The 81,245-nt window shown below is 71.7% G+C and carries 76 protein-coding genes and 1 pseudogene; 41 read left to right on the plus strand and 36 right to left on the minus strand.

Annotated features, from left to right (window positions below; all coding sequences use genetic code 11):
* The 10 genes from ABL57_RS06770 to ABL57_RS22640 all read left to right on the plus strand — a co-directional run.
* Positions 1-320, plus strand: a 320-nt coding sequence (locus ABL57_RS06770) for an RsmD family RNA methyltransferase (RefSeq protein WP_047802699.1), incomplete at its 5' end; no start/stop codon positions are given.
* Between the two features lie 92 nt (positions 321-412).
* Positions 413-1,795, plus strand: a complete 1,383-nt coding sequence (locus ABL57_RS06775) for a UDP-glucose/GDP-mannose dehydrogenase family protein (RefSeq protein ID WP_238985996.1) — start codon at positions 413-415, stop codon at positions 1,793-1,795.
* A gap of 16 nt (positions 1,796-1,811) precedes the next feature.
* Positions 1,812-2,231: a hypothetical protein gene (locus ABL57_RS06780; RefSeq protein WP_047802700.1), complete on the plus strand. Its 420-nt coding sequence runs from the start codon at positions 1,812-1,814 to the stop codon at positions 2,229-2,231.
* The gene (locus ABL57_RS20645; RefSeq protein ID WP_053004799.1) at positions 2,228-4,342 is read left to right on the plus strand and encodes a glycosyltransferase family A protein; all 2,115 of its coding nucleotides are present in this window, start codon (positions 2,228-2,230) and stop codon (positions 4,340-4,342) included. Before ABL57_RS06780 ends, ABL57_RS20645 begins: the two co-directional genes overlap by 4 nt.
* Positions 4,339-4,992: a hypothetical protein gene (locus ABL57_RS06790; protein ID WP_047802701.1), complete on the plus strand. Its 654-nt coding sequence runs from the start codon at positions 4,339-4,341 to the stop codon at positions 4,990-4,992. Before ABL57_RS20645 ends, ABL57_RS06790 begins: the two co-directional genes overlap by 4 nt.
* Positions 4,985-6,097: a glycosyltransferase gene (locus tag ABL57_RS06795; RefSeq protein ID WP_047802702.1), complete on the plus strand. Its 1,113-nt coding sequence runs from the start codon at positions 4,985-4,987 to the stop codon at positions 6,095-6,097. The genes ABL57_RS06790 and ABL57_RS06795 overlap by 8 nt, the downstream gene beginning before the upstream one ends.
* A gap of 372 nt (positions 6,098-6,469) precedes the next feature.
* The gene (locus ABL57_RS21730; protein WP_152683301.1) at positions 6,470-6,859 is read left to right on the plus strand and encodes a hypothetical protein; all 390 of its coding nucleotides are present in this window, start codon (positions 6,470-6,472) and stop codon (positions 6,857-6,859) included.
* A 568-nt stretch (positions 6,860-7,427) separates the two neighbouring features.
* Positions 7,428-8,222 (plus strand): ATP-grasp fold amidoligase family protein, encoded by a 795-nt coding sequence (locus ABL57_RS21170; RefSeq protein ID WP_082157275.1) that lies wholly within the window; start codon positions 7,428-7,430, stop codon positions 8,220-8,222.
* A 216-nt stretch (positions 8,223-8,438) separates the two neighbouring features.
* Complete coding sequence (locus tag ABL57_RS21735; RefSeq protein WP_152683302.1) at positions 8,439-9,338, plus strand: hypothetical protein; 900 nt, start codon at positions 8,439-8,441, stop codon at positions 9,336-9,338.
* Positions 9,339-9,947: 609 nt separating this feature from the next.
* Positions 9,948-10,184: a hypothetical protein gene (locus ABL57_RS22640; protein WP_203225561.1), complete on the plus strand. Its 237-nt coding sequence runs from the start codon at positions 9,948-9,950 to the stop codon at positions 10,182-10,184.
* A 371-nt stretch (positions 10,185-10,555) separates the two neighbouring features.
* Here ABL57_RS22640 and ABL57_RS06805 read toward each other — a convergent pair whose 3' ends face one another.
* The 16 genes from ABL57_RS06805 to ABL57_RS06880 form a co-directional block, all read right to left on the minus strand.
* On the minus strand, positions 10,556-12,439 hold the full coding sequence (locus tag ABL57_RS06805) for a glycosyltransferase (RefSeq protein WP_047802703.1): 1,884 nt from the start codon (positions 12,437-12,439) through the stop codon (positions 10,556-10,558).
* Entirely contained in the window at positions 12,436-13,359 is a 924-nt protein-coding gene (locus ABL57_RS06810) for an ABC transporter ATP-binding protein (protein ID WP_047802704.1), read from the minus strand. Before ABL57_RS06810 ends, ABL57_RS06805 begins: the two co-directional genes overlap by 4 nt.
* On the minus strand, positions 13,349-14,254 hold the full coding sequence (locus ABL57_RS06815; protein WP_238985997.1) for an ABC transporter permease: 906 nt from the start codon (positions 14,252-14,254) through the stop codon (positions 13,349-13,351). The genes ABL57_RS06810 and ABL57_RS06815 overlap by 11 nt, the downstream gene beginning before the upstream one ends.
* The gene (locus ABL57_RS06820) at positions 14,251-16,077 is read right to left on the minus strand and encodes a glycosyltransferase family 4 protein (RefSeq protein ID WP_238985998.1); all 1,827 of its coding nucleotides are present in this window, start codon (positions 16,075-16,077) and stop codon (positions 14,251-14,253) included. Before ABL57_RS06820 ends, ABL57_RS06815 begins: the two co-directional genes overlap by 4 nt.
* Positions 16,067-17,389 (minus strand): glycosyltransferase family 4 protein, encoded by a 1,323-nt coding sequence (locus tag ABL57_RS06825; protein WP_082157276.1) that lies wholly within the window; start codon positions 17,387-17,389, stop codon positions 16,067-16,069. The genes ABL57_RS06820 and ABL57_RS06825 overlap by 11 nt, the downstream gene beginning before the upstream one ends.
* Before the next feature lie 102 nt (positions 17,390-17,491).
* A complete protein-coding gene (locus ABL57_RS06830) occupies positions 17,492-18,529 on the minus strand; it encodes an LCP family protein (RefSeq protein ID WP_238985999.1) in 1,038 nt (345 codons plus the stop codon).
* A 132-nt stretch (positions 18,530-18,661) separates the two neighbouring features.
* On the minus strand, positions 18,662-19,729 hold the full coding sequence (locus ABL57_RS06835) for a biotin/lipoate A/B protein ligase family protein (protein WP_082157277.1): 1,068 nt from the start codon (positions 19,727-19,729) through the stop codon (positions 18,662-18,664).
* 40 nt (positions 19,730-19,769) lie between these two features.
* Entirely contained in the window at positions 19,770-21,521 is a 1,752-nt protein-coding gene (locus tag ABL57_RS06840; protein ID WP_053004800.1) for a hypothetical protein, read from the minus strand.
* Between the two features lie 186 nt (positions 21,522-21,707).
* On the minus strand, positions 21,708-21,968 hold the full coding sequence (locus ABL57_RS06845) for a type B 50S ribosomal protein L31 (RefSeq protein WP_047802707.1): 261 nt from the start codon (positions 21,966-21,968) through the stop codon (positions 21,708-21,710).
* Positions 21,969-22,160: 192 nt separating this feature from the next.
* Positions 22,161-22,715 carry a hypothetical protein gene (locus tag ABL57_RS06850; protein WP_047802708.1) on the minus strand — a complete coding sequence of 185 codons (555 nt, stop codon included), beginning with the start codon at positions 22,713-22,715 and terminating at the stop codon, positions 22,161-22,163.
* Between the two features lie 148 nt (positions 22,716-22,863).
* Positions 22,864-23,685 (minus strand): RNA methyltransferase, encoded by an 822-nt coding sequence (locus ABL57_RS06855; protein WP_047802709.1) that lies wholly within the window; start codon positions 23,683-23,685, stop codon positions 22,864-22,866.
* A gap of 90 nt (positions 23,686-23,775) precedes the next feature.
* On the minus strand, positions 23,776-24,642 hold the full coding sequence (locus ABL57_RS06860) for a sulfite exporter TauE/SafE family protein (RefSeq protein WP_047802756.1): 867 nt from the start codon (positions 24,640-24,642) through the stop codon (positions 23,776-23,778).
* Positions 24,643-24,654: 12 nt separating this feature from the next.
* The gene (locus tag ABL57_RS06865; RefSeq protein WP_075871601.1) at positions 24,655-25,440 is read right to left on the minus strand and encodes an ABC transporter ATP-binding protein; all 786 of its coding nucleotides are present in this window, start codon (positions 25,438-25,440) and stop codon (positions 24,655-24,657) included.
* 60 nt (positions 25,441-25,500) lie between these two features.
* Positions 25,501-26,418 carry an enoyl-CoA hydratase/isomerase family protein gene (locus ABL57_RS06870; protein WP_053004801.1) on the minus strand — a complete coding sequence of 306 codons (918 nt, stop codon included), beginning with the start codon at positions 26,416-26,418 and terminating at the stop codon, positions 25,501-25,503.
* Positions 26,415-27,650, minus strand: a complete 1,236-nt coding sequence (locus ABL57_RS06875; RefSeq protein ID WP_047802710.1) for a CaiB/BaiF CoA-transferase family protein — start codon at positions 27,648-27,650, stop codon at positions 26,415-26,417. Before ABL57_RS06875 ends, ABL57_RS06870 begins: the two co-directional genes overlap by 4 nt.
* A 57-nt stretch (positions 27,651-27,707) precedes the next feature.
* Positions 27,708-29,093 (minus strand): SLC13 family permease, encoded by a 1,386-nt coding sequence (locus ABL57_RS06880; RefSeq protein ID WP_047802711.1) that lies wholly within the window; start codon positions 29,091-29,093, stop codon positions 27,708-27,710.
* Positions 29,094-29,301: 208 nt separating this feature from the next.
* Between ABL57_RS06880 and ABL57_RS06885 the strand changes: the two genes are divergently transcribed.
* The 5 genes from ABL57_RS06885 (at position 29,302) to ABL57_RS06905 (ending at position 34,173) form a co-directional block, all read left to right on the plus strand.
* The gene (locus tag ABL57_RS06885) at positions 29,302-30,000 is read left to right on the plus strand and encodes a FadR/GntR family transcriptional regulator (RefSeq protein ID WP_047802712.1); all 699 of its coding nucleotides are present in this window, start codon (positions 29,302-29,304) and stop codon (positions 29,998-30,000) included.
* Between the two features lie 65 nt (positions 30,001-30,065).
* Complete coding sequence (gene serB / locus ABL57_RS06890; protein WP_047802713.1) at positions 30,066-31,001, plus strand: phosphoserine phosphatase SerB; 936 nt, start codon at positions 30,066-30,068, stop codon at positions 30,999-31,001.
* A gap of 137 nt (positions 31,002-31,138) precedes the next feature.
* Entirely contained in the window at positions 31,139-32,941 is a 1,803-nt protein-coding gene (locus ABL57_RS06895) for an ATP-binding protein (RefSeq protein ID WP_047802759.1), read from the plus strand.
* A complete protein-coding gene (locus ABL57_RS06900) occupies positions 32,938-33,600 on the plus strand; it encodes a response regulator (RefSeq protein WP_047802714.1) in 663 nt (220 codons plus the stop codon). The genes ABL57_RS06895 and ABL57_RS06900 overlap by 4 nt, the downstream gene beginning before the upstream one ends.
* A gap of 153 nt (positions 33,601-33,753) precedes the next feature.
* On the plus strand, positions 33,754-34,173 hold the full coding sequence (locus ABL57_RS06905; RefSeq protein ID WP_047802715.1) for a hypothetical protein: 420 nt from the start codon (positions 33,754-33,756) through the stop codon (positions 34,171-34,173).
* Positions 34,174-34,209: 36 nt separating this feature from the next.
* Here ABL57_RS06905 and ABL57_RS06910 read toward each other — a convergent pair whose 3' ends face one another.
* Positions 34,210-34,626: a hypothetical protein gene (locus tag ABL57_RS06910; protein WP_047802716.1), complete on the minus strand. Its 417-nt coding sequence runs from the start codon at positions 34,624-34,626 to the stop codon at positions 34,210-34,212.
* A gap of 81 nt (positions 34,627-34,707) precedes the next feature.
* On the opposite strand from ABL57_RS06910, the gene ABL57_RS06915 reads away from it, so the two are divergent.
* Entirely contained in the window at positions 34,708-35,466 is a 759-nt protein-coding gene (locus ABL57_RS06915; protein ID WP_047802717.1) for an amidohydrolase, read from the plus strand.
* A gap of 49 nt (positions 35,467-35,515) precedes the next feature.
* On the opposite strand, the gene ABL57_RS06920 is transcribed toward ABL57_RS06915, so the two are convergent.
* Positions 35,516-36,070 carry a dihydrofolate reductase family protein gene (locus ABL57_RS06920; RefSeq protein WP_047802718.1) on the minus strand — a complete coding sequence of 185 codons (555 nt, stop codon included), beginning with the start codon at positions 36,068-36,070 and terminating at the stop codon, positions 35,516-35,518.
* Between the two features lie 138 nt (positions 36,071-36,208).
* Between ABL57_RS06920 and ABL57_RS06925 the strand changes: the two genes are divergently transcribed.
* Both ABL57_RS06925 and ABL57_RS06930 read left to right on the plus strand, forming a co-directional pair.
* On the plus strand, positions 36,209-36,622 hold the full coding sequence (locus ABL57_RS06925) for a VOC family protein (RefSeq protein WP_047802719.1): 414 nt from the start codon (positions 36,209-36,211) through the stop codon (positions 36,620-36,622).
* 101 nt (positions 36,623-36,723) lie between these two features.
* Positions 36,724-37,116: a VOC family protein gene (locus tag ABL57_RS06930; RefSeq protein ID WP_047802720.1), complete on the plus strand. Its 393-nt coding sequence runs from the start codon at positions 36,724-36,726 to the stop codon at positions 37,114-37,116.
* A 47-nt stretch (positions 37,117-37,163) separates the two neighbouring features.
* Here ABL57_RS06930 and ABL57_RS06935 read toward each other — a convergent pair whose 3' ends face one another.
* The 6 genes from ABL57_RS06935 to ABL57_RS06960 form a co-directional block, all read right to left on the minus strand.
* Positions 37,164-37,673: an SRPBCC domain-containing protein gene (locus ABL57_RS06935; protein WP_047802721.1), complete on the minus strand. Its 510-nt coding sequence runs from the start codon at positions 37,671-37,673 to the stop codon at positions 37,164-37,166.
* A gap of 116 nt (positions 37,674-37,789) precedes the next feature.
* A complete protein-coding gene (locus ABL57_RS06940) occupies positions 37,790-38,398 on the minus strand; it encodes a class I SAM-dependent methyltransferase (RefSeq protein WP_203225562.1) in 609 nt (202 codons plus the stop codon).
* On the minus strand, positions 38,362-39,198 hold the full coding sequence (locus ABL57_RS06945; RefSeq protein ID WP_047802722.1) for an ABC transporter permease: 837 nt from the start codon (positions 39,196-39,198) through the stop codon (positions 38,362-38,364). Before ABL57_RS06945 ends, ABL57_RS06940 begins: the two co-directional genes overlap by 37 nt.
* Positions 39,195-40,220, minus strand: coding sequence for an ATP-binding cassette domain-containing protein (locus ABL57_RS06950; RefSeq protein ID WP_238986001.1), 1,026 nt, complete (start codon positions 40,218-40,220; stop codon positions 39,195-39,197). The genes ABL57_RS06945 and ABL57_RS06950 overlap by 4 nt, the downstream gene beginning before the upstream one ends.
* A gap of 208 nt (positions 40,221-40,428) precedes the next feature.
* Positions 40,429-41,187 (minus strand): SDR family oxidoreductase, encoded by a 759-nt coding sequence (locus ABL57_RS06955; protein WP_047802723.1) that lies wholly within the window; start codon positions 41,185-41,187, stop codon positions 40,429-40,431.
* 97 nt (positions 41,188-41,284) lie between these two features.
* Positions 41,285-42,013: a beta-ketoacyl-ACP reductase gene (locus ABL57_RS06960; protein ID WP_047802724.1), complete on the minus strand. Its 729-nt coding sequence runs from the start codon at positions 42,011-42,013 to the stop codon at positions 41,285-41,287.
* 175 nt (positions 42,014-42,188) lie between these two features.
* On the opposite strand from ABL57_RS06960, the gene ABL57_RS20655 reads away from it, so the two are divergent.
* The 3 genes from ABL57_RS20655 to ABL57_RS06975 are packed head-to-tail and all read left to right on the plus strand — an operon-like array spanning position 42,189 to position 44,034.
* Positions 42,189-42,710, plus strand: a complete 522-nt coding sequence (locus tag ABL57_RS20655) for a DUF3099 domain-containing protein (RefSeq protein WP_053004803.1) — start codon at positions 42,189-42,191, stop codon at positions 42,708-42,710.
* Positions 42,711-42,766: 56 nt separating this feature from the next.
* Complete coding sequence (locus ABL57_RS06970; protein WP_047802725.1) at positions 42,767-43,045, plus strand: hypothetical protein; 279 nt, start codon at positions 42,767-42,769, stop codon at positions 43,043-43,045.
* Positions 43,042-44,034, plus strand: a complete 993-nt coding sequence (locus ABL57_RS06975) for an SURF1 family protein (protein ID WP_047802726.1) — start codon at positions 43,042-43,044, stop codon at positions 44,032-44,034. Before ABL57_RS06970 ends, ABL57_RS06975 begins: the two co-directional genes overlap by 4 nt.
* A gap of 29 nt (positions 44,035-44,063) precedes the next feature.
* Here ABL57_RS06975 and mgtE read toward each other — a convergent pair whose 3' ends face one another.
* From mgtE to ABL57_RS06990, 3 genes are all read right to left on the minus strand, one after another.
* On the minus strand, positions 44,064-45,401 hold the full coding sequence (gene mgtE, locus ABL57_RS06980) for a magnesium transporter (protein ID WP_053004804.1): 1,338 nt from the start codon (positions 45,399-45,401) through the stop codon (positions 44,064-44,066).
* A 67-nt stretch (positions 45,402-45,468) separates the two neighbouring features.
* The gene (locus ABL57_RS06985; RefSeq protein WP_047802727.1) at positions 45,469-47,067 is read right to left on the minus strand and encodes an ABC-F family ATP-binding cassette domain-containing protein; all 1,599 of its coding nucleotides are present in this window, start codon (positions 47,065-47,067) and stop codon (positions 45,469-45,471) included.
* 94 nt (positions 47,068-47,161) lie between these two features.
* Entirely contained in the window at positions 47,162-47,872 is a 711-nt protein-coding gene (locus ABL57_RS06990) for a histidine phosphatase family protein (RefSeq protein WP_047802728.1), read from the minus strand.
* A 166-nt stretch (positions 47,873-48,038) separates the two neighbouring features.
* Between ABL57_RS06990 and ABL57_RS06995 the strand changes: the two genes are divergently transcribed.
* The 9 genes from ABL57_RS06995 (at position 48,039) to ABL57_RS07035 (ending at position 56,722) form a co-directional block, all read left to right on the plus strand.
* Positions 48,039-49,007: a glucosyl-3-phosphoglycerate synthase gene (locus ABL57_RS06995; RefSeq protein WP_047802729.1), complete on the plus strand. Its 969-nt coding sequence runs from the start codon at positions 48,039-48,041 to the stop codon at positions 49,005-49,007.
* Entirely contained in the window at positions 49,004-50,143 is a 1,140-nt protein-coding gene (locus ABL57_RS07000) for a glycosyltransferase (RefSeq protein WP_047802730.1), read from the plus strand. The genes ABL57_RS06995 and ABL57_RS07000 overlap by 4 nt, the downstream gene beginning before the upstream one ends.
* Positions 50,140-51,117 carry a Gfo/Idh/MocA family protein gene (locus ABL57_RS07005; RefSeq protein WP_047802731.1) on the plus strand — a complete coding sequence of 326 codons (978 nt, stop codon included), beginning with the start codon at positions 50,140-50,142 and terminating at the stop codon, positions 51,115-51,117. The genes ABL57_RS07000 and ABL57_RS07005 overlap by 4 nt, the downstream gene beginning before the upstream one ends.
* Positions 51,114-52,208: a zinc-binding alcohol dehydrogenase gene (locus ABL57_RS07010; protein ID WP_053004805.1), complete on the plus strand. Its 1,095-nt coding sequence runs from the start codon at positions 51,114-51,116 to the stop codon at positions 52,206-52,208. Before ABL57_RS07005 ends, ABL57_RS07010 begins: the two co-directional genes overlap by 4 nt.
* Before the next feature lie 143 nt (positions 52,209-52,351).
* Positions 52,352-53,803 carry an AI-2E family transporter gene (locus tag ABL57_RS07015; RefSeq protein WP_082157281.1) on the plus strand — a complete coding sequence of 484 codons (1,452 nt, stop codon included), beginning with the start codon at positions 52,352-52,354 and terminating at the stop codon, positions 53,801-53,803.
* 10 nt (positions 53,804-53,813) lie between these two features.
* Positions 53,814-54,437 carry a biotin transporter BioY gene (locus ABL57_RS07020; RefSeq protein ID WP_047802732.1) on the plus strand — a complete coding sequence of 208 codons (624 nt, stop codon included), beginning with the start codon at positions 53,814-53,816 and terminating at the stop codon, positions 54,435-54,437.
* Positions 54,438-54,440: 3 nt separating this feature from the next.
* Complete coding sequence (locus ABL57_RS07025; RefSeq protein WP_053004806.1) at positions 54,441-55,178, plus strand: energy-coupling factor ABC transporter ATP-binding protein; 738 nt, start codon at positions 54,441-54,443, stop codon at positions 55,176-55,178.
* Positions 55,175-55,786, plus strand: coding sequence for an energy-coupling factor transporter transmembrane protein EcfT (locus ABL57_RS07030; protein WP_047802733.1), 612 nt, complete (start codon positions 55,175-55,177; stop codon positions 55,784-55,786). Before ABL57_RS07025 ends, ABL57_RS07030 begins: the two co-directional genes overlap by 4 nt.
* A gap of 39 nt (positions 55,787-55,825) precedes the next feature.
* Entirely contained in the window at positions 55,826-56,722 is an 897-nt protein-coding gene (locus tag ABL57_RS07035) for a neutral zinc metallopeptidase (protein WP_047802734.1), read from the plus strand.
* A gap of 252 nt (positions 56,723-56,974) precedes the next feature.
* Here ABL57_RS07035 and ABL57_RS07040 read toward each other — a convergent pair whose 3' ends face one another.
* Entirely contained in the window at positions 56,975-57,508 is a 534-nt protein-coding gene (locus tag ABL57_RS07040; RefSeq protein ID WP_053004807.1) for a hypothetical protein, read from the minus strand.
* Between the two features lie 406 nt (positions 57,509-57,914).
* Positions 57,915-58,706: a ZIP family metal transporter gene (locus tag ABL57_RS07045; protein ID WP_047802735.1), complete on the minus strand. Its 792-nt coding sequence runs from the start codon at positions 58,704-58,706 to the stop codon at positions 57,915-57,917.
* A gap of 727 nt (positions 58,707-59,433) precedes the next feature.
* On the opposite strand from ABL57_RS07045, the gene ABL57_RS23375 reads away from it, so the two are divergent.
* Positions 59,434-60,345 (plus strand): calcium-binding protein, encoded by a 912-nt coding sequence (locus tag ABL57_RS23375; RefSeq protein WP_203225563.1) that lies wholly within the window; start codon positions 59,434-59,436, stop codon positions 60,343-60,345.
* 82 nt (positions 60,346-60,427) lie between these two features.
* Here the strand turns inward: ABL57_RS23375 and ABL57_RS07055 are convergent, their stop codons facing one another.
* From ABL57_RS07055 to ABL57_RS07075, 5 genes are all read right to left on the minus strand, one after another.
* Positions 60,428-60,790 (minus strand): metal-sulfur cluster assembly factor, encoded by a 363-nt coding sequence (locus ABL57_RS07055; RefSeq protein ID WP_047802736.1) that lies wholly within the window; start codon positions 60,788-60,790, stop codon positions 60,428-60,430.
* A gap of 35 nt (positions 60,791-60,825) precedes the next feature.
* Positions 60,826-61,587 (minus strand): Fe-S cluster assembly ATPase SufC, encoded by a 762-nt coding sequence (gene sufC / locus ABL57_RS07060; RefSeq protein WP_047802737.1) that lies wholly within the window; start codon positions 61,585-61,587, stop codon positions 60,826-60,828.
* 41 nt (positions 61,588-61,628) lie between these two features.
* Positions 61,629-62,828, minus strand: coding sequence for a Fe-S cluster assembly protein SufD (sufD, locus tag ABL57_RS07065; protein WP_047802769.1), 1,200 nt, complete (start codon positions 62,826-62,828; stop codon positions 61,629-61,631).
* A 166-nt stretch (positions 62,829-62,994) separates the two neighbouring features.
* Positions 62,995-64,449, minus strand: a complete 1,455-nt coding sequence (sufB, locus tag ABL57_RS07070; RefSeq protein ID WP_047802738.1) for a Fe-S cluster assembly protein SufB — start codon at positions 64,447-64,449, stop codon at positions 62,995-62,997.
* Complete coding sequence (locus ABL57_RS07075) at positions 64,442-65,233, minus strand: metalloregulator ArsR/SmtB family transcription factor (protein ID WP_047802739.1); 792 nt, start codon at positions 65,231-65,233, stop codon at positions 64,442-64,444. The genes sufB and ABL57_RS07075 overlap by 8 nt, the downstream gene beginning before the upstream one ends.
* A gap of 238 nt (positions 65,234-65,471) precedes the next feature.
* Here ABL57_RS07075 and ABL57_RS07080 point away from each other — a divergent pair, with 238 nt between their 5' ends.
* From ABL57_RS07080 to ABL57_RS07090, 3 genes are all read left to right on the plus strand, one after another.
* Complete coding sequence (locus tag ABL57_RS07080) at positions 65,472-66,470, plus strand: ABC transporter ATP-binding protein (protein WP_047802740.1); 999 nt, start codon at positions 65,472-65,474, stop codon at positions 66,468-66,470.
* Positions 66,467-67,255, plus strand: a complete 789-nt coding sequence (locus ABL57_RS07085) for an ABC transporter permease (RefSeq protein WP_047802741.1) — start codon at positions 66,467-66,469, stop codon at positions 67,253-67,255. Before ABL57_RS07080 ends, ABL57_RS07085 begins: the two co-directional genes overlap by 4 nt.
* 238 nt (positions 67,256-67,493) lie before the next feature.
* Positions 67,494-68,519 carry a heme A synthase gene (locus tag ABL57_RS07090; protein ID WP_047802742.1) on the plus strand — a complete coding sequence of 342 codons (1,026 nt, stop codon included), beginning with the start codon at positions 67,494-67,496 and terminating at the stop codon, positions 68,517-68,519.
* A gap of 6 nt (positions 68,520-68,525) precedes the next feature.
* Here the strand turns inward: ABL57_RS07090 and ABL57_RS07095 are convergent, their stop codons facing one another.
* Both ABL57_RS07095 and ABL57_RS07100 read right to left on the minus strand, forming a co-directional pair.
* On the minus strand, positions 68,526-69,443 hold the full coding sequence (locus ABL57_RS07095) for a dihydrodipicolinate synthase family protein (RefSeq protein WP_047802743.1): 918 nt from the start codon (positions 69,441-69,443) through the stop codon (positions 68,526-68,528).
* Between the two features lie 64 nt (positions 69,444-69,507).
* On the minus strand, positions 69,508-70,404 hold the full coding sequence (locus ABL57_RS07100; protein ID WP_047802744.1) for a heme o synthase: 897 nt from the start codon (positions 70,402-70,404) through the stop codon (positions 69,508-69,510).
* A 406-nt stretch (positions 70,405-70,810) separates the two neighbouring features.
* Here ABL57_RS07100 and tkt point away from each other — a divergent pair, with 406 nt between their 5' ends.
* The 7 genes and pseudogenes from tkt to ABL57_RS07135 all read left to right on the plus strand — a co-directional run bounded on the left by tkt (position 70,811) and on the right by ABL57_RS07135 (position 80,790).
* Entirely contained in the window at positions 70,811-72,943 is a 2,133-nt protein-coding gene (tkt, locus tag ABL57_RS07105) for a transketolase (RefSeq protein WP_047802745.1), read from the plus strand.
* Between the two features lie 80 nt (positions 72,944-73,023).
* Positions 73,024-74,130 carry a transaldolase gene (gene tal / locus ABL57_RS07110; RefSeq protein WP_047802746.1) on the plus strand — a complete coding sequence of 369 codons (1,107 nt, stop codon included), beginning with the start codon at positions 73,024-73,026 and terminating at the stop codon, positions 74,128-74,130.
* A gap of 52 nt (positions 74,131-74,182) precedes the next feature.
* A complete protein-coding gene (locus ABL57_RS07115) occupies positions 74,183-75,793 on the plus strand; it encodes a glucose-6-phosphate isomerase (RefSeq protein WP_047802747.1) in 1,611 nt (536 codons plus the stop codon).
* Between the two features lie 141 nt (positions 75,794-75,934).
* A complete protein-coding gene (gene zwf / locus ABL57_RS07120; RefSeq protein WP_082157283.1) occupies positions 75,935-77,473 on the plus strand; it encodes a glucose-6-phosphate dehydrogenase in 1,539 nt (512 codons plus the stop codon).
* Positions 77,470-78,585 (plus strand): glucose-6-phosphate dehydrogenase assembly protein OpcA, encoded by a 1,116-nt coding sequence (locus ABL57_RS07125; protein WP_047802748.1) that lies wholly within the window; start codon positions 77,470-77,472, stop codon positions 78,583-78,585. The genes zwf and ABL57_RS07125 overlap by 4 nt, the downstream gene beginning before the upstream one ends.
* Complete coding sequence (gene pgl / locus ABL57_RS07130) at positions 78,582-79,331, plus strand: 6-phosphogluconolactonase (protein WP_047802749.1); 750 nt, start codon at positions 78,582-78,584, stop codon at positions 79,329-79,331. Before ABL57_RS07125 ends, pgl begins: the two co-directional genes overlap by 4 nt.
* Positions 79,332-79,476: 145 nt before the next feature.
* A pseudogene (locus ABL57_RS07135) lies at positions 79,477-80,790 on the plus strand (ISL3 family transposase).
* Positions 80,791-81,245 lie beyond the last annotated feature (455 nt).

Below are 81,245 nucleotides of genomic sequence, written 5' to 3' on the forward strand. Positions count from 1 at the left end.
TGGGCCGCGACGACGTCGTCGCGGTCCACCAGGGCGCCGTCGCCGCCTACCTGGCCGATCCCGCGGCGGGCCCCTGGGACCTGGTGCTCGCCGACCCGCCCTACCCGCTGGGCGAACGCGAGCTGAGCGCCGTGCTGGCGGCACTGGTGGGCCGGCTGGGCGAGGGCGGGGTGGTCGTGGTCGAGCGCTCCTCGCGCTCGCCCGAGCCGGAGTGGCCGTCCGGACTGCGCCGCTTCGAGCAGAAGCGGCACGGGGAGACCACCACGTGGTTCGCCGAGACGGCGCTCACATCCGCGCCGCCGCCCGGCGCGCCGCGCTGAGCAGGTGCGCCGCTGTGCGCCCCGGCCCTGACAAGATGCGACAGGCAACAACGAGCACGGGCCCGGCGGCCCGGGAGAGACGGAGGACGTCCATGAAGATCACGGTTCTGGGCACGGGCTACCTGGGGGCCACGCACGCCGCGTCGATGGCGGAGATGGGCTTCGAGGTCCTGGGCGTGGACGTGGACCCGGCGAAGGTCGAGGCCCTGTCCCGCGGGGAGCTGCCCTTCCACGAACCAGGACTGGGCGAGCTGCTGCGCAAGCACGTGGACACCGGGCGGCTGCGCTTCACCACCAGCTACGAGGAGGCCGGGGCCTTCGGCGACGTGCACTTCGTCGGCGTCGGCACGCCCCAGCGGCCCGGGTCCTTCGCGGCGGACATGCGCTACGTGGACGCCGCCGTCGGCTCGATCGCCGCGGCCGCCACGCGCGACTGCGTGATCGCCGGCAAGTCCACGGTCCCGGTCGGCTCGGCCCGGCGGCTGGCGGATCTGGCGAAGGCCTCGGCGCGAGACGGGGTGGACGTGTCCCTGGTCTGGAACCCGGAGTTCCTGCGCGAGGGCTACGCCGTGGAGGACACCCTGACACCGGACCGGATGGTGCTGGGCGCGGAGGAGCCGGCCGCGGAGGCCGTGATGCGCCGGGTCTACGCCCGCCAGCTGGAGGCGGGCGTGCCGCTGATCGTCACCGACTTCGAGACGGCCGAGCTGGTGAAGGTCGCCGCCAACGCGTTCCTGGCCACCAAGATCTCCTTCATCAACGCCCTCTCCGAGCTCACCGAGGCGGTCGGCGGGGACATCCGCACCCTGGCCGATGCGATCGGCCTCGACGAGCGGATCGGGCGGAAGTTCCTCAACGCCGGGGTGGGCTTCGGCGGCGGCTGCCTGCCCAAGGACATCCGGGCCCTGCGGGCGCGGGCCGCGGAGCTGGGCGTGGAGCAGTCGGTGCGCTTCCTGGCGGAGGTCGACGACATCAACGTCCGCCGCCGCGGGCACACCGTGGACACCGTCACCGCGATGCTCGGCGGCTCCGTGGTGGGCAAGCAGGTGGCCGTGCTCGGGGCGGCCTTCAAGCCCGACTCCGACGACGTGCGCGACTCCCCGGCCCTGGACATCGCCGCCCGGCTGCACTCGATCGGCGCCGAGGTGGCCGTCTACGATCCCAAGGCCAACGCCAACGCCGCCAAGCGCTATCCGCGCCTGGACTACGTGGACTCCCTGGCGGCCGCCGTCACCGGTGCGGAGGTCGTGGTGCTGCTGACCGAGTGGGCCGAGTTCAAGACGATGACCCCCGAGCAGCTGGACCCGCTGGTGGCCGTGCCGCAGATCCTGGACGGGCGCAACGTGCTCGACCCCGAGACCTGGACCGCCGCCGGCTGGGACTACCACGCCCTCGGCCGCCGGGCCCTCGCCGGTGTCGACAGCGACCCGGTCGGCGCCCGAAAAGCGCTCATCGGCTCTGACACAGCCCGATAAAGAAGGAGACCAAACTATGGAAAGCATCGCTCACATCCGGCTTCCTGTCCCCACGACCACGATTCAGTTTTACGTCCGGAACACGGCCACGCGTGTTGAAAAGAAGCAATTGATCGCCACGGTGGAAGCCAGGGACACCGAGGGAGTGGCTTTGGAACCGGACCACTTCTCCTGGACCTTCTCCAAGGCTACAAACTCGCCGTATTGCTATCTGCCGACCATGGAGCCTCAGGGCACTTACCTGTTAAAGCCACTACTGCTCGATCGATCGGTGCACGAACTAATCGTCCGATTGACCCCTTGGGGAAAGTCGGACGTGGACGTCCCCGACGTCATCGCATCGCTGCACTACGTTTGCTCTCCCAACCGCTCAGCAAACTCGACCGCATCTGCGATCTCCGTAGCCGGGGTCGCCGAAATGGAGGCCGTCGCATGACCGACCGATCCACGACCGTCATCATGGACGCACAGGACTTCGATGAAGACCTGGTGCGCCGGTGTTTCGCCGGTGTCACCCGTCACCGAGCCATCATCGTCACGAGCGGCACCGACCAGCTCGACTTCCCACTGCCGAAGAACGTCAGCAGGCTCCACCTGAGCGACGGGCGCGTGAAGAACCGCGCGCAACGCATCAACCTCGCGGCCGGGGCGGCCGGGGCAGACGGCACGGAGTTCCTGAGCCTACTCGACGGCCCCGCCGAGCTCACCGACGAAGCCATCGAGGCCGGCCTACGCGTGATCGACGGACCCCAGCAAAGCCGAGTGGTGTCGGTCCTACCGTTTGTCGACTCGGGTCCGGCGCGCGAGGACTTCGCCGTCCGCGGTAGCTCGGGACCCGCGTTCGCCACCCGCCCGCGCATGAGCCGCGGCCGCCTGCTGACGCTCACCTTCTGGCAGTGGAACGCTGTGCGGGGACTCGACGAGAAGAGCACCGTTCCCAACGACTCCGAAAGCGAGCTTGTCTACCGCCTGACGTGGATGGGCAATTCGGTGAAGTTCCTCCCACCGCGCCACTGCCTCCTGTTCAGCATCGCACCGGGCGAGGCATCTGCGGCCGACGCCCGCTTCTGTCCGCCGGCGGACGCGGTGGCCATCCGGCAGACCCGCGCCACGGTCGAGAAGAACAAGCGACCCATCCGCAACCTGCAGTCCTGGACGTACCCGAGCAACCCCGACCGCCCCTTGGTCTCCGTAGTGATCTCGACCTACAACAGGGCCGACTACATCAAGGACAGCATCGACTCGGTGCTCGGTCAGACGTTCGGTGACTTCGAGCTCATCGTGGTCGACGATGGCAGCGAGGACGAGACCGTCGACGTCGTGCGCTCCTACCGGGATCGGCGCGTCCGCTTGCTGACACAGGAAAATCAGGGCATCGCAGCGGCCCGCAACGCCGCTGCCGCAGTGTCTCGCGGTTTCTTCACCGCAGTTCACGACGACGACGACATCATGCTCCCCGAGCGGTTGGCCACGAGCCTGAACGCCATCGACGACGAGCACCACGCCAGCTACGGGTCCTGGGTCAACTTCGACAACGAGACCGCAGCCATGGTGCTTCACACCACTAAGCAGGAGTTCATCCACGGTACCGTCTTCACCAACGGGCAGTCCCCCGGGCACGCTACGTGGCTGGTGCCCACGGCCTACGTGCGCCGCCTGAAATACGACGAGACGCTTTCCAGCGCGGTCGACCACAATCTGTCGATCCGCATGATGCGCAGCGGCGTGAAGTGGCAGCACACCGGAAAGATCATGTTCTTGCGCCGCATCCACCCCGCGCAGGTCAGCATCACCGACGTCAGCCGGCAGAAGTTCGCCGCCCACTTGACTCGTTTCACGGTTCAGGTTCCCGCCTCCTACGAGAACATCGCGGAGCTCAAGGAGAAGAGCAAGACCATCGGGTGGCCCGGAATTCCGGAGAAGGCGGACCTGCTGGGCCACCTCGCTCCATACCTGCCGGACCATCTTGTGTACCGCACGATGAAGGTCTCCGCCGCTGTCGCCAACAAGGCGCTCACTCTCGACAAGCTGGCGGACACGGGTTACGTCCTCGGCGAGGTCGATCACGACAACGACCGGAAGTTCGAGACCGGTGAACTTCTGGACTTGAAGATCCGGGACTTCCCGGTGCTGGCCGAGCACGGAATCACCGGAACGATTCACGCCACCCTCCGTCGCGACCTTTCCGAGGGCCGCGAAACGCCCGAATCCGGAGGTCAATGGGACGAGGCATACGCCGTGAGCCGTGCGATCTCGGACCGGGTGCCCACGTTATTGAAAGCGCTGAGCCGCAAGGGTCGCGAGCCGGCTCTACTGTTGTTGCCCGGCGAGGCGGATGTGCCGGTAAACGGCGCCGCCTCCCACCGGGAGTGGACCGTCGTGTTCGGACGGTCCCAGGCCGCCTCGTACAACGTCCTCGGGTACGAGGACATATCCGAGGCCGACAAACGGCTGAACGAACTGTCACCGGAGCTACGGGGCCAGGCCTTCCTGGTCGCCGAGGCACCGCTCACCGAATTCATCGAAGGAGCGAGGCAAGACGCATGAAGTGCACCTACGAGCGGGACAAGACCGGGCGATCGGGACTACAGATCCACTCCTACGATCCCCTGGATGCCAGGCCGGACGTCGATTTCCTCTACCTGGACGCCACCCCCAATGCCGTCAACGCCAACTACATCGCAGTGGCGACGGCGTTGGCGTTCGGCGACTACGTGGATGCGCGACTCCAGCTGCCCTACACCGGTGACCCCGAGACTGTGGCCGCCATCACTGACTACCTCTCGGACTCCGCCGTCTCCGTTACACCGGTCTCCGAGGATGCACAGATCAAGTCCTCCGGTGCGCTCGGGCTGTACGTTTCGGACGGCCCGGTGGCCCAGCGCGTTTCGAACAGCAACCGCCGCATCCACACCGTGGTGCTAAACCTGTTGCCGGCCGACAAGTACTTCGGCCGCTTGGCGACCATGTCCGGGATCGATGTGGGTTCCAACGCCTTCAACGCCTCGGCCATGGATGACGGTCATCCGCTGAACCTCAAGCGAGGTCTGGCGGTGGCGTTGATGTACGCGGCAGAACTGCAGGCGGGGACCATTCTTGTACCGCCCCGCCTGGCGGATCATGACCAGCTCGAGAAGTTGCGCCCGATGTTCGATGCGGTCGGGCTCGGACTGGAAATCGCGGTCCTCGATGACTGAGGCACTCGATCACAGCGTCCGGCACGTACTCCTCCCTGCATACACCGTGGCGGACTGGGGCGGACTGCACGAGAACGTCCTGTTCGCGGCCAAGGCTTGTCTGCACGCGGGACTGGCCGTGACGGCCGTCGCCCGGCCGGGCCAGTTCGCCGACGCGCTGAGGACTGCAGGAGCTGCCGTGGTCGAGGTCGACTGGGCCGCTTGGCGGAACACCGTGCCCCAGATCGTCGACGGCGGCCCCTACGACGTCATCTACACGCAACCATTCACGTCGCGGGAACTGTCGCTGGAGGTCTCGCGCCGTACGGGAGCGCCGGTCGTGGCGATGTTCCATGGGTTCAATCACGACTACGTATACATGTGGCATGACAAGGTTGAGGCCATCGGTGTGACCGCCGAAGTGCTGAGGGACTTCCTCGTGGACTTCTGCCGGGTGCCGGCGAAAAAGATCACCGTTGTCCCCAACGGCATTCCGAACGAGCGGTTCGACGCGGCAATGCCCGCGCGCCAGGAGAAAATCGCCGACGGACAGTTGCACATTCTCCTCGCGTCGAGGCTGACTCCAGATAAGCGCAGTCAGATGGACGTGCTGCGCCGGCTCGCAGAACCGTTGACGGCGGCGCACCCCGACCTTCAAGTGGTGGTCGACGTGCTGGGCGGCGGGCCCGAAGAGCTGCGCATCCGCAGCGTGCTGGACGACCTGGAGCAAGCCTTCCCCAATGTCCAGGGCCAGATGCACGGCTGGGTGGACGCCGCGGTGTTGCCAGAGTTCCTCAAGCGCTCCTACCTCAGCATCACCGCCGGCCGGGCCGGATTGCAGAGCATGGTCGCGGGGACGCCCACAATCGCCGCCGGTGCGCGAGGCATCGTGGGGCCGGCGTGGGGCGAAAATCGAGCAGCGGCCATCGCGTCGAACTTCGGTGACTACCCCATCCGTGGAGGCAGTGAATGGTCTTACGACCGACTCTTCCGTGACCTCGCGGATGCCGACCGGTATTCGTCCATTCAGGAGGAGTCCCGCAGGGCCTTGCACGACCGAATGCAGAGTGCCATCGACGCCAGGGTCCTCCAGGTGCTCACCGGGCGACATCACGCATGTGAATAAGACGAGCCCGGTCCACGGCCATACCTCCGCCGACAAATCAAAAAAATGCCTCAAGGGGATTAGGAAAACAGTTTTTACGGTCCCCGTATTCACGGCCTCCCGCCTGTCTGCAGCATCGACACTCGCTCAATTAGCCGGGAATACATCCTCGGGCAATCGCCGCACATGCTGGTTACGCTCCACTTTGACGGGTTTTGAGCTAAATCAATCCCAACTAACAAACCAGCCATCCCAACACAGGGAACACATTCTTCTGCCTAGAAAACATTACCAGTTGATATTGTTTCCCATTCGCAAGGGTCACAGCACCTGCCGCGATAGCAAAAAGGCCACATACAACCTGACTTTAGTACACTGATGGAAGGAAACGGCATGCACAAAGGAGTCAAGGCTGGCACACTGACCGCCGCGGGCGTCGCCCTGGTCATCGGAGGGCTCAGTGCCTGCTCGTCGTCCCCGGACGCAAGCGGGCTACACCAGGCAACCAGTACCAACATGTCATCCACCGATGCCACGGGCGAGAATACGCAGATGGTTGCCGATCTCACTTCGTCCGAGTTCTTGACACCGGAGCGATTTGAAGCGCGTTGGAAAATCAGCCCAAAGGATGCCGTCTATGACGCCTCTCGGACCAGGTACACCACAGCCGAGGAATTTCGTAAGGCACACGATGGCGAGAGCCATAAGGACTGGTACCGAAGAGTTGCCAAAAAGGAATATGCGTCGTACCTTGAGGAAAAAATCGACGAAATCGACGGGTAAGAAATAACCCGAATTTCATACGGCGGTGCCCCTCGGGCGCATGTGGAGCGCACCGCTCTTACGCTGCCAGCCCCGCAGTATTCAGCGCCATTGTCAAATCGGAAGAACACGCTTCTGGCGTATGGTAGCTAGAGCACTCGCCCCCTCTAACCGAGCGTGCGCCCGAAAGTGACGGTGTGGGGACCGCCTCGCCATGGCGGGCTCCGGTATTAACAGCGATTACCGAGCATCATTAGCCCCACACGGTCATGCCCAACGTAGCCAACGAGAAGCCTTGTCTACTTGTTTGAGAGGACACGCCTGCTGCTTCGGGCGTCTACACACGGTCATCCAGCAATCGGCATCCGCAACCCCTTTGACCCGCGCCATGTCTAGCTAACGCCGTCTCCCCGAAGAAGGCACCCATATTTCATTGTCAGCCAATGAACACGCCTTCTCTCACCGACGCACCCACAGACGTGGAGGATATACTGATAGAAGTGTGTCAGCACTAACTACACTCGACGTGCTTCGCAGGCGGGTCGGACCGAGCCCATATGAGTTGCCGACAGGAAAAAAGGAAGGCATTATGAAATTCATAGAACACCTAAAAAACCGTGGCGAAGGCCGCGAGCACCCTCAGCCGCCCTGGCACTTGCACGACAAGCTGAAATGCTATGACTTTTGTGATGTCGTCGGAATTCCTACAGTCAAGGTCTTGCGTAATTTTAGGCACCCTTCCGATATCGTCCTTGAAGGCCTTCCTGATGAATTTGTATTGAAGCCCACGTATCATTCGTCGTCCATTGGCGTAATGGTTTTGTCCAGGACCGACAATGGCTTTTACGACGCCATGACCCGCAAGGAGTTGACGCTCCACGACATCATTGAGAAACAACTGAAGATCCATGACGAGCATCCCAAAAAAGACGGGAAGCCCACCATCGTGGAGGAAAAAATTGTCGACTCAGGCGGAGGCCTCATTCCGCAGGACTACAAAGCGTACTGCTTTCAGGGAGACGTCGCCTTCATTCTTCAGCTCGACCGGAACGACGGTCGCACCCGGGTCGCCTGGTACGATGGCAATTTCGTACCCATTACCGATGATCGAATCTACACCAATGAAAAGTACTTGACCTTGAAGGAACCCTGTCGACCCGTTGAATGGTCGCGCCTGCTCGCCCTGGCAAAACGCGCTTCAACAGCGGTCCCAACGCCGTTCGCAAGCATCGACATGTATGCGACAACACGGGGACCTGTACTTGGGGAAATCACTTTGGTACCCGGGGGATTCTACTTCGGCAAATACTTTGTTCCGTCCGAAGCACAGGACACCGTGGCTGGAAAAATGTGGGAAGAGGCCCTCGTTCGACTCGGACGTTAGACGTCTAAGGCATCGATCGAAAGTGATACGTCGCGATGCATCGCTTTTTGCGTGTCTGTTATTGCCTACGCCAACCCCTACACGAATGGAGTGCCGCACCGAGTACCGCACGATCGGGCACTGAACCGACCTCCCGATCTACGCCTCCGTGACATTGGGTCACGTGTCATTTAAATTCCTGGTAACCACAAAAAAACATTGATAGGTGAATAAGATATGTCCCCCATACCCCTCCACGACCTTGAGGAGGGCGGCCTCAATGCTCCGATTGCAAACGTCGCCACCCTGGATGAATTTTCCCCTGATTCCAAGCTAGGCGCCTCACGATACAGGCACGAGCTCCCCGGAGGAAAGCCTCTCGATGCTCTGCTTGTCAACAAGGGTAGCGACATTCTAGTCGTAAACCTGCACGGCGCCCTGGATCTCAAGACCCAGACGCCGCCCCGGTTTGAACGGCTGAGGTCGATCAGTCAGTTCGACGTCAGTGCTTTGTATTTTTCCGATCCGACTATCCTTTTGGGTAAATCCATGCAGCTCGCATGGTACACAGGCTGGGACGGGGTGGACGTGCAGCAGATCATTGCCGATTGGTCCCTGATCGCGGCCCGATCGATCGGCGCCACGCGCATCGTTTTTTCTGGTTCGAGCGGTGGCGGATTTGCCGCTCTTCAGGTATCGGCCCTCACCCCCGGTTCTTTGGCTGTGCCCATAAACCCGCAAACTTCTATCTATGGGTACTTGGCGGATAATAAGTATTGGGGGCCCCAACACACCTACCTGCTCGCCGTTTGGCCACAAATAGCTCCTGGCGGGTTATCCTCCGTGGACTTTTCCAAGGACTGGACTGCTGTCCTCGACGATCGAGTGTCTGCGATGCGTAGATATGAGCATCCATTGGATAACTACGTTTTTGCTGTAATCAATCGCAACGAATTTCATTATCAAAAGCACTGGTTGCCTTTGTTGGGGGCTGCGGCCCGCGGTGGTAACCTCGGACGCTTTTGGGTACAGGAGTATGAGGGCTCCCTTCGCCACAATCCGCCTTCGCCCGAGCAGTTTCGCATCGGCCTCGCCGCAGGCCTACAGAAAGCGGTAGAAATCCCTCCTGCCCTTTGACGGGAAGCCGCACAATGCTAAGGACGCCCAACAAGTTACTTGCCAGGATTCTTTGTGAGCTTCGGCATCCGCTTTCATTGCTGCATACATTCGCATGGTAGTCATTAGCAGTTTCCAAGACTCTAGTTCCGAGGGGTTGAAGTAATCCAACGATTGGCGGGGTGAGATCGTGGGTCATGGCAGATCACCCTGCGGCCCCGTTGCCGTTGCGCCAGGGCGACCGGAAGACGCTGTAGCGGCTGATGCGCTCTACCTCGGTGCGGGCGGGTTGGCCCAGTGGGCGCGAATCGTGCCGTTGGCCGACGACGGGTTTTCAACACCGGAATTACTCAAGAGGTCGGCACGATCCGCAACACCGTGATTACCTGGCTGGCCCGATGCAGGCAAGCCGGCATCGCCGGGCCGGCCGACCAGGAGCGGTTGGGGCGGTCGCGGCGGATTGACCACCAGGCGAGCGCGACCCCCGCGGTGCCCGCCGAAAAAGCTCGGGGTCGCCCGCTGCTCATCCCGGCTGCTGGTCGCCCGGCCAGGCATCGACCTCACCATGGTGGCCAAGGTCGTCGACGGCGTGGGTCTTTATCTGGTCCCGCCGGAGAACGCAATCATGCTGTGCGTGGAGTAGAAGCCCAGATCCAGGCGCGCGAGCGCATCTCCGCGGCGTTGCCGATGAAGCTGCAAAAGCCTGCAAGGGCCACCCGTGACTACATCCGGCACTGGACCTCAACCATGTTCGCGGCTTTGGGGATCGCCATCGAACATGTCACGGCCGCGTGCAAGCCGTGGCACCGGCGCCAGGAGTTCCTGGCCTTCCTGAAGCAGGCGGCCCGGGCTTACTCGGATCAGTAACTGCGCCTGGTGCTGGACAACGACGCGGTGCACAAGACCCCCGCCGGAGTTGGCCTTGCTGGCGGCGAATCTGCGGTTCCGGGTACACGACACACCGACGACGGCCTCGTGTTCAGACCTCGTGGCGATGTGGTTCGGCGTCATTGAGCGCCTGGTACATTACCGAGCCGACGTCGCCTCAGTCCCAGACGCAACGAGCGGATCGGGGCCTTTGTCACCGGCTGGAACGACCGCTGCCACCCCTTCGTGTGGACCAGGACCAGCACCAAAATCCTCAACAGAGCTAACCGCTCAACCACTTTAAAGACGGGCCACTCGTCAGTTATTCGTAACCGACCACTGGCCCATGGGCTTCCGAATTCGTGCATGGCTTAGACGTCTAGGTGTTCCAGCACAGCTCCGAACAACTTGACCTCGCCACTGGCCAGAGCGTGGGCGTCGCTGACGTCCCACGTGTGGTGCCCGGTGCCGCGGTACTGCCGGAAGTTGAAGCGGTCGCCGGAGTAGATCCGGTGCCCCGCGTCCACCGCGGCCGCCAGGAACGCGGAGTCCTCCCCCGTGGTCCGGCGCTCGAAGGGGATCCGCTCGAACACCGCCCGGTGGCCCGTGATGGTGGGGCCCATGACGAAGTCCGTGAACCGGTGCTCGCGCTCGGCGAAGCGCAACAGGGTGGCGTCCTGGGAGGCCACGTACATGTAGTGGGCCTGCTTCCCGACCAGGTCGGCGCCGGAGTAGCGCAGGGCGTGGAGCTGGTCGAGCAGGTAGTGCGGGCCGTACCAGTCGTCGTCGTCCATCTTGGCCAGCACCTCCCCGTTGGAGGCGCGCACGGCCAGGTTGAGGCACTCCCCCAGGCTCGAATCGTCCCCCGCCTCCAGGACCCGCACGGTGCTCAGCCCGGAGGCGGCCACGAGCTCGGCGACGCCGTGGGCTACAGGGTCGAAGCCGTGGCAGACCAGGACCAGCTCCGGGTCCACGCCCACCTGGGCCGCGACCCGGCCCAGGGCGTGCCCGAGCTGGTGCGGGCGGTTGGTGCTCAGCAGCACCGACACGCTGGGCAGCCGCGGCGCAGGCGTCTGCCCGGGCAACGCCGCGCTCAGCACCTGGGCCACCCGGTGGCTGTAGGTGTGCTCGGTCCAGATGGTCCGCTGGGCGCGGTGCACCATCCGGTCGGCCAGTTCGGGGCTGCGCACCAGAGCCCGGACGAGGTCCCCGGCGTGCTCGCGGTCCTCGGCCACCGGCAGCTCGTCGGCGGGAAAGTAGTGGCGGATCGCCGCGGACGGGGTGGACACCACCGGGGTGCCGGAGGCGGTGATCTCGAAGATCCGCCGGGCGCACATGCTCGGGGAGTCCACCACCGAGTTCACGTTGAGGAATACCTTGTAGGCCTTGTAGGCGGTGAGCATCCGCTCGTAGGGCAGGGAGCCGACCACGCGCTCGTCCAACGGGGCTGGGAACTGGTAGCGCTCGTCGTCGCCTAGATAGCGGGAGAAGATCTCCAGGCCGTGCTCCATGCGGGGACTGACGTCCGCGGCCCCGCCCAGCAGCAGGTCCATCTGCGCCCGCCGCTCCGGGTACTTGTGAGCGAAGTACATCCCGGCGAAGGCGACGTCCCGGGCGTGGAACCCTCGGGCGGGACGGACCGGGCGGTGCACGGCGGGCTGGGCGGCGAAGGGCAGCACGCCCACCCGGTCGTGTCCCAGGTCCCGGACGTAGGACTCCACCCGCCCGGAGTCGGTGGTGAAGACGTGGTCGAACAGGCCCGCGCACTCGAGGAAGTCCTCGTAGTGCGGCGGGTCCTCCTTGTTCCAGAACACCGTGGGGATGCCCTGCTCCCGGCAGTGGGCCAGCAGGTCCCGGAACGGCTGCTTGACCCCGGAGGCGCCGGTGAGCTGGTACTGCCACTCGTCCCCGTTGCCGTGCCAGGCGGACTCCACGAACAGCAGGTCCACCGGCTGCGCGGCGAGCTGCTCCCGCCACCCGTCTCGCGTCAGGGGGACCTGGTTCCACTCGTAGGCGAAGGCGCGCCGGGAGAAGTCGTCGAGGATCACCGCGGCGGTGACGCCGGGATGGACGGGGGCCCGCTCGGGCCACTGCGCGGGGGCGAAGTCGAGTCCGCCGGCGGCCCGGGTGGCGGCCGCCGGGACCGCGGCCGGCACCCGCAGCCGTCGCCGGTACTTCGCCACGGCGCGGGGGCCGCCGTGGCGCAGGTGCCACAGGGCGGTGCGCAGCACGAACGGCGACGCCGGCGCCGTCATGCGGTCCCGTCCTGGGGCGGTGTGTCCCGCGGGGCGGAGACGTCGTCGAGGACGGTCCCGATCATGTCGCGCCGGGCGTCGTCCCGGATCCGCTCCCCGCTGCGGTTGTTGCCCGCGGCGAGCTCCTGCATGAAGCGCTCGTAGACGGGAATGACGTCCTCCGGGCTCCCGTCCATGACCAGGGCGCCCTCGTCGATCCACACCACCCGGGAGCACATCTGCCGGACCTCGCCCATCGAGTGGGAGACGAAGAGGATGCAGCCGGCCTGGTCCCGGATCTCCTGCATCCGCGCCTTGCCGCGGTCCTGGAACTGGGCGTCGCCGGTGCCCAGCGCCTCGTCGAGGATGAGGATCTCCGGGTCCGTGGCCGTGGCCACGGCGAACCGCAGCCGGGCGGCCATCCCGGAGGAGTAGGCCTTCATCGGCCAGTGCAGGGCCTTGTCCAGGGCGGCGATGTGCACCAGCTCGTCCATCTTCGCGTCCACCTGGGCGGGGGTCATGCCCTGGGCCAGGCAGCCGAGGCGGATGTTGCGCTCCCCGGACAGTGCGGGGACGAGCGAGACGTTGACGCCGAGCTTGGCGGGGGTGCCGGCGGCGTAGACCCGGCCGGAGGTGGGGTTGAGCTGCCCGGCGACGACGTTCATGAGGGTGGACTTGCCCGAGCCGTTGCGGCCGATGAAGCCGACGGACTCCCCCTCGGCCACGGCGAGGGTGACGCCGTCCAGCGCCCGGTTGCGCACGATGGGCGGGCGGCCCAGGGCCCGTCGCGCCAGGCGGACGGCGCGGGACACCGGGACCTCCTCCCCGCCTCCGGTGCTGGTGACGGTGTAGACGACCGTGACGTCGTCGACGACCACGGCGGGGTTGCGGATGGCGCCCCGGCGCCGGGCCGCGGCGGCGGGACGGGTCTCAGCGCTCATTGGCGTAGCTCTCCTCGTTGCGCCAGAACACCCACAGGCCCACCAGCCAGGTGCCGAGAGCGGCGACCACCAGGACGGTCCACTGCCACCAGGCCGGGGTGACGCCGTAGAGCAGGCAGTCGCGGCTCATGGACAGCACCTGGTAGAGCGGGTTGGCCTCGAAGAGCAGGAGCAGCCGCTCGTCCTCCACGAACCGGGAGGGGTCGTAGAAGATGCCGGAGGAGTACATCCAGATCCGCATGAAGAAGGACAGCAGGTTGCTCACGTCCGGGATCCGGTGCACCAAGGGGGCCATGAGCATGCCGAAGCCCCAGTTGAAGATGCTCTGCAGCACCACGATGGGCAGCAGCAGGAACCACCGCCACGTCACCGGCTCCAGCGGTGGGATGACCAGGACCATGACCAGCATCGCCGCGAGCACGAACCCCTGGCTCATGAACTCCCGCAGGTTGATGGACAAGGGCAGGGCGGCCCGCGGGAAGCTGAAGCCGCGGATCAGGGCCCGGCCCGAGGCCATGGACCGGGCGCCGGCCACGATGGCGCGGGAGGAGTAGGTGAACATCATGATGCCCACCAGCAGGTAGGCGATGAAGTTGTCGACGCCACGTCCCGTGCCCAGCAGCAGCCCGAAGATGAGCAGGAACGTCAGGCCCAGCAGGACGGGGTTGAGCACCAGCCACGCCTTGCCAAGCATGGTGTGCTCCTGGCTCACCGAGAGCCGCACGCGAGCGTCGTAGAGCACGAAGTGGCGGCTGCCGTACAGCCGGACAAGGTACTCGGTCAGCGGGGGCCGAGCGCCCACGGCGTTGAGCTGGGACGAGTCGAAGCCCACGGTGCGCGGCGCCGGGCCCGAGCTGAACCAGCAGGCTCGCTCGGGGGTGAACCGCAGGATCACGCGGAGGCCTCCTGGACGGTGTCGGGGCTGGTCAGACGCTGGTAGGCCTCCACCGTAGCGCAGGCCACCGTGTCCCACGTCCGTTCGGCGAGGACACGCCGCCGGCCCTCCTCCCCCAGGCAGCGGCGAACGGCGGGGCACTGCAGGAGCATCTCGAGCACCGTGGCGAGCGTCTCCGGGTCCTCCGCGGGCGTCAGCAGGCCGGTGATCCCGTCCGCCACGATCTCGGCGAGGGCGGGCAGCGCGGAGGCCACCACGGGGGTCGCGGTCGCCAGTGCCTCCACCGGCTTGAGCGGGGTCACGGCGCGGGTCACGGCCCGGTCCTTGCGCGGGACGACGAACACGTCGAAGGCGTGGTGGTAGAGCACCGCCTCGTGCCGCGGAACCCGGCCGGGGAACCGGACCCGATCGGCGATGCCGAGCTCGGCGGCCAGGGCCTCCAGCCCCGGGCGGGCGGCGCCGTCCCCGACGACGACGACGAGCAGCTCGGGGATCTGCGGCGCCAGGATCGCCGCGGCGCGCAGCAGGTCGTCGAGGCCCTCGTACTCGACCACGCTGGTGACGGTCCCGAGGACGCGGGCATTTCCGGGCAGGCCGACCGCCCGGCGGGCCTGCCCGAGCGGCAGCGGCTCCTCCAGGTACACGTCCCCCACGGCGTTCGGGGCGATCCTCGGGGTCACGGGGCCCGCCGGCTGCCGGTGGGCCAGGGCCTGGACGCGCTCGCTCATCGTCCGGCCCAGGGTCGCCACGTCGTCCGCGGAGGCCACGGCCTCGGCCTCCCGGGCGCCGAAGAGCCGGTACCGCTCGCTCTCGGCGGCTTCCGCGGGCCGGGACGAGGCCCAGGTGTCGGCCAGCTGTCCCCGGACCTCGTACACCCACGGGATGCCCAGCGCCTCGGCCACCGCCCGGGTCACCAGGGCGTTCACGAAGTGGGTGGTGGTGTGCAGGACGGCGGGCCGCGTGCGCAGGGCCAGCTGCAGGACGGCCTCCGCCTCCTGCTGCAGGCGCCCGGTGGCGGTCCCCGCCAGGCGGGCGGGCAGGATCCGGTGGTAGTGGACGCCGTCGACGTCGTCGACCGTTCCCGCCGCGAACTTGCCGACCTGCACGGGATAGCCCGGTCGCGTCACGGCTGTCACGGTCCAGCCACGGGCGGCGGTGGCGGTGAGCAGCGAGTGGGTGCGCTGGGTGTAGCCGCTGTGGGTGTGCGGCAGCGAGTTCGTGAGGACGTGCAGCACCGAGGTGGGCTCCGGGCGGTAGCCGATCACGGTCATCAGCGTGGGCCGCCACCCGGAGAACAGCCGCAGCTCGTCCTCGTAGCGGCGCAGCTGGCGCCGCTCCCCCGGGGTGGCGCGCCCGGCGGCCACGGCCCGGCGCAGGCCGACGACGGCCTCCGACATCCGGCCCAGGTGCCAGTCCCGGCGGGCCTTGGTCCCGGCGCGGCCGGGCGCGTGCGCGGGCACGAGGTCGAGGAGCCGGTCGGCCTCCTCGACCCGTCCCATGGAGAGCGCGACGTCGGCCAGGCGGCGGGTGGTCGCGTCGCCGAAGCGTCCGTCCTCCGCGCCGCTCAGCCGTTCGACCGCCCGGTCGTCCCGCCCCAGCACGTGGGCGGCGGTGGCCTCCGTGGCGGGCCACGGAGCCGCCAGCAGGGCCCGCGCCGCGGGGCGCACGGCCCGGGCGGGCAGGCGCCGGGCCACCTGTGTCCAGAACACCACGGGGTCGTCGGTCAGGTGCTCCCGCACGGTGGCGGCCGTCATGGTCGCGTTGGCGCCGAGCCGGCGCAGCGGTGGGAGGGCGCGGCGGCGCGCCGCGGCCTCACGCGGCACGGTGGTCTCCCACGGCCGCGGCCGCCGCGCGTCCGCGTGCCACGGCGTCGGCGCGCACCGGGCGCGAGGACCCGGTCTGCGGGGAGGTGCGGGGAACCGGGCCGGCTCCCGCCGCGGCGACGAGGGCCCGCAGGTGGGCGTCGTACCGGGCCGCCAGGTCGGAGTACTCCGCGTGCTCGGCCACCCACGCCCGGCCGGAGGAACGGGGCCGGAGCCGGGCGGGGTCCTCGATCAGGTTCTCCCACAGGCGGGCGACGTCGGCGGGGCGGCCGCTGACGACGTCGCCCTCCCCGGCGTCCGCGAACACCCGCGCGGCTTCCCCGCGCACGATCGCGGTGATGTGCCGGCCCACGGAGAGCACCTCGTAGGTCTTCGAGGGGATCGTGGCGTCGAAGGACTTCCAGTCGTCCCGCAGGGACACCACCACCGAGTCCGCCTCGGCGTAGCGCTCGAAGACCGCGCTGCCGTACTCGGGGGGCAGGAAGCGCACCGGGGCCTCCAGCCGGGACGCGAGCTCCTGCAGAGAGTCCTTCCGGCTGCCCTGGCCGACCATGGTCAGGCGCATCCGGTCCCCGACCAGCGCCGCGGCCTCCACGAGGCGTTCGAGGTTCTGGCTCTCCCCGTGGTTGCCCAGGTACAGGACCTCCAGCCGTTCGCGGCCCCGGGGAGGAGGAAGCAGCCGCGGTGTGTTCCCCAGCACCACGCCGTTGCGGATCGCGACCACGGAGCGCACGCCCCGCTCGCGGAGGGTCCGGGCGAAGCCCTCCGTGACGGTGACCACGAGGTCGGCGTGGTTCTGCACGCACTCCACCACCCGGTTGATCAGGCTCTTGCCGCCGCTGCGCACCAGGTTGGCGTCCTCGGCGAGGTTGGGCCAGGCGTCCCGCATCTCCACGACGAAGGGCACACCCTTGAGCCGGGCCAGCAACCAGCCCGAGGCCAGCAGCGGCAGGGAGGGCGCGGTCACCAGCACGACGTCGGCGGGCCCGGTGAAGAGCCCTCGCACGGCCGAGGCGGCGGCGGTGAACAGCTGGTCGGCGAGCTTGCTGCCCCGGCCGTGCCCGGTGCTCAGGTTCGGCACCCGGTGGATCGTCTCCCCCTGCGGGCCCGTCGTACGACCCCAGGCGGACCGCTGCACGGTCGTCTCGGCCGCTCCGTGGAAGCGCGGGGCCGGCGCGAGGAAGGACACGTCCCAGCCGGAGGGGACGAGGTACCGGGTCAACGACGACCAGCGCCGTTGCGGCGGCGAGTGCTCGGGCCAGTACGAATGGGTGAGCACGAGCAGGCGGAGGGGACGGGGGGTGTGCTGCATGGCTCTCTCGCGGGGGTCAAGAGGCGCCGTCCCGGTGGAGCCGGGGCGAGCTGCGGATGGGACGCCCGCCGCACAGGGGATGCGGGAGCGGACGGTGGTCGGTCAGTTCAGAGTAGCAACATACTCATCCATATTGTCCTCCGAAATGGCGACACCGATGTCCTGCATGGCCTGTTCGTCGGCGACGATGATGGACTGGCCGTCCGGCGAGACGCCGATGCCCTGGTTGGGCACGGTGAGCATTTGGATGTCGCCCGCGCTCAGCCCGGCCAGGTCGGGGGCCAGTCCGGTGATCCACCCGGCGTCGAGGCCGTCGCTGACCTCGAGATAGGGCGAGAACTCGGCGACCACGCGGTGCAGGCGCCCCGGGTTGGTCAGCGTCTGCGTGCTGGCGAGCTGGTCCATCACCGCCTGCACGTAGGCGCGCTGGTTCTGGACGCGCTGGAAGTCACCGTCCGCGAACGCGTAGCGCTCCCGGACGAACTCCAGGGCCGTCTCCCCGTCCATGGTCTGGGGACCCTGCTCGAAGACGATGTTCTTCTCCCGGGAGACGAAGTCCTGCGGGACGTCGACGGTGACGCCGCCCATCGCGTCGGTGAGACCCTGGAAACCCTCGAAGTCCACCTCGGCCACCTGGTCCACACGGGTGCCGAAGAGGTCCTCCACGGTCTGCACCATGAGGGCCGTACCGCCGTGGTCCAGGGCCGCGTTGATCTTCGCCTCGCCCACGCCGGGGATCTCCACCCACGTGTCGCGCATGATCGACAGGACATAGGCCTCGCCCCCTTCCTCGGGGACGTGCACCAGCATGATCGCGTCGGCCCGCGCCCCGGCCTCCTCCTGCGCCTCGACCCGGCGGTCGGCGCCCAGGAGCAGCACGGTGGTGCCCCGGTCCATGGTCGAGCCCGCGCTGGGGCGGGCGGATTCGGCGGGAAAAGCCTCGCCGAGGGTCCGCTTGCGGTCGTCGAAGGTCCGGCCGAGGTTCCACACGAAGAGCCCGGCGAGCAGCACCAGGACGAGCAGCAGCGTCACCAGGACGAGCAGGACGGTGCGGACCGGATGCCGCCGGCGCGGTGCGGGGTCGGCTCGGGTGAGGTCACGGTCGTCGATCGACATGGGCGCTCCGGGATAGGTGGTCATCAGGGGGGGGCGGTCCCGGTCCGGCGTCGGACGGGGACCGCTGGGCGACATCCTACGGCGTCGCCCCTGGTGGCGGCCCCGGACCGCACCGCGCAGGCGGGGCGAGCGCGGCACCGGACGCCGAAGCACCTGTCAGGGAACGCGCGCGATCCACTCCGGGGTGGCGAACTTGGCCGCCACGAGCTCGCGAGCGGCGGCGGCCTCGGCGGCGCTCACCGAGCCTTCCACGGCCGCGTAGCGCCCGGAGAACACCTCCATCAGCTTCTCGACGACCGCCTCCCGGGACATCCCCGTCTGCCGGCGCAGCGGGTCCACCCGCTTCCGGGCGGAGCGATGGCCCTTGTCGGAGAGCTTCTCGCGGCCGATCCGCAGCACCTCGGTCATCTTCTCGGCGTCGATGTCGTAGCTCATGGTGACGTGGTGGACCATGCCCCCGCCCGCGAAGCGCTTCTGTGCGGCGCCGCCGATCTTCCCGTGCTCGGTGGCGATGTCGTTGAGCGGGACGTAGAACGCCTCGAGCCCCATCTGGCGGAACGCCTGCATGACCCACTGGTCGAGGAACGGATAGGACTCGGTGAAGCTGATCCCGTCCACCATGGTCTGCGGCAGGTAGAGGGAGTACGTGATGCAGTTGCCGGCCTCCATGAACATGGCCCCGCCGCCGGAGACGCGGCGCACCACCGAGATCCCGTGCCGGCGCGCGCCCTCCGGGTCGACCTCGTTGCGCAGCGACTGGAAGGAGCCGATGACCACGGAGGGCTCCTCCCAGTCCCACAGGCGCAGCGCCGGGCGGCGGCGGCCGGCGCCCACCTCGCGGGCCAGGACCTCGTCGAGGGCCAGGTTGTCCAGGGTGGGCCGGACGGTGGGCGGGATGACTTCCCACTCGTGGTCCTCCCAGGTGGTGGCCCGGGCGAGCGCGCGGCGCACGGCGGTGGCGACGGCCTCCGGGGAGAAGCCGAACAGCACGGCGTCCTCGGCCAGCGCGGTGCGCACGGCCGCGACGATCTCGTCCCGGGTGGCGTCGGTGCTCAGGCCGGTGAGGGCGGCGTTGATGTCGTCGAGGGCCTCGTCCGGTTCCAGGAAGAAGTCCCCGTTGATCGAGACCTGGCTCAGCCGCGTCCCGGATACCGTCAGGTCCGCGACCACGAGCTTGCCACCGGGCACCTTGAACTCCCCGTGGTGCCGTTCCTGCTGGTTCATCCATGTCCTCCCGCGTCGTCCGCTGCCGGTCCCGGCCAGCCTACGCCCGGGTCATCGTGAGCACCGTGACGGTGCCGGGGTTCAGGGAGATCGTCAGCTCCTCGGTGCCGGGTTCGGCCCCGGCGACCCGCGGCCGCTGATCGGCAGGGATCACGGGCAGCCCCCAGCCGTCGACGGAGACGTGGCCGGGGCCGATCTCGGTGAGCGCGGTGTCGAGGTCCTGCGTGCGCCCGTCGGCGTCCTCGGTGCGCCGGTCCCCGCTGTCGGGGTCCACGTCGAAGAGCTGTGCGGTGGGGAACGCCGCGTCCCACTCGGGTCCGCCCAGCTGGCTCATGACGGCGTCCCGGTAGGCGAACGGCAGGCGCAGGGTCACCGGGGTGCGCTCGGCGGTGGCGGGGTCGGCGAAGTTCGTCACGGCCACGGTGACCTGCTCCCGGCCGTCGTCGCCCGCGCCGTGGTCGACGGCGTAGGCGGTGACGTCCTCGCTGCCCGCCACGGTGGTGGTGAGGAAGTCGCCGTCGGGAATCTGCCCCACCAGGGCCGTGCCGAGGTGGTTGGCGCGCAGGGAGAAGGCCTCCCCAGCGTCCCCCCGGGTGCCGGAGGCGCACACGGGGGACATGGGCGGCCCACCGGCGCACTGCTCCAGGGAGGAGTGGTGGACCAACCGCTCCACCCCGAGGGACTGCGCGCGCAGGGAGTATTCGGCGGCGAAGACGGCCGCGCCGAGGGTCTGCGTGATGTCGTTGCTGCCCAGGCACGCGGAGACCGAGGTCTCGGTCAGCCACACGGGCACCCCCGCCGCCCGCGCCTGGTCCACGGCGATGCCCAGGAACCGGTCGACGTTGTCCCGGGTATACCCGGCCACGAGGTTGTCCATCGTCGGCTCCTGGCGGGGTGTGCTGCCGTCGCACGAGGAGAGCGGGTACTGGTGGGCGGCGAGGACGAGGTCCTCGATCCCGGAGTCCAGGACCGCCTCCCACCAGTCGGGGGCGTAGGCGCCCGGCGCGGTGATCGTGGTCCCCGACACCTCGGCGCGGATCGCCTCCGTGTAGGCGGTGAGGTCCTCCAGGTACGCGGGGATGTCCCACCCCTCGTCCTTGATGGTGAGCCGCTCCCCCTCGCCCTTGTAGTAGCCGTTGGGCTCATTGCCGACCATCACCGCGATCAGGTCGTCCCCGAAGGCGTCCTGTGCGTGGTGCACGAGCTCGGCAGCGCGCTCCGGGTCCTCGGTGGCGAGGTTGGCGCCCAGGACCACCTTGGAGCCGGTGGCCTCGGCGAAGCCGGCGACCCGGTCCAGGTCTGCGGGGTCCACCGTGGTGAGCTGCTCGCCCGGCCGCAGCGGCCAGTCCGTGGGCGGTTCCTCGTTCTGCGCGGTGAAGAAGAAGCGGCGGTCCACGGAGTTGCCGCCGAAGCGCAGGGTGGGACGGTCCATCTGGCCGACCAGGTGCACCAGGTCGGTGTTCTCGGCGCTGAGGCGCTCATCGGCAAGGTCCGTGGCCTCGAAGGACAGGCCCACGCCGCCGTGGGCGTAGTCCTCGCCCGTGGGCTCGGCGGAGACCGTGACGGTCGCGCTGTCCTGCGGCTGTCGATCCGCTCCGGGAAGCACGGGCTGACGGTAGTGCTCGGGCAGCTCCCGCCGGTCGGCGATCTCGGACGGGTCGAGCGCGGTGAGCGGGAGGGCTGCAGTGGCCGTCGGAGCGTCCGGGGCGCCCGGCACGGTGGCGCTGTCGCCACATCCACCCAGGGCCAGGACGAGGCTGACGGCGAGCAGGGGCAGGGAAGGACGGTGCACGAGGAGGCTCCTGGGGGCGGAGGGGGGCGGCAACCCTCACTGTAGCCGCCCGGGCGGCGGCCGCGCCGGGATCCACCACTGGCCCGCCGGCGTACCGTGCGTCACCGCCCGGGCACGACGCAGGCCCGGACCGATCCGGTCCGGGCCTGCGTGCGGCGCTGCGGGATCCCGCGGGCGGGACGGGCGTCAGCTGCCGGACTTGCCGAAGTTCTTGAAGCGGGCGTTGAAGCGCTCCACGCGGCCGGCGGAGTCCATGATGCGCTGCTTGCCCGTGTAGAACGGGTGGGACTCCGAGGAGATCTCGACCTCGATGATGGGGTACTCGTTGCCGTCCTCCCACGTCTCGGTCTTCTGCGAGGTGGCGGTGGAACGGGTCAGGATGGTCTTGCCGGAGGCCAGGTCGCGGAAGAGGACCGGGTGGTAGTCCGGGTGGATGTCAGTCTTCATGGGGTTCAAACCTTCTGTCGGTGCCTGGATTTTGCCAGGCACGGTTTCGCTCGGTGGACGGTGCGCCGTCGTCGTCCGGCCGCGGTCCCGTGGAACGGACGCGCGCGCGGTCCCGTGCGGGAGGCACCAGCGCTCCAGCCTACCGGATCCCCGCCCGGACTTCACGCCCCCGGGCGGGGAGGTCCGGTCCGATCACCAGCGGTGGGCGACGTCGACCACGAGCCGCGAGCCGTCGCCCGGCCCGTCGAGGACGAACACGCGGAACGGCAGCCGGGCCCGGACCCCCAGGCCGACGGACGTCCGCGCCTCGAAGCTCCCGCCCCAGGCGACCTGCCGGAAGGTCCGGTAGCCGGCGACGTCCACGAGCTCGGAGCCGTTGCGGAACGTGTACGTGGCCTCGCCGCGGTCGTCGTAGGCCGGGGCGTGGGCGGTGATCACCAGGTCCCGTCCGCGCAGGGCGATCGGGTCTCCGGAGCCGATGCCCGTGAACGCCCGGTAGCGGACGTCGTAGCCCCGCAGCCGGCCGTCCAGGTCGATCACCAGCCGGTCGAAGCAGGCGTGCTCCCCCGCCCGGACGTCGGTGACGTGGGGGTAGCGCGGTGTGCTGGCCTCGCCGCTGCGGGCCTTCGCCCCGGATCCCCAGGTGATGCCGCAGTACGGGGCCGCGGCGTTCGCGCTGCCGGGGACGATGAGCCCCAGCCCCATGGCCAGCACCAGTGCCGCCAGCCATGAGATCAACTTCTTCATGACACACCTTCTCGGTCGTCCGCCCGCCGGCCGCCGGCTGGTGCCGCGGTTGTCGCAGCGACGGCGGACGCCTCCAGGATAGTCTTCGCAGATGCCAACGGCCCTGGTGAGAAGGGGATCGACGCCCGAACCGTTACGATCGACGGCCTCAGCGACCGGGCCGGGTCTCCCAGAACGCCACGGCGGAGGCCGCGGCGACGTTGAGGGAGTCCACGCCGTGGGACATCGGGATCCGCACCGTGAGGTCCGCGTGGTGGACGGTGGCCGCGCTCAGTCCGTCCCCCTCGGTGCCCAGGACCAGGGCGAGCTTGCGGTCGCGGCGGGCGGAGAGCTCCTGCAGGGTGATCGAGTCGTCGCTCAGCGCGAGCGCCGCCGTGGTGAACCCCGCGTCCTTGACCCGCTGCAGGTCGGCGGTCCAGTGCTCCAGCCGCGCCCAGGGCACCTGGAACACGGTGCCCATGGACACCCGGATGGCCCGCCGGTACAGGGGGTCGGCGCACCGGGGGGTGACCAGCACGGCGTCGACGTCGAGCGCGGCGGCCGAGCGGAAGATCGCGCCCACGTTGGTGTGGTCCACGATGTCCTCCAGGATCGCCACCCGCGACGACGAGGCCAGCAGCTGTTCCAGCTCCACCGGTGCGGGGCGCTGCATGGCCGCGAGGGCGCCGCGGTGCAGGTGGAAGCCGGTGATCTGCTCGAGCACCTCGTCCGGGCCGACGTACAGGGGCACGTCCGGGTGGGCGGCGAGCACGTCGGCGAGGTCCTCCAGCCACTTCTCCGCCATGAAGAAGGACCGGGGCGAGTGCCCGGCGGCGAGCGCCCGGCGCAGCACCTTGGAGGACTCGGCGATGTACATGCCCCGCTCCGGTTCGAGCTTGCGCCGCAGCCTGACGTCGGTGAGCCGGGCGTAGTCGGCCACCCGGGGGTCGTCGGCGGACTCGAGGCGGTGGAGCTGGGGGAAGTCGGTCACGGGGTCTCTCGTCGGCGGCGGCGGGGGTCGATCCGATGGTAGCCCGAGCCGGGCCGGGTCCGGGCGCCCGCCCGGTGCCGGGCGGGGAGCTCAGAGCAGTTCGGCGACCAGGCTCACCAGGGCGACCACGCCCAGCACCACGATGACCGTGCGCAGCGCGACCGGGGAGAGCCGGCGGCCGATCTTGGCGCCGGCCCACGCCCCCACGGACGAGCTGAGGGCGATGAGCAGGACCGCCCACCAGTTGATCCGGTCGAACGCGAAGAGGATGTAGGAGGTCGCGGCCACGATGTTGACGACGGCCACGAGCACCACCTTCACCGCGTTGGCCGCCTGGAGGGACGCCAGCAGGAACACCCCGAGGACGCCGAGCAGGAGCACGCCCTGGGCGGCCACGAAGTAGCCGCCGTAGATCCCGGTCAGGAACACGAGCAGGTACAGGGAGGCCGGCTGCGCGGCGCGGTCCGGGTCGATGGGCCGCGGGGTCTCCCCCCGGGCCTCGGCGGCCGCGCGGGCGGCGGCCGACTGCGCGTCCTTGCGGCGGCGGACCACCGCCTGCAGGCGGGGCTGGAGCACCACGAAGCCGAGGGCGACGACGATCAGCACCGGCGCGGCGTAGCCGAACACCTCCTCGGGCAGGTGCAGCAGCAGCCACGCCCCGATCACCCCGCCCAGGGCCGAGGCGGGCACGAGCTTGAGCAGGGTCCGCTCCACCCCCCGGAGCTCGGCGCGGTAGTGCCACGCACCCGTGAGGTTGCCGGCGATCAGGCCCATGGCGTTGGACATGGAGGCGGTCACCGGAGGGACGCCCATGGTCACGAGCACGGGGAAGGTGACCAGGGTGCCCGAGCCGACGATCGTGTTGATCAGCCCGGCGGCCACCCCGGCGAGCAGGATGAGGGCGGCCTGCCACCACTCGAACGGGAAGCCGGCGGCGAGGTCGGTCAGCGTCTCCAGCACGACGGCCGGTCAGGGACGGCCGAAGGCGGCGTAGCGGTCGCCCACCTTCACCAGCTTCAGGGGCAGGCCGAACGTCTCGGAGAGGTTCTTCTGCGTCATCACGGTCCGGACCGGGCCCGCGGCCACCACCCGGCCCTCCCGCAGCAGCAGCGCGTGGGTGAAGGCGTCGGGCACCTCCTCGAGGTGGTGGGTGACCATGACGACGGCCGGGGACGACGCGTCGCGGGCGAGCTCGTCGAGCCGGGCCACGAGGTCCTCGCGCCCGCCGACGTCCAGGCCCGCCGCCGGCTCGTCGAGCAGCAGCAGCTCCGGGTCGGTCATCAGGGCGCGGGCGATGAGCACGCGCTTGCGCTCGCCCTCGGACAGGGTGCCGAAGCGGCGCTCGGCCAGCGGCTCGAGCCCCCACGCGGCCATGAGCTGCCGCGCCTGGGCCTCGTCGGCGTCGTCGTAGCTCTCGGTCCACCGCCCGGTCACGCCGTAGGCGGCGGTGACCACGCAGTTGAGCACGGTCTCGCCCTCCGGGATCTGGCCGGCGAGCACCGTGGAGCTCAGGCCGATCCGCGGCCGCAGCTCGAAGACGTCGACCGCGCCGAGGATCTCGTCGAGGATGTCGACCATGCCGCGGGTGGGGTGCAGGCGGGCCGCCGCGATGGACAGCAGCGTGGTCTTGCCGGCGCCGTTGGGGCCCAGGATGACCCACCGCTCGCCCTCGTTGACGACCCAGTCCACGGAATCCAGCAGGGTCTTCCGCCCGCGGACGACGCTGACGTCCACCATCTCCACCACAGCACTCATACCGGCCACTCTAGGACACGCGGTGCGCCGCCCCGGCGCACCGGCCCGGCGGAGGCGCCGTCAGGAGCGGGCGGCACGGCGCGGCCACCGACCCCGGACGATCGGGGCGCGGTGCTCCTTCCCGGGGCGGGCCGCGCCGCTGCGGGCGGCCCAGAACTCCTCGCCCGACCAGCGGAAGCGGGGTGGTCTCCTGGCCAGGAAGGCCTGCTGCCCGATGCGGGCGTCGGGACCGTCGAGGACCTGCCGGAACAGGGCCTCCGAGGTCCCGTCCGTCCCGAGGGTGCCGGGCACGGCGCCGGCGCTGAGCCGGACGAGGTGCTTGTGGGCCTGCGTGCTCAGCTGCGAGCGCTGCGCCAGGCCCGTGACCACCTCCGCGAGGACCCGGTCGAAGTCCTCCTCCGCGACCACGCGCGTGAGCATGCCCCACCGCTGGGCGTCGGAGGCGCTCACCGTGTCGCCGGTGAGCAGCAGGTAGGAGGCCGTGCCGGGGCCCACCAGCCGGACCAGCGCCTCGACGCCGGAGGCGGGGAAGACGATGCCGATGCGGGCCGGGGTCAGCCCGATCCGCAGGGACGCGGTGGCGATGCGCAGGTCACAGGCCCCGGCCAGCATCCAGGCCCCGCCCATGCAGTAGCCCTCCAGGGCGGCGACGGTGGGCTTGTGCACCGCCGCCAGGGCGGTCTCGGCCTCGGTGAGCAGCCCGCCGCGGGGCAGTCCGGTGCCGGGCTCGCCCAGGCACTCGAAGACCTCGGAGATGTCCGCCCCGGCGGAGAAGACGCCGCCGGCGCCGCGGAGCCCGATCACGCGGACGTCCGGGTCGGCGTCGAGCTCCTCCAGCAGACCGGGCAGGGCGGCCCACATGGCCGGGGACAGGGCGTTGCGCCGGTCGGTGCGGTCCAGGACCAGCCACGCCACGGGACCGTCGCGCCGCACCTGCACGGTGCCTGCCGGGACCTCCGGCACGGGCTGGGCGGTCATCGCCGGGCCTCCTTCGGCCGGGGGGTCGTGCCGGGCCCCGTGGTCCCCAGCCAGGCGCGCACGGACCCGCCGTGCTGGTCGAGGACGGGCGGGGCCGCGTGGGCGCGCCGGGTGGTCTCGTCCGCGTCGCCGGGGGCGAAGAACCGCACCGCGGGGCCGGGCAGCTCGACGGGCCCCAGGACCTCGTGCTCGACGCCGACGACCAGGCCCTGCGAGCGGACCTGCTCCCAGGCGTAGACCTCGTCCAGGGTGCGCACCTTCCCGGCGGGGATGCCGAGCTCGGCCAGGTGCTCCAGCAGCTCCTCGGGACCGTGCGCGGCGAAGACCTCCTCGACCGCCTCGATCACGGCCCCGCGGTTTCGCACGCGGTCGGCGTTGGTCGCGAATCCCGCCCGCTCCGGGTCGATCCCGAAGGCCTGCGCGAAGGTGCGCCACAGCTTCTCGCTGCCCACGCTGATCTGCACCTTCCCGCCGCGGCAGGAGAACAGGCCGTAGGGGGCGATCGAGGGGTGGTGGTTGCCCTGGGCCGCCGGCACCTCGTGGGCGACGGTGGCCCGGGTGCCCTGGAAGGCGTGCACCCCCACCACGGAGGACAGCAGGGAGGTCCGGACGACCTTGCCCTGCCCGGTGCGCTCGCGCTCGTAGAGGGCGGCCAGCGCCCCGTAGGCGCCGTTCATCCCCGCCAGCAGGTCGGCGATGGGCACGCCCACCCGCTGCGGGTCCTCGGGCCCGGAGCCGGTCAGCGACATCAGCCCGGCCTCGCCCTGCACGATCTGGTCGTAGCCGCTGCGCCGGGACTCCGGGCCGTCGTGGCCGAACCCGGTGATGGACAGGACGACCAGGCGGGGGTTGAGCCGGTGCAGCTCCTCGACGGAGAAGCCGAGCCGGTCCAGCACCCCGGGCCGGAAGTTCTCCACCAGGACGTCCGCGCGCTCCACGAGCGCCCGGAGCACCTGCACGCCGTCGTCCGACTTGAGGTCCAGGGCGACCGACTCCTTGTTGCGGTTGCAGGACAGGAAGTAGGTGGCTTGCGGGTTCTCGGCGGGGCCCACGAAGGGCGGGCCCCAGCCGCGGGTGTCGTCGCCCGTGCCGGGATTCTCGATCTTGATCACGCGGGCGCCGAGGTCGCCGAGCATCATGGCCGCGTGCGGACCGGCGAGGGCGCGGGAGAGGTCGACGACGAGGGTTCCGGCCAGCGGGCCCTCGAGGGTGTCGGTGGTGGTGTCGGGCATCGGGTGTTCCTCCGGGTCGGCTCGGGTCGGGCTGGGGTCGGGGCGGGCGCGTGGGGGCTACAGCCAGCCGGGGGCGACCATCACGCCCCAGACCAGCAGGGGGCCGATGACGACGACGCCCGTGGCGTAGACGAGGATCTTCTTGTAGAAGGCGTCGCGGTCCACGCCGGCGGGGGCGTTGGCGAGCACCAGGGCGCCGTTGGTGGAGAACGGGGAGACGTCCACGATGGTCGAGGAGACCGCCAGGGCGCAGATCAGCCCGGTCGCCCCGACGTCCCCGGCCAGCAGGAAGGGCACGGCCAGCGGGATGAGCGCGGCCAGGATGGCGGTCGAGGACGCGAAGGCCGAGACGACGGCGCCGATGTAGCAGATCAGCAGCGCGGCCAGCAGCGGCATCCCCATGCCGGCCACCCCGTCCGAGACGTACTCGATGGTGCCGGCCTCCTGCAGCACCCCCACGAAGGTGAGCATGCCGCCGAGCAGCAGCACGGTGGACCAGTCGATCTTGTTGACCGCGCCCTTCTGGGCCTGCGGGGAGACCAGCGCCAGGACGACGGCCACGGTGATGGCCACGAAGCCGACGTCCACGCCGAAGCCCAGGGCGACGACGGCCAGGACGACCAGGCCGACGATGGTGGCGACCTGCGGCACGAGACTCTCCCGGCCCGCGCCGCCCGTGGCCGGCGGCGCGGAGGAGCCGGCCGGGTCGCGGGGACCGTACATGCCGGAGCCGAAGCCCTTGAACGCGACGTCCCTGTCCCCGGCGTGACCGGCGGCGACCTTGCTGCGGGACAGCCGCGCCTCGGCGGCGCGCTCCACGAAGTCCTCGGCGCGGGCGGAGACGAGGCCCCGGCCGCCGAGGGCGACGAACAGCACGACGGCGATGAGCAGGTTGAACACCAGGCTGGAGAGGAACACCGCGGTGGGGCTGACGTCCAGGCCGGCCTGGGCCACGATGCCGTTGACGGTCACGCCGTACACGGCGATGGGCGAGAACCCGCCGCCCTGGGCGCCGTGGATGACCATCATGCCCATCATCAGCGGATTGATCCGGTACTTGGCGGCGAAGCTCAGCGCGATCGGGGCGATGATCGCCACGGCCGCCGGGGAGAGGGCTCCCACGGCGGTGATCACGGCGGTGATGAAGAACATGATCCACGGGATCAGCGCCACCCGGCTGCCCACGAGCTTCACGGCGCCCTGCACCAGCAGGTCCACGGTGCCGTTCTTCTGGGCGATCGCGAAGAGATAGGTGACGCCCACGATGGTCAGGAACAGGCCGCCGGGGAACGCCTCGAGGATCTGGTCGGTGTCCATGCCCAGCACGAGGACGCCCAGCACGAAGGCGCCCACGAAGGCCAGCGCCCCCATGTTGACGGGCAGGACGGTCGCCACGACGAACATCGCGGCGAGGATGATGATGGAGAGCACTTCAGGGCCCATGGGTCTGCTTTCTGACGGTGGCGGGGATCGTCCCCGCGGCGGTCCGCGGCCGTGATGTGATCAGGACCACAGGTTTTGGACTAGCCAATAGGACACCTATCCGCTTGTCAACAGGGCGGGTACGATGAGGTGCAACGGTGCGGGGCCGCGGCGCCGCACGACGACGACCCGGGCGCTCCGCCCGGCGCAGAGCACGGGGAGGCCGGCGATGGCAGGGGCCCGGGGACTGGACCGCGTGGAGCGGCCGCGGCTGTACGAGCAGGTGGTCGAGCGGCTGCTGGACCACGTCATCGAGCAGCGGCTCCGGCCCGGCGACCGCCTGCCGCCCGAGCGCGATCTCGCCGAGCGGCTGGGAGTCTCCCGAGCCACCGTGGCGCAGGCCCTCGTGGCCCTCGAGGTGCTGGGGGTGATCGACGTCCAGCACGGCAACGGGGCGGTGCTGCGCTACCGGCCCAGCAGTGCGGCCGTGCTGCGCGGGCTGCGCGAGCACACCGACCGGCTGCCCGACATCGTCGACGCCCGCAGCGCCGTGGAGACCAAGATCGCGGAGCTGGCGGCGCTGCGGCGCACCCCCGAGGACCTGGCGGCCGTCGAGGAGGCCCTGGAGGTCATGGACCGCGACATCGCCCGGGGCGGACGCGGTCTGCAGGGCGACGAGCTGTTCCACGCCGCCGTCACCGCGGCCGCCCACTCCGCCGTGCTGGCCCGCCTCATGACGTTCATCTCCGACCTGGTCCGGGAGACCCGCATCGAGTCGCTGAGCCAGGAGGGCCGGCCCGAGCGGTCCCTCGAGTCGCACCGGGCCATCGCCCGGGCCGTCCGCGAGCAGGATCCCGAGGCGGCCGCCCGGGCGATGCTCGAGCACATCCGGCTGGTCTCCGACGTCGCGGTGCTCCGCCCCGAGTGAGCGCCCGGCCCGGGCGGGCGCCCGGTGCGGCAGGGGACGGCCGGGCACCCGGATACACTGACGGCATGACCACCGACCTCGCCGTGATCGCGTTCGCCCAGAATCCGGACCCGGAGGCCCGTGAGCGCATCCTCGCCCTCGTGCGGGACGCCGGTGCCGAGATCGAGCGGTTCTCGACCGTGCGGGTGACCGGCCCCGGCTCCGCGGGCCCGGACGCGGAGGTGCCCGGCTACAACGCCTTCACCGCCCACGTGCACGGCACCGAGGCGTCCGCCCTGCTCGCCGCGCTGCGCCCGGACCCGCTGTCCCCGCTGCTGCCCGGCGTGGACGTCAACGTCGTGCCCACCACGATGCTCGACCCGGAGCGCAAGAAGCTGCTGGTCATGGACGTCGACTCCACGCTCATCCAGCAGGAGGTCGTCGAGATGCTCGCCGCCCACGCCGGCCCGGAGGCCGAGGCCGAGGTCACGGCCGTGACCGAGGCGGCCATGCGCGGGGAGGTGGACTTCACCCAGTCCCTGGTCGCCCGGGTGGAGACCCTCGCCGGCCTGCCGGCGAGCGCGATCGACGAGGTCCGCGCCGCCGTGCGCCTGTCCCCCGGCGCCCACGTGCTGATCAAGGCCTTCCTGCGGGAGGGCCACGCCGTGGCGGCGGTGTCCGGGGGGTTCCTGGGCGTGCTCACCCCGCTCGCCGAGCAGCTGCAGCTCACCCGGCACGCCGCCAACCTGCTGGAGGTCGCCGACGGCCGGCTGACCGGCCGGATCGTCGGGGACGTGGTCGACTGCACGGCCAAGGAGCGCTTCCTGCGCACCTGGGCCGCCGAGCTGGACGTCGCCCTCGAGGACGTGATCGCCGTGGGCGACGGCGCCAACGACATCGACATGGTCACCGCCGCCGGCCTCGGCGTGGCGTACAACGCCAAGCCCGCCCTCCGCGCCGTCGCCGACGCCCAGATCAACCTGCCCAACCTGGACGCGGTCCGCTTCTTCGCCGACCTGTGAGCCGGGCGGCGGGCCGGCCGGCCCTCCCCCGGGTCACCCGCCCCCGGCGGCCCGCTGCGGACCGCCACCCGCACGACCGCCCGGCCGGAGGAGGGACCGTGACGACATCCCGCGCACGGCCGGGCTTCCTGGCCCGGATGCTGCTGCTCCACCTGGCCGTGGTCGCGGCCGTCGTGCTCCTGTGCGGCGGGGTCTACGGCTGGCTGACCTACGAGCGGCTGGGCCGCGACGCCGAGGCCCAGGCCCTGGCGATCGCCCGGGCGGTGGCCGCCGACGACGACGTCCGCGCCGGTGTGGCCGAGTTCGCCGACGCGGACCCCGACCGGCTCGTCCCGGAGGTGCTGGCTGCCGGGGCCCTGCAGGACTCCGCCGAGGACACCCGCCGGCGCACGGGCGCGCTCTTCGTGGTGATCTTCGACGAGGACGGGATCCGCCTGTCGCACCCGAACCCGGCGCGACTCGGCGAACGGGTCAGCACCGACCCGGGCGAGCCGTTGGCCGGACGGGAGTTCACCGGCCAGGCCCGGGGCACGCTCGGCCGCTCCGCGCGCGCCAAGGTGCCCGTGCTCGCCCCCGGATCGGCGACCGAGGTGATCGGCGGGGTCAACGTCGGGTTCTCCCGGGCCGACGTCCTGGCGAGCCTGGAGGAGGACATCGCCCCGGTGGCCACCACCGCGGCCCTCGCCCTGGGTCTCGGGGCGGCCGCCTCCACCGCGATCGCCCGCCGGCTCAAGCGGCTCACCCTGGGCCTGGAGCCGGAGGAGATCGCCACGCTCGCGCAGAACCAGGAGGCCGTGCTGCGCGGGGTGGACGAGGGCGTCATCGGGGTCTCCCCCGCGGGCCTCATCACCGTGGTGAACCGGGAGGCCGGGCGGCTGCTCGGCCTCGACGACCCGTCCCGGCTCGTGGGCACGCCCCTGGCCGAGGCCGGCCTGCCCGGCTCCTTCCCCGGCCTGCTCGCCGCGGCCACCCCCGCGTCCCCGGCGGTGGAGCAGGTCGTGGGCCCGCACGTGCTCATCCTCTCGGCCCGCGCCGTGCGGCCCGCGGGGCCGGGACTGCCCGGACTGGGCTGGGTGGTGCTCGTGCGGGACCGCACCGAGCTGCAGTCCCTGACCCGGCAGCTGGACGCCGTGGGCGCGCTCAGCACGGCGCTGCGCGCCCAGCGCCACGAGTTCGCCAACCGTCTGCACACCATCACCGGCCTGCTGGCCCTGGGCGACACGGACGAGGCCCGCCGCTACGTCGCCGAACTGACCGAGACCGGGCCCCTGACCTATCCCGCCGAGCAGGCCGAGCTGCTGCGAGACCCGTACCTGCAGGCCTTCCTCGGCGCCAAGAGCGTCGAGGCCGCCGAGCGGGGGGTGGTCCTGCGCATCGGCGAGGACACCCTCGTCCGCGGGCAGATCACCGACCCCCAGGACGTCACCACCGTGATCGGCAACCTCGTGGACAACGCCGTGCGCGCCGCCGTCCAGGGAGCCGCCGAGGACCGGTGGGTCGAGGTCGAGCTGCTGGACGAGTGGGCCGGCGGCACCGGCACGCTGCACCTGGTGGTCGCCGACTCCGGCGACGGCCTGTCGGTGGCGGACCCCGAGCCGGTCTTCGCCCAGGGCTGGTCCACTGCCGCACCCCCTGCGGGTGCTGCCCCGGACGGCGCCGTCGCGGCGCTGGGGCTGCCGGAGGCCCACGGGCAGGGCTTCGGCCTGCCGCTCAGCCGGGAACTGGCGCGGCGCCGGGGCGGGGACGTGTGGGTGGCCGCCCCGGGCCGGCCGGGCGGCCCCGGGGCCGTCTTCTGCGCGCGGCTGCCAGGGACCGTGGTCCCCCGAGCCGGGGGCACCGGGTCGGGGAGCACCGGAGTCCGTGCCGCCGTGCGGCGCGGCGCAGGGACCGACGGCGAGACACCCGGGGGAACAGCCGGAGGAACAGGAGGAGCGGGATGAGCGAGGACCTGGTGGTCCTGGTGGTCGACGACGACTTCCACGTGGGGCGGCTGCACGCCGGCTACGTGAACGCCGTGCCGGGCTTCACGGCCCTGCCCCCGGTGGGGACCGCCGAGCAGGCCATGCGCACCGTGCACGCGCACCAGCCCGATCTGGTGCTGCTGGACGTGTACCTGCCCGACGCCCTCGGCCTGGACCTGCTGCGCGCCCTGGACGTGGACGTCATCATGCTCACCGCGGCGGCCGATCCCGTCTCCGTCCGGACCGCCGTGCGCCGCGGCGCGCTCGCATACCTGATCAAGCCCTTCACCGGGCCCCGGCTCGCCCGGACCCTGCGCGCCTACGCCCGGTACCGCCGCCTGCTGGCCGACCGGGACGGGCTCACCCAGGAGGGCGTGGACCGCGCCCTGCACGCGCTGCACCCGGCCGAGGCGGCCCCCGGGGAGCGTCCGCGCTCCGCGACGGAGGCCTCGGTGCTGGCGGCGCTCGAGCCGGGGGCCCCGCTCTCGGCCGCGGAGATCGCCCGGAAGGTCGGCATCTCCCGCGCCACCGCCCAGCGCTACCTCTCCGCGCTGGCCGAGGACGGCTCCGTGGAGATCCAGCTGCGCTACGGCAGCACCGGCCGGCCCGAGCACCGGTACGGGCCCGCCGCCCCCTGATCCCGCCCCCCGATCCCGGCAGTCCGGCCCGCGGTCGCCCGTCACGAGGGGCGCCGGAGGCTCCCCAGCGCATAGGATCCCCGTGAGGGCACGAGCGACGGCACTCGCTCCGACGTCCCGCCACTCCTCCTCCACCGACAAGGACCCCACCTCATGCGCCGTTCCCCCGCCGCCGCGCTCGCCGCGACCGCCCTCGCCTCCGTGATCCTCACCGGGTGCGGACTCACCACCGACTCGATCGCCGCCAGGATCCCCGCGGGCGGGGCCACCTTCGACGACGCCCTGGGACTGCGCGAGGCCGTCGTCGACGCCGGTGTGGAGTGCCCCGGCGAGCAGCAGCTGCGCGACACCCAGGGAGGCACGGGCAGCACCGTCCTGCCCTGCGACTACAACCTGCTGCTCGCCGTGGCGGACGGCGAGCAGATGACGCAGCAGCTGAGGGACAACCTCCAGGCGATCCCCGGGATCCACTACCTGCACGCGGGCAACTGGGTGGTCGCCTCGGACGACCGCGGACAGCTCGAGCGGGTCCAGGAGGAGCTCGGGGGCGAGATCAGCTCCACGGATTCCTGAGCGCCCGGCCGCCGCGGCCCGCCGGCGCGGACGGGCTCAGGCCCGGCGCAGGTCCAGCCAGTAGACGTCCTGCTCCGTGTCGTGGCGCAGCAGCTTCACCACCGGCCCCTCGTAGACCTCGAACGCCCGGACGACCAGCTCCCGGACGTCCCGGGTGGCCACGGTGACCGTTCCGCCCAGGTCGTCGTCGGCGGTCTCGCGCACCACCACGACCCGGCCCGGATCCACCCAGGAGGCCTCGCCCTCCGCGTCGCGCAGCACGTCCAGCGCGTACTCGAGCTCCTCTGCGCCGGTGTCCGCGAAGACGTCCAGGCGCACGGCCTCGGGATGCCGGCGGGTGAGCTCCTCGGCCACCAGGCGCAGCAGCTTCCGGGCATAGGTCCGCCGGGCACGCTCCAGGGCGTCCTCGGCGGCCCGCAGCGTCTCCTCGGGGGGCAGGGTGGTCGTGCTCATCGGCAGACAGCCTATGCGCGCCGGGGCCGGAACCCGCGCAGGGACCCGCGAGCCGACGGACGGGTCCGGCACAATGGCAGGATGATCGACGCCCACCTGCACATCGTCGACCTGCGCTTCCCGCTCGAGCCCAACCAGGGCTACGTGCCGGCGGCGTTCACGGTCGCCGACTACATCCGGCGCACCCGCTCACTGGGCGTGCAGGGCGGTGCCGTGGTCAGCGGCTCCTTCCAGGGCCACGACCAGAGCTATCTGGCGGCGGCGCTGACCGACCTGGGTCCCGGCTTCGCCGGGGTGACGCAGCTGCCGGCCTCGGTGCCGGACGAGCAGGTCCTGGCGCTGCACCGGATCGGGGTGCGGGCGATCCGGTTCAACCTCCGCCGGGGCGCGGACGCGGACCCGGCGCGGATCGAGCGGCTGGCCCGGCGGGTGCACGAGCTCGCCGGGTGGCACGCGGAGTTCTACCTCGACGGCTCCTCCCTGGAGGCCCTCGCCCCGGTGCTGCGCCGGCTGCCGCGGGCCTGCGTGGACCACCTGGGGATGACCGCCGACGCGCAGCCGCAGCTGCTGCCGCTCGTGGAGCGGGGCCTCAAGGTCAAGGCCACGGGCTTCGGCCGGGTGGAGCTGGACGTGCCCCGGGCGCTGCGGGAGATCCACGCCGCGGACCCCACCGCGCTGCTCTTCGGCACGGACCTGCCGAGCACCCGGGCGCGGCGGGCCTTCCGGGACGACGACGTGGACCTCGTCGCGGCCGTGCTCGGCGAGGACGCCGCAGCCGCGGTGCTGCACGACAACGCCGCGGCCTGGTACGGGCTCCCCCGCTCCGGACCGCTGGACTGATCCCGCGGCTCGCACCGCCCTCCGTGCGACCGGCGCGGACCGGGGCGCGCTACTCCGGCCGGATCCGCCGCCCGGGGCCCTCCAGGGCGTAGCGCAGCTCCACCGCCCCGCCCTCGAAGTGCGTGGTGCGCTGCAGCCGCAGGTCGTGGGCCTCCTCCGTCGGGAGCACGGGGTGCCCGGCCCCCAGCGCGATCGGCATGCAGGTCAGCCACAGCTCGTCGAGCAGACCGGCGTCCGCGAACTGGGCCGCCAGCCGGCCGCCGCCCACCACCCACAGATTGCGCCCGCCCGCGGAGTCCGTCACGGCGCGGGCGTGCACGTCCACCGGTCCGCTGACGAAGCGCAGGTCGGCCCCCGCAGCCCGGGGCAGGTCCCGGTGGGTGAACACCCACACCGGCAGGTCGCCGTAGGCCCAGCCGCCCTGCCCCAGGACGAACTCGTAGGTGCTCGCGCCCATCGCCAGCGCACCGACCTCGGCCAGGAACGCGTCGTAGTGCTCCTGGTACGCCTCGAAGCCGTACTGCAGCAACCAGTCCAGGTGGTTCTCGCGGTCGGCGATGTAGCCGTCCGCGCTGGCCGCCACGTAGTACTGCGTCCTGCCCATGGACACCAGGCTACGCGTGCTCGCCGGGCCCGGTCCGCGGGCCCGTAACGGATCCGGCGGCAGCCGCGCCGGTGTTCCGTCCCCGCCGGGCCGGGGCCATGATGGGAGCATCGACCCTTTCGACACGGAGGACGGCCCATGCCCGTGCAGCTCAACCCCTACCTCACGTTCCGGGACACGGCCGAGGAGGCCATGACCCACTACCGCTCCGTGTTCGGCGGGCAGCTGACGATCAGCCGGTTCGCCGAGTACGGCGCCGGTGACGGTCCGGCCGAGCAGCACAAGGTCATGCACGCGATGCTGACCACCGACCAGGGCGTGGTGCTCATGGCCTCCGACACCCCCGACAGCATGGACCTGACCGTCGGGGACAACATCTCGGTCTCCGTGGGCGGTGACGACGAGGCGGTGCTGCGCCGCTGGTGGGACGGGCTGAGCGACGGCGGGACGGTCACGATGCCCCTCGAGCCGGCTCCCTGGGGCGGCCTCTTCGGCATGTGCACCGACCGGTTCGGCGTCCACTGGATGATCAGCGTCGACGACGGCGCCTGACCCGCCCCGTCCTGTTCCACCACCTCCTGTTCGACCGGCTCCCGCCCCACCGTCTCCTGTTCGACCGGCTCCCGTTCCGCCGCACCGAGGAGGGCCGCCCCATGCGGATCACCCACACCCGAGTCCTCGTCGACGACCAGCAGCAGGCCCTGCTGTTCTACACCGGCAAGCTCGGGTTCATGGTCAAGCACGACCTCCACACGGGGAGCGGCCGCCGGCTCACGGTCGTCTCCCCCCAGGCGCCCGATGGCGTGGAGCTCGAGCTGGCGCCCGCCGACCACCCCGCGGCGGGTCCGTTCAGGGCCGCGCTCGTGGCCGACGGGATCCCGTTCACGAGCTTCGCCGTGCGGGACGTGCAGGCGGAGTACGAACGGCTCGTGGAGCGCGGCGTGCGCTTCGTCCAGCCGCCCACGACGACCGGCGCCACCACGGCCGCCGTGCTCGACGACACGTGCGGCAACCTCATCCGGATCGAGAGCGGCAGCCCCGCCTGACCGCCGTACCGGACGCCCGCTCGCCTCGCTCGGATCGGGAGCGGCGGTCAGCCCCGTGCGTGCAGCTCGTCGGCCAGCGCCCGGTAGTACTGGGCCATGGCGGGGTGGTAGTCCCGGGCGAAGTCCAGCTCGTCCGGGTCCCGGCCGCTCTCGGCGGCGACCATCCGGTCCAGGTAGTACTCCCAGCCGGGTCCGACGGAGTCGAGGTCCCCGGCCGCGGGGTACCGGTGCGTCAGCCGCACCACGGTGGTCCCGTCGCCGTCCTCGAGGTCGAGGTCCACCCGCCAGGCGTCGGCCGTCGTGCCGAGGGTGACGGCCAGGTGCCGCGGCGGTGCGCACCGGCGGAGCAGCACGGGTTCCGGCCGGTCGGCGCCCTCCGCGGTCATGAGCACCCCGACCCGCCCGGAGGAGGGGTCGCCGCTCCAGGTGCCGTACCAGCGGCCGAGCCGGCCGGGGTCGGTGACAGCGGCCCAGAGCTCCTCGAGCGGCGTCGGCAGGGTGCGCGACAGGACGAGGTGTCCGGCGGGGTCGAGGCGTCCGGTGGGCTGTGCGGTCATGGCTGCTCCTCGCTGGGCTCCGTGCCGGCGGGAACGTCCGGGGCGCGGGGCGGTCGGCTCACTGCCGGGTCCCCCATGGGTAGCACCCCCGGCCGGTACAGGGCGTCACAGAGCCGTCACCTTCGCCGGGCGGGAGGCGCGGCAGGAGGCGGGGCGGGCTCCCCGCCGGCCGGGGTGCCCGCCAGGACCCCGCTGCCCCGGTCCTCGACCAGTACGAGCGGAGCGACGAATCCGTGCGCGTCCACCGCGGCCCGCACCCGCCGCAGCACGTCGGCCTGCCGCCCCGGGCGCGGTCCCGGCCCGTAGGCGATGAGCAGCGTGCCGCCCGGTGCGAGGGCCTGCCGCAGCACGGACAGCTCGGCATCCGCCGGCGTGGTCCAGAAGAGGTTCACGTCCACCGCGAACGCGACGTCGAAGGAGGCCGCCGGAACCGACAGCTCTGCGAGGGCGACCTGCCGGACGGTGAGCACGCCGGCCCGCACCGCGCCGAGGTTGCGCTCGACGGTCCTGGTGACGGCGGTCGCGGAGCGGTCGAGCGCGAGCACGTGCCCCCCGCCGGTCCGCGCGCACACCAGCCCGGCGGCCGCGCCGGACCCGCAGCCCACCTCCAGCACCCGGCGCCCCGGCCGCAGCGGCAGCTGATCGACGGCCCACCGGACCCGCTCGGGCACCGTGCGCGGCGCCACGGCTAGCGCGAGCTCACGGTGGCGAACTTGCGCAGGCACAGCGGCACGAACACCACGAGCAGCAGCACGCTGCCGGCCACCACGGTCAGGACCGGGTGCTGCATCGGCCACACGTCGGGCACGGGGGCGGAGCCGGTGTTGCCGAACAGCTGACGGGCTGCCTGCACGAGGGCGGAGACGGGGTTCCAGTTGGCGAAGGTCTCGAGCGGGCCCGGGAGGTTCTGGGACTGCACGAACGCGTTGGAGATGAACGTCAGCGGGAACAGGATGATGAAGGAGGCGTTGTTCACGGTCTCCGGGCTGCGCACGCTCATCCCCACCAGGGCCATGACCCAGCTGAACGCGTAGCTGAACAGCAGCAGCAGGGTGATCCCGGCGAGGAACGACCCGACCGACGTGGTGAACCGCCAGCCGACCACGAAGCCCGTGCCGATCATGATCACCATGGACACGGCGTTGAGCACCAGGTCGCTGTTGGTGCGCCCCACCAGCACCGCCGAGGGGCTCATCGGCAGCGTCCGGAAGCGGTCCACGATCCCCTCCTTGAGGTCCTGGGCCATGCCCGCCCCGGAGAACGTGGAGCCGAAGAGCACGGTCTGCCCGAAGATCCCGGCCATCAGGTACTGGGTGTAGTCGGTCCCCTGCACCTGGATCGACCCCCCGTAGACCTGGCTGAACAGGAGCACGAACATCACCGGCTGGAGCACGGCGAAGACCAGCAGGTCCGGTGAGCGCCGCAGCCTGATCAGGTTGCGCTGGGTGACGGTCCAGCCGTCGGCGGCCCAGGTGCCGAGGCCGGCGCGCGGGCTGGTCGCCCCCGGCAGCGTGCGGGTGCTCACCGGTGCCGCCCGTCCCCGGACGCGGCCACGGCGGCGCCGGCGTCCTGTGCGTCCGGACCGGGTCCCGCCGCGGTCGGGCGCCCGGTGAGGGAGAGGAACACGTCGTCGAGCGTGGGCCGGCGCATCCCGGCGTCGTGCAGGCGCACGCCGTCGGCGTCGAGGTCGGCGAGGATCCGCTGCAGCGCCGGCGGGCCCTCCCGGACGGCGACCTCCAGCTCCCGCCCCGGTTCGGCCGGCACGGGGGCGCCCTCCCCGTGCCGGGCGAGCACGGCCGCGGCCCGCCCGGCGTCGGCACCGTCCTGCAGCACGACCACGACGCGGTGCCCGCCCACCTGGGCCTTGAGCTCGTCCGGGGTGCCCGCCGCGATGACGCTGCCGTCGTCGATGACGGAGATCTCGTCGGCGAGCTGGTCGGCCTCCTCGAGGTACTGGGTGGTCAGCAGCACCGTGGTGCCGTCCGCCACCAGCGAGCGGATCACCTCCCACAGGCCGATCCGGCTGCGCGGGTCGAGCCCGGTGGTCGGTTCGTCCAGGAACAGGACCCGGGGCCGGATGACCAGCGCCCCGGCGAGGTCGAGGCGGCGCCGCATGCCTCCCGAGTACCCCTTCACGGGCCGGTCCCCCGCCTCCTCGAGGCCGAACAGCTCCAGCAGCTCCGTGGCCCGGCGGCGGGCGGCGGCACCGCCCAGGTGGTAGAGCCGGCCCACCATCCGCAGGTTCTCGGTGCCGGTGAGGTTCTCGTCGACCGCGGCGTACTGGCCGGAGGCCCCGATCATCCGCCGGATCCGTGCGGGCTCGGCGACCACGTCCACCCCGTCGATCCGCGCCGTGCCGGAGTCCGGGACGACGAGCGTGGTGAGCACCTTCACGACCGTGGTCTTCCCGGCGCCGTTCGGCCCCAGGAGTCCCTTGACGATGCCCTCCGGCACCGACAGGTCGAGACCGGCCAGGGCGTGGACGGTGCGCGTGCGCGACCGGTAGGCCTTGGTGAGCCCCTCGACCTCGATGAGCGGACGGGTCACGGCGCGGCCCCCTTCCGGGGCGCACGGCCCCTGTCCCGGCCGGTCCCGCCCTGCTCCCGGGAACGGCCGCCGGATCGACGATGTGAGAAGCATCTCACCCGCCCCGGACAGCGCACCGCGCCGGGGACGGGAACGGCGCCGCTCCGGCCGGGGACACCCGGGCGGAGCGGCGCCGCTGCCCCGTGGTACGCCGGGGGCCCCGGCGGGGCTACTCCTGCCCGGCCTGGGCGAGGAAGTCGTCGGCCCCGCCGACGAGCTCCACGTGCCCGGTGGGGACCTCGGCCGTGACCATCCGCGCGATCTCCTCGGCGAACTCCCGCACGGAGTAGAGCTTGCCCGCGGCCTCGCGGCGCTGCTCGAGCGCGCCCGGCCGGGCCCGGTTGAGCAGGGTGGCGGTCACCGTGCCCTCGATCATGTCCCCGGAGACCACCACGAACGTGATGCCCTTCTCCGTCAGCTCGGGGATGCGGGCGGTGAGCGTGTCCTCGCCGGCGCGCTTGGACTTCGCGACCTGCACGTACTCGGGCATGGTCTCGACGTCGTTGATGAAGTGCGCCTGGTGGCTGGTGACGAAGACCACGCGCCCGCCCTCGGGCAGGTGCTCGAGCGCGGCGGTGAGGGTGTCGTCCTGGGCGTCCCGGTTGAGCCGGAGCGCGTAGTCCTCGCCGAGGTCCGACTCCATCCCGCCGGAGGCGTTGAGCACCAGCACGTCCACCCCGCCGAAGGCCTCCACGGCCCGGGCGAAGAGGCCGCGGACGTCCTCGGGGGCCGTCATGTCGGCCTGCACCGCGATCGCGTGGCCGCCGGCCTCCTCGATCTCCCGCACCACCTTGTTGGCGCGGGGCGCCTTCTGCCGGTAGTTGACGACGACGTTGGCGCCCTGGGCGGCCAGCAGCTTGGCGGTGTCGGCGCCGACGCCGCGCGAGGACCCGGTGACGACCGCGGTCTTGCCTGCGAGTGAACTCATGGTGCTCCTTCGGTGGAACGTGTGCGTGGAGGACGCGCGCGGGGAGCGCGCAGTGGACGGTGTGCGGTGGAACGTGCGGGAACGGGGTGGGCGGGGCTCAGTGGCCCATGCCCAGGCCGCCGTCCACGGGGATGACGGCGCCGGAGACGTACTTCGCCTCGTCGGAGGCGACCCAGCGCACGACCGCCGCGACCTCCTCGGGCTCGGCGAAGCGGCCGGCCGGGATGGAGGCGAGATAGTTCTGCTGGGTCTCCTCGGGCAGGGCCGCGGTCATCTCCGTGTTGATGAATCCGGGGGCCACGACGTTGGCGGTGACGTTGCGCCCGCCCAGCTCACGGGTGATCGAGCGGGCCATGCCGACCAGCCCGGCCTTGGAGGCGGCGTAGTTGACCTGGCCGGGCGAGCCGTAGAGCCCCACCACGGAGGAGATGAGCACCACGCGGCCCCGCTTGAGCCGCATGAAACCCTTCGCGGCGCGCTGGACCACCCGGAAGGCTCCGGTGAGGTTGGTGTCCACGACGTCCTGGAAGTCCTGCTCCTTCATCCGCAGCAGCAGGGTGTCGCGGGTGATCCCGGCGTTGGCGACGACCACCTCGACGGGGCCGAACTCGGCCTCGACGGCCTTGTACGCCGCGTCGATCGACGCGGCGTCCGTGACGTCGGCCTGCACCGCGAAGAAGCCCTCGGGGGCCTCCCCGGAGCGGTAGGTGACGGCCACGTTGTCCCCGCCGTCCCGGAAGGCCTGCGCGATGGCCCGTCCGATCCCGCGGTTGCCGCCGGTCACGAGGACGGTGCGGGGGGCCGGGCTGCGCTGCTCGTCTGCCATGGGGAACGGTGCCTTTCGGTCGGGGTGGCCGGGCCCGCCGTCCGCACAGGAGGCGGGGCCCGGGGAAGATCCCTCCGATCCTACCGGGCGACCCGGGCGACCGACCGGTAGCCTCCGGGAGGCCCTGCCGGATGTCGGACCCCGGTGAGAGAATGGAACGTCTGTTGGGAGGACCATGAGCAATCGCTATCTGACGACCGGCGAGACCGCCGGTCAGGACGACGTCCACTCCATCACGGCCACGGCCGGATCGCACACGCAGGACATGAACCACCGGATGAAGGTCTACAGCATCCAGATGGGCCTGCGGATCCTGTGCCTGCTCGTGTTCGTGGCGGTGGACAACATCTGGGTCCGCGGCGTCGCGATCCTCGGCGTCGCCATCCTGCCCTGGATGGCGGTGCTGCTGGCGAACAGCAACGACCGCTCCACGCGGACCAGCCACTACTACGAGCCACCGGCGGCCCCGGCGCTGGCGGCCGCCCCCGAGCCGGCGCCGCGGGCGGCGCCGCCGGCGATCGACTTCGTGCTCGAGGGCGAGTTCACCACCGGCCACGCGGAGGACGAGGACCAGCACGGCACCGAGGGCCCGAGGACCGGGAGCACCGGGACGGGGCGCACCGCCGCTCCCAGCGGGGATCCGGCTTCCTCCGCTACTGTCGAGGACGACACCCCCCGGCGCCGCGGCGCGGCCTGAGCCCGCCGCCGGCTGCGCCGGGATTCCGACCGCAGACCCTGAGGAGCACGACCGCCGTGGAGTTCGACCTGCTCGGATCGCTGTCCCCGCGAGGGTCCGGCGCTCCCCCGGCCGGGCCCGACACCCCCCAGTGCTCCCGCAAGGGCTGCCGCGCGGACGCCGCCTGGCAGATCCGCTGGAACAACCCCCGCATCCACACCCCGGAGCGCCGCAAGATCTGGCTGGCGTGCCCGGACCACCGCGAGGACCTCGAGCAGTTCCTGGGCGCCCGCGGCTTCTGGAGGGACACCGTCCCGCTCGGCCACGAGGGTCCGGCGGAGGAGGCCCGCCCGTGAGCGACTACCGGTTCCTGCTCAGCGGGAAGTGGCTCCTCTGGTTCCTGCTGGCCTGCGCCGCCGCGGCCTTGGCCGTGTACCTGGGCGGGTGGCAGATGGACCGCAACGACCACCTGGTCGGGGAGAACGCCAAGATCACGCAGAACTACCGGGCCGACCCGCTCACCGGGGACGAGGCGGCCGCCCAGTTCACCGCCCTCGACGAGCGGCTCACCTGGCACCCGGTGGCCCTCACCGGGCAGTACCTGCCCGAGGACGAGGTCCTCGTGCGCAACCGCCCCCAGGACGGACAGGTCGGCTACGAGGTCCTCGTCCCCTTCCGCACCCAGGACGGGGACGTGGTCGTGCTGGACCGGGGCTGGATCCCCACCGGCTCGGCCGCCAACGGGATGCCCGACGAGGTCCCCGACCCGCCCGCCGGCGAGGTCACCGTCACCGCACGGCTGCAGCCCGGCGAGCCCGCCGTGGACCGCGGGGCCCCGGAGGGCCAGATCGCCACCATCGACCTCGAGGAGCTCCGGCAGCGGTGGGGTCTGCCCATCGGCACGGCCGCCTTCGCGGAGGTCTTCGCCGAGGACCCGGCCCCGGCCGTGGCGCCGGTGCCGCCGCCCGAGCCCGAGATCGACTCCGGGCCGCACTTGTCCTACTCCCTGCAGTGGTACGCGTTCGCGGCCCTGTTCTTCGTGGCCTACGGCTACGCCGCCCGGCAGCAGGCCCGCAACGACGAGTGGGACCGCCAGTACGCCGCGGAGATGGAACGCCACCTCTCCCAGTTCTACGACGAGGACGGCACCTACATCGGCGAGGGCGACGAGGAGCTCGTCATCCGGCAGATGGAGATGGCCGACGACATGCCCCCGCACCTGAAGTCCCTGATGCGCCCGAAACCGCAGCGCCGGCGCGCCCGTCCCAGCTGGGAGGACGAGGAGGACGCCCTGCTGGACGCCCTCGAGCGCGACGCGGCCCGCGCCGGCCGCGAGGCCCGCTGAGACCGGGGGTCCCGTCCTCGCGCGTCCCGTCAGAGCCCGAGCACGGCGGTCGCGATGAGGAAGTACACGACCAGCCCGGAGGCGTCGACGAACGTGGTGATGAAGGGATTGGAGAACACCGCGGGGTCGACCTTGAGAGCTCGTGCCACCAGCGGCATGATCCCGCCGACGGTCGCGGCGAGCACGCACACGGACAGCAGCGTCAGGCCGATCACCGCCCCCACCGCCCAGCCGTAGAGCAGGCCCACGCCCAGGAGGCCGGCGGTGCCCAGCGCGGTGCCCAGCAGCGCACCGACCCGCACCTCGCGGAGGGCCACACGTCCGACGTCGCGCACCCGCACGTCCCCGAGCGCCACGGCCCGGGTGACCGTGGTCGCCGCCTGGTTGCCCGTGTTCCCGCCCGTGCCGATCAGCAGCGGGATGAACACGCTCAGCACCACCATCTGCTCCAGCGTGGCCTCGAACACCTCGAGCACCCGCACGGTGAGCGTCGCCCCGACCGCCAGGACCAGGAGCCACACGACGCGTGAGCGGACGATGGCGCGCACCGGCGTCGAGAGGTACGGGCGCCGCAGCGGTTCCGCCCCGCCCGACCGGGCGACGTCCTCGGACTCGGCCTCCTCGAGGACGTCCAGGGCGTCGTCGAAGGTGAGGATGCCGACCAGCCGGTCGGTGCCGTCGACCACGGGCAGGGCGAGCAGCTTCTCCTCCGCGCACCGCCGGGCGGCCTCCTCCGCCGGCGTGTGGGCCTCCACGGTCACCGCCTCGCGCAGGATCTGCCCGAGGGGCGCGGACCCGTCCGTGGCGAGGAGGCGCCGGAGCCCCACGATCCCGCACAGCCGCTGCTGCCCGTCCAGGACGGGCAGCGCGTACACGGTCTCGGCGTCGTGGATCCGCTCCAGCACCGCGGCCCGGGCCTGCTCCACCGTCATCTCCCGGTCCAGGGCCACGAACTCGGGGCTCATCCTGCGCCCCACGGAACCGGGGGGATAGCCCATGACCAGCCCGGTCGCGTCCTGCTCCTCCGGGGAGAGATCCACCAGCAGGGTGCGGGCCACGGTCACCGGGAGCTCGTCGAGGAGCTTGACCCGGTCGTCCGGGTCCAGCTCCGCCACGAGTCCGCTGACCTCCTCGGACCGCAGCGCCGTCAGCAGCTCACCCTGCAGCGGCGTGTCGAGGCGTCCGAAGGCCTGGAAGGCGGCCTCGCGCGGCAGCAGCCGGTAGACCACGGCACGATCCGGCGCCGACAGGCGTTCGAGCAGCTCCACCTGCTCGGCCAGGTCCCACTGCAGCACCCGGTCACGGACCTCCTCGAGGTCGTGCTGGCGCAGTCCCGCGCGGATCCGGTCCGGGAGCGAGGTGTCCACGTCACGTCCTTCCGTGCCGGGCCGTCCCCGGCCCCTGTCGCGGCGGTCCCCGCCGGGCATCCGGGGATCAGGCCAGGGAGATGAGGTCCTGGTACTCCTGGCTCCACAGGTCCTCGGTGCCGTCGGGCAGGATCACCACGCGCTCGGGGTCCAGCGCCTCCACCGCGCCCTCGTCGTGGGAGACGAGCACGACCGCGCCCTCGTAGGTGCGCAGGGCGTTGAGGATCTCGCGGCGGGAGGCCGGGTCCAGGTTGTTCGTCGGCTCGTCGAGCAGCAGCACGTTCGCCGAGGACGCCACGAGCGTGGCCAGTGCCAGCCGGGTCTTCTCGCCGCCGGAGAGCACCCCGGCGGGCTTGGAGACGTCGTCGCCCTGGAAGAGGAACGAGCCCAGGACGTTGCGGACCTCCGTGTCGGCGAGGTCGGGGGCCGCGGAGCGCATGTTCTCCAGGACGGTGCGCTGCGGGTCCAGGGTGTCGTGCTCCTGGGCGAAGTAGCCGAGCTTGAGCCCGTGGCCGGGGATCACCTCACCGGTGTCGGGCTCGGCCTCCCCGGCGAGCATCCGCAGCAGCGTGGTCTTGCCGGCGCCGTTGAAGCCGAGGATGACCACGCGGGAGCCCTTGTCGATGGCGAGGTCCACGTCGTTGAAGATCTCCAGGGACCCGTAGGACTTCGACAGGTCCCGTGCGGTGAGCGGGGTCTTGCCGCAGTCGGCGGGCTTGGGGAAGCGGATGTTCGCGACCTTGTCGGCCTGGCGCTCGCCCTCCAAGCCCTGCATGAGCCGCTCGGCGCGCTTGATCATCTGCTGGGCGGCCACGGCCTTGCTGGCCTTGGCGCGCATCTTGTTCGCCTGGTCCATCAGCGCGGTGGCCTTCTTCTCCGCGTTGGCGTACTCGCGCTTGCGGCGGTGGGCGTCCTGCTCGCGCTGGAGCAGGTAGTTCTTCCAGCCCATGTTGTACAGGTCGATGACGCAGCGGTTGGCGTCCAGGTACAGGACCTTGTTGACCACCATCTCCATGAGCTCGACGTCGTGGGAGATCACGAGCAGCCCGCCCTGGAAGTTCTTCAGGAACTCCCGCAGCCAGACGACCGAGTCGGCGTCCAGGTGGTTGGTCGGCTCGTCCAGGAGCATGATGTCGGCGTCCGAGAACAGGATCCGCGCCAGCTCCACGCGGCGGCGCTGACCGCCGGAGAGGGTGCGCAGCGGCTGGCTCAGGATGCGCTCCGGCAGGTCGAGGTTGGAGGTGATCGTCGCCGCCTCGGACTCGGCCGCGTAGCCGCCGCCGGCGAGGAACTCCGCCTCGAGCCGGTCGTAGCCGCGCATCGCCCTGTCCCGCACGGCGTCGTCCTCGGAGGCCATGTCCTGCTCGGCCGCGCGCAGCCGGGCGACGACGCCCGCCAGATTGCGGGCGGAGAGGATCCGGTCCCGGGCGAGCTGCTCCATGTCCTCGACCTTGGGGTCCTGCGGGAGGTAGCCGATCGCCCCCGTGCGCGTGACGGTCCCGGCCGCGGGCAGGGTCTCCCCCGCGAGGACCTTCGTCATCGTCGTCTTGCCGGCGCCGTTGCGGCCGACGAGCCCGATCCTGTCCCCCCTGTCCACGCGGAAGTTGACCTCGTCCATGAGCAGCCGGGCACCGGCACGCAGTTCGAGGTTCTGGACAGTGATCACGGAGGAGACCTTTCGGCAGGGTGCGGGGCGGGGTCAGCGCCCGAACGGGCAACCCATCCATCCTACCGGCCCCCGTTCCCCGGCGGCACCCCGCTCAGCCGGCCGGGTCCGCGTTCTTGCTCACGTGGTGGGCCGGCATCTCGTCGGCCAGCGCCGACGACTCGCCCGGCAGGGTGCGCGCGTTGTAGTCGGCGACCTGCCAGCCCCGGTGCGGGTGCTCCTGCAGCACGGTCCAGGCGCAGTTGGCCATCCCCGCGAACATGTCCCGGAGCTCGGGCGGGGCCCCCAGGAAGGCCAGCAGCCCGCTGCGCAGGGCCGCGCCGTGGCCGACGAGCACCCCGGTGCGGCCCTCCTCGAGCGCGGCCGCGGCGTCGCCGAGCACGGCCGCCATCCGGGCGTCGACCTCCGAGGGCAGCTCCGCTCCGGGCACCCGGTAGTCCTCCTGGGTGAAGAACCGCTCGTAGACGTCAGGGTGGCTCTCGCGGAACTCGGCGAAGGTGGTGCCCTGCCGGATGCCCACGTCGTACTCGCGCAGCCGGGCGTCGAGCCGGAGCTCGAGGCCGGTGAGGGCCGCGAGCTCGCGGGCGGTGTGCCGGGCCCGCTGCAGGTCGCTCGACCACACGAACGCGGGCTCCATCGCCGCGAGCACCGGCGCCACGCTCCGGGCCTGCCGGCGCCCCACCGGGTCCAGCGGGATGTCGGCCTGCCCCTGGGCGCGCTTCTGGACGTTCCACGCGGTGCGCCCGTGACGCCACAGCACCAGGCGCCGGCGCCCCGCTGCCGGATCGGTCCCCTGCTGGCTCATCCCTGCCTCTCGTCGGCGGCCCCGTGCCCGTCCCCACTTCCGCGCCGGCGACATAATCGTGCGGGTCTTCCCGGCGGGCGGGAGCGCTCGGTATCGTCCGACGGCAACTGGTCGGTCACCTGCCAGTATTCCCCATCGTCATTTCCCAGCGGCGGAAGCGGGCAGCATGCGACAGGACGTCCAGCAGTGGTTCGGCACCCGCAGCTACCACGCCCGGCAGTGGTCCCCGGAGCAGCTCTGCGGCCGGAAGGCCGGCACGAGGGTCAGCGTGGTGCTGCCGGCCCGCGACGAGGCCGCGACGGTGGGCCGGATCGTCGCCGCGCTGCGGCGGGAGCTCATGGAGGACGTGGCGCTGATCGACGAACTGGTCGTGATCGACTCGGACTCCACGGACGCCACGGCGGCGGTCGCCGCGGCGGCCGGGGCCCGTGTGCACCGGCAGGCGGAGATCCTGCCTGCCCACGGCAACGTCCCCGGCAAGGGCGAGGCCTTGTGGAAGTCCCTGGCCGTGACCACCGGGGACGTGCTCGCGTTCGTCGACGCGGACCTGCGGGAGTTCGACACGCGCTTCGTCGTGGGCCTGCTGGGCCCGCTGCTGACCGAGCCGGGGGTGCAGTTCGTGAAGAGCTGCTACGACCGCCCGCTGCACGACGGCACCACCATCCTGCCCGCCGGCGGCGGGCGGGTCACGGAGCTGGTGGCCCGCCCGCTGCTCAACCTGTTCTGGCCGCAGCTGGCGGGTCTGGTCCAGCCGCTGGCCGGGGAGTACGCCGGGCGCCGGGCGCTGCTGGAGAGGGTGCCCTTCGTCTCCGGGTACGGGGTGGAGATCGCGATGCTCATCGACGTCCTGGAGGCCGTGGGCCTGGACGCCATGGCCCAGGTGGACCTGGGCGTGCGCTCGCACCGCAACTCCTCGGACGCGGCCCTGGCGCGGATGGCCGCCCAGATCCAGCTCACGGTCCAGGCGCGGCTGCGCTGCGAGGCCCCGGTGGCCGGCGAGCACGGTCAGCTCGTGCAGTTCCTGCGCCAGGGCGAGCGGTTCCTCGCCGAGACCCACGACGTCAGCGTCCGCGAGCGCCCGCCCATGGCGGGCGTCCCCGAGTACCGGGCTCGGTTCGTCGGCCGCGTCGCATGAGCGGGCTGCGGGTGCTCGTGAACGCGGGCCCCTGGCTGCCCGTGCCCCCGTCCGGCTACGGCGGGATCGAGACGGTGGTCGCCACCCTGGTGCCGGAGCTGCGGCGGGCGGGGGTGCACGTCACGCTGGCCACCGTGGGGCCCAGCACGCTCGAGGCGGACGACCACCTGCGGCCGCTGCCGGAGCCGGCGTTCCGGTCCATCGCGATGCCCTACAACCGGGTCTCCGGCATCGCCCACGCCCACATGCAGGTCCTGGTGGAGGCCCTGCGGGACCGGGACCGCTGGGACGTGGTGCACGACCATCTGGAGGTCGTGGGCCCCTCCGTGCTCGCCGCCATGGGCAGGGCCGCCCCGCCGACCCTGCAGACCCTGCACTGGGACCTGCGCAAGCACGCGGAGTTCTACTCGGCGTTCGACGGCCGCGGACGGGTGCGCTTCGCCGCGGTCTCCGCCTCCCAGCTCGAGAGGGCGCCGGCGAACCTGCGCCGGCAGACGCTGGGCGTGGTGCCGCTGGCGGCGCCGGCGCCGCTCGAGGTGTCGGCGCCCCCCGGTGAACACGCGCTGGTGCTGGCGAGGATCACCGCCGACAAGGCCCAGGACGTGGCGGCGCGGATCTGCCGCCGGGCCGGGATGCCCCTCGTCCTGGCCGGCCCCGTGGCCGGGATCGACGACCCGGAGGAGCTGGAGCGCCGGCTCGCCGAGGGCGACGAGGCGCTGGGCGCCCACCCCGACGTCCGCTACTGGCTCGACGAGGTGCGGCCCCTGGTCGACGGCACCTCGGTGACCTGGGTGGGCGGCGTGGCCGGCGAGCGCAAGGAGCGGCTGCTGCGCTCCGCCCGGGCCCTGCTCAGCCCCATCCGCTGGGCCGAGCCCGGCGCCACCGGCGTGGTCGAGGCGCTGGCCCGGGGGGTGCCGGTGGTCGGGACGCCGCGCGGGGTGCTGCCGTCGCTCGTCGAGCACGGGCGGACCGGGTTCCTGGCCGCCGAGGAGGACGACCTCGTCCGGCACCTGCACCAGCTCGACACCCTGGACCCGCAGGCGTGCCGGGAGGCCGCCGAGCAGTGGACCCCGGCGGGCATGGCCCGGCGCTACCTGGACCTGTACGACCGGCTGCTGGAGGAGAACCCCGCATGACGCTCAGGATCGCCCTCGTCGGGGCCGGCTCCGTGGCCCGGCGCCACGTCGGGGTGCTGCACGGGCTGGGCGGGGCCCGCGTGGTCAGCGTGACCGACGCGCACCGTCCTGCCGCCGAGGCCCTCGCGGCCGAGCTCGACGTCCCGTGCTTCACCGACCCGGACCAGGCCCTCGACGCGGTGGAGGCCGACGCCGTGTACGTCTGCGTCCCGCCCTTCGCCCACGGGCCCGCGGAGTCCGCCGCCCTGGAGCGCGGCAAGGCGCTGTTCGTGGAGAAGCCCGTGGGCCTCGGCCTGGACATCGCCGAGCGGATCGGCCGGCAGGTCGAGGAGACCGGGGTCGTCACGGGCACCGGCTACCACTGGCGCTGTCTGGACACCGCCGTGCTGGCCCGTGACCTGCTCGCGGAGGCCCCGCCGCTGCTGGCCAACGGCTACTGGCTCGACAAGCGTCCGCCGGTGCCCTGGTGGGGCCGGGCGGACCGGTCGGGCGGGCAGGTCGTCGAGCAGCTGACGCACGTGCTGGACACGGCCCGTTTCCTGCTCGGCGAGGCCGTGGAGGTCTACGCCGCCGGGGTCCGCGGCACCCCGGACGGCACCGGCCCGGACGACGGCGACGTCGACGACGCGACCGCCGCCACCGTCCGGTTCCGGTCCGGGGCGGTCGCCACCCTGGCGGCAACCTCCGCGCTGGCCGTCAAGCACCGCGCCGCTCTGCACACGGTCAGCCGCGGCCTGGTCCTGGAGCTGGCCGAGGACGGGCTCACGGCCTTCTGGCCCGCCGAGCGCACCGAGCACGCCCCGGCCGAGGACCCGCGGATCGCCGTGGACCGGGAGTTCCTCGAGGCCGTGCGCGGTGAGCGCGAGACCACCCGGGTGCCCTACGGCGAGGCGCTGCGGACCCACCGGCTCGCCTGCGCCATCGCGCAGTCGGCCCGCACGGGCCGGGCAGTGGCACTGGAGGAGCTCGGGTGAGCGCCCGGCGCAATATCGTGGTGCCCGCCCGGGGACGGCTCGAGATCGCCGAGGAGGAGCTGCCGGAGGTGCCGCAGGGCGGACTGCTCCTGGAGACGCTGGTCACCGGGCTGTCGGCCGGCACGGAGCTGGCCTTCCTCAAGGGAGACCACCCGGGCCTGCACTCGCGGCACGACACCGAGCTCGGCCTGTTCCGCCCCGGCGTGCCCGAGCAGGGCTACCCCGTGCGCCGGCTGGGCTACATGGAGGTCGCCCGGGTGGCCGAGTCCCGCACCCCGGCCTTCCGAGCGGGCGACGTCCTGGCCTCGGCCTACGGCCACGCCACCGCCCACGTCGCCGACCCGCTGAGCGAGCACCTGGTTCCGCTGCCCGCCGGGCTCGACCCGCTGCTGGGCGTGTTCGTGGCCCACTTCGGCCCGATCTGCGCCAACGGGCTGCTGCACGCGGCCGCCGACGCCGGGCCGGTGCGCGGCCTCGGTGACGGCGTGGCAGGGAGGCTGGTGCTCGTCACCGGCGCCGGCCCGGTGGGCCTGGTCACCGGGTTGTTCGCCCGGGCGCTCGGCGCCCGGGAGGTGGCCGTGGCCGACGCCGACCCGCGCCGGCGGGCGGTCGCGGAGCGGCTGGGCTTCCTCCCGCTGGACCTCGACGACGACCCGGGGCGGGTGCTCAAGACCCGCTGGCGCCACGGCGCGGGCGAGCACGGGGCCGACGTCGTGTTCCAGTGCCGCGGCAAGCCCGGCGCGCTGCATGCGGCGCTGCGGGCCGTCCGGCCCCAGGGCAGCGTGATCGACCTGGCGTTCTACACCGAGGGCGCCGACGCGGTGCGGCTGGGCGAGGAGTTCCACCACAACGGGCTGAGCCTGCGCTGCGCCCAGATCGGGCGGGTGCCCCGCGGTCTCGCCCACGCCTGGGACCGGGCCCGGCTCTCCGCGGAGACGATCCGGCTGCTGGGCGCCCACGCCGCGGAGGTCCGCGAGCACCTGATCAGCGACGTCGTGGGCTTCGACGACGCACCGGCGCTCATGCACGACGTCGCGGCCCGCCGCCGGCACGTGCTGACCGCGGTGTTCGAGGTGGACGGCCGCGCCTGACCAGTGCCGACGCACCGGCGCGGCGGGCCCGCGTGCGCCCTGACCGGTGGACACCCTTCCGTCAGCCGCCTTAGGGTTGGACCGAGCCCGGTCGTCCTCGCACGACCGCACCCCCGACCGCCGCCTTCCCCGAGGAGCCCCGCATGGCCACGTCGCCCCGCCCGGACCAACCACCCCGCCGCCCCGGCGGCTCGTCGACCGCCCCGCTGCACGCCGAGAGCGTCCTCGGCGGCCGGGCCGACTCCGGCACCGGCGGGGTGCCGGCCATGGGCCCCGGGGTCGAGCCCGCCGGCTTCGAGGAGACCACCCAGGCGCTGGCTCCCGCGGTGGGTCCCTGGGCGGACTCGCTCGGGCGGGCCGGCTCCCGCGCCGCCCAGACGCTGCTCGTGGCCGCCGTGGTGGTGGGCCTCGTCTGGGTCCTGCTGCGGATCAAGGTCGTGGTCATCGCGGCCATGGTCGCCCTCATCCTCGCCTCGGCGGTGGGGCCGGTCGTGAAGTGGCTCGAGCGCAAGGGCTGGTCGAACCTGCTCGCGACCCTCACGGCGTTCCTGGGCATCCTCCTGCTGCTCGGCGGCGTGATCGCCGGCATCGTGTTCACCGTGCGCGCCCAGTGGGACACGCTCGCGTCCCAGGCGTCGGAGGGCTGGAACGAGCTGCGCCGCCTGCTCGAGTCCACCCCGCTGCCGGTGGACACCGCCAGCATCGACGCCGCGCTGCGCCGGGCCACCGAGTTCGCCACCAGCGGCAGCTTCGCCGGCAGCGCCCTGAGCGGTCTCTCCGCGGCCGCGTCCTTCATCACCGGGCTCGTCCTGATGATCGTCATCCTCTTCTTCTTCCTCAAGGACGGGGAGAAGATGTGGAACTTCACGCTGCGCTGGTTCCGCGGCGAGCGCCGGGCGAAGCTCGCCGAGTCCGTGGACCGGGGCGCCCAGGTGCTGGGCGGCTACGTCCGCGGCACCGCGCTCGTCGCGCTCATCGACGCCGTGTTCATCGGTGGCTTCCTGCTGGTCTTCGGGGTGCCCCTGGCCATCCCCCTCGCAGTCCTCGTGTTCGTCACGGCCTTCATTCCCGTGGTCGGCGCGACCATCGCGGGCATCATCGCCGCCCTGGTCGCCCTGGTGACCAACGGACCGCTCATCGCTCTCGCCGTCATCGGCTGGATCATCGTGGTGAACCAGATCGAGGGCAACATCCTGCAGCCGATCATCATGGGCCGCACGCTGAGCCTGCACGCGCTCATCGTCCTGCTCGCCCTGACCGTCGGCACCCTGGTCGGCGGCATCTTCGGCGCGATCCTGGCCGTGCCGTACACCGCCGTGGCATGGGCCGTGATCCAGGTATGGTCCAGCCGCTACCAGGTCGGCGACGACCCCGTGCTGGGGTCGGACCCGGTGAACCCCAAGGACCGCGTCGAGTCCAAGGCCACGATGGCCGAGCGCTGGAAGTACCAGCGGATGCGCTACCAGCAGGCGCTGGGCGGCCGCTTCGGGGCCACCGAGCGCGACGCCGTCCGGCAGGACGACAGCACCGACGACGACGCCGCGCGGTCGGCCGGCGGGGGCACCGGTTCCGGCGAGAGCGCACGCACGCCCTAGTCTGGGAACCATGACCAACACCGAACGCCGCCGCTCCGTCACCGCCGAGGACCTCGCGAACATCGCCGTCTTCGCGGCCCTCACCGCGGCCCTGTCCGTCCTGCCCGGCATCCCGCTGGGCGGGGCGGGGGTGCCGCTGACGCTGCAGACCCTCGCCGTGTTCCTCACGGGCCTGGTCCTGGGCGGGACGCGCGGCTTCCTGGCGGTGGCGCTCTACGTCCTGGTCGGGCTGATCGGCGTGCCGATCTTCGCCGGCTTCCGCGGCGGCCTCGGTGTGCTCGCGGGCCCCTCCGCCGGCTACATCCTGGCCTTCCCCTTCGCCGCGGCCGCCGCGGGCTACGTGGCGCAGTGGCTGATCCCGGCCCGCCGGGCCGGCGACGGCGGGGCCACCAACGCCCGCTACGAGCGCACCGGCACGTACACGCTGCGGCTGGTGCTCGCCGCGCTCGCCGGGTTCGTGGTGATCCGGGTCGGCGGCATCGCCGGCCTCGTGCTCAACGCGCAGCTGCCGCTCCAGGACGCCTTCCTCGCGGACCTCGTGTTCTGGCCCGGGGACCTGGTCAAGTGCGTGCTCGCCGCGGTCATCGCCGTGGGCGTGCACAAGGCGTTCCCCCGGATCGCGGGCACGCGCTGACCCGTGGCCGGCTGCCCCGGGGCCGAGGCCCTCGTGTGCTCCGACGTCACCGTCACCGCCCCCACCACCTCCGGTGAGCTGACCCTGCTGCGCGGGGTGGACGTGGCCCTTCCCGAGCGGCGGGTCGCCGTGGTCGGGCTCAACGGGTCCGGCAAGTCCACCTTCCTGCGCCTGTTCAACGGCCTCGCCCGCCCGGCCTCGGGCGAGGTCACCGTGCACGGCATCGACGTGGCCCGTGACGTGCGCGCCGCCCGCCGGCACGTGGGCTTCGTCTTCACCGATCCCCTCTCCCAGCTGGTCATGCCCACCCCCGTGGAGGACGTCGAGCTGTCCCTGCGCGGGACCGGCCTCCCCCGGGCCCGACGACGCGCCGCGGCCCTCGCGCTGCTCGGGCGCGTGGGGATCGCCCACCGGGCCGAGCACAGCATCTACGACCTCTCCGGCGGGGAGCGCCAGCTCGCGGCCTTCGCGGCCGTGCTGGCCGTGGAGCCCGAAGTGCTCGTGCTGGACGAGCCCACGACCCTGCTGGACCTCCGCAATCGCGGACGCCTGATCGGGCTGCTCGACGGGCTGCCGCACCAGCTGCTGATCTCCACGCACGACCTCGGGCTCGCGGCGACCGCGTCCCGCGTCCTGGTCCTGCACGAGGGGCGCCTGGTGGCCGACGGCCGCCCCGAGAAGGTCCTGCCCGCCTACGAGCGCTGGTGCGCGCACGGCTTCCCCCAGGAGGCCGCCCCGTGAGCCGCGGCCCGGACCTGTTCGGCAGCTACACCCCCGGCACGAGCCTGCTGCACCGGGCCCCGCTGTGGAGCAAGGGCGTAGGCATCGTCGTCGTGACCGTGGCCGTGGTCCTCGCCCCGTCGTGGCCGGTCCCGGCCGCGCTGACCGCGGGACTCCTGGCGGCGGGCACCGCCGCCGGCGTCCGGGCTCGCGAGTGGTGGCGCGGACTGGCCCCCGCGCTGCCCGTGCTGGTCCTGCTGGGCGTCTACCACGTCCTCACCACCGGACCGGGCCAGGCGGCCGACGTGCTGGCCACCATCGTGGTCTTCCTCGTCGTCACCCGCGTGCTGATGCACACCACTCCCCTGCCCGAGCTGCTCGACGGCGTCGTGTGGCTGTGCACCCCGGTGCGGCTCGTCGGTGCCGACCCCGAGCGGATCGGCCTGGCCGTGTCCCTGATGCTGCGCTCGATCCCGTTCGTCGTCGGCGCCGTGGGCGAACTGCGGGACGCCGTGCGCGCGCGCGGGCTGCGCCCCAACCCGGTGCTGCTGGTCACGCCCGCGGTGATCTCCACGGTGGCCTACGCCGAGCGCACCGGTCAGGCCCTCGCCGCCCGTGGATTCGACTGAGCGGCACCGCACGACCGTCAGTGCGCTTATGCTTTGCCCATGACCTTCAGCAACGACTCCCAGCTGGACCCCGGGCGGGTCGGCGGCGGTGGCGGCCGTGGCGTGGCCGTGGGCGGCGGGATCGGCGGCACGCTGCTGCTGCTGGTCGTCGGGCTGTTCTTCGGCCAGGACGGCATCGACGCCCTCACCGGCGGCGGACAGGACACCGGCGGTCCGTCCTCCGGGCAGGAGCAGTTCGCGCACTGCGAGACCGGCGCGGACGCCAACCAGTACAGCGACTGCCGGATGATCGCCACCGCGCAGAGCCTCGACCAGTTCTGGGAGGGCTACCTCCCGCAGGCCACCGGCGAGCGCTACGTGCTGCCGGGCCTGGAGCTCTACCAGGGCCGGGACTCCACCGCCTGCGGCACCGCGTCCTCGGCCGTGGGTCCCTTCTACTGCCCGGCCGACCGGACCGTGTGGCTCGACGTGGCGTTCTTCGACGAGCTGCAGTCCCAGTTCGGGGCCGAGGGCGGGCCCCTGGCCGAGGAGTACGTGCTCGCCCACGAGTTCGGCCACCACATCCAGCACCAGATCGGCACTCTCGGCTACGCCCAGCAGGACCCGCAGGGCCCGGAGTCCGGCGCCGTGCGGGTCGAGCTGCAGGCGGACTGCCTGGCTGGGCTCTGGGCCCGCGGCGCGTCCGGCGACACCTCCGGGGCGGTGGATCTGCAGGAGGTGACGCCCGAGCAGCTCGAGCAGGCGCTCAACGCCGCGTCCGTCATCGGCGACGACCGCATCCAGGCCACCACGCAGGACCGGGTGAACCCCGAGGCCTTCACTCACGGCACCTCCCGCCAGCGCCAGCTGTGGTTCTGGGCCGGCTACCGCACCGGCGACCTGGACCAGTGCGACACCTTCGCCGCACGCGACCTCGACAACCCGCCGACCCTCTGACCGCCGCCCCACCCCCGCTCCCAGCTCCCACGTACGCCGAGTCCTCCACCCCCAGCACCCACGTACGCCGAGCCCCCCATGAAGTCGCAATCCCCCCGGATTGATCGGGGGGACTTGCGAGCTCATGGGGGACTCGGCGTTGGAGGAGCAGTCCAGTGGTGAACAGGGTGGCAGTACACCCGGACCGGGTTGCCGAACTGCATGGACCGGCAGCCGACGTCGGCTGCCGGTGTGCGGGTCTCGACGAGCCGGTCAGGTCCGGGGACGCTCCTCGGCGTCGGTGCTGCTCCCGGGCGCGACGGAACGCTGGTCCCGGAGGCTGTCGTCGAGGCGGGAGTCGTCCTGCCCGGGCGCCTCGCGCTCCCGGCGGCTGGCACCCTCGTGCGACCCCTCGGACCGCTCGTCGCGTTCGGCGCGGTCGGTGTGGTCGGCCTGGTCGGTGCGCTCCCCGTCCGGGTCCAATGTGGCGGCCTCCCGCCGGTGGGCCTCCGCCTCCTCGCGTGCGCGGTCGGCCTCCTCGGCCTGCCGCCGGGCCTCCTGCTCGATCCGGTCCGCCTCGATCCGGGCCTTCTCGGCCTCGGCCCGAGCCGCCTCCGCGTCCGCCTTCTGCTCCCGGGCTGCCAGGCTCTCCTCCTCGCTGCGGGCCCGCAGGTCGGCGGCGCGCTCCCGGTTCCGGCGCTCCACGGCGGCCTGGTGATCCCGCTTCTTCTTGCCGACCCCCACCAGCGCGAGCACGACGAGTGCCAGCACCACGATCGCCAGCACGATCCAGATCCACGGTTCCATCGGACGGTCCTCCTCGGTCGACGCGGGATGTCCCCGGATGCGGGATCCTCACGCTCACGTGCCAGCCCGGCGGGCCTGCTACCCGTCCGTTCAGCACCGGTGCCCTGTCCTGTCCACGACCGCGGAGGCCCGCCACACCGCCTGATGCAGGCTTGCCCGGACGATCAGGAGTTCCCCGCGTGAGGGGCGGACATCGTCCCAGGTCGGAGGCGGCAGTTCCAGAGAAAACGCACGGCCCCGGCCGCTGAGCCCAGCGTGTGCACCGACGCACGGACTCCGCGCACCCGGCGCGAGTCGGATTGTGTCGACTTCCTGCCCGGCAGTCGATCGGCCGCCGGCGCCGTGCACCGTCCGCCGCGCCCCGACGGGTGGAGGAGGTGTTTCGGGTGGCGGTAAGCGTGGCGGCTCAGGCCAGCGAGAGCGCGAAGGACAGTGCGAAGCCGGCCGCCGTGCTCAGCGCCACCGCGGGACCGCCGTGCTCGTAGGCCTCGGGCATGAGGGTGTCGGCCAGGGAGGCGATCACGGCGCCGGCGGCGAAGGCCAGCGGCAGGGAGATGGTCTGGGGATCGCTCCCGGCCAGGGGCCCCGCGCCGAGCAGCACGGCCAGCACGAGCAGCACCCCGCAGACCGTCCAGAGCAGCACGGCCCGGCCTCTCGACATGCCCTGCTCCCGCATCGAGGCGGCTCCCACGAGGGACTCGGGCAGGTTGGAGACGAAGATCGCGGCGAGCAGGGCCAGCCCCCCGGTGCCCTCGGTGAGGGAGACGCCCAGGGCCACGTTCTCGGGCACCCCGTCCAGGGTGACGGCCGCGAGCAGGGCCAGGCCGGCCGCTCCGCGGGCCGACGCCGCTTCGGGCGCCTTGTCCTCGGCGGCGGCGTCCGGGTCCAGCTTGGCGCTGCCCTGCTGCCGCTCTGCGCCCTCGGACCGGGGCCCGGGCTGCGCCCACCGGTCGAGCAGGGCGCTGAGCGCGGTGAAGACCACGGCCCCGGCGAACAGCCCGCCCACCGCCAGCCCGATCCCGCCGCGCTCGTAGGCGTCCTCGAACAGCTCGAAGGCCAGGGCGGTGATCAGCGCCCCGGCGGCGAAGGAGAGCAGGATGGCGAGCAGGCGCTTGGGGAGCTCGAAGCGCACCCCGACCAGCGCCCCGATCACGAGGGCGCTGGAGGCCACGATCCCGAAGAGCAGCGTCTGGACCATGACCGCAGTGTAGGAGCCGGCCGCGCCGGAGGGGCGGTATGCCGCAACGTTCCCCCGCCCGCGCCCGCGGGACGCCGGCATCGACGCCCGAGGCGGTGGCCCCGCGCGCCCTCGCGGACGGAGCGGGGACGGCAGCCGCTGCACGGTGCTGCGGGCGTCGGCCCTGGTGGGAGACGGTTTCGACCTTGATCTGTGACAGAAGCTTTACTTTTCATGGGTTGGAACCGAGCTAGCCTGTAAGCACCGAATTGCGGAACCGAGGCACCTTCGGAAAAGCTTTCGACGCCGACGCGCACACGATATTCCGGAGAATACGAGCGGCTCGGCCTTATTGATGCGGCGATGTGGACCCATCGACCACACTGACACCCTTATCCCTTGTCAGACCCGCATTCGTATTTCCCTGTCCCAATACGGACATCACCCTCGGACCGGGTGATCAAGGCAATCCAGCACGCCCCGCAATGCGGAAGGAGAAGCCAGCAGGAATAGTCCCGGACGGCGTCGGTCATCGACGTCGGTCCTTTTCTTACCAAGAGCACGGAGAATTGTCATGAGCAGCATTCTTGACTCGCATGCGCACGCCCCCACGCAGGGAAGCCGGCCTCCTCGCGGGGTCGGTGCTCGGCGGATCGTCCGGCGGAGGTCGGCGAGCATCCTCTCGGCCGGCGCACTGGCCGGGGCCTCCCTCTTCGTGGGCGTGGCACCGGCACACGCCGACACCGGCGTGCGGATCGACAACGGGGTCCTGGAAGTCACTGGCGACGCACAGTCCAACGACGTGAGAGTCACGGTGGTCCTGAGGCAGGGCGTCGAGCGCTACAGGATTGCGGTGCCGGGAAGCACCGTGAACCCGGGATCAGGGTGCAGGTCCGACGGTACGGCTGCCGTGACCTGTCGGACCTCCGGTGTGTCCTCGATCGATGTGAATGCGGGCAACGGCAACGACAGTGTCACCCTGGACGTGACGGTTCCGACCACGGTGCGGGGAGGCAACGGCAACGACACCGTCAACGGCGGCAACGGCAACGACCGGTTCGACGGCGGCGCCGGCAACGACCGCCTGAACGGGGCCAGCGGCAACGACACGCTCAACGGCGGCAACGGCAACGACGTCCTCAGGGGAGGAAATGGCAACGACACCCTCAACGGCGGCAACGGCAACGACAGCCTCAACGGGGACAACGGCAACGACACGCTCAACGGCGGCGACGGCAACGACCTCCTGAACGGCGGCAACGGCAACGACGTGCTGAACGGCGGCAACGGCAACGACACCGTCAACGGCGGGGACGGCAACGACACCGTCAACGGCGGCAACGGCAACGACCGGCTCAACGGCCAGAACGGCAACGACCTCCTGAACGGCGCCGACGGCAACGACATCCTCGACGGCGGCAACGGCAACGACGTCCTGACCGGGGGCGCCGGCGCCGACACCTTCAACGGAGGCAACGGCAACGACACCGTCAACGGCGGCAACGGCAACGACTCCGCCAACGGCGGCAACGGCAACGACACCCTCAACGGCCAGAACGGCAACGACCGTCTGATCGGTGGTCCCGGCACCGACACCGCGAACGGCGGCAACGGCACGGATCGGTGTGAGGCCGAGACGGAGGTGAACTGCGAGAACTGATCCGGCGTGGCCGGACGGACGACGGCGCCCCGCCCACCTCGTGCGAGGTGGGCGGGGCGCCGTGGTCGTGCCGGGAGGCCGATCAGATGTTGAAGCCCAGGGCCCGCATCTGGTCGCGGCCGTCCTCGGTGATCCGGTCGGGACCCCACGGCGGCATCCAGACCCAGTTGACCCGCCACTCGTCCAGCAGCGGGCCGAGGTTCTGCTCGACCTGCTCCTCGATGACGTCCTGCAGCGGGCAGGCCGCGGTCGTGAGGGTCATGTCGAGGATCAGGGCGCCGTCCTCGGCCCACCGGGAGCCGTAGAGCAGGCCCAGGTCGACGATGTTGACGCCGAGCTCGGGGTCGATGACGTTCTTGAGCGCCTCCTCGACCTCCTCCGTGGAGAGCCGTCCCGCAGGGGCCTCGGAGGTGTCGACGGGGGTCTCAGCAGGGGTGTCGGCCATCGCTGGCCTCCTTTCGGTGCTGGTCGGCGCGGCGCTTACTTGGCGGGGGCGAGGTAGCGGTCGTAGCCCTCGTTCTCGAGCCGCTCGGCGAGCTCGGGACCGCCCTCGTCGACGACGCGGCCGTCGGCGAACACGTGCACGAACTGCGGCTTGATGTAGCGCAGGATCCGCGTGTAGTGGGTGATCAGCATGACGCCCATGTCGTTGGTCTCCAGGGCGCGGTTGACGCCCTCGGAGACGACCTTCAGCGCGTCGACGTCGAGGCCGGAGTCGGTCTCGTCGAGCAGGGCCATCCGGGGCTTGAGCAGCTCGAGCTGGAGGATCTCGTGGCGCTTCTTCTCACCGCCGGAGAAGCCCTCGTTGACGTTGCGCTGGATCATGTCCGGGCTGATCTTCAGCTGCTCCATGGCGGCCTTGACGTCCTTCGTCCACGTGCGCAGGGAAGGGGCCTCGCCGTCGATCGCGGTCTTGGCGGTGCGCAAGAAGTTGGAGGTCGTCACGCCCGGGATCTCCACGGGGTACTGCATGGCCAGGAAGAGCCCGGCACGGGCGCGCTCGTCCACGGACATCTCCAGGACGTCCTCGCCGTCCAGGAGGACCTGGCCGGAGTCGACGACGTACTTGGGGTGCCCGGCGATGGTCGAGGCCAGCGTGGACTTGCCGGACCCGTTGGGGCCCATGATCGCGTGCACCTCACCGGAGTTGATGGTGAGGTTCACGCCCTTGAGGATCGGCTTGGTGGTCTCGTCGTCGAGCACGACGGACGCGTGCAGGTCCTTGATCTCGAGAGTTGCCATGGATGGTTCTCCTGTGGTCGGGAAGAGTGTGGGAAAAGGGCTCAGTGGTTGGCGGAGGCGAGCTCGTCCTGGACGGCCTCGCGCAGCCGCTCCTCGATGTCCGGGACACCGATCTGCTGGAGGATCTCGAACAGGAAGCCGCGCACCACGAGCCGGCGCGCCTCGTCCTCGGGGATGCCCCGGGACATGAGGTAGTACAGGTGCTCGTCGTCCAGCTGCCCGGTGGTGGAGGCGTGGCCGGCCCCGGCGATCAGGCCGGTCTCGATCTCCAGGTTGGGCACGGAGTCCATGCGCGGCCCGTCGCCCAGGATCAGGTTCCGGTTCAGCTCGTAGGTGTCGGTGCCCTCCGCGGTGGCGCGGATCAGGACGTCGCCGACCCACACGCCGTGCGCGTTCTCGCCCTGCAGCGCGGACTTGTAGGTCACCCGCGAGGTGCAGTGCGGCTGGGAGTGGTCCACGAACAGCCGGGACTCCAGGTGCTGGCCGGCGTCCACGAACGTGAGGCCGTACATCTCCACGGAGCCGCCGGGGGCGTCGAAGCGGGTGGACGGGGTCACGCGCACCAGGTCACCGCCGAGGGAGACGAGCACGTGCTTGAAGGAGGCCGACCGGCCCAGACGCGCCTGCTGGGAGGAGGCGTGCACGGCCTCGTCGTCCCACTCCTGGAGGGTCACCACGGTGAGGTTGGCCGAGTCGGCCACGCGGAACTCGACGTTCTGCGAGAGCACCGCGCTGCCGTGGTGGCGCAGCACCACGAGCGCCTTGGAGAAGGGCTGGGCGTCGATCACCAGGTGCTGGGCCGCCGGGGTGGCGTCCGTGCCGTGGATGTCCACGAGGACGGGCGCGGCGATCTCGGCCTCCTGCGGCACCGTGAGCACGGTGGCCTCGGTGACGCTGCTCCACGCGTTGGCGGAGACCCGGTCCTCGGGGATGCCGGCGCTGCCGATCCGGGCGTCGTCGCGGCCGACGGTCTCCACGCGCACGGCGTCGGAGTCCACGGTCACCGCCGGCGCCGGGCCGGTGAGGGCGTCGGCGTGCAGGCCCTTGAGGCGCTTGACCGGGGTGAACCGGAAGTCCTCCTCCTTGCCCGTGATCTTCGGGAAGTCCGCGACGTCGTAGGACGTCTGCCGCCCGGCACGGGAGGAGTCCGGGCCCTCGGCGCTGCCGCCGCGGGCGGACTCCCGCACGAGGGTGTCGTTCTCGACCTTGTCGCGGGCGAGCCGCTCGCCCTCCTGGTCCATGCCCGGGATGGCGACGCGCCCGTCCCCGGTGGGGACCCCGTCGACCTTCTCGCCCAGGTTGTCGTAGACGTCCTTGGCCGTGCCGACGGCCTTGTCGGCCACCGCGGTGGCGGCGGAGGCGGCGGCCTCCGCCGCGTTGCGAATCGTTTCGTTCAGCTTGGACATGTCAGCCAACGGATCCTTCCATCTGCAGTTCGATGAGGCGGTTGAGTTCGAGCGCGTACTCCATGGGGAGCTCACGGGCGATCGGCTCCACGAAGCCGCGCACGATCATCGCCATGGCCTCGTCTTCGGCCAGGCCTCGCTGCATGAGGTAGAACAGCTGCTCCTCGGAGACCCGCGAGACGGTCGCCTCGTGGCCCATGGACACGTCGTCCTCGCGGATGTCGACGTAGGGGTAGGTGTCCGAGCGGGAGATCGTGTCGACCAGCAGGGCGTCGCAGACCACGTTGGACCTCGAGCCCTTGGCGCCCTCGCGAACCTGCACGAGACCGCGGTAGGCGGCGCGGCCGCCGTTGCGGGCCACGGACTTCGAGACGATCGACGAGGAGGTGTTCGGCGCGATGTGCACCATCTTCGAGCCGGTGTCCTGGTGCTGGCCCTCGCCGGCGAAGGCGATCGAGAGGGTCTCGCCGCGGGCGTGCTCCCCGGTCATGTAGACGGCCGGGTACTTCTGGGTCACCTTCGAGCCGATGTTGCCGTCGATCCACTCCATGGTGGCGCCCTCGTGGGCGATCGCGCGCTTGGTCACCAGGTTGTACACGTTGTTCGACCAGTTCTGGATGGTCGTGTAGCGCACCCGGGCGTTCTTCTTGACGATGATCTCGACCACGGCGGAGTGCAGCGAGTCGGAGTTGTAGATCGGCGCCGTGCAGCCCTCGATGTAGTGGACGTAGGAGTCCTCGTCCGCGATGATCAGCGTCCGCTCGAACTGGCCCATGTTCTCGGTGTTGATGCGGAAGTAGGCCTGCAGCGGGATCTCCACGTGCACGCCCTTGGGGACGTAGACGAAGGAGCCGCCGGACCACACGGCGGTGTTCAGCGAGGCGAACTTGTTGTCGCCCACCGGGATGACCGTGCCGAAGTACTCCTCGAAGAACTCCGGGTGCTCCTTGAGGGCGGTGTCGGTGTCCATGAAGATGACACCCTGCTCCTCGAGGTCCTCGCGGATCTGGTGGTAGACCACCTCGGACTCGTACTGGGCGGCGACGCCGGCCACGAGCCGGCCGCGCTCGGCCTCGGGGATGCCGAGCTTCTCGTAGGTGTTGCGGATGTCCTCGGGCAGGTCCTCCCAGGTCTGGGCCTGCTTCTCCGTGGAGCGCACGAAGTACTTGATGTTGTCGAAGTCGATGCCGGAGAGGTCCGCGCCCCAGGCGGGCATGGGCTTGCGGTCGAAGAACTTCAAGCCCTTCAGCCGCAGGTCGGTCATCCACTGCGGCTCGCTCTTCTTGGCCGAGATGTCCCGGACGACCTCCTCGTTGACGCCGCGGCGCGCGGAGGCGCCGGCGACGTCGGAGTCCGCCCAGCCGTACTCGTAGGTGCCGATGCCCTCGAGCTCCGGGTTCTTCTCCAGGATGTCGGCGATGACAGTGTCGTTGCCGCTGGCGATCTGTTCAGTCATGACGGCCTTCCTCTGTTGTCTGGTCTGTGGGGTGGTCCGTGGTCGTCCGGGCCGCGGCGGGTCCGGGCCGTGCGAGGGGCACGTGCGTGGTGCACACGTGCGCGCCGGCGGCCTGCGTGGAGAGCCGGCGGACGTCCGTGCCGAGCAGCCGGGCGATGAGCTCGGTCTCCAGCTCGCAGAACTGCGGGTAGCGGGCGGCCAGCTCCCGGACGGGGCAGTGGCCCTGGCACAGCTGCGCGGAGACGATGGTGCGCTGGTCCCCGCGCCCCACGGCGACCTCGTTCGTGGAGGCGGCGAAGCTGTCCTGGCTCAGCAGGCGCACGAGCACGGGCAGGCGATCGGCGACCTCCGGCCCGGCGGCCTCGACCTCGGGGCGGTAGGCGGCCTCGAGCCGGTCCACGCGCTCCTGGATGAACTCGCGCACGGCATCGGGACCGGCGACGCGCCGGATGGCCTCCAGGGCGTCGGTGGCGATCTCGAGGTAGTCGTCGCCGAGCTTCGCGTGACCCTCGGGAGCCACGACGTAGCGGCGGGCGGGGCGGCCGGCGCCGCCGGTGCGGCGGCGGACCATGGTGACCTCGATGTAGTGCTGCTGCTCGAGGGCGTCGAGGTGGCGCCGCACGGCCGCCGGGGTGAGCTCGAGCATGTCGCCGAGGTCGGCGGCCGAGACCGGTCCGTGCTCCAGGACGGCCCCCAGCACGCGGGAGCGGGTGTTCTCCTCCTGCTCCGCCCGCGGTCCGCCGGAGGAGCGGGACAGGCTCCGGGCGTCCGTGGTGTGGGTCATGGGTGAACCGTGCGCTTCCTGATCGGAGGTGGGGTGGAAGGTGGTGTGCTGCGCGGTGCGCCCCGCGCGGGGGCTCACTGAATACACAACCTCAGTATGTCGTTATTCATTCCGGTGCGGCCAGTAAGTTCAGCCTTACCCGGACCCGCCCCGGAAATCCCGACCTATTCATAATAACCCGCCGGGGCGGCGGGACCAAGGGGAACGGGGCGGCGGCGCGCCCCACTACACTGGTCCGGTGCCCGCCCACAGTCCCCCCGCGTCCTCGCCCGCGCTGGCGATCGAGCGCCTCGTCAAACAGTTCCCCGCCCGCCGACGACGCCCCCGCCGGGGTCCGGAGCAGGGGGCGGACGCGGTGCACGCCGTCGACGGCCTCTCCCTGACCGCCCGGCACGGCGAGATCACGGCGCTGCTCGGGCCCAACGGCGCGGGCAAGACCACCACCCTGGAGTGCGCCCAGGGCCTGCAGCGGCCCTCGGCGGGCGCCGTCCGGCTGCTCGGGCAGGACCCGTGGCAGGCCGGTCCGGAACTGCGCGCCCGGGTGGGCGTCATGCTCCAGGAGGGCGGACTGCCGCAGGCGGTGCGCCCGCTGGAGCTGCTGCGGCACGTCGCCTCCCTCTACCGCAGCCCGCGGGACATGGACGCGCTCGTGGAGCGGCTCGGCATCAACGGCTTCGACCGCACGGTGGTCCGCCGCCTCTCCGGCGGCCAGCGCCAGCGGGTGGCCCTGGCGGCCGCTCTGGCGGGCAATCCGGAGGTCCTGTTCCTGGACGAGCCCTCGGCCGGGATGGACCCGCAGTCCCGCAACATCGTCTTCGACCTCGTGCAGCAGTTGCGCCGCGAAGGCGTGTGCATCATCCTGACCACGCACCTGCTCGACGACGCCCAGCGGCTGGCCGACCAGGTCTACATCGTCGACCACGGCCGGGTCATGGCCCAGGGCTCCGTGGCCGAGCTGGTGGCCCCCGGCGCGGACGCCCCGGCCGTGCTGGCCCTGACCCTGACCCCCGAACAGTCCGGGGCCGGTCCCTTCCCGTGGGAGGGACCCGGGTTCGAGGACGTGCACGCGAACCGCTCCGACCGCACGGTCACGCTCACCGGCCGGCTCACCCCGGGACAGCTCGAGACGGTGACCCGCTGGTTCACGGCCACCGGGACCCTGCCCGAGTCCCTGTCCCTGCAGCCCCGCACCCTCGAGGACGTCTTCCTCGACATCTCCGGACGGGAGATCCGATGACCGCACCCGCCCAGCCCCGCGCCACGCCCCCGCGCTCGGACCCAGCCCCCCTGGCCCGGCGGGTCGCCGCGCAGTCCCGCTACGAGGCCCTGACCATGCTGCGCAACGGCGAACAGCTGCTGCTGCTGGTGATCCTGCCGCTGATGGCGCTCGTGGCGCTGACCCTCACCGACCTGCTGGACGCCGACGTCCCGCCGGGGCTCACCCGCATGGACGTGGCGGTGCCGGGCGTGCTCACCCTGTGCGTGCTCTCCAACGCGTTCTCCGGCCAGGGCATCCAGACCGGCTTCGACCGCCGCTACGGCGTGCTGCGCTTCCTCTCGACCACGCCCCTGGGCCGCGGCGGGCTGATCACCGGCAAGCTGGTGGCGATCGTGGCCGTGCTGGCGGTGCAGTACGTGCTCGTCGGGGCCCTCGGCGCCGCCCTGGGGTGGCGCCCGGACCCGGTGGCGGTGCTCGTCTCCGTGCCGGTGCTGCTGCTCGGCGCCGCCGCCTTCACCGGGCTGGGCCTGCTGCTGGCCGGCACCGTGCGCGCCGAGGCGACCCTGGCCGTGACCAACCTCGTCTGGGTGGTGCTCGCGGCGGTCGGCGGGACCCTGTTCCCCTCCCGCACGCTGCCGCCGGCGCTGTCCTGGCTGGTGGACCTGCTGCCCTCCGGGGCGCTGGGCACCGCGATGCGGGAGACCTTCCTCACGGGTGGGCCCACGCTGCTGCCGCTGCTGGTGCTCGCCGTCTGGGCCGCCGCCGCGTGGGTCGCCGCGGTGCGCTGGTTCCGCTGGAGCTGACCGCCGGTCCGGTCCCGGACGGGACGGCGCGCCGCCCAGCGGCGCGGAAGGCCCGGCGAGCGGGACGGCCGGGGTGCCGCCGGGCTGCCAGCCCGGGGTGTGCCGGGGAGCCGCCGCCCCGGTGCCCGGGGGCGCCGCTCCCCGCTCCGTGCGCTTCCCGCCCGTGCGCGGAGCGGGGCGAAGGCGGATAAACTGGGACGGCAATCGCGCCCGCCGCCCTCCGTCCGGAAGTGAAGCCATGACCCCCGCCAGCGACCCCACCGACGCCGACGTCCGAGCGGACGGCAGGTTCCTGATGCCGACCCGGATCACCCCGTGGGTGCGGGGGATGGCGGTGGCCTCCCTGCTGGCCAACTCGCTGCTGATCCTCACCGGCGGGCTGGTGCGGCTCACCGGCTCCGGCCTGGGCTGCCCCACCTGGCCCCGCTGCACGGACGAGTCCTGGACGAACACCGCCGAGATGGGCCTGCACGGGGTGATCGAGTTCGGCAACCGACTGCTCACCTTCGTGCTCGCGCTCGTGGCGGTCCTGACGTTCCTGGCCGTGCTGCGGCTGGGCCACCGGCACTGGGACCTGATGCTCATCGCCCTGGTGCTCGGTCTGGCCATCCCGCTGCAGGCCGTGGTCGGAGGAGTGGTCGTCCACACCGGCCTGAACCCGTGGCTCGTGGGCATCCACTACCTGATCTCCAGCGCGATGATCGCCCTGTCCGCCGTTCTGGTGAACCGGACCCGCAGACGCTCCCTGCCGGCCGTCCGCGACGCCGAGCGCCCCGGCCAGGCCCTGAGCCAGCGGCGCCTGATCCGCGCCCTCGTGGTGACCCTCGGTGTGCTCACCGCCCTGATCCTCTACCTGGGGACCCTGGTCACCGGCACCGGTCCGCACAGCGGGGACGACTCCAGCGCCCGGCACGCCTTCGACGCGTACCTGATCACCCGGGCCCACGCGGTGCCGGTGTACCTGATCGTCGTCACCGTGGTCGCGGGGCTGGTGCTGGCGCGGCGCCGGCGGTGGCCCGTGCCCGTGGCGTCGGCGCTGCACGTGATGCTGGCCGTGCTCGTGCTGCAGGCGCTGATCGGCTACTACCAGTACTTCAACGGCCTGCCGATCGTGGCGGTGGCCCTGCACCTGGTGGGCTCCGCGGCGCTGGTCTGGGCCGCGGCCCGGACCGTGGAGAAGGGCTTCGCGCTGACCCGCACCCCGGACGCGGTCGTGCGCGCCGCCCCGGAGCAGCCGGTCGTCGAGGCTCCCGCCCGCGGCTGAGCGTGCTCAGGCCCGCTCGTCGGGGGCCTCGTCGAGCAGCTCCTCGACCGCCTGCGCCAGCCGCTGACGGCTGGCCGAGGGAATGGGCAGCAGCGGCCGCCGGGGCGGGGCCGTGCTCACCCCGCAGACCTCCGCGAGGGCGTAGAGGGAGCTGAGCGGGCGCTCCTGGCGCAGGATCTCCAGCAGCGGGGCCAGAGCGGCCTGCCACATGCGCACGGCCTCCTCGTCGCCCTCGACCACCGCGGCGCGGAAGGCGGCGTACTGGCGCGGCAGCACCGCCGCGATCCCCGAGTGCCACCCGGCGGCGTCCGGCGCCGCCTCGTGCAGCAGCCGCTCCCCGCTGACCCCGTGCGCGGTCCCCGGCTCGGCGAGCTCCGCGAACCGGGCCCGCCGCTCGGCGTACTCGCACGGGGTGCCGGCGGTGTCCTTGAAGGCGTTCACGTTATCCAGCCAGGACAGCTCGGCCGCGAGCTCCACCGGGTAGCTGAAGCCCGTCGTCGTCGGGTTGTTGTAGACGCACAGCGGCAGGGACACGGCCGCGGCCACCGTCTCCACCTGGTCGGCGATCTCCTGGGACACGAGGGGGATGTAGGACAGCGGGTTGAGCACCAGCCCGTCCGCCCCGCCGTTCTCGGCGGCGTACGCCATCTCGAGGACCTCGCGGGTGGTCATGGCCGAGATCCCGGCGCCCACCGGCACCCCGGAGCCGCGGGCGGCCTCCACCGCCACGCGCACGACCTCGGCCCGCTCGTCGCCGGAGAGGTACGCGAAGCTCCCCGAGCTGCCCAGCACCACCACCGAGTCCACCCCGGAGCGGGACAGCCGGCGGACGTAGCGCTCGAGGGACTCCAGGTCCAGCCGGCCGCCCGGCTGGAAGGGGGTGATCGGATAGGCCACGAGCCCGGTGAAGGTCATGCTGAGCATGCGTCCATCCTAGGACCGCCCCGGGGACGGGCCGGTCCCGGGCGGCACGGGCGCAGCGCCGGGCTCAGAGGATGGGGCCGCCCACGAACGGGTCCACGGCCAGGGCGAGGAAGACGAACGTGATGTAGGCGATCGAGCCGTGGAACACGTACATCGCCTGCTTGTCGGTCGGCCGGCCGGCCACGGCGAGGGCGTGCAGCTTGTGGCTGTGCCGCACGAACCACGCGCCCGCGCCGAGGGCGGTCAGCGTGTAGACCCACCCGGCGCCGCCGACCGGCACCAGCAGCAGCGAGCACACCAGCGTGGCCCACGCATAGAGCACCACCTGGCTGCCCACGGTCCGGGCGCTGGAGACGGCCCCCAGCATGGGGACCCCGGCACGGGAGTAGTCGTCGGCGTACTTCATCGACAGCGGCCAGTAGTGCGGCGGGGTCCACAGGAAGATGAACAGGAAGAGCACGAGGGCCGGCCAGTCGAGGCCGCCCGTCACCGCGGCCCAGCCGATGAGCACGGGCATGCACCCGGCCACCCCGCCCCACACGATGTTCTGGGCGGTGCGCCGCTTCAGGACGATCGAGTAGAACACGGCGTAGAGGAAGATGGCCGCGGCCCCGAGCGCGCCCGCGAGGACGTTGACGCCCACCGCCAGCCACACCACCGAGACGACCGCCACGACCCAGGCGAACACGAGGGCCTCCCGGTCGGTGACCTCACCGGTGACGAGCGGACGCTTGGCCGTCCGCCGCATCACCCGGTCCTCCTCCCGGTCGATGTAGCAGTTGAACGCCCCGGCGGCCCCCGCGGCGAGCGTGCCGCCCACGAGGGTGTTGAGGATCAGCCAGAAGTCGGGCATGCCCTGCTGGGCGAAGATCATGGTGGGGACGGTCGCGACGAGCAGCAGCTCGATGATCCGCGGCTTCATGAGGGCCACGTAGGCCCGCAGCTTCCGGGAGAACGTCATCCGGCCCCCGGGACGGGAGGCCGCCGCACCACGCTCGTGCTCGGTGCCGAGGACCGGTCCTCCTGCGGTGCTCGACGTCTCGAGTGAGTTCACGAAATCATTGCTCCCGGTTGCGGTGGTGTCCCCCGCTCGGTGCGCGAGGAGGCCCGGCGACCGCGCGTCGCCGACACGGCGACGGTCGGCGCAGCAGCTGCGGGCGCGGAAGAAGGTCCTATACAGCATAGCGCGTGGCGCTGTCCGTTCCCGCCCCGGGAATGCCGGGAACGGGCAGATCGGCAGGCCCGTTCCGGTGGTTCCGGTCACGTCACCGAAATGCGTGTGACCTAAGCTGGACCCAGACCGCCGGTCCGGGACCGGCGTCCGCTGCGCACGGCAGCGGCTCCCAGCAGAAAGGGCTCCGATTTTCGTGACCGATCTCGATGTGAAGCTGAAGTGGACCGAGCAGGACCAGCGCGCCGTGGACACCGTCCGGGTGCTGGCCGCCGACGCGGTGGAGAAGGTGGGCAGCGGGCACCCCGGGACGGCGATGTCCCTGGCCCCGGCGGCGTACCTGCTGTTCCAGAAGGTGATGCGCCACGACCCCACCGACGACCGGTGGACGGGGCGGGACCGGTTCATCCTCTCCCCCGGGCACACCTCCCTGACCCTGTACCTGCAGCTGTTCCTCTCCGGGTACGGCATGGAGCTCGACGACATCAAGTCGCTGCGCACCTGGGGGTCCAAGACCCCGGGGCACCCGGAGTACCGGCACACCACCGGGGTGGAGATCACCACCGGCCCCCTGGGCCAGGGCCTGGCCTCGGCGGTGGGCTTCGCCTACGCCCAGCGCTACACCCGGGGCCTCTTCGACCCCGACGCCCCGGCCGGGGAGTCCCCGTTCGACCACACGGTGTACGTGATCGCCTCCGACGGCGACCTGCAGGAGGGGATCACCTCCGAGGCGTCCTCCCTGGCCGGGGTGCAGGAGCTGGGGAACCTCGTGGTGATCTACGACCAGAACCACATCTCCATCGAGGACGACACCGACGTGGCCTTCACCGAGGACGTGCTCAAGCGCTACGAGGCCTACGGGTGGCACGTGAACCGGGTGGACTGGACGAAGTCCGGGGACTACGTCGAGGACGTCGAGGAGCTCTACGCGGCGATCCGCGCGGCCAAAGCCGAGACGTCGAAGCCCTCGATGATCGCGCTGCGCACGATCATCGGCTGGCCGGCCCCGACCAAGCAGAACACCGGCGGGATCCACGGCTCCAAGCTCGGGGCCGAGGAGGTCGCCGCCACCAAGGAGATTCTCGGCTTCGACCCGGAGCAGAACTTCCAGGTGGAGGAGGAGGTCCTGGCCCACACGCGCGGGATCCAGGACCGGATGAGCTCCTACCGCCAGGAGTGGGAGCAGAAGTTCGACGACTGGCGGGAGGCCAACCCCGAGCGGGCGGCCCTCTACGACCGGATCCGGGCCGAGGAGCTGCCCGAGAACCACCGGGAGGCGTTCCCCGTCTTCGAGGCGGGCAAGGACGTGGCGACCCGCTCGGCCTCGGGGAAGGTGCTCAACGCCATCGCCGAGACGTTCCCGGAGCTGTGGGGCGGTTCGGCCGACCTGGCCGGGTCCAACAACACCACCATCGAGTCCGCGGCCTCCTTCATCCCGGAGGCCCGCTCCACGAACAAGTGGACGGGCCACCCCTACGGGCGGGTGCTGCACTTCGGGATCCGTGAGCACGCCGCGGCGGCGATCGTCAACGGCATCACCATGTCCTCCCAGACGAGGGCGTTCTCCGGGACGTTCCTGATCTTCTCGGACTACCAGCGCCCGGCCGTGCGGCTCGGGGCCCTGATGAAGGTCCCCTCGATCTACGTGTGGACCCACGACTCGATCGGTCTGGGCGAGGACGGGCCCACCCACCAGCCGGTGGAGCAGCTCTCGGCCCTGCGCGCGATTCCGGGACTGGACGTGGTCCGTCCGGCCGACGCCAACGAGACCGCCATCGCCTGGCGCACGATCCTGGAGGGGCACGAGCGCCCCGCCGGGATCGCGCTGACCCGTCAGAACGTGCCGACCTTCGCCCGCCAGGACCTCCACCCCGAGGCCGAGGGCGAGAAGTTCGCCTCCGCCGAGGGCACCGCCCGCGGCGGGTACGTGCTGGCCGACTCCGAGGGCACCCCGGACGTGGTGCTGATCGGCACCGGCTCCGAGGTGTCCCTGGCGGTGGAGGCCCGCGAGCTGCTCAAGGAGCAGGGGGTCGCCGCCCGGGTGGTCTCCATGCCGTGCCGGGAGTGGTTCGACGCCCAGGACGCCGACTACCGCGAGTCCGTGATCCCGGCCGCCGTGAAGGCCCGGGTCTCGGTGGAGGCCGGGATCGCCATGTCCTGGCGGGACCTGATCGGCGACGCCGGGCGGGCGGTGTCCCTGGAGCACTTCGGGGAGTCGGCCGACTACGAGACCCTCTACCGCGAGTTCGGCATCACCGCCGAGGCGGTGGTCGCGGCCGCCCAGGACTCCCTCACCGCCGCTCAGGAGTCCGTCTCCGCGAACCGCTGACCCGCGGCGCGCACCGACCGAGCACCTTCCGCGCAGCGCGTGCCCCGCACGCGCTGCCCCGAACACGAGGACTGACACACATGACCACCCCCACCCAGAAGCTCTCCGACGCCGGCGTCTCGATCTGGCTCGACGACCTCTCCCGCGAACGCCTGACCTCCGGCGGCCTGCAGCGGCTGATCGACGAGAAGGACGTCGTGGGCGTGACCACCAACCCCACGATCTTCGCCGCCGCCCTCGCCGCCCACGACGCCTACGAGGACCAGGTCAAGGAGCTCGCCGCGGCCGGCACCGACGTCGACGAGGCCGTGCTGGCCATCACCACCGACGACGTCCGCGACGCCTGCGACCTGTTCGCCCCGATCGCCGAGGCCACCCAGGGCGTGGACGGGCGGGTGTCCATCGAGGTGGACCCGCGCCTGGCCCAGGACGCGGACGCGACCGCGGCCATGGCCCAGCGCCTGTCGACGACCATCGGCCGGGACAACGCGCTGATCAAGATCCCGGCCACCGAGGCCGGGCTGCCCTCGATCACCGCGACCATCGCCGAGGGGATCTCCGTGAACGTGACGCTGATCTTCTCCCTGGAGCGCTACCGCGCGGTCATCAACGCCTACCTGCTGGGCCTGGAGCAGGCCCTGGAGAACGGCAAGGACCTGGCCGGGATCCACTCCGTGGCCTCCTTCTTCGTCTCGCGCGTGGACGCCGAGATCGACAAGCGCCTGGACGCGGTCGGCACCGAGGAGGCCGAGGGCCTGAAGGGCCGGGCCGGCCTGGCCAACGCCCGCCTCGCCTACCAGGTCTTCGAACAGTCCCTGGACACCGAGCGCTGGGCGCGCCTGGCCGCGGCCGGGGCGAACCCGCAGCGGCCGCTGTGGGCCTCGACCGGGGTGAAGGACCCGTCCCTGCCGGACACCCTGTACGTCGCCGGCCTGGTGGCCCCGAACACCGTGAACACCATGCCGGAGAAGACCCTCGAGGCGACCTTCGACCACGCCGAGATCACCGGCGACACGATCACCGGCACCTACGAGGAGTCCAACGAACTCCTGGACCGGATCGCCGGCGTGGGAATCTCCTACGACGAGGTCGTGGAGAAGCTCGAGGCCGAGGGACTGACCAAGTTCGAGGACTCCTGGGCGGAACTGCTCGAGACGGTCCGCACCGCCCTCGACAACGCCCGCTGAGCCGGAGCGTCCCACGCCCGTACCGCCCTGCCCGACCCGAAGAAGGAGACCCATGAGTTCCCTGTCCGTCCAGACCTCCGGCGCGGCCCGCGAGGCCGTCGACCGGCACGTCCCCGCGCTCGTGGGCGACGGGTTCGCCTCGAAGCTCTTCGCCCAGGACCCCACGCTGTGGGGCGCCGCGGCCGAGGAGGAGTCCGCCAAGCGGCTGGGCTGGGTGGAGGCGGCCGAGGTCTCCCGTCCGCTGGTCGCCCAGATCACCGCCCTGCGGGAGGAGTTCGCCGCCGAGGGGGTGGACCGGTTCGTGCTGGCCGGCATGGGCGGGTCCTCCCTGGCCCCCGAGGTGATCACCCGCACCGCGGGCGTCGAGCTGTTCGTGCTCGACTCCACGGACCCGGAGATGGTCGGCGCGGCCCTGGCCGACCGGCTGGAGCGGACCGCGATCGTGGTCTCCTCGAAGTCCGGCTCCACCGTGGAGACGGACTCGGCCCGCCGGGTCTTCGCCCGGGCGTTCGAGGAGGCCGGGATCGACGCCGCCTCGCGCATCGTGGTGGTCACCGACCCCGGCTCCCCCATGGAGTCCTCGGCCCGGGAGGCCGGCTACCGCCGCGTCTTCACCGCCGACCCGACCGTGGGAGGGCGCTTCTCCGCGCTCACCGCGTTCGGGCTGGTCCCCTCCGGCCTGGCCGGGGTGGACGTGGAGGCGCTGCTGGACGATGCCGACGAGGCCGCCGAGGTGCTGCGCGAGGACGCCGAGGACAACCCCGCCCTGCACCTGGGGGCGGCCCTGGGCGGCACGGAGCCCCTGCGCAACAAGCTGGTCTTCCGGGACCTCGGCTCCGGGATCGCCGGGTTCGCCGACTGGGCGGAGCAGCTGATCGCGGAGTCCACGGGCAAGGAGGGCAAGGGCGTGCTGCCCGTCGTCGTCGGCGACGGCGACGCCCCGGAGGCCGGCGCCGCCGACGTCCTCGTGGTGGAGCTCGTCGCCGAGGAGGCCGAGGAGGCGCCGCAGGGCGACGTCGTCCGGGTGGCCGGGTCCCTCGGCTCGCAGCTGATGCTGTGGGAGGTCGCCACGGCGGTCGCCGGGCGTCTGCTGGGCATCAACCCGTACGACCAGCCGGACGTGGAGTCGGCCAAGAACGCGACCCGGGCGCTGCTCGCGGACAAGCCGAAGCCGACGCCCGCCGACGTCGTCGACGGCCCGGTCGAGATCCGCGGCGCGCAGGAGCTGCTCGACGGCACCCGCACGGTCGAGGACGCGCTCGGCAAGCTGCTCGCCCAGCTGCCGGAGACCGGCTACCTGTCCGTGCAGGCGTACTTCGACCGCCTGGCCTGGACGGACCTGGAGGGCATCCGCCCGGTCCTCGCCCGGGCCACGGGCCGGCCCGTCACCTTCGGGTGGGGTCCGCGGTTCCTGCACTCCACCGGCCAGTACCACAAGGGCGGCCCGGCGGAGGGCGTGTACCTGCAGATCACCGCCGCCTCGGGGACGGACCTGGACATCCCGGACAGCCCCTTCAGCTTCGGCGAGCTGATCTCCGCGCAGGCCGACGGGGACGCCCAGGTCCTCGCCGACCACGGCCGCCCCGTGCTGCGGCTGCGGCTCACCGACCGCGCCGAGGGCGTGGCGCGGCTGCGCCAGGCGGTCGAGGCCCTCGGCCGGTAGCCGGTCGGAGCCACCAGCAGCGCTGTCCTAGAATGGGAGGACGCCACGGTCGGCGCGGGACGCCCCGCGCCGACCGTTGTGCGTGGAGGAGCTCGAGGGCGGCGCCCGCCCGCGGGCCCGCAGAGACGTGAAGGAGTACCGTTGCCAGACAACAATGCCCGCAATCCCCTGCGGGACCCGAGGGACAGACGGCTCGTGCGGGTCGCCGCCCCGTCGGCCCTCGTGCTCTTCGGCGTGACCGGCGACCTCGCGAAGAAGAAGCTGCTGCCGGCGATGTACGACCTCGTGAACCGGGGGCTGCTGCCGCCGTCGTTCGCGCTCGTCGGCTTCGGCCGCCGCGACTGGTCCCACGAGCAGTTCCGCGAGGTCGTGCGGGAGTCCGTGGAGGCCCACGCCCGCACCCCCTTCCAGGAGGACGTGTGGCGCCAGTTCGCCTCGGGCGTGCGGTTCGTGCGCGGGGAGTTCGACGAGGACAAGGCCTACGAGGCGCTCAAGGCGACCCTCAAGGAGCTCGACGTCCACGCCGGGACGCGCGGCAACCACGCCTTCTACCTCTCGATCCCGCCCAAGGCGTTCGAGACGGTGTGCCAGCAGCTCGCCGACCACGGGCTCGCCCAGCACGAGAACGCCGCCGGGTGGCGCCGGGTGGTGATCGAGAAGCCCTTCGGCCACGACCTCGCGTCCGCGGCCGAGCTCAACGCCATCGTGGAGCGGGTGTTCCCCGCCGACTCGGTCTTCCGCATCGACCACTACCTGGGCAAGGAGACGGTCCAGAACATCCTGGCCCTGCGCTTCGCCAACCAGATGTTCGAGCCGCTGTGGAACTCCCGCTACGTGGACCACGTGCAGATCACCATGGCCGAGGACATCGGCATCGGCTCCCGCGCGGGCTACTACGACGGCGTGGGCGCGGCCCGTGACGTCATCCAGAACCACCTCCTGCAGCTGCTGGCCCTGACCACCATGGAGGAGCCGCTGTCCTTCCAGGCGCACCACATGCGCGCGGAGAAGGCCAAGGTGCTCGCCTCCGTCGTGGTCCCGCAGGACCTCGCGGCGCACTCGGCGCTGGGGCAGTACGAGGCCGGACTGCAGGGCGGGCAGCGCGTGCGGGCCTTCCACCAGGAGCAGGACATCCCCGAGGACTCGCGCACCGAGACCTACGCGGCGCTGCGCCTGGACATCAACAACCGCCGCTGGGCGGGCGTGCCGTTCTACCTGCGCGCCGGCAAGCGCCTGGGCCGGCGCGTCACCGAGATCGCGGTGCAGTTCAAGAACTCCCCCAACCTGCTCTTCGGGGACAACGGGCACGAGGCCCTGGGGCAGAACGTGATCGTGATCCGGATCCAGCCGGACGAGGGCGTGACCATCCGGCTGGGCTCCAAGGTGCCCGGGACGCAGTCGGAGATCCGCGACGTCACCATGGACTTCGGCTACGGCCACTCGTTCACCGAGTCCAGCCCCGAGGCCTACGAGCGGCTCATCCTCGACGTGCTGCTCGGGGAACCGCCGCTGTTCCCGGACCACGAGGAGGTCGAGCTGTCCTGGCGCATCCTCGACCCCTTCGAGGAGTGCTGGGCGGAGCAGGAGATCATGCCGGAGCCGTACGCGCCGGGGTCCTGGGGACCCGCCGCCGCCGACGAGCTGCTGGCCCGCGACGGACGCGTCTGGAGGCGACCGTGATCGTTTCGATGGAGAACACCACCACCTCGGCCATCGACAAGAAGCTGAGCCAGCTGAGGGACCAGCACGGCGTGGTCACGCTGGGCCGGGTGCTCACGCTGGTGATCCTCGCCCAGGCCGGGCACTCGGAGGCCGCGCTGGAGGCGGCGAACTTCGCCAGCCACGAGCACCCGTGCCGGATCCTCGTGCACGTGGCGCACTCCTCGTCCGAGGAGACCCGGCTCGACGCCCAGCTGCGCATGGGCGGGGACGCCGGGGCGTCGGAGGTCATCGTGCTGCACGGCTACGGCGAGCTGGCCGAGCCCACGGAGACCCTGTTCTCCGCGCTGCTGCTGCCGGACGCGCCCATCGTGGCGTGGTGGCCGCACACCGTGCCGCCGCCCTCGCCGCACACCTCCTCGATCGCCGGGATCGCCCACCGGCGGATCATGGACTCCGCGCGCAGCGACGACGCCTACGAGACCCTCGCGGAGCTGCGCCGGCGGTACGTGCCGGGCGACACCGACCTCGCCTGGACGCGGGTCACCAACTGGCGGATCCAGCTCGCGGCGGTCCTCGACCAGGCCGACCCCGCGCCCGTGCGCGAGGTCGTCGTCGAGGGCTGCGGCCGCTCCCCCAGCGTGGTGCTGCTCGGCACCTGGCTGGGCACCCGGCTCGACGCCGAGGCGACCTTCGTGAACAACCCCGGTCCCCGCCGCCTGGACCGCGTCACGCTGGTGCGGGACGACGGCGAGATCGTGCTCGAGCGGCCCGGGCGCACGGTCGCCTGGCTCCGCCAGCCGGGCCAGCCGGACCAGCAGATCGCCATGCCGGTGCGGGACCTCAACGCCTGCATCGCCGAGGAGCTGCGCCGCCTGGACCCGGACGAGGTGTACGGCGAGGTGCTGACCACCGGGCTGCGCGACGTCCGGGTCGCCCGGATCGTCGACACCGCCGGGGAGCTGGCGCCCGGGGCGGCGCGGTTCCTGGCCGAGCACGGCGGGGGCCGGGCCGACGGGGAGCAGCCGGCGGCCCCGGCCGGGGCCGCCCCGGCGGACTCCGGGACCGCTGTCCCGGAGTCCGAGCCGGTCGCGCAGGCCGCATCCACCGCCTCCGGGGAGGACCGCGCGTGAGCCCCGCAGCCGAGACGGTCCCGCACCCGGACAAGGACACCCTGGCCGCGGAGAGCGCCGAGCGGGCCCTGGCCGTCCTCGCGGAGGCGCAGCAGGAGCGCGGGGAGGCCACGGTCGTCCTCACGGGCGGGAGCATGGGCGCCGCCGTGCTCGCCGCGCTCGGCACCTCGCCCCGCCGCACCGAGGTCGACTGGTCGCGGGTGAACGTGTGGTGGTCGGACGAACGATTCGTGGCCGAGGACAGCCCCGAGCGCAACTGCGTCCAGGCCGTGGAGGCCCTCGGCGGCGCCCTGACCCTGAACCCGGACCGGGTGCACTACATGGGCAGCGCCGACGAGTTCGCCACGGCCGAGGAGGCCGCCCTCGACTACCGTCGCGAGCTCGCCGCCGCGGCCGACGCGGAGCAGCGCGCGGAGGCCTTCCCCGTCTTCGACCTCTCCCTGCTGGGCCTGGGTCCGGACGGCCACGTGGCGTCCCTGTTCCCCGGCCTGCCGCACGTCCACGAGGCCTCGGCCACCGTGGTCGCGGTGCACGGCTCCCCCAAGCCCCCGCCGGACCGGATCAGCATGACCCTGCCGCTCGTCAACGCGGCGCGGCGGGTCTGGTTCCTGGTGGCCGGGGCGGACAAGGCCGAGGCCGTCGCGGCCGTGCGGGCCGGCGCCCCGCTGGAGCGCACGCCCGGCGCCGGGGTCCGCGGGACCGAGGAGACGCTGCTGCTCGTGACGCGGGACGCGCTCGGCGGCTGAGCCGCGGCCGCCGCACCCCGTAAAAGGGCTCTACGTCTTTCGGGTGGGGAGTGAGACTCGCGTAGTGAGTTCAGCAAGGTAGGGGTCGAGGTCCCCGATGATCAGTAGCGACCAAGCATGCTGATCTATTCAGAGGACCTCGACGTTGCCCAACGCTACGGGGTGCGTGAGCGCGCCCGCTACTGGAACCTGTTCTCGTTGTGATGTTCTGCTCGGCCTGGGCTGTGTCCACGTCGAGTCCGTTCAGCGAGGCCAGTCACTGCTGACCGTGACCGTCTCCACGTCTTGGCAACTGATGGGTTGTCCGGACTGCGGAGTCGTCGCCCCGAGCCGCGGCCGCAGGATCCGGTGGCTGCATGATGTGCCCGGTGCCGTCCCGGTGCGGCTGCGGTGGCGGCAACGTACCTGGCGGTGCCCAGAGCCGGAGTGCCCGCGCGGGATGTTCGTCGAGCAGGTCCCGGAGCTGGTGGCCGAGCGAGGGACGATCACCACCCGCGCCGTGGCCTGGGCGATCGGCCAACTGCGTCGGGAGCACGCCACCATCGCCGGCCTGGCCCGGCAGTTCGGCACCGCGTGGCGGGCCGTTTGGGGCGCGATCAGGCCCGAGTTGGAACGGATGGCCGCCGATCAGTCCCGCTTCGAGGCCGTGGACTCCCTGGGGGTCGATGAGCACATCTGGCATCACGTCGATCCCCGGAAGCGGGGCCCGAAGGAGTTGACCGGGATGGTCGACCTCTCCCGGGATGCCACGGGCAAGGTACGGGCCCGGCTGCTGGACCTGGTGCCGGGCCGGTCGAAGAAGGCCTACGCCGATTGGCTGGCCGAACGCTCCGAGTCGTTCCGGGCCGGGGTGCGGGTCGCCGCCCTGGACCCCTTCGCCGGATACAGGGGTGCGATCGAGGACCAGCTCGAGGACGCCGTGGCCGTGCTGGATGCCTTTCACGTCGTCAAGCTCGGAACCCAGGTGAAGTAGGCCAGAAACGAGTCCTTCCAGCAGCAAACCATGGGCCGGCGAGGCCGTAAGGGCGATCCGCTGTACGGGATTCAGCGCACCCTGCGGGCCGGAGCCGAGCACCCCACCGACCGTCAGGCCAACCGGGTCACCAACGCCGTTCGTGCCGATCCGGCTCACGAAGAGGTCTACCTTGCCTGGCAGTGCGCCCAGGACCTCAGGGCTGCCTACAGGGCTGCCGACCTCGCCGAGGGCCGCAGGCTCGCTGAGAAGGTCCTGGCCACGTTCCACACCTGCCCGGTTCCGGAGATCGCACGGCTCGGACGGACCTTGCGCCGCTGGAAGGACTCGTTTCTGGCCTACTTCAGCACCGGCCGCTCATCGAACGGCGGGACGGAAGCCATCAATGGGATCATCGAGCTCCATCGCCGCCTGGCCCGCGGTTACCGCAACCGGGACAACTACCGGCTCCGTATGCTCCTGGCGGCCGGCGGGCTCATCCCCTGATCCCCACTCAATGACCGAAGAGCCACTTATCGGTACAACACCGACGGTGTCACCCACGGCATCAAGCCCTTGGCCTATTCCGATCTGGCCAGTGCCCTGCTCGACGTAGTCGACGATCAGAACAGGACTAGCCAGACGATCACCGTCTCAGGTTGAAAGAGATTCACCCAGGGACCCGCGGACACCAAAAGCAAAAGGACGGCCATGCTCCGTGACCAAACCGTCGACCGAGAACCAGCCCCCACCCGGGAACTTCTCCCTGCTTGACAACAGGTGTGAATCTTTACCGAGAAGGTCCTGGCCATCGAGATCACAGCTGGGGACTGTCGCAAGAACGGATGCTCCTATTGGCGTCAAGCGGTTTTGAGGCGTTGTCGGTCGGTCTCGTCGAGCCAGTGCTGACAGCGGTGGACGAGGTCGGGATCGCTAGTCCTGTTCTGATCGTCGACTACGTC

Source organism: Kocuria sp. SM24M-10 (genome assembly GCF_001027955.1).
GTDB classification, from domain to species: Bacteria; Actinomycetota; Actinomycetes; order Actinomycetales; family Micrococcaceae; genus Kocuria; species Kocuria oceani.

Excerpts from the sequence above, each read along its gene's own strand:
- ABL57_RS06830 (WP_238985999.1), bottom strand. The coding sequence starts at position 18,529 with ATGACCACCTATCCCGGAGCGCCCATGTCGATCGACGACCGTGACCTC.
- serB (WP_047802713.1), top strand. The coding sequence starts at position 30,066 with ATGACCACCGACCTCGCCGTGATCGCGTTCGCCCAGAATCCGGACCCG.
- ABL57_RS06900 (WP_047802714.1), top strand. The coding sequence starts at position 32,938 with ATGAGCGAGGACCTGGTGGTCCTGGTGGTCGACGACGACTTCCACGTG.
- ABL57_RS06850 (WP_047802708.1), bottom strand. The coding sequence starts at position 22,715 with ATGAAGAAGTTGATCTCATGGCTGGCGGCACTGGTGCTGGCCATGGGG.
- ABL57_RS06870 (WP_053004801.1), bottom strand. The coding sequence starts at position 26,418 with ATGACCGCCCAGCCCGTGCCGGAGGTCCCGGCAGGCACCGTGCAGGTG.
- ABL57_RS06925 (WP_047802719.1), top strand. The coding sequence starts at position 36,209 with ATGCCCGTGCAGCTCAACCCCTACCTCACGTTCCGGGACACGGCCGAG.
- ABL57_RS07045 (WP_047802735.1), bottom strand. The coding sequence starts at position 58,706 with ATGGTCCAGACGCTGCTCTTCGGGATCGTGGCCTCCAGCGCCCTCGTG.
- ABL57_RS06845 (WP_047802707.1), bottom strand. The coding sequence starts at position 21,968 with ATGAAGACTGACATCCACCCGGACTACCACCCGGTCCTCTTCCGCGAC.
- tal (WP_047802746.1), top strand. The coding sequence starts at position 73,024 with ATGACCACCCCCACCCAGAAGCTCTCCGACGCCGGCGTCTCGATCTGG.
- ABL57_RS07005 (WP_047802731.1), top strand. The coding sequence starts at position 50,140 with ATGACGCTCAGGATCGCCCTCGTCGGGGCCGGCTCCGTGGCCCGGCGC.
- ABL57_RS06825 (WP_082157276.1), bottom strand. The coding sequence starts at position 17,389 with ATGCAGCACACCCCCCGTCCCCTCCGCCTGCTCGTGCTCACCCATTCG.
- ABL57_RS06790 (WP_047802701.1), top strand. The coding sequence starts at position 4,339 with ATGAAGTGCACCTACGAGCGGGACAAGACCGGGCGATCGGGACTACAG.
- ABL57_RS06810 (WP_047802704.1), bottom strand. The coding sequence starts at position 13,359 with ATGAGCGCTGAGACCCGTCCCGCCGCCGCGGCCCGGCGCCGGGGCGCC.
- ABL57_RS06875 (WP_047802710.1), bottom strand. The coding sequence starts at position 27,650 with ATGCCCGACACCACCACCGACACCCTCGAGGGCCCGCTGGCCGGAACC.
- ABL57_RS06920 (WP_047802718.1), bottom strand. The coding sequence starts at position 36,070 with ATGGGCAGGACGCAGTACTACGTGGCGGCCAGCGCGGACGGCTACATC.
- ABL57_RS20655 (WP_053004803.1), top strand. The coding sequence starts at position 42,189 with ATGAGCAATCGCTATCTGACGACCGGCGAGACCGCCGGTCAGGACGAC.
- ABL57_RS07040 (WP_053004807.1), bottom strand. The coding sequence starts at position 57,508 with ATGGAACCGTGGATCTGGATCGTGCTGGCGATCGTGGTGCTGGCACTC.
- ABL57_RS07090 (WP_047802742.1), top strand. The coding sequence starts at position 67,494 with ATGACCCCCGCCAGCGACCCCACCGACGCCGACGTCCGAGCGGACGGC.
- ABL57_RS07095 (WP_047802743.1), bottom strand. The coding sequence starts at position 69,443 with ATGCTCAGCATGACCTTCACCGGGCTCGTGGCCTATCCGATCACCCCC.
- ABL57_RS06865 (WP_075871601.1), bottom strand. The coding sequence starts at position 25,440 with ATGAGTGCTGTGGTGGAGATGGTGGACGTCAGCGTCGTCCGCGGGCGG.
- ABL57_RS07055 (WP_047802736.1), bottom strand. The coding sequence starts at position 60,790 with ATGGCCGACACCCCTGCTGAGACCCCCGTCGACACCTCCGAGGCCCCT.
- ABL57_RS06910 (WP_047802716.1), bottom strand. The coding sequence starts at position 34,626 with ATGAGCACGACCACCCTGCCCCCCGAGGAGACGCTGCGGGCCGCCGAG.
- ABL57_RS06775 (WP_238985996.1), top strand. The coding sequence starts at position 413 with ATGAAGATCACGGTTCTGGGCACGGGCTACCTGGGGGCCACGCACGCC.
- ABL57_RS07015 (WP_082157281.1), top strand. The coding sequence starts at position 52,352 with ATGGCCACGTCGCCCCGCCCGGACCAACCACCCCGCCGCCCCGGCGGC.
- ABL57_RS07115 (WP_047802747.1), top strand. The coding sequence starts at position 74,183 with ATGAGTTCCCTGTCCGTCCAGACCTCCGGCGCGGCCCGCGAGGCCGTC.
- ABL57_RS07000 (WP_047802730.1), top strand. The coding sequence starts at position 49,004 with ATGAGCGGGCTGCGGGTGCTCGTGAACGCGGGCCCCTGGCTGCCCGTG.
- ABL57_RS06915 (WP_047802717.1), top strand. The coding sequence starts at position 34,708 with ATGATCGACGCCCACCTGCACATCGTCGACCTGCGCTTCCCGCTCGAG.
- ABL57_RS21730 (WP_152683301.1), top strand. The coding sequence starts at position 6,470 with ATGCACAAAGGAGTCAAGGCTGGCACACTGACCGCCGCGGGCGTCGCC.
- ABL57_RS06895 (WP_047802759.1), top strand. The coding sequence starts at position 31,139 with ATGCTGCTGCTCCACCTGGCCGTGGTCGCGGCCGTCGTGCTCCTGTGC.
- sufB (WP_047802738.1), bottom strand. The coding sequence starts at position 64,449 with ATGACTGAACAGATCGCCAGCGGCAACGACACTGTCATCGCCGACATC.
- ABL57_RS06905 (WP_047802715.1), top strand. The coding sequence starts at position 33,754 with ATGCGCCGTTCCCCCGCCGCCGCGCTCGCCGCGACCGCCCTCGCCTCC.
- ABL57_RS06930 (WP_047802720.1), top strand. The coding sequence starts at position 36,724 with ATGCGGATCACCCACACCCGAGTCCTCGTCGACGACCAGCAGCAGGCC.
- ABL57_RS06805 (WP_047802703.1), bottom strand. The coding sequence starts at position 12,439 with ATGACGGCGCCGGCGTCGCCGTTCGTGCTGCGCACCGCCCTGTGGCAC.
- ABL57_RS07085 (WP_047802741.1), top strand. The coding sequence starts at position 66,467 with ATGACCGCACCCGCCCAGCCCCGCGCCACGCCCCCGCGCTCGGACCCA.
- ABL57_RS06955 (WP_047802723.1), bottom strand. The coding sequence starts at position 41,187 with ATGAGTTCACTCGCAGGCAAGACCGCGGTCGTCACCGGGTCCTCGCGC.
- sufC (WP_047802737.1), bottom strand. The coding sequence starts at position 61,587 with ATGGCAACTCTCGAGATCAAGGACCTGCACGCGTCCGTCGTGCTCGAC.
- ABL57_RS07100 (WP_047802744.1), bottom strand. The coding sequence starts at position 70,404 with ATGACGTTCTCCCGGAAGCTGCGGGCCTACGTGGCCCTCATGAAGCCG.
- ABL57_RS06885 (WP_047802712.1), top strand. The coding sequence starts at position 29,302 with ATGGCAGGGGCCCGGGGACTGGACCGCGTGGAGCGGCCGCGGCTGTAC.
- ABL57_RS06795 (WP_047802702.1), top strand. The coding sequence starts at position 4,985 with ATGACTGAGGCACTCGATCACAGCGTCCGGCACGTACTCCTCCCTGCA.
- ABL57_RS06935 (WP_047802721.1), bottom strand. The coding sequence starts at position 37,673 with ATGACCGCACAGCCCACCGGACGCCTCGACCCCGCCGGACACCTCGTC.
- sufD (WP_047802769.1), bottom strand. The coding sequence starts at position 62,828 with ATGGACCAGGAGGGCGAGCGGCTCGCCCGCGACAAGGTCGAGAACGAC.
- ABL57_RS07020 (WP_047802732.1), top strand. The coding sequence starts at position 53,814 with ATGACCAACACCGAACGCCGCCGCTCCGTCACCGCCGAGGACCTCGCG.
- ABL57_RS06835 (WP_082157277.1), bottom strand. The coding sequence starts at position 19,729 with ATGAACCAGCAGGAACGGCACCACGGGGAGTTCAAGGTGCCCGGTGGC.
- ABL57_RS07075 (WP_047802739.1), bottom strand. The coding sequence starts at position 65,233 with ATGACCCACACCACGGACGCCCGGAGCCTGTCCCGCTCCTCCGGCGGA.
- ABL57_RS07035 (WP_047802734.1), top strand. The coding sequence starts at position 55,826 with ATGACCTTCAGCAACGACTCCCAGCTGGACCCCGGGCGGGTCGGCGGC.
- ABL57_RS06990 (WP_047802728.1), bottom strand. The coding sequence starts at position 47,872 with ATGAGCCAGCAGGGGACCGATCCGGCAGCGGGGCGCCGGCGCCTGGTG.
- ABL57_RS21735 (WP_152683302.1), top strand. The coding sequence starts at position 8,439 with ATGTCCCCCATACCCCTCCACGACCTTGAGGAGGGCGGCCTCAATGCT.
- ABL57_RS06995 (WP_047802729.1), top strand. The coding sequence starts at position 48,039 with ATGCGACAGGACGTCCAGCAGTGGTTCGGCACCCGCAGCTACCACGCC.
- ABL57_RS06880 (WP_047802711.1), bottom strand. The coding sequence starts at position 29,093 with ATGGGCCCTGAAGTGCTCTCCATCATCATCCTCGCCGCGATGTTCGTC.
- ABL57_RS21170 (WP_082157275.1), top strand. The coding sequence starts at position 7,428 with ATGAAATTCATAGAACACCTAAAAAACCGTGGCGAAGGCCGCGAGCAC.
- ABL57_RS06780 (WP_047802700.1), top strand. The coding sequence starts at position 1,812 with ATGGAAAGCATCGCTCACATCCGGCTTCCTGTCCCCACGACCACGATT.
- ABL57_RS20645 (WP_053004799.1), top strand. The coding sequence starts at position 2,228 with ATGACCGACCGATCCACGACCGTCATCATGGACGCACAGGACTTCGAT.
- ABL57_RS06960 (WP_047802724.1), bottom strand. The coding sequence starts at position 42,013 with ATGGCAGACGAGCAGCGCAGCCCGGCCCCCCGCACCGTCCTCGTGACC.